We start from the raw sequence: 115,343 nt of genomic DNA on the forward strand, positions 1-115,343 counted from the left end.
TCTCCCCGCCTTTAAGTTCGGAGCCTACCTACGAGGGATTGAAACCCTGCACGCGGGGGTCGGGGTTGGCAGGGGGTCAGGGGTTCGGAGCCTACCTACGAGGGATTGAAACCCACCTCGCGCACGGCGGTGGCGAGCATCTCGTCGGAGTTCGGAGCCTACCTACGAGGGATTGAAACCAAAATAGTCTTCCTCTTCCTCCTCTTCTTCTTCCTCGTTCGGAGCCTACCTACGAGGGATTGAAACCCCTGGAGGACTACCGCCAGGGCGCGGCTCGCATGGTGTTCGGAGCCTACCTACGAGGGATTGAAACAAAAATAAAAGAAGGAGGTGAACGGGATGTACGACACAGTTCGGAGCCTACCTACGAGGGATTGAAACGTGGGAGCGGGCGAGTCGGCTGAGTAGGAGAGTACCGGTTCGGAGCCTACCTACGAGGGATTGAAACATCGAGGGCCTCCCCGATCGCGATAACCCGACCGGGTTCGGAGCCTACCTACGAGGGATTGAAACGCGTGCTGGGCTGGGGTGGATGATGTATTCGCGGGTCGTTCGGAGCCTACCTACGAGGGATTGAAACCCGGGGCGGAGAAGCGATGGTTGTACACTTCTGCGGGTTCGGAGCCTACCTACGAGGGATTGAAACGACTCCCCTACGCAAGGGGGGGTCGGGGGTCTTCCCTGTTCGGAGCCTACCTACGAGGGATTGAAACCGTTCGAACCAGAATTAGATCCCGTCCTGCGCGCAGACGTTCGGAGCCTACCTACGAGGGATTGAAACGGAACTGTGGGAAGACGGCCCACCCGGTCACCCCGGGTTCGGAGCCTACCTACGAGGGATTGAAACTCGGGGAGGCCCTCGATGCTGCCCTCTCGGCCGAGCGTTCGGAGCCTACCTACGAGGGATTGAAACGTCGTGTGGGAGAACTCGACCCGAACCTCAGCCGAGGTTCGGAGCCTACCTACGAGGGATTGAAACCCCAGGTCATCGATCGTGAATCCATCATTTTCGGGGGGTTCGGAGCCTACCTACGAGGGATTGAAACTGGTCTTCGGGGACCACGGGATCCAGACGCGTTTTCCGTTCGGAGCCTACCTACGAGGGATTGAAACAAGGGAAAGGGCGGTCGGCGTAGTATTGTTAAGGAGGTTCGGAGCCTACCTACGAGGGATTGAAACTCCCCACCCACAATTCCTGCAACCTTGAATCGAATCAGTTCGGAGCCTACCTACGAGGGATTGAAACCGATTACAAATGCGATAATTACTGCCAGGTCTTCTCCGTTCGGAGCCTACCTACGAGGGATTGAAACGCAGGGGCGTCAGCACGTTTTCCGTTTGCATGACGCTGGTTCGGAGCCTACCTACGAGGGATTGAAACACTCCGCCTGGACGCGCTCATCCTCGAGCGCGCGGCGTTCGGAGCCTACCTACGAGGGATTGAAACCTGGAGCGGTCTACCCTGACGCCCTCGGGCTTCCACGTTCGGAGCCTACCTACGAGGGATTGAAACTGGCTTCACCTCCTTAAGGACGCTTGTAACCAACCTCGTTCGGAGCCTACCTACGAGGGATTGAAACAAATTTCATGAATCCACCTCCGCTAACATTTCTTTCGTTCGGAGCCTACCTACGAGGGATTGAAACTGCAGTTGAAGAGCAACGAGGCTGCCATCGAGGTCCCGTTCGGAGCCTACCTACGAGGGATTGAAACACACTTCCTCGCGGCCGTCTCGGTAGTAAATCACCACGTTCGGAGCCTACCTACGAGGGATTGAAACTCACCTCCCCTTAGTTTGGTCTTTCCTAGAACCTGGGTTCGGAGCCTACCTACGAGGGATTGAAACGTTCCCGCCAGGTGACCACCCTGGCGTTACTGGTGGGTTCGGAGCCTACCTACGAGGGATTGAAACCCGCAAATTCGCGGCAGGAACAAACCTTGCTTCCCCAGTTCGGAGCCTACCTACGAGGGATTGAAACGCTGGGGGCAGGAGTAGGGTGGTAGAACTCCCACCAGCGTTCGGAGCCTACCTACGAGGGATTGAAACCGCACACAGAAACACACAAAACACAAAACGCACAAAGTTCGGAGCCTACCTACGAGGGATTGAAACAAAGAGCCCTAAAGCGCAGTCAGCGTAAGCGTAATAGCGTTCGGAGCCTACCTACGAGGGATTGAAACTGACTCTTATTCCTCTTCCTCGAGGAGTACTTATTCCGTTCGGAGCCTACCTACGAGGGATTGAAACCCGGTAGTAACGGAGGGCGACCGGCTGCGGGAAGCGGTTCGGAGCCTACCTACGAGGGATTGAAACTGATCGCAGTCGCGTAGTGGAACGGGCACATACGCTCGTTCGGAGCCTACCTACGAGGGATTGAAACATGGTCACAGTCTTTGCCCACTCGGGCGCCACCCCGCGTTCGGAGCCTACCTACGAGGGATTGAAACGCAGGTCGATGTCAGCGACTTACCCGAGTGGGTACTGGTTCGGAGCCTACCTACGAGGGATTGAAACTGGTTTGAGGTTCGTAGACTTTGACTCGCGGCATTTGTTCGGAGCCTACCTACGAGGGATTGAAACGACAATGAGCAGTACGTGCTGGTGCCCCTGCAGGGGGTTCGGAGCCTACCTACGAGGGATTGAAACTCCCCTTCACCTCCTCTCAAGGTGATTTTTGAGTTATCGTTCGGAGCCTACCTACGAGGGATTGAAACATGTTCAAGGTCTGTGGCTGTGCACCGATAGAACCGCGTTCGGAGCCTACCTACGAGGGATTGAAACGGTTGGGAATTGAACAGGATCGCTTTGTCCACGGCCTGTTCGGAGCCTACCTACGAGGGATTGAAACGACGACGATGCGAGCATTGGCCATTGCAGGCGCGAAGGTTCGGAGCCTACCTACGAGGGATTGAAACTACGCGATCGCTATTCTGGGGCACTCGGATATGATCTAGTTCGGAGCCTACCTACGAGGGATTGAAACGAAGTATGCTCCAGACGAATCTTTCACGTATTATTCAGCGTTCGGAGCCTACCTACGAGGGATTGAAACGTTTAAACACACGAACTCGGGGGAGGGGAGTCTGGGGTTCGGAGCCTACCTACGAGGGATTGAAACCTCGGAGCGCCTCAACGGCAGAGGCCTGCTGGCGGAGTTCGGAGCCTACCTACGAGGGATTGAAACGCCGGATGGAGGCCCAGTAGTGGGCCTCCTCCACTAGTTCGGAGCCTACCTACGAGGGATTGAAACAGGAGATCGTGTTGAACTTACCCTCTGCCCCCACGCCGTTCGGAGCCTACCTACGAGGGATTGAAACAACTCAAACAGGAAAATATGCCGCAATTTGTTCCCGCGTTCGGAGCCTACCTACGAGGGATTGAAACATGTAAGGGAATCCTCGGTATGAATTGGAACCCAGAAGTTCGGAGCCTACCTACGAGGGATTGAAACCTGGAGGAGCAGCGGTAGCTCCTCTTCGACAGGGCGCGTTCGGAGCCTACCTACGAGGGATTGAAACGGTCGTGCGATACGTGGGCGCACGTCTGAGACGTGCGTTCGGAGCCTACCTACGAGGGATTGAAACTCAGCTCACGCACGACGCCCATGAGCTGGCGGATGAGGTTCGGAGCCTACCTACGAGGGATTGAAACGCCTCCTTCAAAAGCGGCGCAAACCGCGCCGCCTCGGTTCGGAGCCTACCTACGAGGGATTGAAACTCGAGCACGAGACGCACTAGCCTCCAACGCCGCCAAGTTCGGAGCCTACCTACGAGGGATTGAAACCGAGGTGGCGGGCATCCTCCGGGCAGCCGGCCAGAGGGTTCGGAGCCTACCTACGAGGGATTGAAACAGCCCGGGGCGCTCAACGGGGACAAGGGACCACAGGTTCGGAGCCTACCTACGAGGGATTGAAACCGACCGGCTCGGCGGCATGCAGGCTTCCCAGGACACGTTCGGAGCCTACCTACGAGGGATTGAAACAAGGCCTGGTAGTGCAGCTCTCCCCAGCGCGCCCGGGTTCGGAGCCTACCTACGAGGGATTGAAACCAGGTTTGTTTTGTCCTCATCACTTAGTTTGAGTTCATGTTCGGAGCCTACCTACGAGGGATTGAAACCGGAAGCGGTGTACAACCACCGCTTCTCCACGGTAGGTTCGGAGCCTACCTACGAGGGATTGAAACGGGGTCTCCCCCAGGATCCAGAGCCGTCCGGGTCCTGTTCGGAGCCTACCTACGAGGGATTGAAACTGGAGGACGTGCAGCCCCTGCCCGACGGCCATGGCTAGTTCGGAGCCTACCTACGAGGGATTGAAACCATCCTGCGCGCGCGGTACGGGACGGCCAGCACGAAGGTTCGGAGCCTACCTACGAGGGATTGAAACGTAGTCGTTCACGAGCGTCACCTCCCCAGCTTTCATTCGTTCGGAGCCTACCTACGAGGGATTGAAACGATGGCCCACAGGACCGACTGCTCGGCCCTGACGCGTTCGGAGCCTACCTACGAGGGATTGAAACCTCGGGCGCTGTTCCATCCCCGATTAGCACGACCACGTTCGGAGCCTACCTACGAGGGATTGAAACCCGCCGCCGCGCAGGAGGCGAGAAACCTGCTGCGGGTTCGGAGCCTACCTACGAGGGATTGAAACAGGGTCCGAGGGCCGTCTCGGGTCCTAGGGGAGACTGTTCGGAGCCTACCTACGAGGGATTGAAACCCGGGCCAGGCGTACAACGTACGCGATGTCCCCATCCGCGTTCGGAGCCTACCTACGAGGGATTGAAACGGAGGCGCGCATTTTCGTCGTACTCTTCTACTACGCAATGTTCGGAGCCTACCTACGAGGGATTGAAACTAGTAGGGGCTACGAACCGTGATGCTCCACAGGGTGGTTCGGAGCCTACCTACGAGGGATTGAAACCTTCCCGGGCCCAGGAGATGAACTCCAGACCCGGGCGTTCGGAGCCTACCTACGAGGGATTGAAACTGGGCGGAAGAGGTGTCAGGCAGGTGTCACGTGAGCGTTCGGAGCCTACCTACGAGGGATTGAAACAGACGGCGGGTCGGCGGTAGATGCTGCCGACCTGGTAGGTTCGGAGCCTACCTACGAGGGATTGAAACCCGCCATTTCGGGCGGGTTGGCGGCGGCGATGATGGCGTTCGGAGCCTACCTACGAGGGATTGAAACGACTCCAGCCAGCGTGCGTCGTATACCCTGACGTGCCGTTCGGAGCCTACCTACGAGGGATTGAAACGTAGCAGCGGGGGGGATAGTCCTGACGATCAGTGAAGTTCGGAGCCTACCTACGAGGGATTGAAACGACGTAGTGCCAGCGCCCCGGGCGTACCGCGACTCGCGTTCGGAGCCTACCTACGAGGGATTGAAACTAGCGTCTCTTATGCCTGTCGAATTTGCTCTTCGTTGTTCGGAGCCTACCTACGAGGGATTGAAACGAAACTGTCCGCACGACGGACCTGGACACTCAGCAGGTTCGGAGCCTACCTACGAGGGATTGAAACTTACTGTCGGGACGAGTGCTGGGCGTCAGATAACGCCGTTCGGAGCCTACCTACGAGGGATTGAAACCTTACGGGTCGTGGCGGGGGTGGACTCGTCCGGTCTGTTCGGAGCCTACCTACGAGGGATTGAAACATGGTCTTCTCACACTATTGTACGACGAGCGGGAAAGTTCGGAGCCTACCTACGAGGGATTGAAACACCTCTCACCCCCTGCACTCGCAGGGGGTGAGATCCAAGTTCGGAACCTACCTTACGGGGGTTGAAACGGTTCTTCCGGCTACCGTCGCTCCATCCACACCTCCGCGGGCTTCCAGAAGGGCCAGGTGTTCCCCTGTAGGTGTCCCGTATCGTGAATCCCCTTTCGGATCACCACCTGGGTCCCAGGGTGGGTGTACACAGGGATCACGGTGTGGTCCTGAAGGAGCAGCCGGTGGAGCTGTTGGAGCTTGTGGCGCTGCGGGGTCAGAGTCCCCGCGGACTCCTCCAAAAGCTTCTGCAGGGCCTCCGGGCGCTTCACGCTGGCCCAAACCTCCGCGGCAGTATCCCCAAGGTAGAAGCTCACGTAGCTGTTGAAGTTCGGGAAGTAGCCGAAGCGGTGCACCAGGAGTCCCCGCCAACCCTTCCGCTGGTACTCCACATAGCGGCCGATCTGCGGCAGCTCCAGCTCCGCCCGAATCCCCACCTGCGCCAGGGCCTGCTGCAGGGCCACTCCCACGTCCCGGTCCAGGTACCACGCGGGGATCAGCCGGGTGCTGAAGCCGTTCGGATACCCGGCCTGGGCCAACAGCTCCTTTGCCCGCTGCGGATTGTAGGTGGGGCCACGGTAGTCGTTGAGGACCGCGGGGCTGCCCGGAACCGCGATCTGGTTCCAGGGCTCCGGGGCACCCCCCTCCAGGGCCCGCGCCAGGGCTTCCCGGTTCAACGCGTACCCCACGGCTTCCCGGACCCGCGGATCCGCAAAGGGGGAGTCCGCGTTCGCGCTGTCGGGGACCAGCATGAGGACCGAGCGGGAAGGCAGTCCGGCGACGATCTCAAACCTTCCCGTCTGCCGCAGTTGATCAAGGATCTGGCGGTCTCGGATCCGCGCGATGTCCAGCTGTCCCGCCAGAAGGGCGGCCTGGAGGACCAGGGGCTGCTCCGTGGGGAAGAACCGGATCTCGATGCGATCCAGATACGGTTTGGGCTGGTCCCAGTACTGGGCAAATCGCACGTAGTCCGCGTGCGCGCTGGGGTCGTACCGGGTGATCCGGAAGGGACCTGTACCCACCGGCTGCCACTGGGCCCGCTCCGGGCCCAGCCGCCGGACGTTGGTGGGGGAGACGATGAGGGCTCCGCTTCCCGAGAGGGCGAGATAGATCCCGTTGTCCCACCGCGAGAGGTTCAGCCGTACCGTGTAGGGATCCAAGGCCTCCACGGACTCGATGTAGGTGGGGAGGCGACGGGCCTTGAGGCTCTCCTCCAGGCTGAACTTGACCGCCGCGGCGTCCATCGGGGTCCCGTCGTGGAACCGCACGCCCCGTCGCAGCCGCAGGATCAGGCCCTTCCGATCAGGAGTCACCTCCCACCGCTCCGCCAACCTGGGATGCACCCGGTTCCATGCATCCACCCACACCGGGGTCTCGTAGACCGGGATGGCGGCGAGGATCCCGAAGATGGGCATGTTCCAAGGCGTCCCGATGGGTCCCCCGGGGGCGAGCTCCGCCACACGGATGACCCCTCCCCGCGGCTTCTGCACCGCAGGGCCCGCAAAGCCACCCAGTCCCAAGGCCAGGATGAGGAGGACGCCTAGGGTAACTCTCGCGTACCGAAGCATTCTTGCCCACCCCCCGGAGGTTGTGATCGAGGGTGCCGATCCGAATATCACCGAATTATGAAAACTTTACTGGGCGAGCGCCATTTTGTCAAGGCGCTCCGGGCTGGCGACCGGGTAGCTGAAACGGCTACATTCGGTGAAGAAAGGACCGGGGGACGACGGGATGCCGCTCGTGACCCTGCTCACGGACTTCGGGGACGACAGCCCCTACCCCGCGGAGGTGCGGGCGGTGCTGTGCGCCCCCACCTTCGGAGCGTCCATCTGTGTGGTGGACATCACGCACCGCGTCCCCCGACACGACGTGCGCCGGGGCGCCTACCTCCTCCGGGCCGCCTGCACGGCCTTTCCCGAGGGCACGGTGCACGTGGCGGTGGTGGACCCAGGGGTGGGAACCGAACGCAGGGCGCTCGCCATCCGGTCCGGGGGGATGATGTTCGTGGGGCCGGACAACGGCTTACTTCTGCCCGCGGCCCGGGCCGTGGGATTGCCGGAGATCCGGCAGATCCTGCACCCAGATCTCCGCCGGCTGGAGGTCTCCTCCACCTTCCACGGCCGGGATCTCTTCGCGCCCGCGGCCCGGTGGCTTGCTCTGGGGTTCCCGTTCGAGGCGGTGGGGCCGAGGGTGGAAGACCCCGTAGAGCTTCCCCTCGGTTCTGCGAGTCGCTCGGAAGAGGTTCTCCGGGGAGAGGTGCTCGCCGTGGACCCGTTCGGAAACCTCGCCACGAACCTCCCGGGCACCTGGCTTGCGGGCCTTCCGGAAAGACTGGAAGTGGTGGTGGCCGGTCGGAGGTACCCCGTGAGGCGGGTGCGGACGTACGGGGAGGGGGAGCGGGGGGAGCTTTTGGTGCTCGTGGGAAGCGACGGGTTCGTGGAGCTCGCGGTGCGGGAGGGAAGCGCCTTGGAACGGCTGGGAGCGCAGCCGGGAGATCCCGTCTCCCTCGCCCCCCGCGGGCCGTCGTCCACAGGATCGTGACGATGGGGTGCTTTCGGTGAAGCAAGGTGACGAGGAGGAAGGCTGAGATGCGGGGGTGGAAGGTGCGGGTCGTACGGATCGCAGTAGTCCTGGCGGTGGCGGTGGGCTTGGCGGGCTTCCCTGCTTACACGCCGGCCCGGGCCGCGGATGCTTCGCTGGTCTACGCCACCCTCAACGCGCTGGCGCAGCGCCACGTGGATGAGCCCGATCCCGTCCAGCTGCTTCGGGCGGCCCTGGAGGGCGTACGGGAGGCCCTGCGAAGAGCGGGGATCTCCGTGGAGATCCCGGACATCAGGGCCACGGACTTCGTCCTGGCCCGGGAGGAGTTCCAACAACGGTTCGACGAGGCCGCGGCGCGGGCGAGCGGCCGGATCTCCGAAGTGGAGCTGCAGTACGCGGCGGCCCGGGCCATGGCCTCCAGCCTCGGCGACTCCCACACGGGATTCCTCTCCCCACAGGAGATGGAGGAGCGCAGGCGCCAGCAGTTCAACGAGGCGGGGTACACGGGCATCGGGATCCTCCTCCTCGCGAAGTCCGGGCGGTTCTACGTCCGGCGGGTTTTTCCGGGAAGTCCCGCGGAGCTGGCAGGCCTGCGGGACTTCGACCGCATCCTCGCCATCGATGGGCAATCCACGGAGGGGATGACCAGCGAGGACGTCTCGGGCCGCATCCGGGGTCCCGGCGGGACCCCGGTGACCCTTACCGTGCGGCGGCCCGGGTTCCCTGTACCTCTGACCTTCTCCGTGGTGCGGGCGCCCATCGTGGTGCCCACGGTGGAGACCCGGGTCCTTCCAGGACAGGTGGGCTACCTCCGGTTCAGCCAGTTCACACAGGGCAGCAGCTTCCAGCTGCGGCAGGCCCTCCAGGATCTCCTGCGGGGGGGAATCCGGGGCCTGCTCCTGGACCTCCGGGGCAATCCCGGCGGATTCGTAGCGGAGCTCAACCGGGTGGCGGACTACCTCCTGGGGCCGGGGCTCCCCCTCTACACCACGGAATCCCGGGCGGAGGGCCGGACCACCCAGTTCACCCGGGGGCCCCGGGTTCTCCCTCCGAACGTGCCGCTCGTGGTGCTGGTGGACGAGGACACCGCCTCCGCCGCGGAGCTGCTGAGCGCGGCCCTCCAGGAGCACGGTCGAGGGACCCTCGTGGGCACCCGCACCGCGGGGGCGGTGTTGATCAGCATCACGGTTCCCCTCCCCGGCGGCGCGGGGGTCACGGTGGCCATCGCGCGTCTGTACACACCCCGGGGGGCTGTGCTGGAGAAGAACGGGTTGAAGCCGGACGTGGAGGTAGACCTCGCCCTGGAGGATCTGGATCGGGGGGTGGATGCCCAGTTCGTGCGGGGCCACGTGGAGATCTCGCGACGTCTGGCCGCAGGGCCGACCCCGTGAGGGGGAAGTTCGAGCTTGAGGTCCGCTTCCCGGTCCCGGACCCCGAGGAATTCTCCGGGAAGGTGGCGCGGCTTGGGGGGAGATTGCGGTTTCGCTACGCCCTGACGGATCTCATCTACCGGCCAAACACCCGGTCCTGGGACCTCCTCACCCGGAGCATCCGGCTGCGGGAGCACCACAAGCCCCGGGAAGGGTGCGAGGTGCTGTTCAGCCACGTGGAGGTGGTGCGGGAGGGCGTGTTGCCCTTCAAGCGCTCGTGGTACCCGGAAGGGAAGGTGCGGCTGTACGCGGGGCCGCGGGAGGTGTGCACGCGGTTGTTGGAGGATTTGGGGTTTTCGCCGTGGTTTTCCGTGGTGAAGAGGGACGGCCACAAGTGGGACATGGGGCCGCTCTCCGTGGCCCTGGAACAGGTGGAGGGTCTGGGGTGGATGGGGGAGCTGGAGATGGGCGGAGCGGGAGGCGCAACGACTCAGGAGGCTTTCCAGGCGGTGGAGCGCTTGGGAATCCCTCCCCAGACCCTGACCCCCGACCCTCTTCCGCTCCTCGTGGCCCGGGCACGGGGGATCCTATCGCTCCACGAGGAATCCGGTTCCCCTCCGTCGAATCCCCCCCAAAACTCCGGAGGTGGCGCACATGAGGGACGCGACGCGGGTGGTCCTTCCGCCGAGTGAGATCCCGCAGGCGTGGTACAACATCATCCCGGACCTCCCGGAGCCTCCCCCACCCGTGCTGCACCCCGCCACAAAGCAGCCCGTGGGGCCCGCGGATCTGGAACCCATCTTCCCCCAGGAGATCATCCTGCAGGAGGTCAGCACGGAGCGGTGGGTGGAGATCCCACAGCCCGTGCGGGAGATCTATGCCCTGTACCGCCCCACCCCGCTATACCGGGCAAGGCGGCTGGAGCAGGCGCTCGGGACACCGGCCCGCATCTACTACAAGTACGAGGGGGTAAGCCCGCCGGGCAGCCACAAGCCCAACACCGCCATCGCTCAGGCCTACTACGCGAAGCAAAGCGGCGTGCGCCGCCTCACCACGGAGACGGGCGCCGGGCAGTGGGGCTCGGCCCTGGCTTGGGCGTGCCGGATGTTCGGGCTGGAGTGCACGGTGTACATGGTGCGGGTGAGCTACGAGCAGAAGCCGTACCGCCGGGTGCTCATGGAGACCTGGGGCGCGGAGGTGCTCCCGAGCCCCAGTTCCCGTACCCAGGCAGGTCGCGCCATCCTGGCGCAGGATCCGAATTCGCCCGGTAGCCTCGGCATCGCCATCAGCGAGGCGGTGGAGGACGCGGCCACCCACGACGACGCGAAGTACTCCCTGGGGAGCGTGCTGAACCACGTGCTCATGCACCAGACGGTGATCGGACTGGAGGCGAAGCGGCAGCTGGAGCTGCTGGACGAATACCCGGACGTGGTGGTCGGGTGTATCGGGGGCGGCAGCAACTTCGCGGGGCTCTCGTTCCCCTTCATGGCGGATAAGCTGCGGGGGCGGGAGGTGCGCATCGTGGCGGTGGAGCCCACCGCCTGCCCCACCCTCACCAAGGGACAGTACCTGTACGACTTCGGGGACACCGCCCGCACCACGCCCCTCCTCAAGATGTACACCCTGGGGCACACCTTCATCCCCGCGCCCATCCACGCGGGCGGGCTTCGGTACCACGGGGACGCGCCCCTGGTGTGCCTGCTGTACGACCGGGGCCTCATCGAGGCGTACGCCTACCCGCAGAACCCCGTGTTCGAGGCCGCGGTGCTCTTCGCGCGGACCGAGGGGATCGTGCCGGGGCCGGAGCCGGCCCACGCCATCCGGCACGTCATCCAGGAGGCCATCCGGTGCCGGGAGGCGGGGGAAAGCAAGGTGATCCTCTTCAACCTCAGCGGGCACGGACACTTCGACCTGGCGGCGTACGAGCAGTACCTCGCGGGCAAGCTCCCGGACTTCGAGTACCCGGAGGAGGAAGTCCAGCGGGCCATCGCGGCGCTCGCCCCGCTCCAGCCCTAGGAACACCACCATCCCGCCGTGGCCCGTGCTATCGTGGCGGTGAGGGGGAAGCGGTGACCACGCATGACATCGCGAAGACCGAGCGGATGGAGATGTACCTGAAGGCGGTGTTCTCCATCCAGCAGACCGCCCCGCCTGCCACGGTCTCCAAGGTGGCGGAGTTCATGGGGGTCTCGGTGCCCTCCGCCAGCGAGATGCTCAAGCGACTGGAGCAACAGGGGTATGTGCGGGGCACCGAGGACGGGGTCGTCCTCACCCCAGAAGGGCGAGAGGTGGCGGTGCGGGTGGTCCGGCGGCTGCGGCTTGCGGAGCGGCTGCTCACGGATATCCTGGGCCTGGAGCTCCCCCGGGTCTACGAGGAAGCGTGCAAGATGGAGCACGTCATCAGCCCGGAGGTGGAGGCCCGGCTGGAGAAGGTGCTCCACCATCCCACCCACTGCCCCCACGGCCAGCCCATCCCACAGCCCGACGGCACCCTTGAGGAGATCCCGACCACCACCCTCGGGGATCTGCGGCCCGGGGACCGGGCGGAGGTGGCCGCCATTCCGGAAGAGGACGCGGAGCTGGTGCGGTATCTGGCTTCCCTGGGACTGGTGCCCGGAACCCGGATCCTCGTAAACGAGGTCGCCCCCTACAGCGGCCCCATCTTCTTCGAGGTGAACGGGGTCTGGAAGGCCATCGGACCCCTGGCCGCCTCCCGCGTCCGGGTCCGCCTCCTCTGAGTTTACTTCCCCAATACTGTCTCCGAAGGATTGACAACCTGCGTGGGTAAGGTTAGCCTAAAAACGTTCTTAAGCAATTTAGTCAACTTTGGAGGGGGTACTGTGCGGCGGGTAATGCTCCTGGTGATCGGTGTTGTCCTGGTGCTTGGGGCAGGGGCCACGGGCCAGACCCCGGGCCTCACGGTATACACGGGTCGGGGGCAGGCCTTCGTGGAGCCCGCGGTCCGCGAGTTCGAGCGGGAGACGGGGATCCGGGTGCAGGTCCGGTTCGGCCGGGACGCGGAGCTGCTGGCCGCGTTACAGGAAGAGGGGGCCCGCAGCCCTGCGGACGTCTACTGGGCGAACACCTCCGGGGCTCTGGGCGCCGCGGTCCAGGCCGGGCTGTTGGTCCCTCTTCCGGAAAGCCTGAGCCGCAGGCCCGTGGCGTTCGTCCCCCGGCACCGCCGGTGGATCCCCCTCACGGTCCGACTCCGGGTGCTCGCCTACAGCCCGGCCCGGGTGAGGCCGGAGGAGCTCCCCACGAGCGTCCTGCAGCTCCCCCACCATCCCCGGTGGCGGGGGCGGATCGGATGGACGCCCCCTTACTCCAGCTTCCAGGACTTCATCACCGCCATGCGGGTGATCCACGGGGAAGCGCGGACCCGGGCGTGGCTGGAGGCCATGAAGGCTCTGGAACCCAAGGCGTACACCAGCAACCCGCCCATGATCGAGGCCATCCGGGCCGGGGAGATTGACGTGGCCCTCACCAACCACTACTACGTGGCGCGGTTCGTGCGCCTCGGCTATCCCGTGGCCGCGCACCACTTCGCACCCGGCGACGTGGGGAGCCTGGCGCTCGTGACCGGAGCGGGGATCCTCCGGACGAGCCGCAACCCCGCGGTCGCAGCCCGGTTCCTGGAATACCTACTCGGGCAGAAGATCCAGCAGTTCTGGGCCAACGAGCACCTGGAGTACCCGGTGGTGCGGGGCGTGATCCTCTCGCCTGCGCTTCTGCCCTTCGATCAGGCCATCCGACGCAGCCCCCGCATGGACTTCGAGGCGCTGCGGGACCTGGAAGGCACCTTGAGGCTGCTGCGGGAGGTAGGGGTGCTGTAGGCGCGGATGCAGGTCGCGGCGCGGGAAGCTCCCTCCCGGAAACCTGTCCCTTGGCTCCTCCCTGCCCCGGCCTTCCTGGTCGCGGCAGGGATTTTCGTCCCCCTCGCCTACCTGATCCTCCGGGCCCTGGAGGCGGAGCCCTCCGTGCTTCGGGAGGCGGTCCTCTCTCCCCGCAACGCCCTCCTCCTCTGGAATACCCTGCTCCTGGCCGGGGGAACCGTGGGAGGGAGCCTCCTCCTCGCCCTCCCCCTCGCGCTCCTCGACGTCCGCTCCGACCTCCCCCCGCTCCTCACCGCCCTCGTGGGAACCCTTCCGCTCGCGATCCCCGAGTACGTGGGGGCGTACGCGTTTCTGGCGGCCACGGGCCCCGGAGGGACTCTGGAAGCGGTTCTCGGAGTACCGGTGCCGAGGCCGGGCGGGTACTGGGGGGCAACGGTGGTGCTCTCCCTGTTCCTGTACCCCTACGCGTTCCTGAACCTCCGCACCGCCCTCCGGGGAGTGGATCCCAGCCTCGAGGAGTCCGCCCGGAGTCTGGGATACGGGCCGTGGACGGCGTTCGTCCGGTCGGTGCTGCCGCAGCTCCGGCCCGCCCTCTCCGCGGGAGGGCTCCTGGTGGCCATCCACGCGCTGGCGGATTTCGCCACGGTAGGACTGCTGCGGTACGAGACCTACAGCTACGCCATCTACCTGCAGTACAGCGCGGCCTTCGACCGCACGTACGCGGCTTGGCTTGCCCTCCTGCTCATCGGCCTCGTGACGGGCCTGCTGTGGGGAGAGGCGCGCGTGGTGAGGGGCCTGCGCCTGGCCCGTACGGGAGCCGGCGCCCAACGGGCACCCCGCAGGACGGCCCTCGGCCCCTGGCGGTGGGCCGCCTACGGGTACGCCCTCGGGTTGGGCCTGGCGAGCGTGGGTGTGCCGGTCGTGGTGCTCGCGCACTGGATGCTTCGAGCCCCCGGGATGGAAGCGGAGATCGCCCAAGCACTAGCGGGCACATTGCGGCTTGCAACACCCGCGGCCCTTCTCGCGGTGGGTCTGGCCCTCCCCATCGCCTACTGGAGTGTCCGATACCCTTCGATCGCGAGTGCCGCTGCGGAACGGGTGGCCTACTTCGGATACGCCACCCCTCCCCTCGCGTTTGCCCTGGCGGTCGTCTTCTTCGCCCTCCGAACCACGCCCGCCCTCTACCAGACCCTTCCCCTCCTCGTAGCCGCGGCAGGCCTGCATTTCCTCAGCGAGGCCATCGGCCCCGTCCGGGCCGGACTCTACCAGGCACCCCCTCGCCTGGAAGAGGCCGCCCGCTCCCTGGGCTACGGCCCCCTCTCCACGTTCTTCCGGGTTACCCTCCCCCTCCTCCGCCCCGGACTCCTGGCCGGCTTCGCCCTGGTGTTCCTCTCCGCCGCCAAGGATCTGGCCCTCACCACCCTCCTCTCCCCTCCGGGGTACACCACCCTGGCGGTGCGGGTTTGGGGATATGCGAGCGACGCCATGTTCGAGCGGGCCGCACCCTACGGCCTCGCCATGATCGGCTTGGGCGCCGCGGCTGTGGGGATCCTGATGCGAACCGAGCGGGGGAGATAAGGAAACCCCGTACGGTGCGAATAGGATTGACGGGTAAGGGGGAATTAGACTAGCCTAATTTTGCCCCCTCCGGGAGGGCGAGGAGGCTTCCGTGGCCGTCGGGGTCCGGCTGCACCGTGTGACGAAGCGCTACGGTTCCGTGGAGGCCGTCCGGAACCTCACGCTGGAGGTTTACGAGGGGGAGCTCTTTGTCCTGCTGGGGCCCAGCGGATGCGGCAAGACCACCACGCTTCGGCTCGTGGCGGGGCTTGAGCGGCCGGATGCCGGAGAGATCGAGCTTTTCGGCCGGGTGGTTTCCGGATCCCGATGGGTGCCTCCTGAAGCCCGGGGGATCGGGCTGGTTTTCCAGGACTACGCCCTCTTCCCCCACCTGCGGGTCGCGGAGAACGTGGCTTTCGGGCTGCGGGGGTGGGGACGGCGGCAGGCCATGGAGCGGGTGGCGGAGGTCCTGGAGCTCGTGGGCCTGTCCGAATGCACGGACCGCTACCCGCATGAGCTCTCGGGCGGGGAGCAGCAGCGGGTGGCCCTAGCCCGGGCCCTGGCGCCCCGGCCGCGCCTTCTGCTCCTGGACGAGCCCCTCAGCAACCTCGACGCGGAACTCCGCAAGCGCATGCGGGCGGAGTTGCGGCGCATCGTGAAGGAGTCGGAGATCACCGCCCTCTTCGTCACCCACGACCAGCAGGAGGCCTTCGCCCTGGCGGACCGCATCGGCGTTCTGAGTCGGGGCCGTCTGTGGCAGGTGGGGGCTCCGGAGGAGATCTACCACGCGCCCGCGTGCCGGTTCGTGGCGGACTTCATCGGGGAGGCGACCTTCCTGCCGGGCCGGGTGGAGGCCCACGCCATCCTCACGGAACTGGGCCGGTTCCCCGGAAACGGGCTCCCCGAGGGGACCCGGGTGGAGCTGATGCTCCGTCCATCGGACCTGCGCCTGGTCCCGGATCCGGAGGGTCCCGGCGTGGTGGTGGACCGGCACTTCCGCGGGGCGGAGAGCCTCTACGACGTGCGGCTCCCTTCCGGCGCCCTGGTGCGAGCGAGCCTCGGCGGCTCCCGGGCGCTTCCTCCCGGTACCCGGGTACGGCTCGAACCCGTCTCTCACCGGCCCGTGGTTTTCCCGGTAGAATAGCTCCGCGTGCGGGCAAAGGGATGGCGGATCCCTGCGGAGCCCCGGTGAACTCCCGCGGTAGGCCCGAGGCCGTGCCGTCACGGACCGTCTGGCGCGTGGACCTCCCGGGTCTTGCGGATTACGGGTCCACCTGGGAACTCCAGCGGGAACTGGTGTCCCGTCGCCAGCGGGGAGAGGTTCCGGACGTCCTGCTCCTGCTGGAACACCCGCCCGTCATCACCTGCGGCCGGGCCACCAAGCCGGAACACCTCCCGATCCCCCGCGAGAGGCTGGAACGCATGGGGTTCAGGGTGTTCGACATCGAGCGGGGCGGAAGTGTGACGTACCACGGCCCCGGACAGCTCGTGGGCTATCCCATCCTGGACCTGCGGGGGTACGGCGAGAACGTCGTGGGGTACGTGCGCATGCTGGAGGAGTCCGTGATCCGGGCCCTGCGCCCGTACGGCATCGAGGCCACGCGGCGTCCGGGCTTCCCCGGCGTGTGGGTGGGAGAGGAGAAGATCGCGGCCGTGGGGGTGGCGGTCAAACGTCGGGTGACCATGCACGGGTTCGCCCTGAACGTGAACACAGACCTCGATCACTTCCGGGTCATCAACCCCTGCGGCATCGGGTACACGCCCACCTCCGTGGAGAAGCTCCTGGGACGCCCCGTGCCCCTGGAAGAGGTACGGGAGGCCTACGCACGGGCCTTTGGGGAGGTGTTCCACGTGGCCCTGGAACCCCTCCCCCTCGACCGCCTCCCGTGGCCCCAAGCCACTCTCCTACCCGTCACCGGGTGAAGGGGAGTCCCCCGCCTTACCGGACCACCACCGTGCCCTTCATCCCCACCATGGCGTGGATGGGACACCAGTAGGTGTAGGTGCCGGTCCGGATGAACCGGAGGCTGTAGCTGCGCGGTCCCGGAGCGCCCAGGGGCACCAGGATCCCGGAGTTGACGTAGCCGCTTCCCGCGTACTCCTTCTGTGGGGTGGGTGCGGCCACCCTGGGGTTGAGAAGGAGCTTGGGCGGGCCAGAGGCCTGCGGCTGCGGAACCACGAACGGCGGCACTTTCTCGCTTCCCACGAAGGTCACCGCGTGGATCTCGAAGGGGTCCCGCATCTCCCAGGTCACGGTGGTCCCGCGCTGCACCACGAGGGGTGCCCGGGTGAACCGCATCAACGAGTAACCGCCCTGGGCGTTGCCCACCAAGGACACCCGAACCTCCCCGTTCCCGCGCACCTCAGTCCGCAGGCGGCTCAGCGCCTGTCTCCCGGCCTGCAAGGTGGCCCGCTGCTCCTGCCGACCCTGGCGGAGCACCGCGGCCGGATCCCGGGGGAGCACGGTTCCCTCCGGGTGGACCCGGACGACCCCGGACATGGCCGGGCCGTGCACGATGCACGTGTAGACGTAGGTCCCGGGTCTGGTAAAGCGCAGGCGGTACCGGTAGCCGGCCCATGCCTTCGGATCCTCCGGCGGGACTCCGGAGTTCCGGTAGCCCTGTCCGTCGTACTCCGCCGGGCCCACGGGGAAGGCCACCTGCGGGTTTATGTATGCGGCCTTGCCCTCCGTCACGACCAGAGGCGGGAGCTGCCCTCCGCCCGCGAAGGCCACGTTGTGGAAGCCCTCAAACCGCCACTCCACCGTATCGCCCGCCGTGATGTCCACCACCCGCGGGTGGAAGGCGTTGGACCACACGCTGCCGTCCTGCGTCATCCCTCCCACGATCACCGTCCAGGTACGGGCCTGGGCTCCGACCCTTGGTCCTGCCACGAGGACGAGGGCCGCGACGGCGACCCCCGCGAGAACACGCCCCCCTTGCCCCATACCAACACCCCCTCCGAAGTTTTTCGAGGCCTCTGATGTGGAGCGTAACCGCGGCCTGCCCCTCCGGCATCCGTAAAAAGGCGGATATCCCCCGGGAACCCAGATGGTGGTGGGAGCGTACGGCGGAAGGGCGGACGGATGGCCCGAACTTACCTCCCGGCCGCCCCTCCCCCATCGTACGCGGCGTCCGTGGAGGAGGCGATCCCCTGCTCCACGGCCCATGCGGCGATCTGGGCCCGGGACCGGAAACCCAGTTTGTTGAGAATGTGCAGCACGTGGGTATCGACCGTGCGCTCGGAGACCCCGAGCTCTGCGGCGATGTCGCGGTTCGTGAGCCCGTGGGCGATCCAGCCCACCACCTGTCGCTCCCGCGGGGAGAGGCGCATGTTCCACCTCTCCTCAAGGGCCTCCCGGATCACCTCCGCGAGGGGAAGGGTGCTTCCTTTGACGCGTTCCGCCTCAAATCCGGTCGCACCCAGGGCCGCACGGGCCCGGTGGGAGGCGGCCTCGATGACTGCGCGTTGGGGGACCGGCGGTGGGGCGCCCACCTGGCTTCGCAGGCCCTCCGCCGCCCCCAGCCACCGCGCCGTGGCCCGGGGATCCGTTGCGAGCGTGGCAAGTCCTTCCAGGCACTCCGCAACGCCCCTCCGGGATCCCAGGACCCAGCGCAGGGCTAAGCTATCGCGGTACATCCGCCCGGCGTCCCTCCCCCGGTTCATGGCCCGAGCAGCCGCCCCGAGATCCGCCAGCGTCTCTGCGATCCGGATCTTGTCCTGCAGATCCCGGAACCGCCCAAGGCCCTGCTCCAGGAGGTTGTGGGCTTCCTCGTATCGGCCGAGCTGGTGGGCGGCCTGGCCCATCTCCTGGAGGCACACCGCCATGCCCCATGGATCCCCGTGTTGCCGGTACAGGGCCATGGCCTCCAGGAGGAGGCTTCGGGCCTTTTCCGGCTTTCCCTTCGCGAGCGCCACCAGCGCGAGGCTGGAGCAGGAGATCGCCACGCCCCAGGGATGACCCGTCCCCCGGTAGCGCCGCAGTCCCTCCTTCAGGTAGGAAGCCGCGCGGCGGTAGTCCCCCCGGGCCAGGGCCACGTGGGCGAGGATCCTCGAGGTGGAGGCAATTCCAAGCGCATCCCCCGCCGCGGTGAACCCCTCCAGGGCCGCCCGTCCCTGATCCTCGGCCACCCCGAGGTCGTCCATCACCCAGGCCAGTAACGCCAGGGCCCGCAGGGCCCGAGCCCGCGGAATCGATTTCCCCTCCCCCAGATCCAGGACGCGTCGGAGCCACATCCGGCCCTCGACCCAGTGCCCGCGCAGGGCCCAGAACTCCCCGAGGGCAGCCGCGAGGGCGAGGGCGGAGGAGGTGTCCGCGCGGTTCAGGAAAGCCTGGATCGCCGCCCGCAAGTTGTCGTGCTCGGCCTCCAGCTGGTCCAGGGTTTCGGCCTGCACGGGACCCGCAAGGCCTGCATCGACCTGTTCCGCGAACGCGAGGAAGAAGTGGGCGTGTCGGACTTCCACCGCTTCGGCCTCCCCGCTCAGCCCGAGCTGCTCCAGGGCGAACTCCCGGATGGACTCCAGCATGCGGAATCGCATGTGCCGTGCGGCGGGATCCCGATCCAATAGACTCTTGTCCAGGAGAGCGGCAAGTGCTTCCAGCATCCCCTCCTCAGGCACCCCGCAAACCGCCGCCGCTGCCTCCAGGGTGAAGCCGCCGCGGAACACTCCGAGCTGGCGGAAGACCCGCTTCAGGTCGGGCGGGAGCAGGGCGTAGCTCCACCCGATGGCGGCCCGCAGGGTCCGGTGGCGCTCCGGGAGATCCCGGGCCGCCCGGTCGAGCAGCGAAAGCCGGTGGTCCAGGCGCTCCAGGACGGCCTGAGGGGGGAGCGAGGCGAACGCCGCGGCCGCGAGCTCCAGGGCCAGGGGAAGCCCGTCCAACCGCACGCACAGCTCGGCCACCGCCCGGGCGTTCCGGGCATCGAGCCGGAAAGCCCGGTCTACGGCCCTCACGCGGTCCACGAGGAGGGCCACGGAGGGGACCCTGAGGAGGCGGTCTACCCTCGAGAGGCCGCGGAGGTCGGGCACCTCGAGGGGGGCCACGTGAAACCGGTGTTCGCCCCGCAACCGCAGGGGCTCCCGGCTGGTGACGAGCACCTGCAGGCCTCCTGTCGCTTCCAGCAGGCGCGCCACTTCCCAGGCAGCCGCCACCAGGTGCTCGAAGTTGTCCAGCACCAGCAGCAGGCGCTTCTTCCACAGGGCCGTGCCGAGGTACTCCACGGGCGGTTGCCCCGGGGGAATCCGCACGCCCAAAACCCGGGCGACGGTCGGCACGGCCAAGGAGGCATCCGAAACGGGGGCCAGGTCCACGAAGCCGACGCCGTCCCGGAACGCTCCCGCGCAGCCGTGGGCGCATTCCACCGCGAGCCGGGTCTTCCCCACCCCGGGCGGCCCCGTCAGGGTCAGCAGCCGCACCCTGGACTCCATGAGGAGGGTGCAGACCTGCATGACCTCTCCCTTGCGCCCCACGAGGGGCGTGGTGGGCACGGGGATCCGGATGCGTCTCAAACCTCGCCCTCGGATGGAGCTTCCATCCCGGGGCACCGATTCCTGCCACCCGCACGGGACCGGGAGTCCGTGGTAGACTGCTTCCGGAGCGTTAGGACCGGAGGTGAACCCATGCCGATCGTCTACCTTCCCACGCCCCTGCGCCGGCTGACGAACGGCCAGGCCCGGGTCCAGGTGCCGCCCGGTACCGTGGAGGAGGTGCTCCATGCCCTAGACGCCCAGTTCCCCGGGCTGCGGGCCCAGATCTGCGACGAACAGGGCGAGGTGAAGGCCTTCATTAACGTGTTCGTGAACGGCACGGAGATCCGGGCGCTCCAGGGCCGCAAGACCCTCGTGGGCCCGGAGGATGAGGTGTCCATCATCCCCGCCATGGCGGGAGGCAAGCGGTGACGGGCGGAGAGAGTTCCGCGGGCTTGCTCCCGGCGATCCACCGGGCCTTCCCGGACCTGGCCTTCGTGCCCACGGAGGACGTCCTGCTGCACGAGGAGTGCGATCCCGAACGGGTGGCGCGTCTGTGTGAGCGCCTGCGGGAGGAGGGGGTCCTCCGCAATCCGCCCATCGCCGCGCGGCTGGGATCCCGGGCGGTGGTCCTGGACGGTGCCAACCGCACGGAGGCCTTGCGGGAACTGGGCGCCTGCTACGTCCTCCTGCAGCGGGTGGACTACGAGGATCCCGCGGTGGAACTCCGCACCTGGCGGCACCTGGTCACGGAGGTTCCCCCGGACCTGGAAGACCGCCTCCGGGAGCTGATGCCCGTGGAGCGGATGGAGCACCGGGAGGCGGTGCGGGCCCTGGAGGAGGGACGGATCCTGGCGTACATGTGGCGACCCGAGGGCACCCTCGGGCTTCCGCGCGGCGCCGACCTCTTGGAGGACGTCGCACGGCTGCGGGCCCTCGTGGCCGCGTATAAGGGTACCGCCCGCATCCACCGGGTCCTGGGCGAGGATCCCGAGGTCCTGGCCCGGGAGTACGGGGAGGTGGGCATGCTGGTGGTTTTCCCCACGTTTGCCAAGCGGGAGATCCTGGAGATGGCGCACAACGGCCTGAAGCTCCCTACAGGGATCACGCGGCACGTGATTCCGGGACGGGCCCTGCGGGTGAACATGCCCCTGGAGCGGATGCTCCGGGAAGATCCCCTCCCATCCCTCCAGGCGTGGCTGGAGAGGTGGATGCGGGAAAAGGTGCGCACCCACCAGGTGCGGTACTACGCGGAGCCCACGTTCCTGTTCGACGAGTGAGGCCATGGCGTACCGGTTCGTCTCCGCGAAACCCCAGATCGGCGAGGACCTGCTGAACCGGATCGGAAACACGCCGTTGCTGCGCCTGCGCAGGATCTCCCAGGATCTGCCCCCGGGGGTGGAGATCTACATCAAGGCGGAGTGGTTCAACCCGGGGGGATCCGTGAAGGACCGGCCCGTGCTTCGGATGATCGAGGAGGCGGAGCGGGCGGGGCTTCTGACCCCCGACAAGATCATCCTGGATTCCACCAGCGGCAACGCGGGCATCGCCTACGCCATGATCGGGGCCGTGAAGGGCTACCGGGTGAAGCTCGTGATGCCCGCCAACGCCAGCGAGGAGCGCAAGCGCCGCATCCGGGCGTACGGGGCGGAGATCGTCTTCTCGGATCCCCTGGAGGGGTCCGACGGCGCCATCCTCCTGGCGCGGGAGATCTACGCCCAGGACCCCGACCGGTACTACAAGCCGGACCAGTACAACAACCCCGCCAACTGGCGCGCCCACTACGACACCACGGGCCCGGAGATCATCGCGCAGACGGAGGGACGCATCACCCACTTCGTGGGCACCCTGGGGACCACGGGCACCGTCACCGGGGTGGGCCGGCGGCTGCGGGAGTTCTCCCCGGACGTGGAGGTCATCGCGGTGGAGCCCGACAGCCCCCTCCACGCCATCGAGGGCCTCAAGCACATCGAGAGCTCGATCCGGCCCGGGATCTACGATCCCACGGTCCACCACCGGAAGATCGGGGTGAGCACAGAGGCCGCGTACGAGATGGCCCGGCGGCTGGCCCGGGAGGAGGCCCTGTTCGTGGGACCGTCCACAGGGGCGGCCATGGCCGCGGCCCTGCAGGTGGCCCGGGAACTGGAAGAGGCCGTGATGGTGGTCCTGGCCCCGGACGGGGGGGACCGGTACCTCACCACCCCGCTCTGGCGGGATCTGTGAAAGGGGAGTAAAGTGATGTTGAGGATCCGAGCCGATCACCTGGAGGAGATGGTGGCCCACGCCCGGGCGGAAGCCCCGAACGAGTGCGTGGGGCTGCTCTTCGGCCGGGACGGACGGGTGGAGCGGATCTGGCGGGGGACGAACGTGCATCGGAGTCCCTTTTCCTACCAGATGGACCCCGCGGAGCTGCTGCGGGCGTTCCGGGAGATGGAGGCCGCGGGCCTGGAGCTGGTGGGGATCTACCACTCCCATCCTGCGTCTCCCGCCTACCCCTCAAGGACGGATGTGGCCCGGGCGTACTATCCGGAGGCGGCATACGTCATCATCTCCCTCCAGGAGGACCCTCCTTCGGTGCGGGCGTTCCGGATCCAGGACGGCCGGGTCACGGAAGAGGACGTGAGGGTGGAATGAGGGTTTCCACACGGGCGGAGTACGGCATCCGGGCCCTCATCGACCTCGCCATGTTCGAGGCTCTGGGGCCGGTGCAGACCCACGACATCGCCCGCCGCCAGGGACTCCCGGAACCCTACCTCAACCAGATCCTCAGTGCCCTGCGGCGGGCGGGGCTCGTGGTGAGCAAGCGGGGGCCTGGCGGGGGACACCTGTTGAGCCGCCCGCCGGAGGAGATCTACCTGGCGGACGTCTTCCTTGCCCTGGAGGGCACTCCCTCGCCCTGGGAGTGCGTGGACACCTCCGATCCCAACTGCGCCTTCGCGCTCGGCTGTGGCCTGCGGCCCCTGTGGCAGCGGATCAAGGAGGCAACAGAGCACGTCCTCCGCACCACCACCCTCGCCGACCTCCTCCCGCGTCCCCTCCTCCCAGCCCAGCCGGATCGCGGCAGGCTCCGCCCCTCCACCCGCGTCTAGGCCCCGCAAACCCGATCCGTACCCCCACCGGACGCGTGGGGTATAATGGGCCGGGAGGATGGGAAATCCGGAAGATGGGGAAGCCGTTGACGAAACCGGAGCAGGAGTCCTGGACGGTGCACCGGGATGTGGGAACATCCCCTCCCGCAGACACCGTCGCGCGCCGCAAGCGGTTCGAGGAGATGGTGGCCCAGCACCTGGACGCCCTCTACGCGGCGGCCCTCCGGCTCACCCGGAACCGTCAGGATGCGGAGGACTTGCTGCAGGAGACCCTGCTGAAGGCGTGGCGGTCCTACCACACCTTCGAGGAGGGCACCAACGCCCGGGCGTGGCTGTTCCGCATCCTGATGAACGCCCACATCGACCGGTACCGCAAGGCCACCCGGGAACCCGAGCTGAGCGACGTGGAGGACGTGGGCGAGTTCTACCTGTACACCAAGGTGCAGGAGTCCGAGCAGCTACGGGGGGCGGGAGACCCGGAGAGGCTGCTGGAGCGCATCATGGAGCACGAGGTGCGGGAGGCCCTGGAGAGCCTTCCCGAGCACTTCCGCCGCGTGGTGATCCTCGCGGACCTGCAGGGCTTCTCGTATAAAGAGATCGCGGACATCCTGGGGATCCCCGTGGGGACCGTCATGTCCCGCCTCTTCCGGGGCCGGAGGTTGCTGCAGAAGAAGCTGTGGGACTACGTGCGGACCCACCATCGGATCTCGGCGGGCCCATCCGCCTCATCAGAGGCCGGTGCGGCCGAGGGGTAGTGGGGGCGAGCGTCTTGGACTGCCGGGAGTTCGCACAACGGCTCTGGACGTTCCTGGACGGGGAGCTCGATGACGGCGCCTGCCAGGAGCTCCGGGCGCACCTGGAGCGGTGCCCGGAGTGCTGGGCGCACTACCGGTTCGAGGGGGTCCTCCGCGACTTCGTCCGCCGGTGCTGCCAGGAGCCCGCTCCGGAGATCGTCCGCCGCCGCGTGATCCGATTCATCGCCCGGCTCACCGCCCGCGAAGGGTAGCTGCGCGCCCTTCCGGGGGCGGTGTTACAATCCCGCCGTGCGGCGGGCCGCCATCGACATCGGCACCAACTCCGTCCGCCTGCTGGTGGCGGACGTGGAGGACGGCCGCGTGACCCCGCTGCTGCAGCGCATGGAGATCACCCGTCTGGGAGAAGGCCTCGCCCACAGCCCCGTGCTGGCCCCTCAGGCCATCGGCCGCACCGTCCGGGCGGTCCGGGAGTTCGCGGAACGGGCGGGCGCGCTGGGCGCGGAATCCCTGGTGGTGTTCGGCACCAGCGCCCTCCGGGAGGCCCGCAACCGCGCCACCCTGGAGCGGGACCTCAAACCCCTGCGGGTCCGGGTCCTCACGGGGGAGCAGGAGGCGGAGCTCTCCTTCTTCGGGGCCCTGGCGGGGCTTCCGGAGCTGCAGGGCCGCATCCTGGTCCTGGACATCGGCGGGGGGAGCACGGAGCTCACCCTGGGAACCCGGGAGCGGATCGAGTCCCGGGTAAGCCTGCCCCTCGGGGCCGTCCGAATGACGGAGCGGTTCATCCGCAGCGACCCCGCGGCGGAGGTGGAGCTGGAAGCTTTGAGCCGTACCGCCGCCAGCACCCTGGGCCCATACCGCCGGATCTTCTCCCGCCCGGACGTGGCCGTGGGCGTGGGCGGGACCGCCACCACCCTCGTGGCCGTAGACCAGGCGCTGGAGCCCTACGATCCCGCACGGGTGCACGGGACCCGGCTCACGCAGCAGAAGGTGAGCTCCATGGCGCGGGGCCTCTGCGCCATGCCCCTCGCCCTGCGCCGTCGGCTTCCCGGCCTGCAGCCACAGCGGGCGGACATCATCTGCGCGGGTGCGGTCCTCCTGGCCACCCTGCTGCGGGAGCTGGAGATTCCGGAGCTCGTGGTGAGCGAGAGCGACCTCCTGTGGGGAGCCCTCCTCCGGCTGCGGTAGGAAAGGCCCCATGAGGCATCGGATCGCCCTCCTCGTCCTTCTGGTGGCCGCGGCCACCGCAGGGCTTCTGTGGTCTGCGGGGGTGGGATTCCGCCCAACCGCCCAGGAGGTGGATGCGGTGCGGGTGCGGCGCGGGACCCTGGAAGTGACCCTCCCCGCGGAGGGCTTCTTCGAGTCCCCCACCGTGGATCTCTCCTTCGAACTTCCGGGGCGCGTGCGCCGGGTGCTCGTCAGGGAGGGGCAACCCGTAGAGGCGGACGACCTCCTGGCCCTCCTGGAGGACGCGGAGCTGCGTGCGGCCGCGGAGCAGGCCACGGCCGCGGCCCGATCCGCCCTCTACGAGGCCGAACGGGCCCGGGAAGCCGTCCGCGCCGCGGAGGCCGAGCTGCACAGGGCCATGGCCGCGGGAAGGGCCGCCCGCCGGGAATTAGAGCGGGCCGAGGGGGCGGTGGCCGTTGCCCGGGCTCAGCTGCGGCAGGCTCTCGCCGCCTACCGGGCCGCCCGGGCCAACCTGGCCCAACTTCGGGCCGGACCTCGACCGGAGGAGCTGCGCCAGGTGGAATCTGCGGTTGAGGCGGCTGAGGTCGGGCTGGAGGAAGCCCGACGGCACCTGGAGGTCCAGGAGCGCCTGCACCGGGAGGGCGCGGTGGCGGAGGTCCAGGTGGAAGCTGCCCGCACCCAGTACGAGACGGCCCGCGCCCGCCTCCGGCAGGTCCAGGCCCAACGGGACCTCCTCCGGGCCGGACCCCGCCGGGAGGCGATCGTGGCCGCGGAGGAGCAGGTGGCTCAGGCGGAGGCCGCGCTCGAAGCCGCCCGAGCGGTCCTCCGGCAGGCGGAGGCGGCCCGGAGGGCGGCCGTGGAGAACGTGGCGCAGGCGAAGGCGGCAGAGCGGGTCGGTCGCGCCAACGTGGCGCAGGCACGCTCGGCCCTGGGAGCCGCCCGCTCCCGGGCAGAGCAAGCCCTCGCCGCGGCCCAGGCGGCCCGGGCACGGCTGGAGAAGTCCCGCCTGCGGGCGCCCTTCGCGGGCACCGTGGTCCGGGTGCTCCTAAACCCGGGAGCCGCGGTAAGCCCGGGGGTCCCCGTGCTCCGCCTCGCGGCGCGGGAGGGGTGGGTCACCGCGGAGGTGGACGAGGCGGAGATCGGTCAGATCCACCTCGGGCAATCCGTGCGGATCCGCGCGGACGCGTACCCTGGGCGGTTCTACCGGGGGCGGGTGACCTGGATCGCGCCCTCCGTGGAGACGCGGCTGCAGGACCGGATCGTGCGCGTGCGGGTGGCGTTGGCCTCTCCGGTACGGATGCGGGTGGGCACCGCGGTGGACGTGGAGTTCGTGGTGGACCGGATCCCCCGAGTCCTCCTGGTCCCCGCGGAGGCGGTGGTGGAGGCCGCGGACGGCAGCGCGCACGTCTACGTGGTGGAGGGCGGGGTGCTGCGCAGGAGGCCCGTGGTCCGGGGACGGCGCAACGAGGTCCAGGTAGCCGTCCTCCAGGGGCTCCGGGAGGGGGAACTGGTGGCCCTGGCGGATCCCCAGCTGCTCCGGGACGGGCTCCGGGTCCGCATCCGCGGGATCCCATGACGCCCGTGGTCTCCTTACGCGAGGTGCACAAGGTGTACCGAACAGGGAAGGTGGAGGTCCACGCCCTCCGCGGCATCAGCCTCGACATCTTTCCGGGAGAGTTCGTGGCCATCATGGGCCGCTCCGGGTCGGGGAAATCCACCCTCATGCACCTCATGGGGTGCCTGGACCGGCCCACCTCCGGCCGCGTGTTCCTGGAGGGCCTGGACGTCGGCAGGCTTTCCGACGATGCCCTCGCCGACATCCGGAACCAGCGGGTGGGGTTCGTGTTCCAGACCTTCAACCTCCTGCCCCGGCTGTCCGCGCTGCGAAACGTGGAGATTCCCATGGTGTACGCGGGCGTCCCCCGGTCGGAGCGCCGCCGCCGCGCCCTGGAAGCGCTGGAGCGGGTGGGTCTAGCGGACCGGATCCACCACACGCCTCAAGAGCTCTCGGGCGGGGAGCAGCAGCGGGTGGCCATCGCCCGGGCCGTGGTGAACCGTCCGAGCCTGGTGCTGGCGGACGAGCCCACCGGTAACCTCGACACCCGCTCCGGGGAGGAGATCCTCGCCCTGTTCCAGTCCTTGAACGCGTCCGGAGTCACCGTCGTGCTCGTCACCCACGAGCCGGACGTGGCCCGGCACGCCCGGCGGATGGTGGTGTTGCAGGACGGGCAGATCGTGCGGGACGAGCCCTTGCCCCATTCCGCGCGGCCGGCCCCGAGGTGAGGGGACGTGGACCTGTGGGAAGCCGTTGACCTCGCCCTGGAAGCCCTCCGTACCCACCGGCTCCGTTCCCTCCTCACGACCCTGGGCGTGGCCATCGGGGTTGCCGCGGTCATCGCCCTGGTGACCATCGGGCAGTCGGCCCGCTCGAGCGTGGTGGGGGAGCTCGCGAACCTCGGTCCGGACCTCCTGTGGGTGCTCCCGGGGAAGGCCAAGGAGGGGCAGCAGGTCCCAACCGAGGAGGGACGCCTCACCCTGACCTACGAGGACGCCCGGGCGATCCAGGAGGGGGCTGCGGTCCGCGAGGCCGCTCCCGTCCTCCAGACCACCGCGGAGGCCTCCGGTGGAGGCCGCACCACGACCACCGTCGTCATCGGTACCACCCCCAACTTCCTGCGCATCCGCAACCTGCAGGTGGCACACGGACGGTTCCTCTCTCCCTCCGACCTCGCCCGGCGCCGCCGGGTGGTGGTCTTGGGGGACGCCCTCGCCCGGGAGCTGTACCGGACGCCGCGGGCCGGGATCGGCCGGCGCCTGGTGCTCATGGGTCGGGCGTTCCAGGTGGTCGGGATCTTGCGGCCGGAGGGACAGCTGCTGGGCGTGAACCTGGATGACCGGGCCTACATTCCCTTCCCCACCGCCCAGCAGGTCTTCCGGGTGGAGCACGCCTCCTGGCTGTTCGTGCAGGCCCGGGACACCGCCTCCATCGCCCGGGCCCGACGCGAGGTGGAGCGGATCCTCCTCCGGAGGCACCGGGTGGAGGATTTCACGGTGCTCACCCAGAGCCAGCTGCTCAGCTCCCTGGACGCCATCCTCCGGATCCTCACCCTGGCCCTCGGGGCCATCGCGGCCATCTCCCTGGTGGTGGGCGGCATCGGGATCATGAACATCATGCTGGTCTCCGTCACCGAACGGACCCGGGAGATCGGCATCCGGAAGGCGGTGGGAGCCCGTTTTGCGGACGTCCTCCTGCAGTTCCTGGTGGAGGCCATGGCCATCAGCCTTCTGGGGGGCCTCGCGGGCATGGCCCTGGGGATCGGCATCTCGTGGGGCGTCACGGACCGCTTGCTCGGGAGCCCGCCCACCGCGGCCACCCTGATCCCCATCGTGGTGCTCGCCACCAGCTTTTCCGTCCTGGTGGGGCTGGTGTTCGGGGTCTATCCCGCCTGGCGGGCCGCGCGCCTGGATCCCATCGAGGCGCTCCGTCACGAATAAAACTGCCGGCGGGCCGCTCCAGGGACTGAGCCATCGCCCTTGGGGGGCGCCTCCCTGTCACCTCGGTGCCGCGTGCCCGCCGGCAGTTTTATTGTATCCCATCGGGGCTTGGAAGTCCTTCCGCGGAAGACTCTGAACACTCCGCCGGGGGACGGGAACCGGAAGAGCGGGACGGAAATTCCGCGTTGATGGGTCGAGGAGGCGTGGTATACTGAGGACGGCGACGCGGGGTGGAGCAGTCTGGTAGCTCGCCGGGCTCATAACCCGGAGGTCGCGGGTTCAAATCCCGCCCCCGCTACCAGGAGTTGAGGGCCGAGGAAAGCCCTCGGCCCTGTTTCATTCAGCCGGCGGAAGATCAGGGAGTCGGTTCCCTCTTCAAGGCGCGCTTGGCCTCCCGCCGGGCCTGCCGGCGGGCCGCTTTCTGCTCCCGCTTCAGCTGCTTGCGCAGCTCCCGCTGTCGCTTCAGCGCGCTGTACCGGGGTCTACCCATCTCGACTCCTGAGGAAGGGATTTGTCTTATCATCTCATGAATCCGCCCCAGGCGGTAGGGGATGCGCGAGCCGGGCTTGGATCACCCCCCATCGGCCCCTCATCCTCCACTCCGGGTCCAGGGCACCAACCCGGTCCACCACCTCCGCCTGCAGCCCTACCACCACCTCGGACTTCAGGGTCCGTAGGACCACGAAGGGAGCGGGGAAGTAAGCAGCGGCACGTTCGAGGGGGGTGGTGGGCGGCCACCACACGTCTCCCACCAGGCGCCGGTAGTTGGCGTCTCCCTTGAGGACCACGAGGTCGGTGGCCGCGAGCTCCGCCTCCAGATCCCGAGGCATCTCGAAGTACGCGAGGCTCGTGACGAAGAACCAGTGGGCAGTCAGGCGCACCCGGCCCTCCCGGAGGCCGGCCTGCAGGCGTTCTCCCAGCGCTCCCGGGCTCCCTCCGGCCTCGGTTACCGCCGCCAGGGTGGCCAGCACGTCGAGAGGCGTGGCGTCCGAGACGAAGAAGGGGTGCCACTTCACGTGCAGGACCACCTCCCTCGCGATCCCCTCCTCCAGCAGGAAGTCCACCAGGGCGAGGTCTGCGAGAAGCTCCCGGCCCACGTTGTCCAGGACCATCGCGATCCGAAGTCCGCAAGACTCCCTCAGGAACGCCCACACGGGCCCTGTGTCGTCTGCCAGGAGCCGGGTGTGGGGATCCCCTCCGGGCGCGGCCCGGGCTTCCTCCACGACCTCCGGAAGGCTGAGGTCGAACCGGTTGCCCCACAGGCTTGCTTGGAAGAGATGCCGGAAGCGATCCTCGGGATCCTCAGGAAGCTCGGAGAGGAGCGCCTCCAGGGCCCGAAGGCCCCCGCGGAGCTCCGCCTCCTTCCTGCGCCAAAAGGGGTCCACGCCGTACCAGGGGCCGATCCGGAAGTACCGGGTCGTCTCCAGGAGCCGCCGGTACAAGAAGGCCTCGGCCCAGTACCACGGCACGTCCTGCCAGCTCGCGCCCAGGTACGGACCCGAGAGCGCGTCCCACAGCGGCCGGTCCGGCGCGGGTTCGGCCAGGGGCCGGATGACGCCGTGGAGGATCTCCTCCCGGAGGTCTGCGAGCGCCCTTTGGATCTCCGGGGGGAAGGGATTCTGATCTGCCACCTCCTCCAGAATTCGGGGGACCCGGATCCGGAAGGTGCGCTGGGCCAAGGAGTCCGGGTCCGAGGTCCGCAGGGGCGGCGGCAGCGCCCGGAGATCCACCCGAGGCGGCGGGAGGTCGAAGCCACGCGGTTCCATCCGATCGTCTTCTTTGACGTGGATCCCCCCGGCTCCTCGGGGCGAGAGGAAGCGGTGGCCCGTGGCGCGAATTCCGCGGAAGGGGAAACTCTAGGCATCGGAGGGAGCGATGGCGGAACGGGAGCCCACCTTCGCAAGCCCGGAGGAGGAGCGGGCCTACCTGCAGCAGGTGAAGGCGGAGCTGGACGCCGCGCAGACCAAGGAGGAGGTGATCGCGGTCTGGAAGCGGCACTACCTCAAAATCGGCCACCGCAAGCTCGGCCGGCTGCTGCTCGGGCGCCCCATCGAGGAACTCGTCCGGTCGAGGGGGTAGCCGTGGAGACTCCGGAGGAACTCTTGCGGGTGGACCGTGAACACTTCATCCACCCTCTCCATCATCCCGTGGACCACGATGACCCCATCCTCTTCGTGGAGGGAAAGGGCGCCCTCCTGCGGGACGCGGCGGGGAGGGAGTACATCGACGGCCTCGCGTCCCTGTGGAACGTGAACGTCGGGCACGGGCGGGAAGAGCTCGCGGAGGCCGCGGCCACACAGATGCGACGGCTGGCTTACACCAGCGCCTACGCGGGCTACACCAACGAGCCCGCCGTCCGGCTGGTGGACCGGCTGCTCCGGCTCGCGTATCCGAACCTCTCCGGGGTCTACTTCACCACCTCCGGTGCGGAGTCCAACGAGACCGCCTTCAAGATCGCCCGCTACTACTGGAAGCGGCGGGGCAAGCCCACGAAGACCAAGATCATCACCCGGGTGCACGCCTACCACGGGGTCACCCTGGGAGCCATGAGCGCCACGGGGATCCCCGCCTACCAGCGGATGTTCGAGCCGCTCGTCCCGGGATTCGTGCACATCCCGCCCTCCTACCCGTACCGGTACCCCGGGTCCATGGCCGAGGCCCTCGAGGAGGCCATCCTGCGGGAAGGGCCCGAGAACGTGGCTGCCTTCATCGCGGAGCCCGTGATCGGAGCGGGCGGCCTCATCCCGCCCACCCCCGACTACTTCCCAAAGGTGCGGGCCATCTGTGACCGGTACGATGTGCTGTTCATCGCGGACGAGGTGATCACGGGGTTCGGCCGTACGGGGAGGTGGTTTGCCCTGGAGCACTGGGGGGTACGGCCGGACATGGTGACCTTCGCCAAGGGGGTCACCAGCGCCTACCTCCCGCTCGGGGGCGTGATGGTCTCCCGGGAGATCCACGAGGTCATCCTGGAGGCCCCCTTGGAGCAGCGGTTCATGCACGCGGCCACCTACTCCGCCCACGCCACGTGCTGTGCCGTGGCTCTCGCGAACCTGGACATCCTGGAGCGGGAGAACCTCGTGGAGCGGGCCGCGGCCATGGGAGTCCGCCTGCTGGAGGGGCTGGAGACCCTGCGCGACCTCCCAGTGGTGGGGGACGTGCGGGGGCTGGGACTCATGGCCGGGGTGGAGTTCGTGGAGGACCGGAAGACCAAGGAGCCGGCCATCGGCCTCGGCGGGCGGGTCCTACGGGAAGCGAGACGACGCGGACTCCTGGGGCGGCTGCGAACCGGTCAGCGGGGAGAGCATCCCATCGGCGACGTGATCTGCTTCGCGCCGCCCTTCGTGATCACCGAGGAGCAGGTGGACCGGATGGTGGAGATCCTGCGGGACGCCGTCCAGGCGGCCATGGGGTAAGCGCTACCCCGCCCGCCGCCGGACCACGGGGACCGGGGTCTTGACGGCTTCCGGCACCTTGGGGCGCACGGCCCACAGGAGCTCGGGCCAGGCCTGCCGGCGTTGCAGGAGCCACTGGGCCCGAGCGCTGTAGGTCGCCTCGAAGTAGCGGGCGAGGAGCCGGTGCAGCGCCTCCGCTTCCTCCTCGGAGAGCGCTTCCACCTCCACGAACTCCGGGTTGATCCGGCGCTCGAGAACCCGGCGATCCATGAGCACGAAGGCCTTTCCGCCCGTCATGCCGGCTCCGAAGTTCCTGCCCACAGGCCCCAGCACCACCACCATCCCGCCCGTCATGTACTCGCAGCAGTGGTCGCCCGCGCCCTCCACCACCGCCACCGCGCCGCTGTTGCGTACCGCGAACCGCTCCCCGGCCCGTCCCGCCGCGAACAGCACCCCGCCCGTGGCGCCGTACAGGGCGGTGTTGCCCAGGATCACGTGCCGGTGGCTTTGCCGCCGCAGCTCCGGCGGCGGCACCAGCACGATCTCCCCACCGCTCATCCCCTTGCCCACGTAGTCGTTGGCCTCCCCCACGAGGCGGAAGTGCATCCCGGGCACCAGAAACGCCCCGAAGCTCTGACCCGCAGCGCCCTCGAACTCCAAGCGCAGGGTGCCCTCCGGGAGCCCCTCGTCTCCCCACCGGGCCGCGATCTCGCCCGCGAGGGTCGCGCCCACCGTGCGGTCCCGGTTGGTGATGGGATGATGCCCGGTGGCCGGGGTCCCCCGCTCGATGGTGTCCCGGTACTGCTGGACCAGGAGCTGATTCAGGGCTCCCTCCACCCGAATCGGTGGGTTCCAGCTCCCCCGGGCAGGCCCTTCCACGGGCTCCAGGAGCTTCGAGAGGTCCAGCCGCTCGGACTTCGGCAACGGAACGTCCTCCCGGACCCGCAGCAGATCCACCCGGCCGATGATCTCCTCTAGGCTCCGGACCCCGAGCCGTGCAAGCCACCGTCGCACGTCCTCCGCGAGGGCACGGAAGAAGGCCTCCACCCGCTCGGGGGTACCGGGGAACTTGGCCCGCAGGTCCTCCCGCTGGGTGGCGATGCCCACGGGGCAGGTGTTGGAGTGGCACTGCCGGGCCATCACGCACCCCAGGGCCACCAGGGCCGTGGTCCCGAACCCGTACTCGTCCGCCCCCAGCAGGGCCGCCAAGATCACGTCCCGACCCACCTTGAACCCGCCGTCCACCCGGACCCGGACCCGGTCCCGCAGGTTGTTGCGCACCAGCGCCACCCGGGTCTCCGCGAGCCCCACCTCCCAGGGGAGACCCGCGTTCTTGATGGAGTCGAGGGGGGAAGCCCCGGTTCCGCCCTCGTGCCCGCTGATCTGGATCACGTCCGCGTATCCCTTCGCGACTCCGGAGGCGATGGTGCCCACGCCCGTGGTGGCCACCAGCTTCACGGCCACATGGGCCTCCGGATGGACCTGCTTGAGGTCGTAGATGAGCTGGGCCAGGTCCTCGATGCTGTAGATGTCGTGGTGGGGCGGTGGGGAGATGAGCGTGGTGCCCGGCTGGGTCTTGCGCAGCCGGGCGATCTCCTCCGTCACCTTGTGCCCCAAGAGCTGCCCGCCCTCCCCCGGCTTGCTCCCTTGGGCCATCTTGATCTCCAGCTCCACCGCGGACCGCAGGTACCCCGCGGTGACCCCGAACCGGCCGCTGGCCACCTGCTTGATGGTGGTGTTGGGCCAGTCGCCGTTGGGGCGGCGCTTGCGGCGCTCGGGATCCTCCCCGCCCTCGCCGCTGTTGCTGCGCATGCCCAGGCGGTTCGCGGCGATGGCCAGGGTCTCGTGGGCCTCCCGGGAGAGGGCCCCGTGGGACATGGCGGAGATCACGAACCGCCGGAGGATGGCCTCCGCGGGCTCCACCTCCTCAAGGGGCACCGGAGGCCCCGCGGGCACGATCTCCAGGAGATCCCGCAATGCCTGAGGGGGCCGCCGCGTGGCGGTCTCCACCAGGGCTTGGAAGTCCTCCGGGCGGCCGCTCTGGCTCACCCGGTGGATGGCCTTCACCACCGCGGGCTCGTACCCGTGGGTCTCCCCGCCGTGCCGGTACCGGTAGAACCCGATGTCCGGCAGGTCCGGGTGCTCCCGGGCCCGGCAGTACGCCGCATGCCGCCGCAGGACGTCCTGCGCGATGGCCTCGAGCCCCACCCCGGGCGCGTGGACGGGGGTCCCGGTGAAGTACCGGGCCACCAGCTCCTCATCCAGCCCGATGGCCTCGAAGATCTGGGCCCCGCAGTACGCCGCGAAGGGCGCGATGCCCATCTTGGCCATGACCTTCAGCAGACCCGCCTCCAGGGCCTTCCGGAGCTTCGCGGCCCCGTCCGGGTGCAGCCGATCCGCGGTCTCCAGGGCCAGATACGGGAAGATTGCCTCCGCCCCGTAGCCCGCAAGACAGCACACGTGGTGCACCTCCCGGGCCTCCCCGGTCTCCACCACCAACCCCGCCCGCATCCGCAGGCCTTCCCGGATCAGGTGGTGGTGGACCGCGCCCACCGCGAGCAGCATGGGAATGGGAGCCCGATGGGGACTCACGTTCCGGTCGCTGAGCACGAGGATCCCCGCTCCCTCGCGCACGGCCCTTGCGGCCTGCTCCACGAGCTCCTCCAAGGCCGACCGGAGGGACTCAGCCCCGCCCGCGGGATCGAACAGGGCCTCAAGCCGTACCGCCCGGAACGGACAGGCGGGGCTCAGGAGCCACTGGAACTCTTCAGGGGCCAGGATGGGACTCGGGAGGTGCACGAGGTCCGCATGCTCCGGGGTCTCCTCCAGCAGCGACCGCCGCGGCCCCAGCAACACGTCCAGGGACATCACCGTGTGCTCCCGCAGGGAGTCAATGGGGGGGTTGGTGACCTGCGCGAACCGCTGCCGGAAGAACTGGTACAAAAGCCGCGGGTGGTGCGAGAGGGCACTGGGCGGGGTGTCGTCGCCCATGGACCCCACCGCGTCCTTTCCCTCCGCGGCCATGGCGGCCAACACCCGCTGCAGGTCCTCCTTGGTGTAGCCGAAGGCCAGGTGCAGCGCGTGCAGGGACTCCTCCCCGTTCCCGGAGGTCACGGAGGGCGCCGGGGCCTTTCCCGCCTCCCGGATGCGCTGGGCCCACGCCGCGTACGGACGGCGACGGCTCAGGTTCTGAAGGATCTCCGCGTGGTGCTGGACCGTCCCACAGCGGAGGTCCACGGCGATCATCTGGCCCGGACCGAGCCGGCCCCGCCCCAGGATCCGCCCGGGTGCCAGGGAGAGAACCCCCACCTCGCTCCCCGCGATCACCAGCCCGTCCCGGGTGATGGTGTACCGGGCGGGCCGAAGACCATTCCGGTCTAGAGCCATCCCGATCACCTGGCCGTCGAAGAACGCCAGGGCCGCGGGCCCGTCCCAGGGTTCCATCAGGCAGGCGTGATACCGGTAGAAGCCGCGGACCTCCGGATCCAGCTCCGGATCCTTCTCCCAGGCCTCCGGCACCAGCATCCGCACCACGTGGAGCAGGTCCCGGCCGCTGCGGCGAAGCAGCTCCGCCGCGTTGTCCAGCATGGCGCTGTCACTGCCGTCGAGCTGGATGATGGGCACGAGATCTCCCACCGCCTCGTCCCACAGAGGACTGCGGAGCTCCGGCTCCCGGGCCCGCATCCAGTGGATGTTGCCCAGCAGGGTGTTGATCTCCCCGTTGTGGGCCAGCAGCCGGAAGGGCTGCGCGAGAGGCCAGGAGGGGTTGGTGTTGGTGCTGTAGCGCTGGTGGAAGACCGCGGCCTGCACGGAGAAATCGGGATCCTGCAGGTCCAGGTAGAACTGTTCCAGCTGGGGCGCGCTCACCAGGGCCTTGTACACGATGGTCCGACACGAGAGGGAGGGGATGTAGGCGCCCAGCGGCCTGACACGCCGCTCGATGCGCCGGCGCAGGCGGTACAGGAGACGCTCGAACGCCTCCTCCTCCAGGCCGTCGGGCTGGCGCAGGAACACCTGCTCGATCCACGGAAGGGTCGCGAGCGCATACTCGCCCAGGGCCTTGGGCTGCACGGGGACCTTGCGCCAGCCCAGAAGCGGCACGCCGAGCGCCGCGAACTCCGCCTCGCAGGCCCTGCGGCACACCTCCCGTGCCTCCACCTCCCGGGGGAGGAAGAACATCCCCACCGCGAAGGCGGGGATCTCCCCCCGGATCCCCATCTCGTGCAGGATCCGGCGGAACATCCCCTTCGGGATCTGGGTGAGGATCCCCGCCCCATCCCCCGTCCGGCCGTCCGCGGCCTGGGCCCCGCGATGGGTCAGGTTCCGCAGGGCCTGCAAGGCCAGGCGCAGAACCGCGTGGGAGGCAGTTCCGTCCGTGCGGGCCACAAAGCCTACCCCGCAGGCGTCCCGCTCCCTCAGGAGGGTTCGCAGATCCAAGTGATCCGTCCACGACATCGCGGTCGCCGGCTCCGTCCTGGAAATACGGGAAAGCCCGAGAGGGCCGAAGCACGTCCCCTCGGGCCCGCTTGACCCACTCCGGTTTTCCTCTAGGTAACAATTCCCGGGCGGGAATGTCAAGGAAGTTTATGATAAATCTTGTTGATCAGAGCCGATCCGGGTCAGGATCTCCTCCGCCACCGCCCGCATGGGTCGCCGGGTGCGCCGGGCCTCCTGCTGGATCCGGCGGTACGCTTCCTCCTCCGTGAGACCCTCCCGGCGCATGAGGATCCCTTTGGCCCGCTCCACGAGCTTGCGGTCCTGCAGGGTTTGCTCCAGTTCCGCGATGCGGCCCTCCCGCTCCCGCAGATCCCGGAACCGGGCGAGGGCCACCTCGATGGTGGGCACCAGGTCTTCTTCCTTGATGGGCTTCACGAGGTACCCCAGAACCCCCGCGGCCTGGGCCCGGCGCACCAGCTCCCGTTCGCTGTAGGCGGTGAGCATCACCACGGGGGTGGGCTGGATTCCCTGGATCTGGCGAGCGGCCTCCAGGCCATCCAGCTCCGGCATCTTGATGTCGAGGATCACCAGGTCCGGCCGCAGCTTGCGCACCAGCTCCACCGCGCGGCGCCCGTCGGAGGCCTCCCCCACCACCCGATAGCCCCTCTCCTCCAGCATGGACCGAAGCCCCATGCGGATGAGGGATTCGTCGTCCGCGATCACGATGCGGATCACGACCGCAGCACCTCCCGGGGGATGCGCACCAGGAACACCGCGCCTTCCCGGTTCTCCGCCCGCAGCTCCCCCCGAAGGTCCTCGTGGACCAGGGTACAGGCGATGCGTAACCCGAGCTCGGAGGAGGCCCGGGGGTCGAAGTCCGGGGGAAGACCCCGGCCGTCGTCCGCCACCTCCAGGAGCACGTGGGTGGGAGTCTGTCCGAGGCGTACGGTGAGGCGCCCGCGGCTGCGGTCCTGGAAGGCATGCTCGAGAGCGTTCTGCACGAGCTCCGTGACCACCAGGGCCGCGGCGGTGGCGGGCTGCGAGGGGAAGTACACGTCCTCGCCCTCCACGGAGACCTCCAGGGCGAGGTGCGGGGGGCACATGTTGGCCACCACCGCCCGGGCCACCCGATCCAGGACCTCCCGGAGGTTCACCGTGCGGAATCCCTCCAGGGAGAGGATCTCGTGCACCGCGGCGATGCCCAGGACCCGGTTGATGGTCTCCGTGAGCACCTCCCGCACCCGAGGATCCGGGTCCTCTCCCAGCTGCAGCCGCAGGAGCATGGCGATGGTCTGGAGGTTGTTTTTCACCCGGTGGTGCATCTCCCGCACCACCGCGGACCGCATCACGAGGTGGGCGTTCTCGATGGCGAGGGCGGTCTGGGCGGCCAGGGTGGTGAGGAGGCTCACGTCGCCGGCGGAGAAGGCGTGGGGCTGGGCCCGGTAGCAGTTCAGCACCCCGATGGTGCGGTCCCGGACCCGGAGGGGCACGCACACCATGGAGCGAAGCCCCTGCTCCCGGGCCAGCTCGGGATCGTAGAACCGGGGGTCCTGGACGAGATCCCGGACCACCTCCACCTCCCCCGTGGCGGCCACCCGGCCCGCGATCCCCTCCCCGAGGGGGATCGGATCCCGCTCCGTGTACCGGCCGTCCGTGGGGTGCGCCGCGGCCCGGCGCAGGGTGGAGGTTTCCTCGTCCAGGAGCAACAGGCTCACCAGCCGGGCGTCCAGCATCCGGGCGGCCATCTCCACGATCACCTGCAGCACCTGCTCCAGGTAGAGGGGGGAGGCCAGGGTCTGGCTCAGCTCCGCCAGGGTACGGAGCTCGTGGAGTTGCCGACGCATGTGGTCGTAGAGCTGAGCCTTCTCGATGGCCCCGCCTGCCAGGTCCGCGATGAGGCTCAACAGTTCGACCTCCTCCTCCTGGAACTCGTGCTCTGCCCGGGTCTGGACGTTCATGGCGCCCAGGACCCGTCCGCCCACGGTGAGGGGAACCGCCAGCAGGGACCGGAACCGGTATTCCTGGGTCTCGGGCAGCAACACGAACCGGGGATCCCGCGCGGCGTCGCTGCTCCAGGCGGGCTGTCCGTGCCTGGCGGCCCACCCCGTGAGCCCTTCTCCCAGGCGCAGCCGGGCCCGACCCACGGCGTCGGGTGCGAGTCCGGTGGTGGCCTTGAGCACCAGGTACTCCCGCTGGGGATCCAGGAGGTAAAGGGAGCAGGAATCCATCCCCATCACCTCCGCGGTCTTGCGGGTGATGAGGGCCAGGGTGGAGTCCAAGTCCAGGGCCTGGCTGATGGCTCGTCCGATCTCCCGCAAGGCGGCGATCTCCGCCGCCTTGCGCTGCAGCCGCTGCTGGAGCTCGAGGGGGGTCATCCCAAGGGGATTGTAGGGCTGGAGGCTCCGGCCGCCAAGCGCGTGCCATAATTGGTACGATGGAGTCTTCCAGCGTGCGAAACCACCGGGAGACCGCCCCCCTCTCCGTGGGGTGCGCGGTCCTCACCATCAGCGACACCCGGACCCCCCAGACCGACACGGGCGGAAACCTCCTGGTGGAGATGCTGACCGCCCACGGCCACCGGGTGGTGCGCAGGGGGATCGTGCCCGACGAGCGGGAAGCCATCCGGGGGTGGATCGAGGCGGCAGCCGAGGATCCGGAGGTGCAGGCCATCCTCACCACGGGAGGGACCGGCATCGCACCCCGGGACGTGACCCATGAGGTGGTGGCCGAGCTCGTGGAGAAGCGCCTGGAAGGATTCGGGGAGCTGTTCCGGGTGCTCTCCTACCAGGAGGTCGGGCCCGCGGCCATGCTGAGCCGGGCCATCGGAGGCGTGTACCGGAGAAAGATCCTCCTCAGCATGCCCGGCTCCCCGCACGGGGTGCGCTTGGCCATGGAGAAGCTGGTCCTCCCGGAGCTGGGGCACTTGGTGCGGGAGGCCGGCCGACCCGGATGAGCACCGGCCGGACGGACCTGTCCCGGGTTGACGGGCCGCGGATGGGAAGGTAGAATTGAAACCGAAACTCGATTTCATCCCTGTCTCACCGTGCGGAACCGGCCGCCCCACCGCCTCACCCCGCAGCGCCGGGCCGTGCTCCGGGCCCTGGAGGAACTGGGGTGCGCGCAGGACGTGGACGCCATCCACGCCCGCGCCCGTCAGTTCCTGCCCCGGATCGGCCGGGTCACCGTGTACCGCACCCTGGACCTGCTCCAGGCCCAAGGACTCGTGGAGACCCTGCACCTGGGAGACGGCCGAACCCGGTACGAGCTCGTCCGCGCGCACCACCACCACCTCATCTGCCTGCGGTGCGGGAGGCTGGAACCCTTCGAGGGATGCAACGTGGCGGCCCTGGCGCGGGTCGCCCGGACCCGCGGGTTCCGGGTCACCGGACACCGGCTTGAGCTCGTGGGCTACTGCGCCGGCTGTCAGGAGCCGGAGGGGATCCCGTGAGGCGCATCCTTCTCCTCGCACTTCCCCTGCTCCTCCTCGGGGCGGTGGAGGCCGCGGGCCCGCAGAGGCCCCTCGCCGTGGCCACCTTCTATCCCCTCTACGAGTTCACCCGGCGCGTGGCCGCCGGCCGCTTCGGGGTGCGGCAGCTCGTCCCCGCGGGGATGGAGGTACACCATTACGAGCCTACGCCCCGGGATCTCCTTCTCCTCCGTCGGACTCGGGTGCTCTTCTACAACGGGGCCGGGCTGGAGCCGTGGGTCGAAAAGCTCCGGCCTGAACTCCCCAAGGACGTGCTGCTGGTCAATACCACGGAGGGTCTGCCGCTCCTGCGGCCCCGACCCGGAGCGGCCGTGGATCCGCACGTGTGGCTCGACCCCGTACTGGCGCAGGAGCAGGTGGAGCGAATCCGGGCAGGCCTTTCCCGGGCGGATCCGGAGGGCTCGGAGGTCTACCGGCGCAACGCACGGCGGATCCGGGCCGAGCTCGCCGCCCTCCACGAGAGATTTCGGGAGCGCTTGAGAAGATGCCGCACCCGGACCTTCATCACCGCACACGCGGCTTTCGGGTATCTGGCCCGGCGGTACGGGCTCGAGATGATCCCCATCACGGGACTCGCGCCGGAGGCGGAACCCTCCCCGGCGAAGATCCGGGAGGTGGTGCGGCTGGCCCGACGGTACGGCGTGCGCGTGGTCTACTTCGAGTCCCCCCCCACCCGCCGGATCGCGGAGGCCATCGCCCGGGAAGTGGGGGCCCACACCGCGGTGTTGCACCCTCTCGAGACCCTCCATCCGGAAGAGCAGAACCGGGGACGGACGTACTTCACCGTGATGGCGGAGAACCTCCGCCAGCTGGCCCATGGACTGGAGTGCCGCTAGGAACCCTCCTGTGGTGGAGCTCCACCGCGTGTGCGTGGACCGGGACGGCGAGCGCGTCCTGGAGGACGTGGACCTGGTGGTGCACCGGGGGGACTTCCTGGGGATCATCGGCCCGAACGGGGCGGGCAAGACCACCCTGCTGCGGGTGATGCTGGGGCTGGTGCGTCCCAGCCGCGGGTCCGTGCGGCTGTTCGGAATCGACCTCCGGTCCTTCCGAGACTGGCCCCGCGTGGGCTACGTGCCCCAACGGTCCGTGCCGTACGAAGGGCGCCTGCCCGCCACGGTGCGGGAGGTGGTGCTGAGCGGCCGGGTGGGACGGGTGGGGATGGGGCATCGGTTCACGAAGGTGGACGAGGAGGCCGCGGAGCGGGCTCTGGGGATCGTGGGGATGGAGCGGTACCGGGACCGGCCCGTGACCCAGCTCTCCGCAGGCCAGCAGCAGCGGGTGCAGATTGCCCGGGCCCTCGCCACGGAGCCCGAGCTCCTGATCCTGGATGAGCCTACGGTGGGCGTGGACGTGGAGGCGCAGGAGCGGTTCTACGGGCTCCTGCACCGGCTGAACGGGGAAGGCGTCACCCTGGTGCTCGTCTCCCACGACATCGGCGTGGTGGCCCGGGAGGTGACCCGGCTCGCATGCCTGAACCGCCGCCTCTTCTTCCACGGAAGCCCCCAGGAAGCCCTCCGATCCGGGGCCCTGGAGCAGCTGTACCCGGCGGGAAGCTGGCTTGTGGCGCACCGGCACTAGCATGCTGGAGATCCTGAGCTACGGGTTTATGCAGCGGGCGCTCGCCGCGGGCGCGGTGGTGGGGGTGGTGGCGCCCCTGATGGGCGTGTTCCTGGTGTTGCGACGGCTGAGCCTCATCGCGGATACCCTCTCCCACACCGCCCTCGCGGGCGTCGCCCTGGCCCTCCTCCTCGACGCCGATCCCCTCTGGGGAGCCCTCGGGGTAGCTCTGCTGGCCGCGATGGGCATCGAGCGGCTGCGCGCCCGGGGGAAGATCCCCGGGGAGGCGGTCCTCGCGGTGTTCCTCTCCGCGGGCTACGCGGTGGCAACCGTCCTCCTCAGCCTGGGTGGAGGGTTTACCCCGGACCTCTTCACGTACCTCTTCGGCGCCCTCACGGCAGTCCAGCCCCGGGATCTCTGGCTCATGGTGCCCTTAGGCGGAACCGTGCTGGGAGCCGTGGGACTCCTGTACAAGGAGCTGCTCGCCATCACCCTGGACGAGGAGGCAAGCCGCACGCAGGGGATCGCCGTGGACGCTCTCAACCTCCTGTTCAGCGCCATCGTGGCCGTCACGGTGGTGGTCTCCGTGCGGGTGGTGGGGATCCTGCTCACCGGGTCCCTGCTCGCTCTCCCGCCGCTCGCGGCCCTGAGGCTGGCCCGCAGCTTCCGGGCCACGCTGGGCCTTGCGGTCGCGTTCGGCCTCACGTCCGTTTTGCTGGGGCTCGTGGCAAGCTTCTATCTGAACATCGCCCCCAGCGGTGCGGTGGTCCTCATCGCGCTGGGGTTGTTCGCGGGAAGCACCCGATTGGCCCGCGGATAGACCATGGCTCGCTCCGCGGCCTGCGAACGTCCCCGCACGATCCACACCGTCGGCCACTCCACCCGCCCCCTTGCGGTCTTCATCGCCCTCCTGGAGGCCCACCGGATCCACGTCCTGGTGGACGTGCGGCGGTGGCCCACCTCCCGGCGGTTCCCCCATTTCCGGGGAGAGGCGCTCTCGGAGGCCCTGCATCGCCGGGGCATCGGGTACGTGTGGCGGGGGGACCTGGGTGGCTACCGCAGGCCCGAACCGGGTTCCGTGAACACGGGCTGGAAAGTGGGGTCTTTCCGGGCCTACGCGGACTTCATGCTCACGGAGGCCTTCGAGCACATCTTCCAGGAGCTGGAGGCCCTGGCGGGCCGGCACCGCCTCTGTCTCATGTGCGCGGAGGCCAGCCCGTGGCGGTGCCACCGGCAGCTGTTGAGCGACGCGTTCCTGGTGCGCGGCTGGGACGTCCGCCACATCACGGACCGAGGGTGCGAACCTCACCGCCTGCCGAAGTTCGCCCGGGTGGAGGGCACCCGGATCCTCTACCCGGTCCCGGATTAGGTGTTTCCTCCGGCTTCCAGGGGGTTGGTCAACTTAGGGGCTGGAGCGCCGGAAGACCAGGTCCACCGTCACCCGCACGGGATCCTCCGCCACGAAGATCAGAAACCGCGGGATGGGGATTCCGTACTCGCTCATGCGGACCACGAATTCTCCCCGGCCGCGGAACCCGTCCGGGAGCGGGATGATGCGGGCCGGAAATGCCATCTCCCGCTCCCTCCCGTGCAGGAGGAGGAGCCCCCGGACTTCCGCGGGGAACTCGGAGGCGATCCGCACTCCTGCCGCATGGACCGTTCCCGTGAAGGCGATCACCGGGAACCGATCCGGGTGCAGGTGCCCCCGGTGCATCTGGGCATCCCGCAGGCCGAGTCCCGTGGTCAGAGATCGCGCGGGTACCCGCACCTGAACCTCCGCCCCATAGACCCACTCCTGGACCTGCCGAATGAGGGCCCTCCCCTCCATCTCCCGGGCATACCCGGTAAACCCGCCCCGGTTGTCCTGGACGAAGAAGGTGATCCGACTTTCCTCCGGGGCCAGCACGAACAGGCCCGCGGGGAGTGGAGGAATCGCCTCCGCCGCCGTCACCACCGCGAGCACGAGGAGGCCGATCGGGATGCTGACCCGCATGGCCTCACGGTAAAGCGGCTCTATATCGGATGCGTCACGCGTTGACAGCGCGCGGGCGGCAGGCTAAGGTAGCGGCGAAGGACCTGGGGGAGCTCGGGCAACCGGGCTGAGAGGGCCCCTGGTGCGGGGCCGACCCCTGGAACCTGATCCGGGTAATTCCGGCGGAGGGAACGGTCCTGGGATGCCTTTACAGGCCCTCTCCCCTGGCTTTCCCGGTCCGTCCAAAGTCCAGGAGGTGTGCGATGGCGACCCAGATGGAGCTCGCCCGCCAGGGCAGGATCACGGAAGCCATGGCCTACGTCGCGGAGGCGGAGGGAGTCCCGCCGGAGGAGATCCGGGAAAAGGTGGCCGCAGGCCTCGTGGTCATCCCCGCCAACCCGCACCACCGCACCCTGACCCGTTACACGGGCATCGGCAAGGGGCTGTCCGTGAAGGTCAACGCCAACCTGGGAACCTCCTACGACTACGTGAACCCGGAGGAAGAGCTGGAGAAGCTGCGGCTTGCCCTGGCGGCAGGAGCCGATGCCGTCATGGACCTCTCCACGGGCGGGGATCTCCCGGCCATCCGCAAAGCCCTCCTGGAACGCTGCCCGGTTCCCCTGGGTACGGTCCCCATCTACGAGGCGGAGTTCGAGGCCGCCCGCAAGCGGGGATCCTTCTTCCACATGACCGTCGACGACCTGTTTGCCACCATCGAACGTCACGGACGGGAGGGCGTGGACTTCATCACCGTGCACTGCGGGGTGACCCGGCAGGCCCTGGAGCGGTACATGCGGACGGAGCGGGTCACGGGGATCGTGTCCCGGGGTGGGGGGTTGATCGCCGCCTGGATGCTCCACAACGGGGCGGAAAATCCCCTCTACCAGTACTACGACCGTCTGCTGGAGATCGCCCGAACGTACGACATGACCCTGAGCCTCGGGGACGGGCTGCGGCCCGGGTGCCTGGCGGACGACCTCGATCGACCCCAGGTGGAGGAGCTCATCGTGCTGGGGGAGCTGGTGGAACGGGCCCGGCGGGCCGGCGTCCAGACCATGGTGGAGGGGCCCGGGCACGTGCCCCTGAACGAGATTGCCACGAACGTGCAGCTGGAAAAGAAGCTGTGCCGGGAAGCGCCCTTCTACGTGCTGGGCATGCTCCCCGTGGACACCGCGGCAGGCTTCGACCACATCGCGGGCGCCATCGGCGGCGCGGTGGCGGGCATGTACGGGGTAGACATGCTGTGCTACCTAACCCCCGCGGAGCATCTGGCGCTGCCGACCCCGCAGCAGGTCTACGAGGGGGTGGTGGCCTTCAAGATCGCCGCGCACGTCGCGGATGTGGCCCGCGGGAATCCCCGGGCCGTGGAGCGCAACCGCCGCATGTCGGAGGCCCGCTACCGGCTCGACTGGGAAGCGCAGTTCCGGCTGGCCCTCTACCCGGAGGTGGCCCGGCGCATCTTTGCCGAGCGGAACTCGCAGACCCGGGCCTGCTCCATGTGCGGGCCGTTCTGTCCCATGAATCTGGTGGAGCACGTGGTCCGGCGAGCCCGGGGGGCAGAACTCCCCGCGGTCTCCTCCGCCTAGGGGCCGGGGATCACTTCCCCAGTTCCGGCACGGGAACCGCGCCTGTCCGCTGCACGAGCGCCCCGCGCTTGCTCATCCACACCGCGAGGGCGATCACGACGAGCGCGGCCACCACCACCGCGCCTCGCGCGACCCCGGGAAGGTCCCCGATCACCAGGGGGGCGATGAGGATGGCCACCAGGTTCATCACCTTGATGATGGGGTTGAGGGCCGGACCCGCGGTGTCCTTGAGGGGATCGCCCACCGTGTCCCCCACCACCGCCGCTTTGTGGTACTCGGTCCCCTTCCCGCCCAGGTAGCCGTCCTCGATCTTCTTCTTCGCGTTGTCCCAGGCCCCGCCGGTGTTGGCCATGAACACCGCCAGGAGTTGCGCGGTGAGGATGGCGCCCGCGAGATACCCTCCCAGGGCCCCGGCCCCCAGCCCGAATCCCACGAGCACCGGCGCCGAGATGGCCACCAACGCGCTCGGCAACAGCTCCCGCTGGGCCGCGGCGGTCACGATGTCCACGCACCGGGAGTACTCGGGTCGGGCCCGGCCCTCCAGAAGACCCGGGATCTCCCGGAACTGCCGGCGCACCTCCTCCACCACCTGGAAGGCGGACCGGCCCACGGCCCGCACGAGGAAGGCGGAGACCAGGAACGGTACTGCCCCGCCGATCAACAGTCCGATGAACACGAGGGGCAGGTTCACCTGGATGCCGACCCGCTCCAGGGCCGCGAGGAGGCCCTGTCCTCCCGCTTGTACCGCGCGCTGCAGCTCTGCGGGATCCGCCAATAGCCTCGCCTCGTCGATGTACGAGCGGAACAGGGCCGTGGCCGCCACCACCGCGGTGGCGATGGCGAAGCCCTTGGTGAGGGCCTTGGTGGTGTTGCCCACCTGATCCAGGCGCGCCACGATCCGGCCCGCGAGCGAGTCCCCCCGTTCCACCCCGGACATCTCGAAGATCCCGTTCGCGTTGTCCACGATGGGCCCGTAGGTGTCCTCCGCGAGGATGAAGCCCGTGGTGGTCAACAGCCCGAGCCCCGCCAGCGCGATCCCGTAGGCGGAGAGCGCCAGGTCTCCCCCGAAGATGGCGAAGGACGCCAGGATGGTGGCCCCGATGGCCACGATGGACCACACGCTGCTCTCCATTCCCAGCCCCAACCCCGTCAGCAGGAGCGTGGCGGATCCGGTCTTGCTGGCGTAGGCGATCTCCGTGACGGGCGGACGATCCGTGTGCGTGTAGTAGTCCGTGATGCGCTCGATGACCACCGCGAGCACGATCCCCATGAAGGTGGCCCAGAAGAACCGCCAGTCTCCCAGGTAGGCATGGGTGATGGCCCCGAATCCCACCGTGGCGAGGAGGGCGGCGGTCCAGAAGCCCCGGCTGATGGGCTTCATGGGATCCCCCACCTCCTCGTCGGAGCCCCGCACCACCCAGGTTCCCACCACGGAGGCGAACACGCCGACGGCCCGCACGAGGAGCGGGAAGAGGATGAGCTTGAGGGCGAAGGCCTGGGCCGATGCCTCGTCCGGGAACCGGGCCCGGAACACGGGATCCAGAAGGGTGGCCGCCCCGAGGATGATGGCGGCCACGAGGGTCACCTCGTAGGACTCGAAGACGTCCGCGGCCATTCCCGCGCAGTCGCCCACGTTGTCGCCCACATTGTCCGCGATGACGGCCGCGTTGCGGGGATCGTCCTCCGGAATGCCCACCTCCACCTTCCCCACCAGATCCGCACCCACATCCGCGGCCTTCGTGTAGATCCCGCCTCCCACCCGCATGAAGGCGGCCACCAGCGACCCGCCGAACCCGAATCCCACGAGGACCCGCATGGCGTCCTCTCGGAAGAGCATGAAGATGATCACGGCTCCAAGAAGCCCCAACCCGACCGTGAACATCCCGGAGATGGTCCCTGCCTGGAACGCCAGCTCCAAGGCCTCCTTGAAGGAGCGGCGGGCGGCGTTCGCGACCCGCACGTTGCCCTGAACCGCGGAGGTCATCCCCACATACCCCGCGCCGTAGGACGCCAGGCATCCCATGAGGAAGGCACCCGCCACGCCCACCGCCAGGACGGGTTTATCCCGGTAGATCGGAAGGTAGAGGAGGTACAGCCCCACGGTCAGGAGGACGATGAACCAGGCCATGGTGCGGAACTGCCGGCTGAGGTACGCGTACGCCCCTTCCTGGATGGCGCGGGCCACGGAGACCATGGACTCCGGACCGGGATCCGCCCGCAGCACACGGGCCCGGAGGTAGGCTCCGTACAGGAGCGCCAGGAAGGCGGACCCCAGCACCGCCCACAGAAGGGCCAGCTCGGTGCCCGAGAAGGGCGGGAGGACGATCTTGGCTTCGGACATCCCGATCCTCCTGATTCCCTACCGGAGACTCGCGCTCCCGGAGCCTCCCCCGGGAGACCATTCCTTATCTTACCAATCCGGGCCGCGCGGTGGAGGAGCGGACGATCCGGAGCACGCGGGCGCAGTCGCGGGTCTGGTCCGCGGAGAGCACGAGCATCCCGCCATCGCCCGCGAGCGAGAGGAGGGGAAGCGCGCGGCGTTCTGCCACGAGGACGTACCGGTTGAGCCGGGTCACGCGCAGGCGCAGGGCGTCCAGGGGGCGGTGTAGACCGGAGAGCACAAACCACCCGTCCTGCCGGACGTAGCCCTCCGAGGGGAGTCCCCACCCCGAGGACCGGAACCGCATCCCCACGAGCACGAGGGTTTTCCCCTGAACCCGGTAGGTCTCGACCACGGGAGTCCGCTCCACGGAGTGCGTGTATCGGATCTCGAAGGAGGGGGATTCCCTCAGGCAGAGGGAAACCGGGGCAGCATCGGAGAAGGCGGCCGGGAGCGCCAAGAGAAGGAGGAGGAGCGTCCCCCGCATCAGGGCAGCGGTCGGTAGCGGGCCCGGGCGCCCACGGTGATCCCGTGCCGTCCGAAGAACCCCTGGTTCACCTCGAGGGCGTACTGGGCCTCCGCCCGGGAGACGTAGATGGGGATCTCGCCGCCCGGACGGGGCGGATCCATATCCTGGATGTCCACGATCCGCCAGCGGGCGTCCATGAAGGCGATGGAGAGGGGGATCAGGGTGTTCTTCATCCAGAAGACGAGGCGCTGCGGGGATTCGAACAGGAACAGCATGCCGTGGTCCTCCGGAAGGTGCGTGCGGAACATGAGGCCCCGCGCCCGGGCCTGCGGGGTATCCGCCACCTCCACCTGCACCACCACGCGCCGGGAATCCTGCAGGAGGATCACCACCCCCCGCTTGAACCGCGGGGCCCCCGCCGGCTGGGTTGCCAAGGCCAGCAAGGCCACCAGGATCAGCAACCGCATGGCGCCCTCTTCACGGCACCCGGTCCTCCATCCACCGCAGGAGGAGGGGGACCGCGGGGTTCGGGTGGGCGGTGACCACGTCCAGGTGGGCGGCCTCCGGCAGGATGTGTACGGTGGCGTCCCGGCTTGCGGTGCGGCGCAAGAAGAGCTGATGCATCCAGAGATGCCGCAGGATCCCCTGCCCCGCGCCGATGGACAGCATGGGCAGATTCAAGGTACTCGGCGGGCGTACCCGCCCGAGGCCGCGGACCGGGGTCGAGGGATCCATCCGCGCCGCCACCGCCACGTCCAGGAGCAACCGCAGGGGGAAATACCACTCCGAGAAGTCCGATTCCTCGTCCACCGCGGCGGAGACGAGCTCCTGGAGGTCCGTGGGCTCCCCGACCTCCGGGCCGTTGCGCCATCCCACGAGTCCTCGGCCGGGGTGCGGCCGGAGGGAGGAAAGGATCACCAGGCCCCGGCTTCGGCCGGAGGGGTCTGGGTCGAGGTCGAAGATGCCGTCCGGAAGGCCCAGGCGCGCGCGGAGGGCGAAGTTCCGCTGGACGTTGTCGTCCAGGCTCATCCCCAGGGCGGCCTCGTTGGTGAGGGGTTGAGGATAGGTGGGGGCTACAGGGAGACCGGCACGCTCCTGGGGCCGGAACCGGGCGAGGAGCGCGGCCACGGAGAGGGCCCGGGTGAGGGTCGGGTTGAGGGTGGGGAAGGCGAGGTAGGGGAGGACCTGTCCCTGCACCAGGGGGTCTGCACCCGGGATGCGTCCCACCGCGGGGAGCACGAGCCCGTTCCGGTACGCCCGTTCGTCCACGGGTGGGAGGACGGGGACCGGGAGCCCGTCCAGGAACACGAGGCCCCGCACCCGGCGGAGTCCCGGATCCGGGTCGGCCCCGGTGCCGAAGTCGTAGGCGGCGTACAGGGCCGCGAGGACTCCGCCCAGGGAGTGTCCGCCCAGGAAGATGGGCATTCCCGGACGGCGGCGCCCGATCTCCTGGAGCAAAGCGTGCAGGTCCCGGAGGTGCACGTCCAGGCCCCAATGGGCCATGGCCCGGAGGGCCTGCGGATCCGGTTCCGTAAACCGCCGGCCCCGGAGCTCGAACCCGGGCGCGAAGTAGTAGGCCACCGCGAAGGCGGGGTTTTGGGCGCGCACGGCTTCCCGCAGGCCCGTGTGGTCTTCCAGGAGGTTGCTGCGGCGCTCCCAGACCCACACCTCCACCGGCCCGCGGGCCGCCAGGGCCCGGCTCAAGAGATCCAGAGAGCCCGCTCCGCCACTCAGCCCCGGGATCAGCACCAGGACCGCCCGGGGCGGGCGGCCCGGATGCACGTAGCGGAAGGCCACACTCCGGTTGAGGGCGGGCGGGGTGTGCGGTTCTGCAAAGCCCGGGGCGTCCACCCGCTCACGGGACACCCCGCCGAGCGCGAGCATCAGGCCGAGCATGAGCCCCAGGACCGGCATCCCTACAGATCGTCTACCAGCTCGGCGGGCACCGCTTCCAGTGCAAAGCGCCGGCCCTCCCGGATCACGTGCACCACGAGCGGGACTCCCGGCGGGTGCTGGCCCAGCACGGCTTGCAGGTCGTCGAGGTTATACACGGGCCGGTCCTGAAGCGCCACGAGGAGATCGCCCGGCCGCAAGCCCGCCCGCTCCGCCGCGGAGCCCGGCTGGACCTCCACCACCCGCACCGCGGTGGAGGCATCGAGGCGATGACGCACGGCTAGGCCGCGGTCCACGGGGACCGCGGCGGCCACGATCCCCAGATATGCCCGCCGCACCCGGCCATAGCGGATGAGCTGGGCGGCCACCCACTTCGCGGTGTTCACGGGGATGGCGAAACACAGGCCCTGGGACCCCGCGATCACCGCGGTGTTGATCCCCACCACCTCTCCCCGGGCGTTCACGAGCGGCCCTCCGGAGTTCCCGGGATTGAGGGCCGCGTCCGTCTGGATCACGTTCTCGATGAGCCGGCCCGTCTCCGAACGCAGGGTTCGGCCCAGGGCGCTCACCACGCCCGCGGTGACCGTGGCGGAGAACCCCAGGGGATTCCCGATGGCGATCACCAGCTGGCCCACCCGGAGCCGGGTGGAGTCCCCGAGGGCCGCGGCGGGAAGCCCGCTCTGCGGCAGCTGCAGCACCGCCAGGTCCGTGTGGGGATCCTCTCCCACCACCCGGGCCGTGAGCTCGCGTCCGTCCACGAGGCGCACCTCGATGCGGTCCGCACCCCGCACCACGTGGCTGTTGGTGAGCACGTACCCATCCGGGGTGAGGATCACCCCGCTTCCGATCCCCCGTACCTCCGGGAGCCCCCGCCGGCGCAGGGCTTCCGGCGCCCGCCGCACAAGCCCCACGCTCACCACCGCGGGCCCCACCCGCTCCACGGCCTCCACCACCGCCCGGGAGTACGCGTCCAGGACCTCCTCCTCAGCACGTCCGGGCGAGGTGCCTTGGCGTCCACCGGCTTCTTCTGAGGCGAGCCAACGCCACTCCACGGTCTCCCTCCAGGTCCCGTCGAGCCCACAAACGCCCCGGAGACCCGGGGAATTCCCCCACGGGGCCGTCCCGGAGGTATCCTCAAGGGGAGACCCGGAAGGAGGCGGCCATGGCCATCCTGTGCGATCTCCACCTGCACTCGAAGTACAGCCGGGCCACCAGCCGCGACATGGACGTGGAGAACCTGAGCCTCTGGGCCCGGCGGAAGGGGATCCAGGTGGTGGGTACCGGCGATTTCACGCACCCCCTTTGGCTCCGGGAGCTGCGCGGCAAACTGCGGCCCGTGGAGGATGGGCTGTACGAATACCGGGGGACGCGGTTCCTCCTCACCGTGGAGGTGAGCAGCATCTATCCCCAGGACGGGAAGCTGCGCAAGGTGCACGTCCTCCTCCTGAGTCCGTCCTTCGAGGTCTGCGACCGGATCAACGCGGTGCTGGGCCGGTTCGGGAACCTGGGAGCAGACGGACGCCCCACCCTGACGCTCAGCTGTGCGAAGCTGGTGGAGTACGTGATGGAGATCTCGCCCCGGTGCCTGGTGATCCCCGCCCACGCGTGGACCCCGTGGTTCTCCGTGTTCGGGTCCCAGTCCGGCTTTGATTCCCTGGAGGAGTGCTTCCAGGACCAGCTGCGGCACGTGCGGGCCATCGAGACCGGGCTGTCGAGCGATCCGCCCATGAACTGGCGGATCTCCTGGCTCGACGGGATCACCCTGGTCTCCTTCAGCGACGCCCACTCCCCCACCAAGCTCGGCCGGGAGGCCACGGCCCTGCAGGCGGACCTGAGCTACGACGGGATCGTGGAGGCCATCCGCACGGGCCGGGTGGCCTACACCATCGAGTTCTTCCCGGAGGAGGGGAAGTACCACTACGACGGCCACCGCGCCTGTGAGGTTCGGCTGCACCCTCGCGAGACCCGCGCGCTGCAGGGCCGGTGCCCGAAGTGCGGGCGGCCCGTCACCGTAGGCGTGCTGCACCGGGTGGAGTCCCTGGCGGACCGGCCGGAGGGGGAGGCCCCTTCCGGGCGACCTCCCTACCGCAACCTCATCCCCCTGGAGGAGATCCTGGCGGAGGCCCTGGGCCAGGGGGTGGGGACCGTGCGGGTGCGGGAGGAATACCTGAAGCTCGTGGAGCGGCTCGGGGGGGAGTTCGCGGTGCTCACGGACGTGCCGCTGGAGGAGCTGCGTCGGATCACGCACCCCCGGGTGGTGGAGGGGATCCGGCGCATGCGCGCGGGACAGGTACACATCGAACCGGGGTACGACGGGGAGTTCGGCCGCATCCACCTGTTCCCGGAGGCCCAGGACGCGTCCCGGGAGAGGGGAAGCGGAGAGAGCGCGCAGATGAGCCTCTTCTAGCCGTGCGGGATCCCGAACCCGTCGAGGGCGCCGTGGTCCTCCATCGGGGCCGGGAACAGCGGATCCTCCCGGGGCACCTCTGGGTGTACGAGGGGGAGGTGGCGGAGGTGCGGGGGAACCCCGCCCCTGGGGCCCTGGTGGACGTCCTCACCTCCCGGGGTGCCTTCTGCGGGCGGGGGTTCTACAATCCCCACAGCAAGATCCGGGTTCGCATCCTCACGTTCGAGGAAGAACCGATCGGCCCCGACTTCTTCGCCCGCCGCATCGGCCAAGCCCTGGCGCTGCGGGAGCGGGTGGTCCGGGGGACCACCGCCTACCGGGTGGTGTACGCGGAGGGAGACCTTCTCCCCGGGCTCATCGTGGATCGGTACGGGGATCTGCTGGTCATGCAGACCCTGGCGTTCGGGACGGACGCCCGCAAGGAGCTGCTGGCGGACCTCCTCCTGGAGCAGACGGGGGCCCGGGTGGTGTACCTGCGCAACGACCCGGGGGTGCGGTCCCTGGAGGGCCTGCCCCGCCACCAGGGGTTCCTGCGGGGAGAGGCCCCGACCCGGGTGGAGATCGGTGAGGGAGAGGCCCGGTTCCTGGTGGACGTGGCCAGCGGGCAGAAGACGGGGTGGTTCTGCGACCAGCGGGAGAACCGTCTGAGCTGCGCCCCCCTGGCCCGGGACGCGGACGTCCTGGAGGTGTTCTCCTACACCGGGGCCTTCGGGATCCACGCGGCCCTGCACGGGGCCCGGTCGGTGCTGGGGATGGATGTGAGCGAGACGGCCATCGCCCTCGCCCGGGAGAACGCCCGGCTCAACGGCGTACCGGACCGGTGCCGGTACGAGGTGGCGGACGCCTTCGAGGCCCTCCGGGCCCTGGAGGGGGAGGGTGCCCGGTTCGACCTCGTGATCCTGGACCCCCCCGCCTTCGCCCGGCGGAAGGAGGCGGTCCGCCGGGCACTGGCGGGCTACAAGGAGATCAACCTCCGGGCCCTCAAGCTCCTGCGGCCCGGCGGGTATCTGGTGAGCTGCTCCTGCTCTTCCTTCGTGGACGAGGGAATGCTGTGGCAGGTGATCCTGGAGGCCGCCCGGGACGCGGGCCAGCGGGTGCGCCTGCTGGAGTTCCGGGGGCAGGCCCGGGATCACCCCATGCTGGGGGCCATGCCGGAGACCCGCTACCTCAAGTGCTTCGTGCTCCAGACGGTATAATTCCGTTGGAAGGAGCGAGCCTCCACGTGCCGATGCCGTGGCGCGCGAAGTGGTCCGGGAGGGGGGAAAGAGGAATCCCTCCTCCCGTCGTTTTCCCTGGGGACGATGGGTACACATCTCCACGAGGGAGGGGTTGAGTTGTCGTCGGCCCGCCTGGCACCGCTGAGCCCGCAAGGGCGGGAGCGGCGGATTCCCGCCCGGTCCATCCAGATCACGGATAACCTCGACCTGCTGCTCGCGGTCCTTCCCCCTCACATCCGGGAGGCCGTGGAGCGCAAGCCCTACCGGGACAGCCTCATCGAGGTGGTGATGGATCTGGGTCGGGTGCCCGAGGCCCGGTACCCGGGTGGGGCAGAGCCCCTCGGCAAGGAGCCCGTGACCCGCGCGGACATCCACTACGTGGTGGAGCGGGTGGGAACCTTCGGAAAGGACAACCGGGCCGGCATCAGCGGGACCCTGCACCGGATCTCCGCCATCCGGAACCGGCTGGGGGAGATCGTGGGGCTCACCTGTCGGGTGGGCCGGGCGGTGTTCGGGACCGTGGACATCGTGCGGGACGTGATCGAATCCGGGAAGTCCATCCTGCTCCTGGGCCGGCCGGGCGTGGGCAAGACCACCCTCCTGCGGGAAGCGGCCCGCGTGCTGGCGGACGAACTCGGGAAGCGCGTCATCGTGGTGGACACCAGCAACGAGATCGCGGGCGACGGAGACATCCCCCACCCGGGCATCGGACGGGCCCGGCGCATGCAGGTTCCGGAACCTGCCCTGCAGCACGCGGTGATGATCGAGGCGGTGGAGAACCACATGCCGGAGGTGATCGTGATCGACGAGATCGGCACGGAGGCAGAGGCCCTGGCCGCCCGCACCATCGCGGAGCGGGGGGTGCAGCTCATCGCCACCGCCCACGGGAACACCCTGGAGAACCTGCTCCAGAACCCCACCCTCTCGGACCTCATCGGCGGCATCCAGGCGGTCACCCTCTCGGACGAGGAGGCCCGGCGGCGGGGTACCCAGAAGACGGTGCTTGAGCGGAAAGCCCCGCCCACCTTCGACGTGGTGATCGAGATCCACGACAAGGACAAGCTGGCCGTCCACCACGACGTGGCGGAGGTGGTGGACCGCATGCTGCGCGGCATCCCGCCCCGGCCCGAGCTCCGGGTGCGGGCGGACAGCGGGGAGGTGGAGATCCGGGCCACGGAGCCGGAGGAGCCCACCCGGTCCTTCGTGGTGCCGTCCCCCGAGGCGAAGCCCGGAGCGAAGAAGGTCCTGCGCATCTATCCCTACGCGGTGAGCCGCAACCGCCTGGAGCGGGCCATCCGGGAGCTCCGGGTACCCGCCTACGTGGTGGACCGGCTGGAGGACGCGGACGTGGTGGTGACCCTGAAGTCCCAGGAGAAGCGGCAGCCTAAGAAGCTGCGGGATGCCCAGGAGCGGGGCGTGCCGCTGTACGTGGTGAAGAGCAACACCGTGACGCAGCTCGTGAACTTCCTGCGCTCCCTGTTCGAGGGAGGAGAGGAGATGAGCGCGGAGGAGGCGGCGCTGCGGGAAGTGGAGGACGCCATCCAAGAGGTCCTGCGGCGGGCGCAGCCCGTGGAACTCTCCCCGCAGAACGCGTACGTGCGCCGGCTGCAGCACGAGCTCGTGCAGCGCTACGGGCTCGTTTCGGAAAGCAAGGGGGAGGAACCGTTCCGCCGGGTGGTGATCTACCCACGGTAACGGAGCCCGCCGGACGACGGACCCCGCAGGGGGTGTTCATCGCCCTGGACGGCCCGGAGGGGGCGGGGAAGACCACCCAGGTGCTGCACCTGGCCGAGCGCCTTCGTTCCCTGGGGGTGGAGGTGGTGACCACCCGGGAGCCCGGGGGGACCCCGCTCGGGGAAGCCATCCGGGGGCTCCTGCTCGATCCCACCTCCCGCGGGATCTGTCCCCGGGCGGAGATGCTCCTGTTCGCCGCGGCCCGGGCCCAGTTCACGGAGGAGGTGGTGCGACCGGCTCTGGAGGCGGGCCGGGTGGTGCTCTCGGATCGGTCCGTCTACGCCTCCCTGGCCTACCAGGGGTATGCCCGGGGGCTGGGGGTCGAGGTGGTGCGGCACGTGAACGAGGTGGCGACGGGAGGGCTGTATCCAGACCTCGCCCTGATCCTGGACGTCCCCCCGGAGGTGGGGCTGGAACGGGTGAGCCGGGCCCGGGGGGCGGGAGGGCTGGATCGGGTGGAGGGCGAGGATGCCGCGTTCCACCAGCGGGTCCGGGAAGGGTTTCTCCGCCTGAGCCGCGAAGATCCGCGCGTGCGGGTGATTCCAGCGACGGGGGACCTGGAGGAAGTGGCGGCCCGGATCTGGAGGGAGGTGGAGCCGGTGTTGCGGGCACGGGGTCTACCGGTCGGGATGGCCGGAGAGGGGGGAGGGGATCGTGGCTAGCGGCACGCAGCTGGTGCTGGCCATCGTGCAGGAGAAGGACGCCCCCAGGCTCATCGAGCAGCTCACCGCCTCCGGCTTCCAGGCCACCATGCTGGCGAGCACCGGGGGATTCCTGCGGGCGGGGAACGCCACCGTGCTCGTGGGCACGGAGGCGGAGCGGGTGGAACGGGTGCTGGAGATCGTGCGGACCACCTGCCGGACCCGGGAGCAGCTGTTGACGCCGGTCCCGCCCGTGATGGAACCCGTGGAGGTGTATGCCGCGTATCCCGTGCGGGTGCGGGTGGGTGGAGGCATCGTGTTCGTGCTGGACGTGGTGCGGATGGAGCGGGTGTAGTGCGGTTCGCGGACGTCCTGGACCAGTACCATGCCATCGGGCTGCTGCGCAGCGCCCTCCGCACGGGGCGGGTCCACCACGCTTACCTCTTCACGGGACCCTCGGGCACGGGTCGGCGGGAGACCGCCTGGGCCTTCGCCCAGGCCCTCCAGTGCCAGCGCTACGCGGAGGACGCCTGCGGGAATTGTCTACCCTGCCAGAAATCGGAGCGGCGGGTGCATCCGGACATCCGGTGGATCGAACCGCCGGAGGGCCGTCAGGGGATCGGCATCGACCAGATCCGGGAGATGCGGCAGGAGGCCGCCTACGGTCCGTACGAGGGGAAATACAGGGTATACATCGTGGCCCCCGCGGAGCGGCTCCTTCCCGAAGCGCAGAACGCCCTCCTGAAGCTCCTGGAAGAGCCTCCGCCCCGTATCGTGATCCTCTTGGTGGCGGAGTCCCCGAACGCGCTGCTGCCTACCGTGGTCTCCCGCACCCAGCTTGTGCGGTTCAATCTGGTCCCCGCGGCGGACATCGAGCGGGCCCTGCGGGTCCAGTTCGAGGTGCCTCCCGCCCGGGCCCGGGTACTCGCGGCCCTCTGTGCGGGGCGGGCGGCCCTGGCGGCCCGGTGGGCCCGGGATCCGGACGCCCTCGCGGACCGGGACCGGGTGGTGGACTGGCTCGGGCGCGTCGAGCAGGAGGGCCTCCTGGCAGCCCTGGAGGCCGCGGAATCCCTGGCCCAGGACCGGGAGCGCCTCGGGGAGCTGCTGGACATCGCCCTCCTGTGGTATCGGGACGTGCTGGTGGAGCAGCACGCGGGGGACGAGCGCCTGCTGGTCAACCTCGATCGCCGGGAGGAGATCCGCAGGCTCGCGGCCCGTCTCCCTCCAGAAGCTGTCCGCCGCCGGCTGGAGGCCATCGAGCGGGCGAAGGCGGATCTCCGCCGCAACGTGCAACCGCGCCTGGCGCTGGAGGCCATGTTCCTGCAGTTCCAGCTCCACCCCACCCCCACGGCACCTCCCGTCTAGCGGGAGGCGAGGAGGAACCACCAGAAGAGCAAAACCATAAGCACCGCCCCCGCGGCCACCCACGCCCACAGGGACCTGGGGCGGGGGCGAAGTGGCTGTTCCACGCAGGGCCGGCACAGGTTTCCGGACGCGGTTCGGACCACGCACCCCGGGCAGATGGCCCGCCCACACCGGGTGCAGTAGTAGAGGGCGGGCCGATCCGGGTGATAGGCGCACCGGATCTCGCTCACCATCCCCCCTCGGCCCGGAGGGACTTCAGCACCTCCAGGTTGCGGCGATCCGGCCCCTGCTTGCCGAATCCCGGCGTCTCGATGATCCCGCACAGCGAAGCAAGCCTCGGGTGGCTCACGAGTGTCCGGAAACCCACAAGCCCAATGCGGCCCGCGCCGATGTTCTCATGGCGGTCCCGCCGGCTCCCGCGGGGAGCCTGGGTGTCGTTGAGGTGCAGGAGCCGCAAACGCGCCAGGCCCACCTGCTCCTGGAAGGCCTCCAGCATGGCCTCCACCCCGTCCGGGGTCTGAAGATCCCACCCCGCGGCATAGAGGTGCGCGGTGTCCAGGCAGATCCCGACCCGCTCATCCCCGTCCAGGGCGTCCACAAGCGCCGCGAGCTCTCCGAACGTCCCCCCCAGGGTGCGGCCCGCGCTGCCCTCCAGGAGCACCAAGGCCCGGTCCGTGGCCGCTAGCCCCCTCCGCACCGCCCGGGCCACCCGGCGGACCGCCTCCGCGAATCCGCAGTCTCTCGCGCTTCCGATGTGGGTCACCACCCCCAACCCCTCCAGGACCTCCATCACCTCCAGGGCGTGCCCGAGCGCCCGCACGGACCGCTCGTACACCTCTCCGGAAGCCGCCAGGTTCAGGAGATACGGGGTGTGGGCCACGAGGGGATCGAGGCCACTACGGGCTCGTTCCCTGCGGAATTCCGCCAGGTCCTCCGGAGGGTACCGAACCGCCCGCCAGCTCCGGGGGTTTCCCACGAAGATCTGGAGGCACTCGCACCCGATGGCCAAGGCCCGGGCAATGGCGCTGGAGAGGCGGCCCCGGATGGAGACGTGGGCCCCGAACCGCACGGATCTACTGTACCAGACCTGGACTACCATGGGAGGAGAACCGACCAGGAGGCTCCGGATGGCTCAGCTCGGGTTCAACACACTCGCGGTGCATGCGGGAAGCCCTCCGGATCCCTTCGGGGCCCTCGTCCCGCCCCTCTACCAGACCAGTACCTTTACCTTCGAGACCGTGGCCGATGGCGCCCGGCGCGCGAACGAGCGGATCCCCGCGGCCTTCTACACCCGATGGGGCAACCCGACCCTACGCGCGTGCGCGGACCGCCTCGCCGCCCTGGAGGGCGGGGAGGCGTGTCTGCTGGCCGCCTCGGGGATGGCAGCCACCAGCCAGGCGGTGCTGGCGGTGGTGCGGGGCGGCGATCACCTCGTGGCCCCCGTCTCCCTCTACTCCGGCACTTTCGAGCTCTTTGCCCAAGTCCTTCCGCGCTACGGGGTCGAGGTCACCTTCGTGGACCCGGAGGATCCGGAGAACTACGCCCGCGCCGTCCGGCCGAACACGAAGCTCGTGTACCTGGAAACGCCTGCCAACCCGGTGCTGCAGATCACGGACATCGCCGCCGTGGCCCGCATCGCTCGCCAGGCGGGCATCCTCTCCATGGCGGACAACACCTTTGCCACCCCATACAACACACGACCTCTCGCGCTCGGGGTGGACGTGGTGGTGCACAGCGCCACCAAGGCTTTGGGCGGGCACCACCACTTGGTCCTGGGCGCCGTGGTGGGCAAGCGGGACTTCATCGAACGGTGCTGGGAGCAGGTGCGGGTCTACGGCGGATGCGCAGATCCCTTCGCCGCGTGGCTGCTGCTGGTGGGCGTGCAGACCCTGGGCCTGCGGATGGAGCGGGTGAACCGGACCGCGCTCGAGATCGCCCGCTTCCTCGCGGGCCATCCCCGGGTGGAGCGGGTGTACTACCCGGGCCTTCCAGAGCATCCGAACCACGCGGTGGCGCGCAGGCAGATGCACGGGTTTGGAGGCATGCTGGCGTTTGAGGTGCGGGGAGGACTGGAGGCCGGCGTCCGGCTGGTGGAGCGGCTGCGGGTCATCCAGCGGGCGGTGAGCCTCGGGGGCGTGCATTCCCTCGCCACCCACCCGGCCAGCACCACGCACGCACACATGCCGCGGGAGGAGCGGATCCGGGCCGGCATCCGCGACGGCCTCATCCGTCTCTCCGTGGGCATCGAGGATCTTGAAGATCTCCTCGCGGACCTGGAGCAGGCTCTGGAATGAGACTGGATCCCCGGCTCGCGGAGCGGCTGGCCCAGGCCCGCATCCTGGTGGACCCCGAACCCCTCGTCCGCGCGCATCTCCCCGACTGGGAGGCCAAGGCGGTACAGCGACGGGCGGACCGGTTCCACGCGCCCTTTCTCATCACCGTTCACCCGGATGGCGTCCGGGTGATCTGTCGGGAGACGGAGTGGGCGCAGGCGGGCCGGGGGCTGCACGCCATCCGGGTGGAGACCGGATGGCGGATGATCACCCTGGAGGTGGACCTGCACGGGGAGGCCACAGACCTCCTCCCCACGGTCGCGGGCCTCCTCCAACGGAGGGGAATCATCGCCCACCCGCTTCCCACCTTCCACCGGGACCGCCTCCTGGTGCACGAGTCCCAACTGGAGCAGGCCCTCCAGCTCCTGCGGGACCTCCAGGCCACGGCGTGAGCCCTCGGGCGGGGACCGGATGCCGGACGTGCAGCCTAGGATCGGGCAGGGAGGCGCGAGGCGAGCAACGCGCCGAAGGCAGCCAAAGCTGCAGCAACCCAGATCACCGCGGGGATGCTGGTGCGGTCCGCGAGGATCCCAAACGGCGTGGCGAACAGGGAAGCGAAGGAGGAGACGGCGACCTGCATCCCCCCTCCCAGGGCCCGCCGGCCCGGCAGGTACTGTTGGCCCAGCACCAGGGAGACGGGAAGGGTCCCCATGGAGCTGGCGCCCACCAGCATCATCATGGGGTACACGCCCCCGGGCGGCACGAGGGGGAGCAGGGCCACGAGTCCGGCCAGGGCCGCGATGGTGGCAGCCAGCACGGATTTGGGACCGAAGCGATCCGCGAGCCGGCCCAGGAGGGGAGAGGAGACGATGCCGCTGGCGAGCAGCAGGGAGAGGGCCAGGGAGGCCTCCGTCCGGCTCCGGCCCAGGGTGTCGATGAGGTAGCCCAGATAGAAGATCGTGACCGCCAGGTGGACGGCCCCCCGCAGGAGGCTCACCAGGAGGACGTTGAGGTACGCGGGCCAGTCGTCCCGGCCTTCCTCATCCGGGACCGAGGCGGACGCGGCGGGGGAGGCCGATGCGCGGGGCGTGACGAGCCCGAGGGAAATCGCCATGGGGAGCCCCACGAGCAACCACCACCGCATTCCCCCAAGACCCTGAAGATCCGTGAGAAGCGCCACCACCGCCGGGCCCAGAGCCCACCCCAGGTTGCCGCCGATGCTGAAGGTCGCCATGGCGGTGGCCCGCCGCTCCTCCCCGGACAGGTAGACGGTCCGCACCGCCTCCGGGTGGAACAGCGCACTCCCCAGCGCGATGAGGGCGAGGGCTACGGTCGCGCTGCGCGCGTCGTGGACAAAGCCCGCGCCTCCGAGGCCCAGGGCGGTGAGGGCCACCCCCGCCGCGGGCATCCACGGCTGGGGCCGCCAGTCCGCCCACAACCCTGCACCGATCTGCGCCACTCCTCCGCCCAGGGAGGAGGCCGTGACGAGGATCCCCGTGAGCGTGTAGGAGAGCGCGAGCTGCGTGCGGAAGTGCTGGACGAGGGCGGGGAGGGCGCCTGAGCCCGCGTCCACCGCCGCGTGCCCGACCACGAGGAGGAGCACAAACCACCCCAGACGCGGAGGGGTCCGGGGGACCGCGGCGGAATCGGTGACGGCCGGCCTCGTGGCGTTCACGGGACACCTCGGGAACGACTCCATCATAGCGCCCTTCACACCTTCTTGACCTCCTGGGTGTACTTCGCGGGGAGGTGGATCCCATGCGGTGGGGCATTTTGGCCCTCGCGCTGAGCCTGACCGCCACCGTGCCGGGGGCGGGGGCCCCGCAGGTCACGGTCTACGCCCGGAGGCTCGAGATCCCGTGGCAGCTGGCCTTCGCGCCGGACGGCCGGGCCTTCGTGACGGAACGGCCCGGCCGGATCCGGGTGATCCGCTCGGGTCGGCTGGAACCGGATCCCGTGGCCCAGCTGCCGGTGGCACACGTGGGAGAGGGAGGGCTGTTGGGACTTGCCCTCCACCCGGAGTTTCCCCGGCAGCCCTACGTCTACGTGTACTACACCTACGAGGCCGGGGGACTGCGCAACCGCGTGGAGCGCCTGCGGGAGGAGGGCGGTCGGCTCGTGCGGGATCGGGTGATCCTGGACGGCATTCCCGGTGCCTTCGTGCACGACGGCGGACGCCTGCATTTCGGGCCGGACGGCATGCTGTACGTGGGCACCGGAGACGCCCGCTCCCCCGCCCTCGCCCAGGACCGCACGAGCCTGGCGGGCAAGATCCTGCGGGTCTCGCCGGACGGGGGCGTCCCCCGCGACAACCCATTCCCCGGATCTCCCGTGTACTCCCTCGGCCACCGGAACGTCCAGGGGCTCGCGTGGCATCCCCGCACCCGCCAGCTCTACGCCACGGAACACGGGCCCACCGGGGACCGGGGCTTCGCCCACGACGAGGTGAACCTCATCCGGCCGGGCGGCAACTACGGGTGGCCGGAGGTCCTGTGCGGCACCCCCCACCCGCCCGGGTTCACCGATGCCCTGGCCTGCAGCGGGGACGAGACGTGGGCGCCCTCCGGGGCCACCTTCGTCTCGCGCGGCGCATGGCGGGAGGGGTTGCTCGTGGCCAACCTGCGCGGCGCGCACCTGCGGCTGTTCACCTTGAACGGGGAGGGCACCCGGGTGGTGCGGCAGGAACGGGTGCTGGGAGGATTTGGCCGCCTGCGGGACGTGGTGGAAGGTCCGGACGGGGCCCTGTACGTGCTCACGAGCAACCGGGATGGCCGGGGAAGCCCCACCCCCGAGGACGACCGGATCCTGCGGATCCTCCCCCCCTAGCGCGGTACCATGGAGGTGCGATGAGCGTGGCGGCCCGGAAGGAGGAGCTGCGTCGGCGTATCATCCGAGGGCGGGCCGCAGAGCCGGACAAGGAGGCCAAGAGCCGGGCCATCCTCGAGAGGGTGTTCCGACTCCCGCCGTTCCGGCAGGCCCGCACGGTGCTGTTCTACGTGGACGCGGGGAGCGAGGTCCGCACGCGCGCCTTCATCCCCAGGGCCATGGCCCTGGGGAAGCGGGTCGCGGTGCCGTACTGTGCCCGGGACGAGCAGGGACAGGACGCGCTCCGGCTGTTCCTGCTCCAGGACCTCCAGGAGCTGGAGCCGGGTGCCTTCGGCATCCTGGAACCGAAACCCGAGCTGCGCGGGTACCCTGAGCGGGCCCTGGCGGCGCAGGAGGTGGACATGGTCCTGGTGCCGGGCGTGGTGTTCGATCGTCGGGGCGGCCGCATCGGGCACGGATGGGGATACTACGACCGGCTGCTCCGAAGCGTGCGGCCTGACTGCTGGCTCGTGGGGCTCGCGTACGAGTGCCAGGTGGTGGAAGAGGTTCCCATGGAGCCCCGGGACGTCTTCGTGGACCTGGTGGTCACGGAACGCGCCGTCTACGTGGGCCGCGGGCGACCTTCGGGCACCAGAGGCGCCGGGTGGGTCCTCTAGCGGGATCGCCTCGGCGGGGGCCCGGGGTCAGGAAGCAGGAGCACCGCGATCTCTCCGGGCCGCACGAAGCCCAGTTCCTCCCGCGCGATGCGCTCCACGACCTTCGGGTCGTGGAGCCGATGGATCTCCTCCCGAAGCCGCCGGTTCTGTGCAAGGAGGCTTGCCCGGACGTGCTCCAGGGTACGGACCTCGCGGTCCAGCCAGTAGGCCCGGGAGGCGGATCGGGCGAGGGAGCCGGTCAGGAACGCCATCAGGGTCAGGAGCACCAGGAGCTTCCCGAAGCGGGGGAGGGGCGGGGTTCGATGGAGCGTGCGGCGCGGACGCATCTCCGTGATGGGGAACTTTTCGTGCACCTCCCCTGAAACTCCTGCTGCCCCCTCCGGGGATCCCGCAAAAGGGGCACTCATCGGGCAAAGGCGGTACGGCCGGCGTACTGCGCCCGGGACCCCAGTTCCTCCTCGATGCGCAGCAGCTGGTTGTACTTCGCCACGCGCTCCCCACGGCAGGGGGCTCCGGTCTTGATCTGTCCGCACCGCCACGCCACCGCGAGGTCCGCGATGGCCGTGTCCTCCGTCTCCCCGGACCGGTGGGAGAGGATGGCGCGGTAGCCGGCCCGGTGCGCGGCCTGCACCGTCTGCCGGGTTTCCGTGAGGGTGCCGATCTGGTTGGGCTTGATGAGGATGGCGTTCGCACACCGGGACTCCACGCCCCGGCGCAACCGCTCTGGATGCGTGACGAAGAGATCGTCGCCCACGAGCTGCACCCGCTTTCCCAGGGCCTCCGTGAGCGTCCGCCACCCTTCCCAGTCGTCCTCCGCGAGGGGGTCCTCCAGGGAGACCAGGGGGTATCGCTCCAGGAGATCCTCGTAGTACGCGATCATCTCCTCCGCGGACCGGGCCCGGCCCTCCAGGTGGTAGCGACCGTCCCGGTACAGCTCCGAGGCCGCCGCATCCAGCGCCAGGGCCACCTCCTCCCCGGGCCGGTAGCCCGCGGCTCCGATGGCCTCCACCAGGAGATCCAAGGCCTCCGCGGAGGTACGGAGCTCGGGGGCGAACCCTCCCTCATCGCCCACGCCCGTGGCAAACCCCCGGGCCCTCAGGAGCTGCCGCAGGTGGTGGTAGACCTCCGTCCCCACCCGCAGGGCGTCCCGGAAGCTCGGGGCACCCAGAGGAACCAGCAAGAACTCCTGCAGCTCCAAAGGGTTGTCCGCGTGGGCCCCGCCGTTGATGACGTTCAGGAGCGGCACGGGGAGCAGGGTGGCCTCCTCCCCGCCCAGGTACCGGAAGAGGGAGATTCCCCGGTGGGCCGCCTCCGCCTTGGCCACCGCCAGGGAGGCGGCTACGAGGGCATTCGCGCCCAGCCGGGACTTGTTCTCCGTCCCGTCCAGGACGCACAGGAGCCGATCCACGCCCGCCTGGTCCGCGGCGTCCTTGCCCACCAGGGCAGGGGCAAGAAGGTGACGCACGTTCTCCACCGCCCGCAGCACCCCCCGCCCCAGGTAGCGGTTGGGGTCGCGATCCCGCAGCTCCAGGGCCTCATGCGCCCCGGTGCTGGCCCCTGAGGGCGCCGCCGCCCGTCCCCGGGCGCCCCCTTCCACCACCACCTCCACCTCCACGGTGGGGTTGCCCCGGGAGTCCAGGATCTCCCGTGCCGTGAGCGCGATGATGCGTGCCATCCCCTCCTCCTACTCGCGGACGACTCCCAGGATCTCCACCAGCCTCACTGCTTCCGAGGGCGGCACCGGGCGGTCGGGGACTTCCCGTACCCGCACCACCACCCGTCGGGTCCCGAAGTCGATCTCGATGAGATCACCGGGGCGTACCGGGGAAGCCGGCTTGGCCACATGCCCGTTCAGGCGGACCCGGAAGTTCGCGCACAGGGCATGGGCCAGGGTCCGACGCCGGATGAGCCGGCTCTGCTGCAGGAACCGATCGAGGCGCACTTTCAACCCTCGCGCTGCTTCGCCTCCTGCCACAGCCCCACAAGCTCCGAGAGGGGGAGCTGCTCCACTCGCTGCCCCCGCTCCGCCGCGAGCCGCTCCATGGCCTCGAACCGCCGGATGAACTTCCCGCACGCATCCCGCAGCGCTCCTTCCGGGTCGGTGCCGGTGAAGACCGCCACCTTCACCGCGGTCATGAGCACGTCTCCCAGCTCCTCGTGGATGGCCTCCGGGCGGTGGTCCTCCACCGCCTCCCGCAGTTCCCCGACCTCCTCCTCCAGCTTCTCCAGGGCTTCCCGCACGTCCGGCCACTCCCATCCCGCCTCCCGCGCCCGTTTGTACACCTTCTGGGCCCAGAGGAGCGCGGGAAGGGCTGCGGAGACGCCGTCCAGAGCCGAGGTGCCCTCCTCTCCCCGCTCCGCCCGCTTGAGTACCTCCCACCGCTGCTTCACCTGTTCCGGGGTAACCACGCCCTCCACCACGCGCCCTTCTGCGTCCGGGAAGACGTGGGGATGGCGGCGGATCAGCTTGTCGTGGAGGTGCGCGACCACGTCGTGGATGGTGAAGGCACCGGACTCCGCGGCGATCTGGGCGTGGAAGATGACCTGGAGCAGCAGGTCCCCCAGCTCCTCCCGCAGGCGGTCTGCGTCTCCCCGCTCGATGGCGTCCAGAACCTCGTAGGCCTCCTCCAGGAGGTAGGGCCGAAGGGAGCGGTGCGTCTGCTGCCGGTCCCACGGACACCCCCCAGGTCCCCGCAGCGTCGCCATCACGCGCACCAGGTCCTCGAAGGTGGGCCGCGCCATCCCGCCGCCTCCTCTCCACTCCGTTTGATTGTACGCGAAACCCGCTACCGCGGGGGCGCCTCCGCGGGTTCCCGGCGCCGCAGGTGCGCGAGGCTGTCGAGCACCTCCCGGATCCACCGCAGGGCTTCCTCCGGTCCGCACCGCACGAGAAGTCCCTCCGGAACCGTCTGCACCCGGCGGCGGTACTCCAGCCGCAGCCAGGTCTTCTCCTGCTCCCCGAGCGGAATCCGGAAGCGCAGCAGGACACCGTCCGGTCGCTGCGTAATGGCCCCGATCCCCAACGCCCGCGCCCGCTCCCGCAGGACCGCGATCTCCACCAGATTCTGCACGGGCCCGGGAGGCGGGCCGTAGCGGTCCTGCAGCTCCTCCCGGAGTTCCGCGGCCTCCTCCCCGCTCCGCAGGGCCGCCAGGCGCCGGTAGACGCTCAGCCGCTGGGCCTCCTCCGGGATGTACTCGCCGGGGAGGTAAGCGGAGACCCGGAGATCCACCACGGGATCCGGAGCCTCCTCCACGAACTCCCCCCGCAGCCGGCGGATGGCTTCTTCCAGCAGGCGCGTATAGAGTTCAAAGCCGACGGCGGCCAGGTGCCCGTGCTGCTCGGGGCCCAGGAGGTTCCCGGCACCCCGGATCTCCAGGTCCCGCATGGCAAGCCGCAGGCCGCTGCTGAGCTCCGTGAACTCCCGCAGCGCCGCCAGGCGCTCCTGGGCCTCCGGGGTGAGCCGGGCGCCCCGGGGATAGAGGAAGTATGCGTAGGCCTGGCGGTCGGACCGGCCCACCCGGCCCCGCAGCTGGTACAGCTGCGCAAGCCCCAGTGTGTGGGCATCCTCCACCAGGAGGGTGTTCACGTTGGGCAGATCCAGCCCGATCTCGATGATGGTGGTGCACACGAGCACGTCGTACCTCCCGCCGAGGAAATCCAGCATCACCCGTTCGAGCCTCTGCTCCGGCATCTGCCCATGGGCCACCGCCACCCGGGCCTCCGGCACCAGGGCCTGGATGCGGCGGGCCGCGTGTTGGATGGTCTGCACCCGGTTGTGCACCACGTACACCTGTCCCCCTCGCTCCAGCTCCCGGCGGACAGCGGTCCGGACCAGTTCCTCGTCCCACTCCGCCACCACGGTGCGGATGGGAAGCCGCGCCTCCGGCGGGGTCTCCATCACGGAGAGGTCCCGCAACCCCACCAGGGCCATGTGGAGGGTGCGGGGGATGGGGGTGGCGGTGAGGGTGAGCACGTCCACGCTGGTCCGCAGCTGCTTGAGCCTCTCCTTGTGCACCACCCCGAATCGCTGCTCCTCGTCGATGATCACGAGCCCCAGGTCGTGGAACCGCACGTCCTTCTGCAGCAGCCGGTGGGTGCCGATCACCACATCCACCTCCCCGCTCGCCAGGGCCTCCAGGACCGCCTGGATTTCCCTCCGCGGCCGGAACCGGCTCAATAGCTCCACCCGGATGGGATAGGGCCGGAAGCGGCTGCTGAACACGTGGTAGTGCTGCTGGGCGAGCAGGGTGGTGGGCGCCAGCACCGCCACCTGCTTTCCGTCCATCACCGCCTTGAAGGCGGCCCGCACGGCCACCTCGGTCTTGCCGTAGCCCACGTCCCCCGCCACCAGACGATCCATGGGGCGGGGGGATTCCATATCCCGCTTCACGTCCTCGATGGCCTTCCGCTGGTCCGGGGTCTCCTCGTACTCGAAGGCGGCCTCCATCTCCCGCTGCCAGGGCCCATCGGGGGAGAAGGCGTGGCCCCGGATCGTCTCCCGCCGGGCATACAGTTCCAGGAGTTCCCGGGCGATCTGCTGGGTTGCCTCCCGGACCCGCCGCTTCTCCCGCTCCCATTCCCCGCTTCCCAGCCGGTGGATCTTCGGCTCGATCCCGTCCACCCCCACGTACCGCTGCACCAGGTCCACCTGGTCCGTGGGCACGTACAGCGCATCCCCTTCCGCGTACTCCAGGTGCAGGTAGTCGCGGGCAATGCCGTCCACGGTCTTGCGCACGATCCCCCGGAACCGGCCGATCCCGTGATGGACGTGCACCACAAGATCCCCCACCCGGAGGTCGGTCCAGGACCGCAGGAGTGCCCCCTCCTTCGCACGGCGGAACCGGCGGCGCCGGCGCCGCCAGCCCAGCACCTCCGCGTCCGTGATCACCACGAGACGCAGTTCCTCGATGCGAAACCCGTTCGAGAGAGAAGCGGGGACCACCACCACATGGCCCGGCTCCGGCACCCGAGCCGCATCCTCGACCACATGGGCCAGAAAGCCCTGGTCCGCGAGGATCTCCGAGAGACGGTAGGCCTGGGCGCTCGCCACCACCACCCGGTAGCCGGCCTGCTGCCACCGCCGCAGCTCCTGAGCCAACATCCCCACCTGTCCCGCGAGAGGATCCACGGTTCCGAACTCCAGCCTCACCCCGGGCCAGCCCTCCGGCGCCCCCCCAAACCCGCTGAGGGCAAGGGGCCGCAGCCGCCCCAAGCGCTGCAGGATCGCCTCCCACCCGAAGGCCCCATCCGCGGCCCGGCGTTCCAGCTCCGGCGGCTCGTCCAGGACCACGAGGGAGCCATCAGGCAGGAGATCCAGAAGGCACGCGTCCCCCGCGGGTTCCCGGGCGGGCGGGATCTCCGCGGAGGAGAGCCTCCGCTCGGACCGCTGGGTCTGGGGATCGAAGGCCCGGATGGATTCCACCACATCCCCGAACCACTCCACCCGGAGAGGCCGATCCGCATCAGGCGGGTAGACGTCCAGGATCCCGCCCCGCACCGCAAAGGTCCCGGGCCGCTCCACCAGTGCCACCCGTTCGTAGCCGCCGGCGGTGCAGAACTCCTCCACGGTCTCAAGGAGAATGCGCCCGCCTTCCCGGAGACCCAACAGGGAGCCGCGGAGGCGCTCCGGGGAGGGCACGGGGGCCGTAGCGGACCGGACGGGAACGAGGAACACGGCCGGCCGTCCCTCCGCGAGATCCCGGAGGGCCGGCAGCCGATCCCCCACGGCCTGAGGCCCCGTCCCCTCTGCCTCCAGGGGCGGAAGAGCCCGGAGGGACGGTTCGAGTTCCGGTGCGAAGGTCAGGAGGTCGTCCCCGAGGCGGTCCGCGTTCTCCCGGCTGGGCGCCAGGACCAGCACGGGCCTCCCGCCTTCGAGCACCTCCTCCCGGACCCACCCGGCGAGCACCAAGGCCTTCTGGGCCCCTACGGGCCCGGTGATCCAAACCTTCCCCATCTCCCGCAGGGCCCGGCGCGCGGCCGCGTGCGGGGACCAGGTGGAGATCAGCAAAGGGAGGACACGGAGTGGCATTCTTTTCCGCGTGTATCACTGTACCACGGCCGCGGGGCTCACTCCCCGGTGACCAGCACCGCGGAAGGTGTGGACTCCTGGCCCGTGGGACCCACGGCCAAGGCCACGAGGACGAGGCGGGCACCCCGAAAAAGGGGCGGGAACCGAAAGGCCTTCTCCCACTGCCCACCTGAATCCGCGAGGACCTCTCCCCCTCCGAGCCGGATGAGCACGGGGACGGCGCCGACCGTGGATTCGGAGAGGAGAGTCACCCGTACCCGATCCCCCGGTTCAGCCCGACCCCGGACCAGGAGGGGAGACCGAACCCGCTCCCCTCCCCGGGGTCGCTCCACCACGGGTGGGGCAGGAGGCCGGGCCGCGAGGATCACGCCCGCGGTCGCGGCCCGTACCACCCCTCCCCCCCGCCGCTTGAGGGTGACGCGAACCTGGCCGTTCCACAACCTGTCGCCTGGCTGAACCCTGTACGTCCCCACGTAGCGCCCGGACTCCAGCTCCCGCATGGGCACCTTCTCCCCCATCCCCTCGAGGGTGAAGGTCGCCTCACCCCCCGGCTCCCCGAGAACCCAGACGGTTAGAACCTCCCCTTCCCGGAGGGGGCGGGCGGGCTCGAAGGTCACCGCGCGGATGGCTCTGCCCCGGGTCTGAACCGAGAAGGACCACCGGTGCTCGACGGCGTTTTGTGCCCGATCCTCCACCCGCACCCGGACCTCCACCGGGCCCTCCGGAAGAGGGCGGAGGGGAGCGAACGCGAGGATCCCCGTTTCCGAGACGGCCTCCTGCACCACCTCTCCCGCCCGCAGAACCACGCGCACCTCCCGCACGCCGGATCCTGGGCCATCGTCCGCCACCACCAGGAGGTTCGGACGCTGGTTCGCCAGGAGGACCCCGCCCGGAGGGACGGCTACCACCAGCCGAGGAGGGATGGGGTCGAGCGTCACGGGAAGGGCAGATGGAACTACGGCGCTGGAAGCGGACCCAGAGGCGAGCCGGCCGAAAACCGGGGCCTCCGTGAGGTCGTCCTGGCGGCGCACGGTGTACGTGCCCACGTACTCCCCTGGGAGACGCTCCACCATGCTCAACCCCTGGGCCATATCCCCCAGGAAGAAGCGGGCCCGGACTCCCGGCGTCCCCCGGAGGACCACCGTGAGGACCTCTCCCGCCCGCAGGGGTCTGCGGGCGTCGTGGACGAGGGAGACCGCCACGGGGGCCGGACTCGCGGGATGCTCTCCGGGAGGCCGTCCGTACCCCCGGGGAGGAGACGGGGGGCGACTGGTGATAACCACCGTCCGGCTCGCCCCGTCCCACTCCACCACGGCTCCCAGAGCTTCGCTCACGAACCGGAGGGGCACCATGACCCGCCCCCGGATCACCGACACGGGAACGTCCAGGGGCGTGGGGCGGTCGTTTACCCACGCCACCGTACCTCCCACCACCAGCCGTACCGTCATGTCCCCCCGGCGGACGTGCACCGTCCGCGTGGCCTCCGCAAACCCCACCTCCGCCCCCAAGCGCTCGAAGATCTCCCGGAGAGGCACGAGCACACGGCCGGCCACCTCCACGGGAGGGACCTCCACGGCAAGGCGCTCCCCGTCCACCACCACCCGGATCTCGGAGGTCGGGGCCTGGGCCAGCAAAAGCACGGCAAGGGGGAGCAACGCCCACGCGCGGCGCATCCTCAGGGGTCCGCCAGGATCTCCTCCCATATCCGCTCCACCTGCTCGCGGGTCCGGTGCAAGGGTCCCTCGTTGTCCACCACCCACCGGGCCCGGCCGAGCTTCTCCTCCAGCGGTACCTGCGCCCGCAGCCGGGCCTCCGCTTCCTCCTCGCTCAGGCCGTCCCGGCTCATGAGGCGCCGCAGCTGGGTAGCGGGCGTGGCGTACACCACGATGGCGTCCAGCCGCTCGAACTCCGGCATGGGGACATCGAAGAGCAGGGGAAGGTCCACCACCACCACGGTCTGGGGCCGCAAGCCCGCCAATTCCCGCAGCCGCTCCCGGAGCCGGGCGAGGATCCTGGGGTGCAGGATGGCGTTGAGCCTCCGACGGGCCTCCGGATCCGAGAAGACGACGCCCGCGAGCTTCCGACGGTCGAGCCGGCCGTCCGGGGTGAGGAAGTCCCTCCCGAAGGCCTCCGCGATCTCGTCCAGGGCGGGTTGACCCGGCTCCACGACCTCCCGCGCCACCTGGTCTGCGTCCAGCACCTCCGCACCCAGGTTGCGCAACATGCGGGCCACCGTGCTCTTCCCGCTCGCCACCCCACCGGTGAGGGCCACCACCTTCACGGAGCGTCCTCGGGCTCCACGGACAGCTCGTAGTGCAGCAGGTGCTGGGCGGCCCCGTCGAAGTGGAAGCGGCCCCGAAACCGCCGGCCCGCCAGCAGGTGCGGGAGCCACAGCCGGTCGTCTGGCCACATCTCGTCGTACGGGAGCCGGTCGAGGGGAAACCACCGCAGTTCTCCCTCGTCCCCGGCCCGCATCTCCCCCACACAGGCGTCCGTCCAGTACACGTCCACGATCCAGTCCGGAAGCACGCCCCCGCCGAAGGTGAAGTGCAGCACACCCCGGTGCCGGAGGGAACCGACCCGGAGACCGGTCTCCTCGTAGGTCTCCCGCACCGCGGCCTCCCGGGGATCCTCTCCGGGCAACACCTTCCCGCCGGGCGCGTTCCACTTCCCCTCCCCCCACAGGCCTGCCGCCTTGCGGAGGAGGAGCACCTCCCCGTCCCGGACGATGTAGCACAGCACCGCGCGGATGGTCATACCGGCTCCAGGTCCCGCCAGTTCGGCCCGGCCCTGACCTCCACCTCCACGGGCACGTCCAGAGCCATGGCCCCTTGCATCGCCTCCCGCACGGCTCTGCCCAGCGCCTGTACCTCTTCCTGGGGGGCCTCGAAGACCAGCTCGTCGTGCACCTGAAGGATCATGTGGCTACGGGGGAAGTGGGGCAGGACCTCCCGGTGGATCCGGATCATGGCCAGCTTGATGAGGTCCGCCTGGGAGCCCTGGATGGGGGTGTTGAGCGCGGCCCGCTCCGCGGCTTCCCGCACGGAGCGGTTGCGGCTATTCAGATCCGGCAGGTACCGGCGGCGGCCGAGGAGAGTGGTCACGTACCCCCTCCGGCGGGCTTCCGCCACCGTGCGCTCCAGGTAAACCCGGACGCCCGGGAAGGTCTCGAAGTAGCGCTGGATGTACCGCTCCGCCTCCGCGGGGCTGCACCCGATCCGCTGCGCGAGGCCATAGGGGCTGATCCCGTACACGATGCCGTAGTTGATCACCTTGGCCACCCGGCGGTGCTCCGGCGTGAGCTGGTCGGGCGGTAGGCCGAAGACCTCGCTTCCGACCTCCGCGTGGATGTCCCGGCCCGCCCGGAACACCCCCTGCAGGGCCGCATCGCCTGAGACGTGCGCGAGGATGCGCAGCTCGATCTGGTTGTAGTCCGCGGAGAGCAGGGCTCTCCCCGGCTCCGCGATGAAGGCCCTGCGGATCTTCCGTCCCTCCTCCGTCCGGACGGGGATGTTCTGGAGGTTGGGGTCCTGGGAGCTGAGCCGACCCGTGGCCGTCCCCGTCTGGTTGAAGGTGGTGTGCACCCGGCCCGTGTGCGGGTTCACCAGCCTCGGGAGCACCTCCACGTACGTGGACAGGAGCTTGGAGAGCTCCCGGTGCTCCAGGATCTTCGCCACCACCTCGTGGTGGGCCGCCAGGGCCTCCAGGACCTCCGCGTCCGTGGAGTACCCGGTCTTCGTGCGTTTGAGGCGGGGCAGTCCCAGCTTCTCGAAGAGCACGAACCCGAGCTGCTTGGGCGAACTCAGGTTGAACTCCATACCCGCCAGGGCGTAGATCTCCTCCGCCAGGGCCCGCAACCGGGCCCGCAGCTCCCGGCCCAGTTCCTGGAGGTAGGGCACGTCCACCGCCACCCCCACCAGCTCCATCTCCGCCAGGACCTCCACCAGGGGCATCTCGATCTCCCAGTAGACCCGTTCCACCTCCCGCTCCCGCATGGCCTGCAGCAGGAGCGGCGGGAGACGCCGGAGCACGTCTGCCTCCTCGCACACCCGCCGCCACCGCTCCCCCAGCGGCAATCCCTGCGCTCCGTCTTCCGAAAGCCGCCACCGGATCTGCTCCCACGCCACGGTGCGGAGATCGTGCGCCCGCCGCCCGGGGTTGAGAAGGTAGGACGCGAGTCCCACATCGAAGGCAAAGCCCTGAGGCCGTAGCCCCATGCGCCTCAGGCGCACGAGGTCTGCCTTCACATCCGCGCTGATCTTGCGGACCCCTCCCTCCAGCACCGCGGCAACCCCCGGAGGGACGGGCCCCCTCACGGGCACGTACGTGGCTTCCCCGGGCCGCGCGCAGAGGGCCACCCCGGTCACGGCACCCTCCATGGGCTTCCCTTCCGGATCCAGGGCCACCGCCACCCACTCCGCGGGCCGTGGAGTCCAGTCCGGAGCCTGCGCGTAGCGGCCCGCCTCGTGGTGCACCGGGGCAAGTCCCAGACGGTCCAAGAGGCTCTTGAACTCCAGTTCCGCGAACACCTCGGCCACCTCCCGCGGGTCGTATGGCCGCACCCGCAGGTCCTCCCAGTCCACCCGCAGGGGGACATCGCGCACGAGGAGCGCAAGCCGCTTGCTGTGCAGGACTTGCTCCCTGGCCTGCCTCAGGCGCTCCCGGAGGTTGGGGGGGACCTCCTCGAGCCGTTCCAGGAGCTCCTCGACGCTTCCGAACCGCTGCACCAACCGTGCCGCGGTCACCTCTCCCACCCCGGGGACGCCGGGCAGATTGTCCGAGGGGTCCCCGCACAGGGCCTTGAGGTCCGCCAGCCGCGCGGGCTGCACCCCGAAGCGTTCCCGCACCCGGGCTCCGTCGTAGACCGTGGTCTCCGTGAGGCCGCGGCTTGTGACCATCACCTTCGTCCGCTCCGTGACCACCTGCAGGAGATCCAGGTCCCCCGTAACCACCAGGACCTCGAACCCCGCGGCCTCCGCGTGGTGCGCCAGGGTGGCGATCACGTCGTCTGCCTCGTAACCCTCCACCTCGAACACGGGCACGCGAAAGGCCTGGCACACCCGTCGGACGAGGTGGATCTGCGGCCGCAGATCATCTGGCATCTGGGGCCGGGTGGCCTTGTAGGGCCGGTAGGTCGCGTGCCGGAAAGTGGGAGCGGGACGGTCGAAGGCCGCGGCGAGGTGGGTGGGGCGCTCTTCCTCCAGGACCTTGAGGAGCATGGTGGTGAAGCCGTACACGGCGTTGGTGGGGCGGCCGTCACGGGTGGTGAGGTACGGGAGGGCATAGAAGGCCCGGTACACGAGGCCGCTGGCGTCCAGCACCACCAGCTTCAACCCTCACTCCTCCCACACGGTCCCCGGACCCAGAAGCCGCTCCAGCTCCTCCAGGAACGCCCCGTCCCCGGGCACACCCTGCCGGAGACGGTGGATGCTCTCACCCTGCGCGGTGAGGACGTGCGCGTAGGCCGGCCGCGGACCTGGCCGTGCCGCCAGGAACTCCACCAGCTGCAGCATCTCTTCCGCGCTGGCAATCCGGACGTGCAGGGCCCGGGGGCCATCGGGCCGGCCGTTGGTCTCCGGATCCCCCTCCACGGGCAGCACCTCCTCCGCCAGCACCCGGGGCCGTCCCTCCTGGGCCTCCACCCGGCCCCGAACCACCACCACCGCCTCCGGCCGCAGCAGTTCCCGGCACCGCTCGTAGGTCTTGGGCCACACCACCACCTCCGCGGAGCCCGTGAGGTCCTCCAGGATCGCCTGGGCCCAGCGGCTGCCGGTGGCCCGCGAGACCTTCTCCCGCACGCCCGTGAGCATCCCCCCACACACCACGGCCTCCCCGTCCGCCAGGCTCCCCAGCTCCGCGATGCGGTGGCGCACGTGGCGGTCCAGCCGGCTCTGCCAGCTGCGAAGGGGATGGTCCGTGAGATACAGCCCTAAGGTCTCCCGCTCCATGCTCAGCAGCTGCTGCCGGTCCAGGGGCGCCACCTCCGGAAGCGGCGGGGCCTCCTCCTCGAAGGCGAACAGCCCCGTCTGGCTGGCCTTCGCCCGCTGCCGACGGCTGCCGTATTCCAGGGCACCGTCGAGGGCGGCCAGCAGCCGGGCCCGGTCCCCCAGGGAGTCCAGGGCCCCTGCCTTGATCAGGCTCTCGACCACCCGGCGGGTCACCACCCGCCCGTCCACGCGGGCACAGAAATCGAAGAGGGATCGGAAAGGGCCTGAAGCGCGTACCTGGACGATGTGCTCCGTGGCAGCACTGCCCACGTTCTTGATGGAGCCGAGACCGAACCGGATGGTGCGGTCGTCCACCACGGTGAAGTCCACATCGCTCTGGTTGATGTCCGGCGGCAGAACCTCCATTCCCATGCGCCGGCACTCCTCCACGTCCAGGGCGATCCGCTCCAGGTTGCCGCTGTCCGCGCTGAGGACCGCGGTCATGTACTCCGCGGGGTAGTTGGCCTTGAGGTAGGCGGTGTAGTAGGCGATGAGGCCGTAGCAGGCCGCGTGGGCCCGATTGAACCCGTAGCGGGCAAAGGGCTCGAACTGCTCGAACACCTTGTCCACGATCTCCTTGGGGATCCCCCGCGCCCGGGCGCCCCGCTCGAACTTCTCCCGCTGGGCCAGCAGCTTATCCTTGATCTTCTTGCGGATGGCGTAGCACAGCACGTCCGCCTCCGCGAGGGTGTAGCCCGCCATGGCCTGGGCCACCGTCATCACGTCCTCCTGGTACACCAGGACCCCGTAGGTCTCCCGGAGCACAGGTTCCAGGACGGGGTGAAGGTAAGTGACGGGCTCCCGGCCGTGCTTGCGACGGATGTAGACGGGGATGTTGGCCATGGGGCCCGGACGGAACAGGGCCACCATGGCCATGATGTCCTGGATGCTGCTCGGCCGCAGTTCCTGCAGGTAGCGGCGCATCCCCGCGGACTCCAGCTGGAACACCCCCACCGTCTCCCCCCGGCTCAGGAGTTCGTACGTCTTCGGGTCATCGAGGGGGATCTGCCGGAGATCCAACCGCACGCCCCGCCGCCGCTCGATGATCCGCAGGGCCGTGTCCAGGATGGTGAGGTTGGTGAGGCCCAGGAAGTCGAACTTCACGAGCCCGATCTCCGCCACGCTCGTCATGTCGTACTGGGTCATGATGGCGCCGTCCTTGCCCCGGGTGAGGGGAACGTGGTCCGTGAGGGGGTCGCGGGAGATGATGACGCCGGCCGCGTGCGTGCTGGCGTTCCGGGCCACCCCCTCCAGCTTCCTCGCCAGCTCCAGCAATCGCGCCACCCGCCCGTCTTCCTGCCCGAGCCGGCGCAGCTCCGGGTCCTGCTCCAGGGCCTGCTCCAGGGTGAGGTGGGGGGGAACGCGCTTGGCGATGCGGTCCACCTCCCCGTAGCTCATGCCCAGCACCCGCCCCACGTCCCGCACCGCCTGCCGCGCCTTCATGGTGCCGAAGGTGATGATGTGGGCCACCCGGTCCGCCCCGTACTTCTCCATCACGTACCGGATGACCTCATCCCGGCGGGTGTCCATGAAGTCCACATCGATGTCCGGAAGGGTGTACCGCTCCAGGTTCAGGAAGCGGTCGAAGGGGAGCTTGTACGCGATCGGGTCCACGTCCGTGACCCCGCACGCGTACAGCACCAAGGATCCCGCCGCGGACCCCCGCACGGTGGTGAGGATGCCGTTGCGACGGGCGAAGTTCACGAAGTCCTGCACGATGAGGAAGTAGGGAGCATACCCCATCTGTTCGATGACGCCCAGCTCGTACTCCAGCCGTTCCCGGATCTCCGGGGTGATCTGGGGGTACAGGCGGCGGAGCCCTTCCTCGCACAGGTGCCGGAGGTACGACTGAGGGGTGAAGCCCTCCGGGACGGGGAAGTCCGGGAGCTTGGGCACGTTCAGCTCGATCTCCACGGAGCACCGCTCTGCGATCTCCAGGGTGGTCCGGAGGGCCTCCGGGAGATCCGGGAAGGCCTGGCGCATCTCCTCCGGGCTCTTCAGGTAGAAGGCGGGGACGTCCCCCATCCGGGGACGGTCGGCGTCCTGCAGGGTCTTGTTCATCTGGATGCACATGAGGACATCCTGGGCCTCCGCGTCCTCCGGCATCACGTAGTGCACGTCGTTGGTGGCCACGAGCCGAAGCCCTAGCTCTCGCGCGATGCGCACGAGATCCGGCAGGATGCGCCGTTGCTCCGGCAGCCCCTGGTTCTGCACCTCGATGTAGAAGTTCTCGGGCCCGAAGAGGTCCCGGTAGGTGGCCGCGAGTTCCAGCGCACCCCGGTAGTCCCCCTGCAGCAGCTTTTGGGGGATCTCCGCCTGCAGGCACCCCGATAGCCCGATGAGGCCCTTGCGGTACCGGCCCAAGAGCTCCCGGTCAATCCGGGGACGGTAGTAAAAGCCCTCCAGGTGTGCCCGGGTCACGAGCTGGATCAGGTTGCGGTACCCCTCGTTGTCCTCCGCGAGGAGGGTGAGGTGGAAGCTACTGGCGTCCAGCTTGGGATCCCGGTCCGTGTGCCGCCGGGCCGCCACGTAGGCCTCTACCCCCAGGATGGGCTTGATCCCCAGCTCCCTCGCGGTCCTGTAGAACTCGATGGCGCCGTACAGGGCCCCGTGATCCGTGAGGGCCATGGCCGGCATTCCCAGCTCCGCGCCCCGGCGCAACAGGGGCTCGATCCGGCTGTATCCGTCCAGGAGGGAGTACTCGCTGTGGACGTGGAGGTGGACGAACGCCGACATCTTGAGCCCTCCTGCCGAGTGCTCACCCAGATATTGTACCGAACAGTTCAGGCATCTGATCCTTCCTCCGGCAGAGGCCGATCCACCTCCTCCACCGCCCGGGCGATCCCCTCCAGGGCCTCGGAGAGCTGGTCGTCCCGGATCACGAGGGGCACGAGGATTCGGACCACGTTGCCGTGGATCCCGGCCCGCAGCAGGAGCACCCCCCGCTCCCGGGCCCGGGCGATCACCCGGGTCACCAGGTGCGGGGCTGGTTCCTTTGTGCGGGGGTCCTCGACGAACTCCATGGCCACCATCGCCCCAAGCCCCCGGACGTCCCCGACGTGGGGGCAGCGTTCCTGGAGATCCCGGAAGGCCGCAAGCAGCCGTTCGCCGATGCGGACCGCCCGCTCCACGAGCCGCTCCTCCTCCAAGATGTCCAACACCGCGAGGGCTGCGGCACAGCTCAGGGGGTTTCCTCCGTACGTGCCCCCGATCCCGCCTTCGGGCACCCAATCCAGGATCTCGGCCCGCCCGATCACCCCGGAGAGCGGCAACCCCGCGGCGATGGACTTGCCCACCACCAGGAGATCTGGTTCCAGCCCGAAGTGCTCCACCGCCCACATCCGGCCCGTCCGCCCGAACCCCGTCTGGACCTCGTCCGCGATGAGCAGGATGCCATGGGCGCGGCAGATCTCCGCCAGCCGGGGCAGAAATCCCGGAGGCGGGACCACGAACCCGCCCTCGCCCAGCACGGGCTCCACCACCACCGCGGCCACCCGATCGGGCTGCACGTGGAGCGTGAAGGCCTCCCGGAGACGCTCCAGACAGTACGCCACGGTCTGGTCCGGGTCCGGGAAGGGACTGCGGTAGGGGTACGGGTAGGGGATCCGGTATACCTCGGGCACGAAGGGGCCGAAGTTGCGCTTGTAGGGGTCCACCTTGCTGGTGAGGGTGAGGGCCATGTACGTGCGGCCGTGGAAGGCGCCCTCGAAGGCGATGAGGGCGGGCCGGCCCGTGTAGGCCCGGGCCAACTTCACCGCGTTCTCCACCGCCTCGGCACCGGAGTTGAAGAGCACGGCCTTCTTCGGGGCGTTGCCCGGCGCGAGGCGTGCGAGTCGCTCGCACAGGGCCACGTAGACCTCGTAAGGCACCACCGCGTAGTCCGTGTGGGTGAACCGGTCCAGCTGCTCCTGGACGGCCCGCACCACCCGGGGGTGGGCGTGGCCCACCGCCAGACACCCCACTCCACCCGTGAGGTCCAGGAATCGGTTCCCGTCCACGTCGTACACCACGGCCCCTTCCGCCCGGGCCACCACCACGGGGTGATGCCAGGCCATGGCCCGAGGGACGACGCGGCGGGCCCGGTCCAGGATCGCCGCGCTGTGGGGACCAGGAAGGGGGTTCCGGGCCGAGACGGAGGGCATGGGGTCCTCCGCGGACGCTCAGGCGGGCAGGCGTTCGAGCTCCTCCCGGAGGAGGCGGTTCACGAGGGCAGGGTTTGCCCGGCCACCCGTCCGCTTCATGACCTGCCCCACCAGGAACCCGATGGCCCGTTCCTTGCCCTTCCGGAAGTCCTGGACGGGCTCCGGATGCTCCGCGAGCACGGCCCGCACCACCTCCCGCAGGGCTTCCTCATCGCTGATCTGCAACAGCCCTCGCTCCCGCACCACCTCGGAGGGACGTTTCCCGGTCCCGAGCACCTCGGGGAGGATGTCCTTGGCGATGCGGCCGGAGATCACGCCCTCCTCGATGAGCCGGACGAGCTCCGCGAGATGCAGGGGGGTGATGGGGAGATCCTCCAGCTCCAGGTTGCGCTCGTTGAGGTAACCGGCCACATCTCCCACGAGCCAGTTGGCGATCGCCCGGGGACTCGGGTACAGCCGCACCGCCTCCTCGAAGAAATCCGCCTGGAACCGCGTGGAGACCAGGAGCTCCGCCTCGTACCGGCCGAACCCGTACACCCGCATGAGCCGATCGCGGCGGGCATCCGGAAGTTCCGGGAGCCCCGCGCGCACCCGCTCGATCCAGGCGGGCGTGATCTCCAGGGGGACCAGGTCCGGCTCCGGAAAGTACCGGTAGTCCTCCGCCTCCTCCTTGGTGCGGGAGGCAAAGGTGACCCCGCTCCGTTCGTCCCAGTGCCGGGTCTCCTGGACCACCGCCTCTCCCCGCTGCAACAGAGCCCGCTGCCGCCCGATCTCGTACTGCAATGCCCGCTCCACCGCCCGGATGGAGTTCATGTTCTTCACCTCCGTCCGGGTTCCGAGGGGCTCCCCGGGCCGACGGAGGGAGACGTTGGCGTCGCACCGCAGGGTCCCTTCCTCCATACGCCCGGAGCTCACCTCCGCGTACTGGAGGATCTGCCGGAGCTTGAGCAGAAACGCCCGGGCCTCCTGCGGGGATCGGAGGTCCGGATAGGTGACGATCTCCATGAGGGGGACACCGGAGCGGTTGTAGTCCACCAGGCTGTAGTCCTCCCCTTCCGGGTGCACGAGCCGGCCCGTGTCCTCCTCCAGGTGCACCCGCCGGATCCCTACCCGCCGGAGCGTCCCTTCCACCTCGATCTCCAGGTACCCGTCCGTGGCCAGGGGTGGGTGGTCCAGGTACTGGTACTGGGAAATCTGGTAGTTCTTGGGGAGGTCCGGATAGTAGTAGTTCTTGCGGTGGAACTGGGATCTGGGGTGGACGGTGCAGTGGAGGGCCAGGGCCGTGCGCAGCCCGAGCTCCACCGCCTTCCGGTTGATCACCGGGAGGGCGCCGGGAAGGCCGAGGCAGGTGGGGCACGTCTGCGTGTTGGGTGGGGCTCCGAACCGAGTGCTGCACCCGCAGAACATCTTGGACTCCGTCCACAGCTGCACGTGGATCTCGAGCCCGATGACCACCTCGTACTCCGTCATCGTGCCTCCTCCACCAAGGGCGGAGCCTTCCGGGATCCTCCCGTGATCTGCTCGTAGGTGTACGCGGCCCGCAGCACGGTGCCTTCGTCGAAGGGGCGGCCGATGAGCTGCATCCCCAGGGGCAGCCCCTCCCAGAACCCGCACGGGACCGAGATGGCCGGCAGCCCCGCCAGGTTCACGGGAAGGGTGTAGATGTCCACCAGGTACATCTGGAGGGGATCCTCCAGCCGCTCGCCCAGGCGGAATCCGGGCGTGGGGCAGACGGGCGTGGCCAGCAGGTCTACCCGCTCAAAGCACCGCTCGAAGTCCTGCCGGACCAGGGTCCGCACCTGCTGGGCCTTGCGGTAGAAGCCCTCGTAGTATCCCGCGGAGAGCGCGAAGGTGCCCAGCATGATCCGGCGCTTCGCCTCCGGCCCGAAGCCCTCGGCCCGGGTTCGGGCGTAGAGGGTGTAGAGGTCCCCGGCGCGGGGGGAGCGGTAACCGTAGGCCACGCCGTCGTAGCGGGCCAGATTGCTGCTCACCTCCGCGCACGCGATGAGGTAGTAGGCGGGGAGGGCGTACTCCAGGGTCGGAAGCCGCACCTCCTCCACCTCCGCGCCCGCCCGTTCCAGCACCTGCACCGCTCCCAGCACCGCCTCCCGGACCGCGGGGTGCAGTCCCTCCCCGAAGGCCTCCCGGGGGAGTCCGATCCGCAGTCCCCGCACCTCGGGTCGGAGGAAGGACGCGTAATCCGGGACCGGGACCTCCACGGAGGTGCTGTCCAGGGGATCCTTGCCCGCGATGGCCTGGAGGAGCAGGGCGCAGTCCTGCACGTCCCGGGCGATGGGTCCGATCTGGTCCAGGGAGCTGGCGTACGCCACGAGCCCGTAGCGGGACACGCGGCCGTAGGTGGGCTTCAGCCCCACGACCCCGCACAGGGCCGCGGGGAGTCGGATGGAGCCGCCTGTGTCCGACCCGAGAGCCCCCAGGGCGCTGCGGGCGGCCACCGCGGCCGCAGACCCCCCGCTGGAGCCTCCGGGCACGTATTCCGGGTTCCAGGGGTTACGGGTCGCGAAGAAGGCGGAGTGCTCCGTGCTGCTCCCCATGGCGAACTCGTCCAGGTTGGTCTTGCCGAGCACCACGGCCCCCGCCTCCACGAGGCGCCGAACCGCGGTGGCATCGTAGGGCGGGACGAAGTTCTCCAGGATCCGGCTCCCACACGTGGTGCGCACCCCGCGGGTGCAGAGGTTATCCTTGAGGGCCACGGGGAATCCCACAAGCGGCGGCAGATCCTCGCCCCGTCGGATCCGCGCGTCCCACCTCCGGGCCTGGGCTCGGGCGAGATCCGCGGTCACGGTCAGGTACGCCCGCACCACCTCGTCCGTGCGCCCGATCCGTTCCAGGTACGCCTCCACCAGCTCCTCCACGGAAAGGTCGCGGCCGAGGTGCGTCCGCACCGCGTGATAGGGAAGATCCAGGAACTCCATCACGGCTCCGGCTCCAACACCCGCGGGACCACGAAGTATCCCTCCCGCGCCTCCGGGGCCATGGCCAGGACCTCCTCCACAGGTAGACTGGGCTCCACCACGTCCTCCCGGAAGACGTTGGTCACGGGAATGGGGTGGGAGGTGATCTCCACCCCCTCCGTGGGGAGTTCCAGGAGCCGGCCGAAGTACTCCAGGATGGTGCTGAGCTGGAGTCCGTAGCGGTCCAGCTCCTCCTCCGTGAGCTCCAGCCGGCTCAGCCGGGCGATGTGGGCAACGAGTTCCCGATGGATCCGCACGGTCGTCCTCCTTCCCCGGGGACCGTGCGTATCGTACCACGACGGGCCGCGGCCCTCATCCGTCCCCGAAGTGCTCCCGCAGGCACCGCTCCACTTCGGGGACGATGGCGGCCCAGTCCGCCTCCGGATCCCGGGTCACGGTGACGAAGTCCCGGAGCAGGAACACCATGCGCACCCCGGGGATGGCGAGGAGACGGGCGGCGAGGGGGTTACCCTGTGCCTGCTCCACGGAGGTATACGTATAGCTCCGCCCCTCCGTCACCCACCGGTCCAGGGTGAACTTCAGGGCGTGCACGTTGGGGGTGGGCTGGACCTCGATGCGCACCCTCACCTCCTCAGAGATCCGGACACGGCGACCCGGCGGCGGCGGACGGCGGAGCTGGGAATCCCCAGCTCCTCCCGGTACTTCGCCACCGTCCGCCGGGCCACGTGGATTCCCTCCCGCCGGAGGAGCCGCGCGATCTCCTGATCCGTCAGCGGCTGTCCCGGGGCTTCCTGGGCCACCAGCTGCCGGATCCGCTCCTTGACGGGCCGGCTGGGCTCGAAGAACACGTGGCAGGAGACGATGCGACCGTCGGGGAGCTGCACGTATTTCCCGTCGAGGGCCCGGCTCACCGTGCTCTCGCTGATGCCGAGCCGCGCGGCCACCCCGGCCATGGTGAGGGGCTTGAGGAACCGGGGGCCCCGGTCCAGGAACTCCCGCTGCACCGTCACGAGGATCTCGAAGATCTTCCGCAGGGTCCAGTTCCGGCGTTTGACGGTCTCGATGAAGAGCTTGGCCCGGTTCACGTGGTCCCGGATGTGCTCCTGCGCGTGGGGTGCAAACGCCTGGGGCTGCTCCCGCGCCTGCCGGTACAGCTCCCGGTAGAGGGGGTTCAGCCGGAGCCCCATGGTCGGCGACCCCGCCACCTCCACCGCGTAGCCCCGGGGCGTACGCACGATCACCACGTCCGGCCGGGGAACCTCCTCCGGCCGGCGGCGACTCCCTCCCTCCCGCTCCGCCTCGTACCGGTCCGCGGGATACGGGTAGCAAGAGGCGCAGAGATAGGCGTGGGCCTCCCGCACCTCCCGCGGGGTGCACCCGAGCCGCTGCGCCACCTTCCCGTACTGCCCCCGGCCCATCTCCACGAGGCACCCCGCCTCGATCACCCGCCGGGCCAGGAAGTTCTCCGGCGTGGGCTCCAGGGCCCGCAGCTGGAGCAGCAGGCACTCCTCCACGGATCGGGCCCCCACCCCCGGCGGATCGAACCCCTGGATCACCTCCAGCACCTCCTCCACCACCCGCCGGGAAACCCGGAACCGGACGGCCACCTCTCCCAGATCCGCCTGGAGATACCCCCGCTCGTCCACAGAGCCCACCAGGAATTCCCCGATCTCCCGGCGCTTGCCCCGGAGCCGTTGCGCGTGGAGCTGGAGCAGGAGGTGCTCGTGGAAGGAGATCTCCGCGGGAAGGGACGCCAGGGGATCGAAGTCCTCTTCCCCCTCCGCCCTGGGAGAACCGGCAACCGGGTCCTCCAGGAGGGGCTCGCCGAGGAGGTGTCCGCAGCTCCCGCACAGCACGCCCACGAGCTCCATCCCGCACCGGGGGCAGAGGGTGGTCTCCCGCTCCAGGGCGGGGTTGCTGTCCAGCTCCGCCTCGATCCGGGCCTCAAGCGCCTGCAGGGGCAGCACCAGGATGGCGTTCACCGCCATGAGCTTGGGGACCATGCGGAGCTGCGGAAGCGGGCGGAGCGCGAGGGTCGGCTCGATCTTCATGGCTCCGGATTCCCCACGGGATGATCCTCCAGGCGGTGCTCCCCGAGCTTGCGACGAAGGGTGGGGACGCTGATCCCGAGCAGGGTCGCGGCCTTCGCCAGGTCCCCGCCGGCCTCCTCCAGGGCGCGGAGGATGTGCTTCCGCTCCACCTCCGCCAGGGTGGGGAAGCGGTCCTCTCCCTCCTCCTCCCCCAGCCACAGCTCCTGCGCGGTGATCTCCTCCCCGGTGCACAGGATCACCGCCCGCTCGATGCAGAACTCCAGCTCCCGGACGTTGCCGGGCCAGGCGTACCGCCGCAGCTTGCGCTGGGCCTGCGGGGTGAAGCCCCGGATGTTCTTGCGGTAGCGTTCCCGGTAACGCTCCAGGAAATGCTGGGCCAGGATGGGGATGTCCTCCACCCGCTCCCGCAAGGGGGGGAGCACGATGGGGATCACGCTGAGCCGGTAGAAGAGGTCCTCCCGGAAGCTCCCTTCCCGGATGGCCTGCCGCAGGTCCCGGTTGGTGGCCGCGATCACCCGGACGTCTACCTTGATGGGGCGATTCCCGCCCACCCGCTCGATGGTCCGCTCCTGCAGCACCCGCAGGAGCTTCACCTGCATGGCGGGGCTCATGTCCCCTACCTCGTCGAGGAAGACGGTGCCGCCGTCCGCGGCCTCGAACTTCCCGATGCGGGTCTGGATCGCTCCCGTATAGGCGCCCTTCTCGTGGCCGAAGAGCTCCGTCTCCAGCAGGGTCTCCGGGATGGCGCCGCAGTTGATGGCCACAAAGGGCCCCTGGGCCCGGTGGCTCTGATAGTGGATGGAGCGGGCCAGAACCTCCTTTCCCGTCCCCGTCTCCCCGTAGATGAGGACGGTGGCGTCCGTGGAGGCCACCGCCGCGGCGATCCGCAAGGCCTCCTGCATCTTCGGGGAGGTCCCCACGATGCCCTCGAACTTGAAGGTCCGCCGCAGCTCCTCGTGGAGCCGGCGGTTCTCCGCCCGCAGCCGCTCGTAGTCCAGGGCCCGACGCACCCGGACCAGGAGCTCGTCCTTCTTGAAGGGCTTGGGAATGTAGTCGTACGCACCCGCCCGCAGGGCCTCCAGGGCCTGCTCGATGGAGGCGTACGCGGTGATGACCATTACCACCGCGTCCGGATCCACCTCCCGGATCTCCCGGAGGACGGTCATGCCGTCCTTTCTGGGGATGCGGACGTCGAGGAGGATGAGGTCAAACTCGCCGCTCGTGGCCTTCTCCAGCCCCGTGGGACCGTCCGAGGCCGTCTCCACCTCGAAGCCCTCCCGCTCCAGGATCTGCCGCACCAGACCCCGGATGGGCTCCTCGTCGTCCACGACGAGGACCCGGCGCCCCACGTTCACCCCTCCCCTTGCATGGTTCGGCACCGAGGCCAAACCTCCTCGTCAGTGTATTCGGCTTCCCTCCCCTCCTTCCGGTAGATCCGTCGCCCAGGCGCTCACCCGGGCGAAGTGGAGGAGGGCGGGGAGGTACGCCCGGAGGATCCCCAGGGTGCGCTCCGGCCGGTCCACGGATCCCGCGGTTACGAGCCGCCACCGGGACTCCACGAGGGCCCCCATCCACAGGGCCTGCTCCATCGGGAGGATCCCCAGGTCCGCGAGGGGGAGGAAGACCTGCCACCGGCGGGGAGGCCGGGGCTCCTCGTAGGTGGTGAGCATGGCCTTCGCGATGCCCGTTGCGGCTCCGGCCGCGTTGCTGAACCACCCCACCACCTGAGCCACCTGGTCCGGATCCCTCGCCGCCTGCTCCGGGTCCCGGGTGCTCACCTCGATCACCGCGCAGGAGGTGAGGATCCGCCCGAGCCGCCACCCCACCCGGATGGGATCCACCAGCCGCAGGGTCCGGCCCGGCGGCACGGAGAAGGTGGGGATCCCCTCCCCGATGGCACGGGCCTGCTGCAGGATCTCCCGGGCCTCCTCCAGGTGGCGGGCCCGTTCCACCCGCATCCGAGCCTCCACCTCCGCCTCGAACCGCCGGCGGAGATCGGGGTCGTTCTCCGCGAGCACCTGCCCGAACCGGATCTGCTCGTACTGCACGGGGAGGATGTGCCCGTTCAGGACCGTGGGCATGAGCATCCCGTCCGAGGGGCCGAGGGGGTTTTCCTCCGCCAAGCGCTCCAGGTAACCCCGGATCTCCTCCTCCGCCACTTCCGGCCGGAACAGCAAGGCCACCTCGATGTCGCTGTCGGGATACGTGGGGGGCTCCGCGTAGCGACCGTACAGGTACGCCACCACCAGTTCCCGGCTCCCGCGGAAGAACTCCCCCAGGGTCCTGAGCGGCTCCATTTGTCCCCATGCTACCGCAGGCGGCCCGGAGCGGACCAGCGGGGAGGGATCGGCGGGGGTGACCGAGAACCATAGAAACCGCCTATGGACGGAGGGAGGCGGAGGTGAACCGGATCCCGGAGGGCATCGAGAAGAACCTGGAGGCTTTCCTGGCGGTGGCCCGGGAACGCAGCTTCACCAAGGCCGCCAGCGCCCTTTTCCTCACCCAGCCTTCCGTTACGGCCCGCATCCAGGCCCTGGAGCAGGAGCTGGGCCGACCCCTGTTCGAGCGGAAGGGGCGTACCGTGCGCCTCACGGAGGCCGGAGAGGCCCTCCTCCCCTACGCCCAGCGGGTGGTGGAACTGCTGCAGCAGGGGATGGAGGCGGCCCGGGAGGCCACGGGCCAGGGAACGGTGACCGTGGGGGCCACCGTGTCCGCGGCCATCGCCATCCTCCCGGACCTGCTGGAGGCCTTCCGGAAGGAGCGGCCCCAGGCCCGGGTGGTGGTGCGGTACGGCCACTCCAACGAGGTGATGGCGCTGCTGCACGACCGGATGGTGGACGTGGGGTTCCTGGTCCGGCCCCTGCACGAGCCCCTCATCGCGGTGGAGCCCCTCCTCACGGACGAGGTCGTGCTGGTCCTCCCACCGCAGCACGAGCTGGTCCGTCGCAGCCGGATCCTGGCGCGCCAGGTCGCGGACTGGCCCCTCATCAGCATGCAGTGGGGGGAAGGATACGAGGAGTTCGAGCACTGGATGCGGGAGGAACTGGGAATGCGCGCGCAGATCGAGTTGGACGGGATCCCCCTCGGCGTGCTCCTCATCGCTCGGGGCATGGGCATCGGGTTTGCCCCCCTCCGGTCCGTGATGCCCTTCGTGCGGGGCGGGATGGTGCGGGTACGCCGGGTGGCAGGGCTCCCGGAGACCCGGCGGGAGATCTTCCTCGCCCTGCGCCGCACCGGGGACCTCTCCAGCAGCACCCGCGCCTTCGTCGAGCTGGCCCGGTCCTACTTCCGCAGGTCGGGCTAGAGGATGCGCTTACCGAGGGCAGAACTCAACAGCCCCACCGCGAGCTGGGCCGTGCGGTTGTGGTCGTCCAGGATGGGGTTGAGCTCCACCACCTCCACGGACACGAGCTTGCCGGACTCCGCGACCAGCTCCATGGCGAGGTGCGCCTCCCGGTACGTGAGCCCGCCCGGTACCGGGGTCCCCACCCCCGGCGCGTACTGCGGATCCACCGCGTCCAGGTCCAGGCTCAGGTGAATCCGTCCGCCCCTCCCCGCGGCCTCGATGGCCTCCCGCACCACGGCGGCCACGCCCCGCTCGTCCACCTCCTTCATGGTGAACACGAGGGGCCCCATCCGCCGCAGCACCTCCCGTTCCCCGGGATCCACTTCCCGGAGGCCCACCAAGGCCACTTCGGCGGGGCGCACCTTGGGGGCAAACCCTCCCACCTGCACCAACCGCGGATCTCCCTCCCCCAGCAGGCACGCAAGCACCATGCCATGCACGTTGCCCGAGGGAGTGGTCTCCGGGGTGTTGCAGTCCGCGTGGGCGTCCACCCAAAGGATCCCCGCATCCGGGAAGCGGCGCCGGACCGCGGCCACCGCCCCCAGGCTCGTACTGTGATCCCCGCCAAGGACCACGGGGAGGTATCCGGCCTCGAGAATCCGCCCGACCTGCTGGTACACCTCCTCCGCCACGCGGGCGACGGCGTCCCGATAGCGGACCCGGGGGGATCCCTCGGCCAACTGCTCCATCACGGGGAAGCTCACGTTCCCGAAGTCCACGACCTCCCACCCGATCCCGCTCAGGGACTCCACGAGCCGGGCGTACCGCAGCGCGCTTGGGCCCATGTCCGTGCCGCGCCGGTTGCTGCCCAGGTCCAGGGGGACGCCGAGGATTCCCGCCTTCCGGCTCACTCCCGCCGCCATCCCTCCTCCTCGGACCACAGCCATCGTTGGGCCGCACGGACGGTCTTAGACCCTGTACCGGGGGCGGACACCGCGGACCGGACGGCGCGCGGCCCGGATGCCCTCGAACGGCGCAACAGCTGAGCGGCCGCCACCAGGGCCGCGGCCCCTAGCCCCAGGAGGTCCAGGAAGGGATGGTGGAACACGAGGGCCACGGAGGCCGCCACCAGGACGGCCCGCTCCAGAAGGACCGCGTGCCAGAAGAAGTACCCGCTCACGCCCGCGCTGAGCAGCACGATCCCCACCAGGGCCGTGGCCACGGCCAGGGCTTGGTCCAGGGGGTCCCCGCTCAGCAGGAGGATCTCCGGGGAGTAGATGAACATGTAGGGCACCACGAGGGCTGCGAGGGCGTGGCGGGTGGCTTCCAGGCTCACGGGGAAGGGGGAAGTGCGGGCGATGCCGGCCGCGGCGTAGGCCGCGAGGGCATCCGGCGGAGTGAGGTCCGCCATCACCCCGTAGTAGAAGATGAACAGGTGCACCGCCAGGCGGGTGACGGGAACTCCGGGGGCCACCTGCGGCCCCGTGGCGGGCAGGAGCTGCTCGATGGCCGGAACCGCCAGGGCCGCCAGGATGATGTAGGTGGCCGTGGTGGGGATCCCGCTTCCCACAATGGTGCACGCCACCATCACGAGCACGAGGGTCAGGAACAGGTTGTGCTGCCCCAGGGTGACGGTGAGGGTCACGAAGGCGTTGCCAAGACCTGTCAGGGTCACGGTCCCGATGAGGATGCCCACCACCGCGCAGGCCACCGCCACCGGGAGGGCGTTGCGGGCCCCGTACTCCAGGGTGCTCCAGAGGTCCCGGAAGTAGCGGCGGCGCACAGGCCACGCCATGAGGATCACGAAGGCACCCATCAGGGGCCCGGCCCCCGGCACTCCCCGCCGCGCCAGGTACCCCAAGACCGCCACCCCGGCCACCAGCACCGCCACCGCCCGCGGCCCCACCCATCCCCGGGTCCTCCGGGGATCGGCCTCCACCAGGCAGGTGACGAGGTGCGTGAGGGCCGCCAGCACGATCCCCCAGAAGGCGGCCCGCAGGGGGGAGAAGCCCTGGAGGAGGTAGCCCAGCATCACCCCCAGCGGAACCGCCAGGTACCATCGGCGTCGGAGGACCTCCCACACGTTCGGGAGTTCTTCCCGGGGAAGTCCCCGGAGATCCAGTCTCCGGGCCTCGAAGTGGATCATGAAGAACAGGGAGATGAAATACAGAAGCGCGGGGACGACCGCGGCCCGCACCAGGGTGAGGTACGGAACGCCCAGGAACTCCGCCATGACGAAGGCCGCCGCGCCCATCACGGGCGGCATGATCTGCCCGCCCACGGAGGTGGCGGCCTCCGCGGCGGCGGCGAACCTGGGGTGGTAGCCGAGCCGGATCATGAGGGGGATGTTGAACACGCCGTCTGCCATCACGTTGGCCACGGAGGAACCGGAGACGGTGCCCAGGAGCGCGCTGCTGAAGACCGAGACCTTCGCGGGCCCGCCGTGCATCCAGCCCGCCAGGGCCATGGCGATCTCCACGAACATCTGCCCAAGCCCCGTCCGCTCCAAAAACGCGCCGAGCAGGACGAACAGGAACACGAAGGTGGCGCTGACCCCGAGCGGGATGCCGAAAACCCCTTCCGTGGTGTACCACATGTGCTCGATGACCCGGTCGAGGGGAAAGCGCCGCACCCCGAAGATCCCGGGCACGTACTCGCCCAGAAACGGGTAGAGCAAAAGAGCGAGGGCGATGAAGGGGAGGACCCCGAGGACCCGGCGGCCTGCCTCCAGCACCAGCAGAAGTCCCAGGGCGCCCACCAGGAGGTCCCAGAAGCTGAGCTGTCCCGCCTGCAACATGAGCCGATCGTGGTGGTAGAGGAGGTACCCGATCCCCCCGGCTCCCGCGCCCGCGAAGAGGATGTCCGTCGGCCCGAAGTGCCTCTGGGACGCCTGGCGGCGCCGGGCCGGGTAGAGGAGGAAGACCAGGAGGAACACGAACCCCAGATGCACCGCGCGCTGCTTGAGGGCCAGGAGCTGTCCCCACCCCGCGGTGTACAAGTGGAAGAGGGAGAAGGCCACCGCGATGGCGGAGACCACCTGCGCGAAGGGGCTCCCGAGCCGCCGGTACCCGAACTCCGGCCCGGCCTCCACGAGCAGCCGCTCCGCCCGCTGCCGGTCGGCCTCCGGTCCCGCCCTGACCTCTGCCCCCACCCGCTCCATGGGTCCCCGGGGACAATGTAGGGGATCCGCGGAAGGCCGTCCACGAGGGCGGGAGCGTGTACGTTAAGATGGATGGGAGGAGGAGGGACGGCCCATGAGGTATCCGGAGAGCGACCTCACCTTCGTGGCGAGCACACTCGCGGATCGGCCAGAGGAGGTGCCCCGCCTGGTGGAGAAGCTGCGCCGGCCGGATTTCCTGGAGGTGGCCCTGGAGGACGACCGATTGGTGGAGCGCATCCGGACGGACCCCGAGATCACCCTCAAGGTCTCCCCGCGCCTCCTGTTCAACATCCTCCTGCGGCGGGTGGCCCGGGACATCCGGCACGCCCGCTACACCCTGGAGCGGGTGGGCCTCACGCAGTCCGTCCCCGTCTTCGATACCCGTCGGGTGAACGATCTCCTGGAGGACGAGCAGGTGCTGGATTACCTGAGCGCCATGCTGGCCTCCTTCGTCCGAACGGAGACCTACGTGGTGTACGTACGGCGGGGGAACCGCCTGGAGCGGCTGCGGTTCTCGGACATGGACATGGACGATATGATCCGGCTCGCGGATCTGGTGGACGAGGCGTGGCGATTCCCGCTTCTGCGCCGGGTCGCGGACATCGCCCTGTTCCTGACCGGGATCTTCCCCGGCTACGTGCTCTCCCGGGGGATGTACGCACAGCGCATGCGGCCGGGACGCGTCATCGGTGGGGAGTGGCGGAGCCTGGAGGCGTACGAGCAGGAAGGGGCCATCTTCTACCGCCGGGCCGCGGAGCACGAGCAGGCCGTCACCAGCGGCCTGCGCCCCGTGCTCCACAAGCTCAGCGAGCACTTCTCCAGCGCCCGCAAGCCCCTGAACCTCCTGAGCGACCGCTACCTCCGGTGGCGGCACCTCCGGCTCTTCCAGCTCCCTGGGTGAGACGTGCGCATCTACGCGCTCGCGGACATCCACGGAAAGCCTGATCGCATCCAGGTGGTGGAGCAGACCACAGAGAAGCTGCGGCCTCACGTGGTGATCATCGCGGGAGATCTCACGCACGGGGGCCGGGGGCGGGAGGCCCTGCGCTTGCTCAGCACCCTGCCCGCCCGGGTCCTGGCCATCCCCGGGAACATGGATTCCCCGGACGTGGAGGAAGCGATCCCCGACCACCCGGGACGGAAGGTGATCGTGGAGGGGGGCGTGCGATTTGGGGGCCTGCAGGGCGAGGACTGCGACGTCCTGGTCTCCCACGAGCCGCCCCACGGCGTCCTGGACCGGGCATGGACGGGCCAGCACATCGGCTCCCGCGCGGTGCGGGAGCTCGTGGAACGGCTGCGGCCACGGGTGGTGGTGTGCGGGCACGTGCACGAGTGCCCCGGAATCGCGCGGCTCGGCGAGAGCGTGGTGGTGAACTGCACCATGGGCAATGACCGGTACGCGGGAGCCCTCATCGAGTGGGATCCCCAATCCCCCCGGGTGGAGCTCCTGCCCCGCTGAGATGAAGTCCTCCGCCGGAAACCTCAAGCCCGTCCGGACCGGGGCGGAGGTGGTCCTGCGCATCGACCGGCTCTCCTACGGGGGCCGGGGCGTCGGCCGGGTGGACGGGTACGTGGTGTTCGTCCCCCTCACCGCCCCGGGCGACCTCGTGCGGGTCCGGATCACCCAGGCCAAACGGAGCTTCGCGGAGGCGGAGCTGGTGGAGGTGCTCGAGCCCGGCCCGGACCGGGTCCCGCCCCCCTGCCCGTACTTCGGGCCCTGCGGGGGATGCACCTGGCAGCACCTGGGGTACGAAGCGCAGCTGCGGGCAAAGGAGCAGATCGTCCTGGAGAGCCTGGAACGCCTGGGCGGCCTTCATGACCTTCCCCTGCTCCCCATCCTCCCCGCCCCCGCGCCCTACCACTACCGGAACAAGATGGAGTTCGCCTTCCACCCGGAAGCCGTCCTGGGCCTGCACCCCCGAGGCCGGTTCGACCGGGTGCTGGAGATCGAGCGGTGTCTCCTGCCCGGTCCGGTGGTGAACGAGATCCTGCAGACGGTGCGCGCCTTCGTGCGCGAGCACGGAATCCCCTGCTACGACAACCGCACCCGCACGGGGCGGTTGCGCCACCTGCTGGTCCGGGAGGGCCGGCGGACGGGGGAGATCCTGGTGGGCCTCGTCACCGCGCCCGGGGAGTTCCCGGAAAGGAAGGCCCTCGCGGAGATCCTGGCTGCGCGGTTCCCCCAGCTTCGGGGGGTGGTGTGGGTGCAATCCGGATCCCTGTCGGATGCGGTACGGGTGGATGCCCTGGAGGTGGTGTGGGGGCGGGACTTCCTCGAGGAGGAACTCGGCGGTTTCCGCTTCCGGGTGCGACCGGAGACCTTTTTCCAGACCAACACCGAGGCCGCGGAGCGGCTGGTGGGGATCGCCCTGGAGCTCCTGGACCTGCGGGGAGAGGAGACCGTGGTGGATCTGTACTGCGGGGTGGGCACCTTCACCCTGCCGCTTGCTGTCCGGACCCGGACGACGTACGGCATCGAGATGGTGCCGGAGGCGGTGGAGGCGGCCCGGGAGAACGCCCGACGGGCAGGGATCTCCAACGTGGAGTTCCTTGTGGGCGACGTGCGCTTGGTCCTCCCGGAGCTCGTGCAGCGCATCGGGCCGCCGGACGCCCTCGTGCTGGACCCACCTCGGGCCGGAGCAGGGGGTCGGGTGATGCGGAAGATCGGGAGATCCCAGGCCCGTCGGATCCTGTACATCTCCTGCAACCCCACCACCCTCGCTCCGGATCTCAGGGAACTTGTGCCCTTCGGATACCGGATCCGCGCCGTGCAGCCCGTGGACCTCTTCCCTCAGACGTACCACGTGGAGACGGTGGTGCTGCTGGAGTGGGAAGGAAGAGCTCACGGGTAAAGCCATCGGTAAATCCCGTAGCTCTCCAGCACCCGGCGGAGGTAGGTTCGGGTCTCCCCATACGGGATGCGCTCCACAAACTCGTCCGGGTCTCCCATTCCTCCCGAGGCGAACTTCCGGGCCGCGGACGGGCCCGCGTTGTAGGCGGCAAGGGCTAGGCGGAGATCCCCGAAGGCCCGCAGCTGGGCCGCCAGATATCGGGCCCCCAAGCGCAGGTTCGTCTCCGGGTTCAGGAGGTCCCGGAAGCGCACCGCAGGTTCGAGCTCCCGGGCGGTCATGGGAAGCAGCTGCATGAGCCCCACCGCTCCCGCGGGGGACACCGCCTGGGGATCGAACCGGCTCTCCTCCCGCACCACCGCCAGCACCAGGAAGGGATCCAGGCCCGCCTCCCGCGCGGCCTTGCGCACCGCGTCCCAGTACGCCAGAGGATACGCGAGCCGCCACAGATCCCCCTCCGCCCCGCTCCCACGCACCGCCGCCTCCGCGGCGAAGACCGCCCCTGGGAAATCCCCAAGCCGCAGGCGGGCTTCCGCGAGGGCCCGGAGAACCCGACGGGAAGGTCCCTGCGCGAGCGCGGCCTCCGCCTCCTCCTCGGCTTCCTCGAAGAACCCCAGGGCCAGCAGCTCCTCGTAGACGGGCAGGAAGCTCTCCTCGGGCAAGGCGGGCGCGACTCCGGAAGCCGGCCGGGGAGGATCGGGGAGCCCCAAACGTATCCGGGCTCGCATCCCGTAGTACGTGTGCGGATAGACGCGGGCCACCCGAAGGAGGAGAGGCTTCGGATCCATCCCCCTGCGGGCGCGGATCTTCGCGGCCCAGTACAGGTGCGCGGGAGCCCGGGCCGTTCCGGGGTACCGGACAGCAGACCGGAGGAAGATCCGTTCTGCCTCCTCAAACCTCCCCTGCCGGTAGCGCAGCCATCCCATCCGCCACCGGGCCTCGTCCGCGGAGGGCGAGGACGGATGGAGGCGGGCCAACCCCGTAAAGATCTCGAGGGCCTCTTCGAGCTCCCCCCGCGCCTCCGCCCGGAGCCCCAGGGCCAGGAGGGCCCGGGCGGCCCAGGCGCTCGTGGGGTATCGGTGGACCAGTTCGCGCCACACCCGCTCCGCCTCCCAGCCCCCCAGGGCGACGCCGAGCCAGTAGAAGGCCTGCGGCGCAAGGGGTGGGAAGCGGGCAGCCCGCCGGAAGGCTTCCGCGGCCCCACGGGTACGCAGCCGGAAAATCCCCAGTCGCAACCACGCTTCCGCTTCCGCCTCCGGAGGCAGACCCGCCTGAAGGGCCCGCACGATCTCCTGTTCCGCGGCCTGGGGGTTCGCCAGGCGCCGGGCCCGGCTCAAGCGCGCGAGGGGCGGTACCAGCGCCCCTCCGCCCGCGAGAGACCTCAGGGCCTCTTGGGCCTCCTGCTCCACGGGATTTCCCGGAAAGGCCCACGCGGCCCACCCGAAGGCCTCCACCGCTTCCCTCCTCCTCCCCTGCGCGGCCAGGGCCCGGCCCAGGCTCGCCCACGCCCGCGCCCGCACCGCGTCCTCCTTCGCCAGGCGGATCACCGCCCGGGCGTGTCGCTCGGCCTCCCGGGGATCAGGGGCCACGCCCTCGGCCAGCGCCAAGCGCGCCCGCACCGCCGCGGGCCCACGGGTCGCGTGCAGGACGCGCCCGAGATCCTCCCTCCCCCGCCGGGCGTCTCCCTGACGCAGGGCCGTCTTGCCCGCCCACAGCCACGCGTAAGGGGCCAGGGGGCCCGGCCGGACCGCCGTCGAGAAGGCATACAGGGCTCGGTCCGGCTCCCCGAGCAGTATCCAGCACCTCCCGAGCAGCAAGCCGGCCCGTGCGCCTGGGGGCCCGGGCGAGGCGATGAGGATCTGCAGGGTTCCCAGATGCGGGGAACAACGGCCCCGCCGGACGTCCTCCGCGATGGCTTTCAGGGATGCGGTGTGGGCACCGGAGAGGAGGGCGGCGAGGGCGAGGCTAAGAACCCGCATCCCGGGCGATCTCCTGGACCGTGCGCCCGGTCTTCACGGACCGCGTCCCTCTGGGGTCGAAACCGGGTTGCGCGTGGGCGTCCCTGGCCTTGAAGAGCAGCCACTGCCGCCCGTCGCCACGGGCCAGGCGCACGAGGTGGAACTCGCCCCGCAGCTTCTCGCCGTGCAGCACCAGGGTCATCCTCCCCCTCCGGAAGGCCCGGGCGGGGTCCCCCTCCCGACACTCGTAAGTGCCCCGATCCCACAGCATCACCACCCCGGCCCCGTACTCCCCGGCCGGGATCACGCCCTCGAACTCCCCATACGCGAGCTCGTGGTCTTCCACAAGAATGGCGAGCCGCCTGACCTCTGGATCCATGGAAGGGCCCTTGGGCACGGCCCAGGACCGGAGCACCCCTTCCATCTCAAGCCGGAAGTCCCAGTGGAGGTGGCTCGCGTGGTGCTCGTGGACGTAGAACCGCAGCCGGCCCAGACTCATGGGCGCTCCCGTAAGCGGGACCGGAACCAATCCACGGTGCGGGCCAAGCCCTCTCGGAGCGGGGTTCGCGCCCGCCAGCCGAAGACCTCCTCCGCCCGCCGACAGTCCAGGGCGATCCGCCGCACGTCCCCCGGCCGGGGAGGCCCGTAGATGGGCTCCTCCCGGTACCCCGTCAGATCCCGGAGGAGATCAAATAGACCGCGGGTGGGAGTCTCGATCCCCGTCCCAATGTTGTACACGCCCTCCACCCCCTGTTCCACCACCCGGAGATTGGCCTCGGCCACATCCTCCACGTACACATAGTCGCGGGTGTGCAATCCGTCCCCGAAGATCACGGGCCGCCGTCCGGCCAGCATGGCCGCGGTGAAGATGGCCACCACCCCGGCTTCCCCTTCGGGGTCCTGCCGGGGACCGTACACGTTCGCGTAGCGAAGGGCGGTACAGGCAAGGCCGTATAAGGCCTTCCAGGCGAGGAGGTGCTGCTCCGCGCAGAGCTTGTGCACCCCGTAAGGGCTGATGGGCCGGGGTGGGCATTCCTCCCCGCAGGGGATCTCCGGGGCCTCCCCGTAGATGGCGCCGCCGGTGCTGGCGAAGATGAAATGGCGAACGCCTGTCCGCACGGCGTGCTGGAGGAGTTTCAGGGTCCCCAACACGTTTACCCGGGCGTCCAGCTCCGGATCCCGCACGGAGACCGCCACGGAGGCCTGCGCCGCGTGGTGGCTCAGGACCTGGGGCCGTTCCTGCTCGAACACCTCGGCCACCCGGGGGTCCAGGATGTCGAGCTCGTAGAGGCGCACCCCGGAAGGGAGATTCTCCCGACGTCCCGTGCGTAGGTCGTCCAGAACCGCCACCTCGTGGCCGGCCCGCAGGAGGCGTTCCACCACGTGGGACCCGACGAACCCGGCCCCCCCCGTCACCAGCACCCTCATCCCCGACCCTCCGACAGGATTTTGCCCGCGCACGTCAGAATACTCCATGATCCCCTGTCCATGGGCGATCCTCGGGAGCTTGAAGCGTACCAACTCTTCCGGCGCGCCCTCGTGTTCCGGGAGGAGGACGCGTGGGAAGCCCTCTACGCCCGCTACCAGGCCCTGGTGGCCAGCTGGGTACGCCGGCACAGCGCGTTTGCCCACGCGCGGGAGCCGGTGGAGTGGCTGGTGAACCGGGCCTTCGAGAAGATGTTCCTGGCCGTGGACGGGGAGAAGTTCCAACATTTCCCGGACCTTTCCAGTCTGCTGCGCTACCTGCAGATGTGCGCGCACAGCGCGGTCGTGGACGCCCTCCGGAGGCGGGAGCAGGCCCTCCTGGTGGAGGACCCGAAGGACGACGCGGCTTTGGACCCCGAGGCGGAAGCCGTGGAGCAGATGGAGGGACAGGAGTTGTGGGAAGTCGTCCGGTCCGCGGTGGCGGACGAGCGGGAGCGGGTCGTGCTCTACGAGTCCTTCGTCCTCGGGATCCCCCCGCGGGACCTGGTGCGCCGGAGGAGGGACCTGTTTTCGTCCGTGGAGGAGGTCTACAACGCCAAGCGCAACCTCCTCAGCCGGTTACGCCGCCACCCGAGGATCCAGGCCTTCCGGGGTTCCTCCTAAAACACGACGGCCCGGCGGGCGCCGGGCCGTCGCTGGGGGGTGGGGCGTGACTCCCCGGCAGGGGGGGCCGGGGAGCTCTCTAGAATTATTTTATCCCACGGTCTGCGGCGAGGGAAGCAATTCCTGTGCCACGGGGTGATCGGCCTTTTCCTTCCGCCGGCCCCTCGACTTCCGCAGGACCTGCAGCTGTTCATACAGGGCAACGAGCTGCAGGATCCACGGGTTTTGCTCCAGGGCCCGGCGATGCGCGTCCAACCCCTCCCGGGCCAGCCGCCTCGCCGCCAGAAGGTTCGCCCGGTGCTCCTCGGGCCGGGTCACCCGCGGGGCCGACCGGTACCTGGCCAGCCCCTGCCGTTCCCGCTCCAGCAGCCGCCGGTACGCCTCCCGCTCCGCCGTCGCCTGCCGGCGAACCTCTACCAGAACCCGTTCATGCGTACGGATCATCGCGCAACCCCGACAAAAAATTCAGGCCGGCAGCCGACCCCTCCCGGGAGGCACCGGCCCGATACGGTCAAATAAATTTGGCGGCTCTGCCCAGCCTTCCTTAAGCCGGACATCACCGCCTTTCGATCCCTATGGTACCCGGTTCCCGGGTGGTGTCAAGGGGGAGAAGGTCCTTGCCTGGAAGAATTCATCCACGTGACCGGTTCGTGACACGGAGGGAGCACCCTGAGGGCTATGGCGCTGCTTCTCGCGTTCCTCGTGGCCCTGAGTGCAGCAGGGCGCGTGCCGCCGGTGGTCGCGGTGGCGGAGTTCTCCACCGTGGGGACCGCGGGTGCACCTCTGCTCTTGGATCTGGAGCCTCCGAACGCGCAGCTCGCCCGACTCCTCCTGAGAGACCGCACCCCCGGATTTCGGATCCTGCCCGTAGACCGGGTGCGGAACGCCACCCGGGACCTCGGACTCCGCCCGGAGGAACTCTACATCTGGACCGGGAGGGCCGCCGCGGTGGCCCGGGCGGTGGGGGCGGACTGGATCGTGACCGGCCGGTGGACCCACCTCGATCTCGACAGCCTCTCTCCCTCGACCGGGGAGTTCCCCGCGGTTTCCGTGGCCCACGCGGCCCTGCAGGTGCGGGTGGTGGAGGCCGCAACCCAGCGCATCCTGCTGGAGGAAACCTTCGCCGCCACCCGCGCGGACGGAAGGGGGACTGCGGCCCTGGTGGAGGCGGTCGAGACGGTCCTCCTCCGGGCGGCCCGCCGGATCGCGGAGCTGCTTGCACGTTCCGCCCCGTTTGACGGCCGGGGAGGACGGTCCCTATAATCACGGGGGCGCCCGAGAAGGCATCCCCGTGCCCGTACACCTGTCCGCGGCGAGCACGAAAAGCGCATCCGTTTCCGATCGGGGGGAGTCCCATGGCCCGCGTGACCGATCTTGCAAAGCGATCCGCGAAGGCGATCCGGCCGGCGGCGAAGGCGCCCGCCCGCCGGGAGCCTGCCCTGCTGGAACGGGCCTCCCGCTACCTCCGGGAGGTCCGGGGAGAGCTGAACCGGGTCACGTGGCCCAGCCGACAGGAGCTGGTGGCCAGCACGCTCGTGGTGCTGGTGGTGGTCACCCTGACGGCCCTGTACCTGGGAGCGTGGGATGCCCTCTTCACGTGGTTCTTCCAGCACGTGCTCGTCCGCTGATTTTTCTTAAGGAAATTCCCGATGGCGGAGCTGGAGAAGAAGGCGGGAGAGCGGGAACGGCCGGGGGAGGGAGCACCCCCCAAGGACCCGCGGCGGCGCTGGTACGTGATCCACACGTACTCCGGGTACGAGAACAAGGTGAAGGCGAACCTGGAGCGCCGGATCGCCTCCATGAACGTGCAGGACAAGATCTTCCAGGTGATCGTTCCCACCACGGAGGAGATCGAGATCAAAGAAGGCAAGCGGCGGATCGCCCAGCGGCGCATCTACCCGGGATACGTCCTGGTGGAGATGATCATGGACGACGACTCCTGGTACGTGGTCCGAAACACCCCCGGGGTCACGGGGTTCGTGGGCGCCGGGGCGCGCCCGGTGCCCCTCGACGAGGAGGAGGTGGAGACCATCCTCGGGCAGATGCGGGGAGAGGCTCCGCGCCTGCGGATCACCTACCAGAAGGGGGACACGGTGCGCATCACCTCCGGGCCCTTCCAGGAGTTCACCGGCGTCGTAGAGGAGATCCTCCCCGAACGGGAGAAGGTCCGGGTGCGGGTCTCCATCTTCGGCCGGGAAACCCCCGTGGAGCTGGATTTCACTCAGGTGGAGAAGGTGTAAGCCATGGCGAAGAAGGTGGTCGCGGTGGTGAAGCTGCAGCTGCCCGCGGGGAAGGCCACCCCGGCCCCGCCCGTGGGCACGGCCCTGGGTCCGCACGGCATCAACATCATGGAGTTCTGTCGGGCCTACAACGAACGGACGGCCCACCAAGCAGGCCTCATCGTGCCCGTGGAGATCACCATCTACGCGGACCGGTCCTTCACCTTCGTCACCAAGACCCCCCCGGCCTCCGTGCTCCTCAAGAAAGCCGCGGGGATCGAGGTGGGCTCCCCGGAGCCCAACAAGAAAAAGGTGGGGCGGGTGACCCGCCAGCAGGTGGAGGAGATCGCCCGACTCAAGATGCCCGACCTCAACGCGCGATCCCTGGAGGCGGCGGTGCGGATGATCGAGGGAACGGCCCGGAGCATGGGCATTGAGATCGTGGACTAGGAGGACACGCCATGGCCAAGCGCAGCAAGCGGTACCTGGAGGCGGCGAAGCAGATCGACCGCACACGTCTGTACGACCCCCGGGAGGCCGTGCGCCTGGTGAAGGCCACCGCAAACGCGAAGTTCGACGAGACGGTGGAGGCCGCCATCCGGCTCGGAGTGGACCCCAAACACGCGGATCAGCAGGTGCGGGGGACCGTGGTCCTGCCCCACGGCACGGGCAGACCCGTGCGGGTTCTGGTCTTCGCCAAGGGCGATAAGGCCAAGGAGGCGGAGGCGGCAGGGGCCGACTTCGTCGGGGCTGAAGAGCTCATCGCCAAGATCCAGGAGGGATGGTTGGACTTCGACGTGGCCGTGGCCACCCCGGACATGATGCCCCTGGTCGGCCGGCTGGGGCGCATCCTGGGCCCCCGGGGGCTCATGCCCAACCCCAAGGCTGGGACCGTCACCTTCGACGTGGGCAAGGCGGTCCGGGAGCTGAAGGGGGGCCGGATCGAGTTCCGGGTGGACAAGGCCGGGATCATCCATGCCCCGTTGGGGAAGGCCTCCTTCTCCGAGGAGGCCCTGCTGGACAACTTCCTCGCCCTCCTGGACGCGGTGATCCGGGCCCGTCCCGCGGCCGTGAAGGGAGCGTACGTGCGCAGCGTCGCCCTCTCCTCCACCATGGGGCCTTCCGTGAAGGTCGACCCCGCTAAAGCCCAGGCGGCCCTAGGGGGTCGGGCCGCCTAGCTGCGCGTTGACGCGCTCCGCTCGGCCTGCTAGGATCGTCCCGGTGTCAGAGGATCCGTAGACCGCAGGTCCCGAGGGGGTAAAGCGGAACGCGCCTGCCGAGGATCCGGAACGGAAGAGGAGGGCGTTCCGTCTCCGGAGCGCCCTTTTCGTTCACGGAGGAGCCATGCCGAAGCCCGAGAAGATCCAGGCGGTCCAGGAGCTCCGGGACCGGCTGCGGCGGGTCCGGGGGCTCGTGCTCACGGACTTCCGCGGCCTTTCGGTGCCGGAGCTGGAAAGGCTACGGGAGGAACTCCGCAAAAACGGGGTGGAACTCCGGGTGGTGAAGAACACCCTCTTCGGCCTCGCGGCCCAGGAGGCGGGTCTTCCGGGGCTGGAGGCCTTCTTGGAAGGCCCTACCGCAGTGGCCTTCGCTTACGACGACCCCACGGTCCCGGCCCGAACCGTGATGGAGTTCATCCGGCAGTACCGGAAGTTGGAAGTGAAGGGGGGGCTCGTGGAGGGGCGGGTCGTGGATGCCGCCGGGGTGCGGGCCCTGGCGGAACTCCCCAGTCGGGCGGAACTCCTCGCCCGGGTGGCTGGGGGAATCCAGGCCCCGCTCGGCGGCCTCGTACGTGTGCTCACCGGGCTCCAACGGAACTTGGTCTACGTCCTGGACCAGATCCGGGAGAAACGGGAATCCCAGGCATAAGCCCACTGGAGGGAGGGAGGAAGATGTCCAGCAGGACCCAGGAGATCGTGGAGGCCATCAGCAACCTCACCGTGCTGGAGCTGGCGGAGCTCGTGAAAGCCCTGGAGGAGAGGTTCGGGGTAACCGCCGCGGCCCCCGTGGCCGTGGCCGCCCCGGCCACCCCCGCCCCTGCCCAGGCGCCCGCGGTGGAGGAGCAGACGGAGTTCGACGTCATCCTGAAGTCCCCCGGGGCCAACAAGATCCAGGTGATCAAGGTGGTGCGGGAGCTCACGGGCCTCGGCCTGAAGGAGGCCAAGGACCTGGTAGATGGGGCCCCCAAGCCGGTGAAGGAGAAGGTCTCCAAGCAGGAGGCGGAGGCCATCAAGGCGAAGTTGGTAGAGGTGGGGGCGGAGGTCGAAGTCAAGTAGATGGGGCCTGAGGGCTCCTCACGGCCTGAGAGGGCACCCAAGGGGGGAGTGTCCCCTTGACGGGACGGTTGCCCTCTGGTACAGTATTCCCTGTCGTCTGAACTCGAATCCGAGTCTTCCGGTGTCGGTCAGCACATTCCCGCGCATCTCCCCAAGGGGCAAGATCTGTTGGCGTGTCCGTGTGGACCGCCTGAACTAAGGGGGTGAAGGCTACGAAGGCCGCCATGGAGCATCAAGCGATGAGTCCTGCCCGCTCGGAGGGAACCCTGCGGGCCCCCGACCTCGGCATCGGCCGCGTGGTGCGGCGGGGCCGGCGGGAACGCATCTCCTTTGGGAAGCTCCCGGAGATCCTGGAGCCTCCGGATCTCCTCGAGGTACAGCGGAAGTCCTTCCGGTGGTTCATCGAGGAGGGGATCCGCGAGGTCTTCCAGGAGATCTCCCCCATCTACGACTTCACCGGGAACTTCGAGCTGCATTTCGCCGTCCCCCCGGAGGAGAAGCGCCGCCGCAAGGTGGCGGAGGCCACAGACGTCTTCCGCTTCACGGAGGGGATCCTGGACTTCGGGGGGTACTACCTGGAGGCCCCGAAGTACTCCCCGGAGGAGGCCAGGGAGCGGGACGCCACCTACAGCGCGGCCCTGAAGGTGCGGGTCCGGCTGGTGGTCCGGGAAACGGGGGAGATCAAGGAACAGGATGTCTTCATGGGCGATCTCCCCCTCATGACCGCCAACGGCACCTTCATCATCAACGGGGCCGAGCGGGTGGTGGTGAGCCAGCTGGTCCGCTCCGCGGGCGTCTACTATGACTACATCACGGACAGCAGCGGCCGGCAACTGCCCGCCGCCACCGTGATCCCCCAGCGGGGGGCCTGGCTGGAGTTCGAGATCGACGCCTCCGGGGGCGTGTACGTCCGCATTGACCGGTCCCGGAAGATCCCTGCCACCGTGCTCCTCCGGGCGGTGGGCTACGAGTCCGACGAGGTGATCCGGCGGCTGTACGACGAGGATCGGGTCATCCTCACCACCCTGGAGAAGGATCCCACCCGGGATCGGACCAGTGCCCTCATCGAGATCTACAAACGGCAGCGACCCGGGGACCCCCCCACCGTGGAATCCGCTACCGCCCTGCTCCAGCAGCTGTTCTTCGAGCCCCGGCGGTATGACCTGGGCAAGGTGGGCCGGTACAAGCTCAACAAGAAACTGGGCCTCAACCTCCCCCTGGACGTCCGGGTGCTCACCCCCGAGGACATCGTCCGGGTCATCCGGTACCTCATTGAGCTCTACAACGGCCGGGGCGAGCCGGACGACATCGACCACCTCGGGAACCGCCGGGTGCGGGCGGTGGGGGAGCTGTTGCAGAACCAGTTCCGGATCGGGATGCTCCGCATGGAGCGGGTGATCCGGGAGCGGATGACCATCCAGGAGATGGATCAGGTCACCCCTCAAGCCCTCATCAACATCCGGCCGGTGACCGCGGCCATCAAGGAGTTCTTCGGCAGTAGCCAGCTGTCCCAGTTCATGGACCAGACGAACCCCCTCTCGGAGCTGCGGCACAAGCGGCGGCTCTCGGCCCTGGGCCCCGGCGGGCTCAGCCGGGAGCGGGCGGGGTTCGAGGTGCGGGACGTGCACCCCTCCCACTACGGCCGGGTCTGCCCCATCGAGACTCCGGAGGGGCCCAACATCGGCCTCATCTCCTCCCTGGCCACATACGCGCGGGTGAACGACCTGGGCTTCATCGAGACCCCCTATCGCCGGGTGAAGGAAGGACGGGTGACGGACGAGATCGTCTACCTCACCGCGGACGAGGAGGAGAAGTACACCATCGCCCAGGCCAACGCGGCCATGGACGAGAACGGGATGCTGCCGGAGCGTGTGGTGGCCCGGCAGGCGAAGGGGCACCCCGTGGTGGTACGGCGGGAGGAGGTGGACTTCATCGACGTCTCCCCCAAGCAGATGGTCTCCGTGACCACCTCCCTCATCCCCTTCCTGGAGCACGACGACGGCACCCGGGCCCTCATGGGGTCCAACATGCAGACCCAGGCGGTTCCCCTCATCCGGGCGGAGGCCCCCTTCGTGGGGACGGGCATGGAATACCGGGCGGCCCTGGACTCCGGAGCCCTGGTGGTGGCCGAGGAGGACGGGGTGGTGGAGTCCGTGAGCGCGGACGAGATCGTGGTCCGCGGACAGCACCGCAGGGTCTACAAACTCACCAAGTTCCGGCGCAGCAACCAGGGCACTTGCATCAACCAGCGGCCCGTGGTCCGCTCCGGGCAGTCGGTGCGGGCGGGCGAGATCCTCGCGGACGGGCCGGCCACGGACCAAGGGGAGCTGGCGCTCGGGCACAACGTGCTGGTGGCCTTCATGCCCTGGGAAGGGTACAACTACGAGGACGCCATCGTCATCAGCGAGCGGCTCCTCAAGAAGGACTACTTCACCAGCATCCACATCGAGGAGTACGAGGTGGAGGCCCGGGACACGAAGCTGGGTCCGGAGGAGATCACCCGGGACATCCCCAACGTGAGCGAGGATGCCCTGCGGGACCTGGATGAGCGGGGAATCGTGCGCATCGGCGCGGAGGTGCGAGCCGGGGACATCCTGGTGGGCAAGGTGACGCCGAAGGGCGAGACGGAGCTCACCGCGGAGGAGCGGCTGCTGCGGGCCATCTTCGGGGAGAAGGCCCGGGAGGTACGCGATACCTCCCTTCGGGTGCCCCACGGCGAGAAGGGCAAGGTGGTGGGTGTGAAGGTGTTCAGCCGGGAGGCGGGAGACGAACTCCCGCCCGGCGTGAACCAGATGGTGCGGGTGTACGTGGCTCAGAAGCGGAAGATCACCGTGGGCGACAAGATGGCGGGCCGACACGGCAACAAGGGGGTCGTGGCCAAGATCGCGCCCGAGGAGGACATGCCTTACCTCCCGGACGGCACCCCTGTGGACATCGTGCTCAACCCCCTGGGGGTCCCCAGTCGCATGAACGTGGGGCAGGTTCTGGAGACCACCCTGGGGTGGGTTTGCAAGGAGCTGGGGTTTTACGCGGAGGTTCCCGTCTTCGACGGCGCCCGGGAGCCCGAAATTGAGCAGCTCCTGGAGCGGGCAGGCCTGCCACGCACGGGGAAGCTCCTGCTCTACGACGGCCGCACGGGGCTCCCCTTCGACCACCCCTGCCCCGTGGGATGGATCTACATGATGAAGCTCTTGCACCTGGTGGAGGACAAGATCCACGCGCGCAGCACCGGGCCCTACAGCCTCATCACCCAGCAGCCCCTCGGAGGCAAGGCCCAGTTCGGCGGCCAGCGGTTCGGGGAGATGGAGGTGTGGGCCCTGGAGGCGTACGGGGCTGCCAGCACCCTGCAGGAGCTGCTGACGGTGAAGAGCGACGACGTCACGGGACGCGTGAAGACCTACGAGGCCATCGTGAAGGGCGAGAACATCCAGGAACCCGGGGTACCGGAGTCCTTCAAGGTCCTGGTGAAGGAGCTCCAGGCCCTGTGCCTGGACGTCCGAGTCCTGAGCGCGGACCGGCGGGAGATCGACCTCCGGGAGATGGAAGAGGAAGTGGTGGACACCGCCCGGTCCCTGGGCATCAACCTGGAGGGCGAGGAGGCCCTCATGGAGGAGCCCATCTGAGGAGGAGAGAGGATGCAGGACGTAAACGCCTTTGACGCCATCCAGATCCGGCTGGCCTCCCCCGAGCAGATCCGCATGTGGTCCCGGGGGGAGGTGAAGAAGCCGGAGACCATCAACTATCGGACCCTCAAGCCCGAGCGGGACGGCCTGTTCTGCGAGCGCATCTTCGGCCCCGTGCGGGACTGGGAGTGCCACTGCGGGAAGTACAAGCGGATCCGGTACAAGGGCATCATCTGCGACCGGTGCGGGGTGGAGGTCACCCGCTCGAAGGTCCGGCGGGAGCGCATGGGCCACATCGAACTGGCCGCCCCTGTGGTCCACATCTGGTACCTGAAGGGGGTCCCCAGTCGTTTGGGGCTCCTGCTGGACATCTCCCCCCGGGCCCTGGAGCGGGTGGTGTACTTCGCCGCCTACATCGTGATCGACCCAGGGAGCGTGAAGGAGCTACAGCCCAAGCAGCTCCTCACGGAGAACGAGTACCGGGATCTGCGGGAGAAGTACGGGAACGCCTTCCGGGCCGGCATGGGGGCCGAGGCCATCAAGGAACTGTTGCTCCAGCTCGATCTGGACGCGGAGGCCAAGCAGCTGCGGGAGGATCTGAAGACGGCTCAGGGCCAGCGACGCATCAAGATCCTCAAGCGGCTGGAGGTCATCGAGGCCTTCCGGAAGAGCGGGAACCGACCGGAGTGGATGGTCCTGGAGGTCCTTCCCGTGATCCCGCCGGACCTTCGACCCATGGTGCAGCTCGACGGCGGTCGGTTCGCCACCAGCGACCTCAACGATCTCTATCGCCGGGTCATCAACCGCAACAACCGTCTTAAGCGCCTGCTGGACCTGGGGGCCCCCGAGATCATTGTGCGCAACGAGAAGCGCATGCTGCAGGAAGCGGTGGACGCCCTCATCGACAACGGCCGGCGGGGGCGCCCGGTGACGGGCCCCAACAACCGGCCCCTGAAGTCGTTGAGCGACCTATTGAAGGGCAAGCAGGGGCGGTTCCGCCAGAACCTGCTCGGCAAGCGCGTGGACTACTCCGGCCGTTCCGTCATCGTGGTGGGCCCCAAGCTCAAGCTCCATCAGTGCGGGCTCCCCAAGGAGATGGCCCTGGAGCTGTTTAAGCCCTTCGTGATGAAGAAGCTGGTGGAGCGCAACCTGGCACAGAACATCAAGAACGCCAAGCGTATGGTGGAGCGCCAGCGCCCCGAGGTGTGGGACGTGCTGGAGGACGTGGTGCGGGAACACCCCGTGCTCCTCAACCGGGCGCCCACCCTCCACCGGCTGGGCATCCAGGCCTTCGAACCCGTGCTCATCGAGGGAAAGGCCATCCAGATCCACCCCCTCGTGTGCACCGCGTACAATGCGGACTTCGATGGAGATCAGATGGCGGTGCACGTCCCCCTGAGCGCCGCGGCCCAGGCGGAGGCACGGCTCCTGATGCTGGCCTCCTACAACATCCTCCTGCCCGCCTCCGGAAAGGCCGTGGCGAGCCCGCAGCGGGACATCGTCTTCGGATGCTACTACCTCACCCTGGAACGCCCGGGCGCGAAGGGGGAGGGCAAGATCTTCAGCACCCCCGCGGAGGTGCTCCTGGCCTACGAGCACGGGGTGGTGGATCTGCATGCGAAGATCAAGGTGCGGCTGGCGCCCGGCACGGAGCCCATCGAGACCACGGTGGGCCGGGTGATCTTCAACGAAGCCCTGCCCGAGGAGTTGCGGTTCGTGGACCAGGTGTGCGACCGGAAGGTCCTGAGCCAGATCGTCACGGATGCCTACTACCGGCTGGGCCCCACGAAGACCGCCCAGCTGTTGGACGCCCTCAAGGACCTGGGGTTCCGCTACGCCACCCAGTCGGGAATGGGGATCGCCATGACGGACCTGGTGATCCCCCCCGAGAAGGAGCAGATCCTGGCGGACGCGGAGCAGAAGGTGGAGGTCATTAACCAGCAGTACCGCCGGGGGCTCATCACGGACGAGGAGCGGTACCTGCGCACCATCGACGTGTGGAACGAGGCCACGGAGGCCATCACCAACGCCATGCTCAAGCACTTCGATCCCTTCAACCCCCTATACATGATGGCCCAGTCGGGGGCGCGGGGGAACATGCAGCAGATCCGGCAGCTGGCAGGCATGCGGGGGCTGTTCGCGGATCCCTCCGGCCGCATCATCGAGATCCCCATCAAGAGCAACTTCCGGGAGGGCCTGACGGTCCTGGAGTACTTCATCGGCATGCACGGCCAGCGCAAGGGGCTGGCGGACACCGCCATCCGGACCTCGGAATCCGGATACCTCACCCGGAGGCTCGTGGACGTGGCCCAGGACGTGATGGTGCGGGAGGAAGACTGTGGCACGAACCGGTTCGTCTGGATGGAGCCGGCCCGTCAGGGCAACGAGATCGCGGTCCCCCTCCGGGACCGCATCGTGGGTCGGATCGCGGCCCGGGACGTCTACCCTCCCCAAGGCACCACCCCCCTCGTTCGGGCCGGGGAGGAGATCACGGAGGAGATCGCAGAGGCCATCGAGGAGGCAGGGATCGAGCGGGTCGCCGTGCGGAGCGTGCTCACCTGCGAGACCCGGTACGGGGTGTGCAGCAAGTGCTACGGCCGCAACCTGGCCACGGGGAAGCTGGTGGACGTGGGAGAGGCGGTGGGCGTGATCGCAGCCCAGTCCATCGGGGAGCCCGGGACCCAGCTCACCATGCGCACCTTCCACACGGGCGGCATTGCGGGGTTCGACATCACCCAGGGCCTCCCTCGGGTGGAGGAGCTGTTCGAGGCCCGCAAGCCCAAGGGGCAGGCCATCATGGCAGAGATCTCCGGCCGGGTCTCCGTTGTGGAGGAGAAGCGCACCCGGAAGGTGGTGATCCAGGGGAGGGAGGAGACCCGGGAGTACGTGGTGCCCTTCGGTCAGCGCCTCCTGGTCTCCCAGGGGGATTGGGTGGAGGTGGGCCAGCGGCTCACGGAAGGCCCCCTCAACCCCCACGACATCCTCCGCATCCAGGGCGTGGAGGCGGTGCAGAAGTATCTGGTGGAGGAGATCCAGAGCGTGTACCGCTCCCAGGGCGTGGAGATCAACGACAAACACATCGAGATCATCGTGCGCCAGATGCTGCGGCGGGTGAAGATCCGGGACGAAGGCGACACGGAGTTCCTCCCCGGGGAAATCGTGGACGTGTTCACCTTTCAGGAGGAGAACCGAAGGGTTCAGGCCCGAGGAGGGAAGCCCGCGGAGGCGGATCCCGTCCTCATGGGCATCACCAAAGCGGCTCTCGCCACGGAGTCGTGGCTGTCCGCGGCGAGCTTCCAGGAGACCACCCGGGTGCTCACGGACGCCGCGACGAAGGGCAAAGTGGATCCCCTGCTGGGCCTCAAGGAGAACGTGATCATCGGGAAGCTCATCCCGGCCGGGACCGGGATGCCGCGGTACCGACAGATGAAGGTGGTGGCGGAGCTGTAGGGGACGGGGGCCCGGAGAACGCCCCCGGGCCTCCGTCTCACTCCAGGACGGTCACCACCCCTCGATTCCCGTCCACCCGGATCCGCTGCCCGGTGCGGATGCGGGAGGTCCCGAAGCGGGTCCCCACCACTGCCGGCAGCCCGTATTCCCGGGCCACGATGGCCGCGTGGCTCATGATCCCCCCGATGTCGCACACCACCGCGCGGATGCGGGCGAACACCGGCGTCCAGTTGGCCATGGTGAGGGGCGCCACCAGGATCTCCCCGGGCTGCACCTCATCCAGCTGCTCTACCGCCCGGATCACCCGGGCCGTCCCCTCCACCACTCCCGGCGAGGCGGCATACCCGGTGAGGGTTTTCTCCCCTCCCTCTGCCTGCCCGAGCCACTCCTGGATGCGTTCCGTGGTCACGCCCCACAACATGATGAGCATGGGATCCGTCACCTCGTCCGGCGCAGGGCCCAGGGCCGGCGGCGGCGTCCACTCCCGCAGCCGCTCGAGGATGGCCCTCCGGCGGGCCACCAGGGGAGGCCAGTACTTCGGGCCCAGGGGCTCTGCGCCCGTGGCCCACACGAGCCGCAGCTCCTCCAGGGCCTGGGACACCTCGTGGCGGTGCAGGCAGAAGACGTCCTGGGGCTGATGCAAAAACCCGTGCTTCGCCAGCAGCGCCCCGAACTGCCGGGCCTTCTGCCAGAACACCGTCCAGTGCCAGTGTTCCACGTAGAACCCGTGCCCCTCCACGTAGGGGAACACGGTGCGGGCAAGTCCCAGGGCTTCATCGAAGGCCTGCCGGGTGGCGTCATCCGGGAGCAGCTTCCGGTATGCCGCGGTGATCCGATCCCGCTCCGCGATGAGCCCGGGGATATCCCGATCAATCCGCTCGCCCGCCTCCAAGAGCTCCACGTACCGGCGGATGGCGCTCAGAGGAACGTCCAGGTTCTCCACCCAGCTGCCATGGTAGTGGTAGAAGCCGTTGCCGCAGGAGTAGTAGAACCACGGGTGCTGGGCCCCGTGAAATTCCTGAAGCCAGCGCTTTCCCGCCTCCGTGGCGGACAGGGCCTCCTCCAGCTCCTGGGGAGTCCTTGTTCGCTTCACCATGGGAGCCACCCCCAGGGCGACCGCGAGACGCGCGAGGCGCTTCAGCTCCTCATCCGGCCGAAAGATGGGAATGTCCTGTTCCAGACCCGCGACCATCTTCGCGATGGTCTGGTCGGAGATCTCGGGGAAGTGCTGCTTGCAGAACTGGGTGAAGCTCAGGTACGCGGCATACCCCAACACCAGCAGCTCGAAGTGGTACTGGTAGATCTTGCAGAAGCTCTCCAGGAGGCGATGGTAGGCCACGAGGAGGTCGTAGGCGGAAGCAAGGCCCCGTCCCTCCCGCACCACGGATTCCGGCTCCACCTCCGGCAGATCCGGAACCCGCAGGGCTTCCAGCTCCCGGATGGTCTCCTGAACCTTCCCCAGCCACTTCTCATACAGGTCGTTCCAGTTCCGGTAGTAGTAACCCGCGCGCTCGGTGAAGATCCGAGCCCGACGCTCCACCTCCTGCGGGTCCGTCACGGGGATCCCGCTGATGTAGACGTAGCCGTTGAGCACCCGGTGCTCGATTCCTAGAGCGGTGGGGAGCAGGAAGATGCGGGCGTTGATCTGCCCGATCCCGATGTACCCATCGTCCGCGGTGATGATGTCAAAGGGGTACATGGGTTCCGGGAAGTGCATGCTGTTCCACACCCACAGTCGGCTCTCCTCCGTGGCCCTCCGGTGCTCGCTGAAGCGCAGGTAGGGGGGATACATCTCCTCCCACCCTTCTGCGCCCGGCGGTGTAGGAATCTCAAATGGGCTTGGGAACGCACGCTTCATCCCCTCTCCCTCCTCGTGGCACAACGTCCGGACACATGCATTCGGCAAGGAGGGAGGGACTTCCTTTCGGCCGGGGTGCTAGAGCCAGGCCTCCAGCCGTTCCCGCTCAAAGGCCTCCTTCTCCGCGAGCGTCCGCTCGTCGGGCGGGTTGATCTCGACCGCGGGGGCCGGGTGTTCCAGGAAGCGTCCCACCACCTTCGCGGCCCTCCCACCGCCGACCTCGATGAAGCAATACCCAAACCCGTCGAAGGGCTCGGGCTCCGGCCCCAGGCCCAGGGCGTGCAGGATCCACCGGGCCGCCACCCGCCCCTGCGCCTCCGCGAACACCCCGGCTTTCGGGAGAGGCATCCCGTTGGGGAGGAGGATCTCTGTCACATCCCCCACCGCGTACACGTTCTCGAAGGTGGTGCGTAGGGTCTTCGGGTCCGGCCGGATCCATGCCCCTTCCGGCGCCAGCCCGCTCTCTGCCACCACCCGGGGCGGACGATGGGGGGGGACTGCCAGGAGGAGATCGAAGGGAAGCGCATCCCCCTCAAAGACCACCCGTCCGGGCTCGATCCGCTGGGCTTTCCGGTTGGGCAGGAATTGGATCCCCCGCTCCGCGAGCCACCCCTCCAACCGGGCACACCCTGCCTGTCCCACCACCGGCAGCGAGGCGGGCTGAGGGGTGAAGGTCGCGAGCTCTACCCGGTCCCGAACCCCCCGCTGCCGGAACCGGTCCTCCAGCAGCATGGCGGCCTCGTAGGGAGCGGGCGGGCACTTGTAGGGCGCTCCGAAGATTCCCACCACGAGCCGGCCTCCCGCAAAGCGGACGAGCTCCGGAGCCCGCCGTTCCACCTCCGCCGCATCGTACAGGTTAATGGCGTGCTCGAATCCGGGCACCAAGTCCGGCCGCAGCTCTGCCCCGAGGGCCACCACGAGGAAGTCGTACGAGAATTCGCCCGCGGTGGTACGCACCTGCCGCCGGTCCAGCTCCAAGCCCAGGAGGTCCCCCTGGACCCAGGTGGCCCCATGCCTGCGGACGTTCTGGAGGGGCCTGGAGCCCTCCCCGTAGCCTCCCCGTCCCGCCAGCACCCACAGCTTCCGCAACCCCATCAAGAACCGGTCCTTACGGTCCACCAGGACCACCCGATGGCCCGCCCGGGCCGCAGGTGCAAGTTCCTGGACCGCGCTCAGGCCCCCGAATCCGGCTCCTAGGACCACGATGTCTGCCATCGGTCACCTCCGCTCAGACGTTCCCGATTGCACGTCTCCTTCCGGTCGTGCTAGCGTTGGAGTGCCGGCGGTTGTCCGGCTCCGAGATGGGAGGAGGCGCTCCGGAAGGAGTGGCCCGGCCTAACTTGGAGAGGGCGGCCGCCGGCATTTTTTACGGAATCCCTCATGGGGTGCTATCCTACTCGGGGATGACTTCGCCATCGTACCTCAAGACCCCTCCTCTCCTCCGGCGGCGATCCGTACCGGTGCGCATCGGCACCCTGTGGATCGGAGGCGGGGCGCCGATTGCGGTGCAGTCTATGACGGACACGGACACCGCGGACGTGGAGGCCACCGTGGCCCAGGTGCGGGCGCTGGTGGAGGCGGGGAGTGAACTCGTCCGCATCACGGTGAACCACGAGGCCGCGGCCCGGGCGGTGCCCGAGATCGTGCGGCGTCTGCGAGACCAGGGGATCACCGCCCCCATCGTGGGCGACTTCCACTACAACGGGCACCTTCTCCTCACCCGGTTCCCCGCGTGTGCCCAGGCCCTGGACAAGTACCGGATCAACCCGGGCAACGTGGGCCCGGGGGGACACGACGAGAACTTCCGCACCATCCTCCGGGTGGCCCTGGAGTACGCCAAGCCCGTGCGCATCGGGGTGAACTGGGGGTCGTTGGACCCCCGCCTCCTCACGGAGCTCATGGACCAAAACGCCCGATCTCCCCATCCCCGATCCGCCCGGGAGGTCGTGCGGGAGGCCATGGTGCAGAGCGCCCTGAGGTCCGCGGCCCTCGCGGAGGAATGCGGCCTCCCGCACGACCGCATCGTACTCAGCGCAAAGACCAGCAGCGTCCCGGACCTCGTGGAGGTCTACCGGCGGCTCGGGTCCGCGTGTGACTACCCCCTGCACGTGGGCCTCACGGAGGCGGGGATGGGCACCAAGGGGGTGGTGGCCTCCGCGGCCGCCCTGGCCGTGCTCCTGTACGAGGGGATCGGCGACACCATCCGGGTCTCCCTCACCCCGCCCCCGGGCGGGGACCGCACGGAGGAGGTACGGGTGGCCCAGCAGATCCTGCAGTCCCTGGAGCTGCGGTCTTTCGCACCCCAGGTCACCGCCTGCCCGGGCTGCGGCCGCACCACGAGCACCTTCTTCCGGGAGCTGGCGGACCGGGTCCAGGCCTACATCCGGGCCCGGATGCCCGAGTGGCGGGAGCGGTACCCGGGAGTGGAGGAGTTGCGGGTGGCGGTGATGGGGTGCGTGGTGAACGGACCCGGGGAGAGCCGGCACGCCCACATCGGCATCAGTCTGCCGGGCACCTTCGAGGAGCCGCGGGCCCCGGTCTACGTGGACGGGCAGCTCCTCACCACCCTCCGGGGAGACCGCATCGGGGAGGAGTTCCTCGTCCTCCTCGAGCAATACGTGGCCACCCGCTTCGGAGCCCGCCCTTCTCCCCCGTCAAGGGAATCTTCTTGACACCAGGACCCGGATCCGCTAGGGTGTTCCTCGGAGGGGATCCCTCCGAAACCGCAGAGAAAGGGGGTGAGGAGCGATGACCTGGGCGAACTACGTGGTGGCGCTCATCGGGATCTGGTTCATCATCGCGCCGTTCGTCCTCGGGTTCCAGGCCGCGCAGGCGCAGATGGTTACCAGCATCATCGGCGGACTGATCCTTCTGATCCTCGGCGGCTGGGCGGCCCTGAACGAAGAGGCACGGCGCAAGGTCTGGATCCAGTACGTGAACGGGCTCGTGGGCGTCTGGTTCGTCATCGCACCGTGGGTGCTCGGGTTCGCCGACCGGCCGGGTGAGATGTGGACCTCCCTGCTCGGCGGCCTCGTGACCGTGGTGCTGTGTGCGTGGCTCGCCTTCTCCGTGCTCCCGCGGGAACTCGCCACGCGGCGGTAAGCGTGTACTGGACCCTCCGCGGGCTCTGTGGTACAAACTAGACCATGGAGCTCGCGGAGGGTTTTTATGATGGAGAAGGACTTCTGGGTCGGCGCGCTCGTCCTGCTTTCCTGGACCCTGAGCCTGACCTCGTTCTCCCTGCGCGCCCTGCAGGTTTCGGAGGAGGACCGCCTTCCCGCAAGCCTCTCCCTGGCCGCGGCCTTCGCCATGCTGGGGATTCCGCTCCTGCAACTGTTCCGCTAGCCGCGTGACCGCTCCACGGGGACCTCCGCCGCGTGGAGGCGGAGGGTCCACGCCTTAAGGGCCGCGAGGAACTCCCGGATCCGGTTGCGGGTCGCTTCGTCGACCAGTCGTCCCTCCGCGTCGAACTTCTCCCGCGCCTGGGTTACCAGCACCTCCGGACGGATGAGGGGGAAGGCTTCACGGACTCCGGTAAGCCCTGTTGCTCCACATCCATGTTGTAGAGGGGGATGGGCGCGAGGTCGAAGATCTCCAGGGTCATCCCTTCCGGGAGGAGTTCGGAGGCCGCCCGCAGCAGGGCCCGGTTGTACGAGCCCCGGCGTAGGCTTCCCGCGAACCCCAAAACCCGGACTTCCGCCATCGCACGCCCCTCGGTCCGCTTCTACGTCCACAGGTAGAGCAGCAGGAAGGCTGCGCCCAACAGCCCCATGTTCTTCATGAAGTTCACCTGCTCCGTCATCTTCCTCATGGGATCCTCGATGGCCCAGAAGTTGTGCATCCAGAAGGAGACGAACACGAGGAAGATCACCAGCAGCCACAGGCCCGCCTGGACGTACAGGCCCGTGAGCACCGCGAGCCCGCCCAGGAGGATCATGAGGCCGGTGACCGCCACGGCCGCCCGACTCGCGGGAACGCCCTTGGATTGCGCGTATCCGGACATCGCCTCCAGGCGCATGAAGTGGTTGATGCCGTTCAGGATGAAGAAGCCGCCGTACAGGATCCGCCCCAGCCAGAACAG

Annotated in this window: 102 protein-coding genes, 1 tRNA gene, 1 CRISPR repeat array and 1 riboswitch (1 of these 105 running past the window's edge); of the genes, 57 read left to right on the plus strand and 46 right to left on the minus strand. The window is 69.2% G+C overall.

Features of this window, described 5'->3' with window-relative positions; all coding sequences use genetic code 11:
* Positions 1-15 precede the first annotated feature (15 nt).
* Positions 16-5,782: a CRISPR direct-repeat array (repeat unit 30 nt; unit sequence GTTCGGAGCCTACCTACGAGGGATTGAAAC).
* An 11-nt stretch (positions 5,783-5,793) separates the two neighbouring features.
* Entirely contained in the window at positions 5,794-7,329 is a 1,536-nt protein-coding gene (locus QN206_10270; protein MDR7615192.1) for an ABC transporter substrate-binding protein, read from the minus strand.
* A gap of 163 nt (positions 7,330-7,492) precedes the next feature.
* Between QN206_10270 and QN206_10275 the strand changes: the two genes are divergently transcribed.
* From QN206_10275 to lipB, 9 genes are all read left to right on the plus strand, one after another.
* Entirely contained in the window at positions 7,493-8,302 is an 810-nt protein-coding gene (locus tag QN206_10275) for an SAM-dependent chlorinase/fluorinase (protein MDR7615193.1), read from the plus strand.
* 47 nt (positions 8,303-8,349) lie between these two features.
* Positions 8,350-9,693, plus strand: a complete 1,344-nt coding sequence (locus QN206_10280; protein ID MDR7615194.1) for a S41 family peptidase — start codon at positions 8,350-8,352, stop codon at positions 9,691-9,693.
* Entirely contained in the window at positions 9,690-10,364 is a 675-nt protein-coding gene (locus QN206_10285) for a hypothetical protein (GenBank protein MDR7615195.1), read from the plus strand. Before QN206_10280 ends, QN206_10285 begins: the two co-directional genes overlap by 4 nt.
* Complete coding sequence (locus QN206_10290; protein MDR7615196.1) at positions 10,327-11,688, plus strand: TrpB-like pyridoxal phosphate-dependent enzyme; 1,362 nt, start codon at positions 10,327-10,329, stop codon at positions 11,686-11,688. The genes QN206_10285 and QN206_10290 overlap by 38 nt, the downstream gene beginning before the upstream one ends.
* Before the next feature lie 53 nt (positions 11,689-11,741).
* Positions 11,742-12,410, plus strand: coding sequence for a metal-dependent transcriptional regulator (locus QN206_10295; protein ID MDR7615197.1), 669 nt, complete (start codon positions 11,742-11,744; stop codon positions 12,408-12,410).
* Positions 12,411-12,524: 114 nt separating this feature from the next.
* Entirely contained in the window at positions 12,525-13,505 is a 981-nt protein-coding gene (locus QN206_10300; GenBank protein ID MDR7615198.1) for an iron ABC transporter substrate-binding protein, read from the plus strand.
* Positions 13,506-13,511: 6 nt separating this feature from the next.
* Positions 13,512-15,083 (plus strand): iron ABC transporter permease, encoded by a 1,572-nt coding sequence (locus tag QN206_10305; GenBank protein MDR7615199.1) that lies wholly within the window; start codon positions 13,512-13,514, stop codon positions 15,081-15,083.
* Between the two features lie 91 nt (positions 15,084-15,174).
* Positions 15,175-16,206: an ABC transporter ATP-binding protein gene (locus QN206_10310; protein MDR7615200.1), complete on the plus strand. Its 1,032-nt coding sequence runs from the start codon at positions 15,175-15,177 to the stop codon at positions 16,204-16,206.
* A 71-nt stretch (positions 16,207-16,277) separates the two neighbouring features.
* Entirely contained in the window at positions 16,278-16,985 is a 708-nt protein-coding gene (gene lipB / locus QN206_10315; GenBank protein MDR7615201.1) for a lipoyl(octanoyl) transferase LipB, read from the plus strand.
* Between the two features lie 16 nt (positions 16,986-17,001).
* On the opposite strand, the gene QN206_10320 is transcribed toward lipB, so the two are convergent.
* Together QN206_10320 and QN206_10325 are read right to left on the minus strand one after the other, a co-directional pair.
* The gene (locus QN206_10320) at positions 17,002-18,009 is read right to left on the minus strand and encodes a plastocyanin/azurin family copper-binding protein (protein MDR7615202.1); all 1,008 of its coding nucleotides are present in this window, start codon (positions 18,007-18,009) and stop codon (positions 17,002-17,004) included.
* A 149-nt stretch (positions 18,010-18,158) separates the two neighbouring features.
* Entirely contained in the window at positions 18,159-20,570 is a 2,412-nt protein-coding gene (locus tag QN206_10325; GenBank protein ID MDR7615203.1) for a LuxR C-terminal-related transcriptional regulator, read from the minus strand.
* Between the two features lie 111 nt (positions 20,571-20,681).
* Here QN206_10325 and QN206_10330 point away from each other — a divergent pair, with 111 nt between their 5' ends.
* The 12 genes from QN206_10330 to QN206_10385 all read left to right on the plus strand — a co-directional run bounded on the left by QN206_10330 (position 20,682) and on the right by QN206_10385 (position 29,353).
* On the plus strand, positions 20,682-20,960 hold the full coding sequence (locus tag QN206_10330) for a ubiquitin-like small modifier protein 1 (GenBank protein ID MDR7615204.1): 279 nt from the start codon (positions 20,682-20,684) through the stop codon (positions 20,958-20,960).
* Positions 20,957-21,808 carry a hypothetical protein gene (locus tag QN206_10335; GenBank protein ID MDR7615205.1) on the plus strand — a complete coding sequence of 284 codons (852 nt, stop codon included), beginning with the start codon at positions 20,957-20,959 and terminating at the stop codon, positions 21,806-21,808. Before QN206_10330 ends, QN206_10335 begins: the two co-directional genes overlap by 4 nt.
* A 4-nt stretch (positions 21,809-21,812) precedes the next feature.
* Positions 21,813-22,751: a cysteine synthase gene (locus QN206_10340; protein MDR7615206.1), complete on the plus strand. Its 939-nt coding sequence runs from the start codon at positions 21,813-21,815 to the stop codon at positions 22,749-22,751.
* 15 nt (positions 22,752-22,766) lie between these two features.
* Positions 22,767-23,162, plus strand: coding sequence for a M67 family metallopeptidase (locus QN206_10345; protein MDR7615207.1), 396 nt, complete (start codon positions 22,767-22,769; stop codon positions 23,160-23,162).
* Positions 23,159-23,617, plus strand: coding sequence for an Rrf2 family transcriptional regulator (locus QN206_10350; GenBank protein ID MDR7615208.1), 459 nt, complete (start codon positions 23,159-23,161; stop codon positions 23,615-23,617). Before QN206_10345 ends, QN206_10350 begins: the two co-directional genes overlap by 4 nt.
* Positions 23,618-23,691: 74 nt before the next feature.
* Positions 23,692-24,372: a sigma-70 family RNA polymerase sigma factor gene (locus QN206_10355; protein ID MDR7615209.1), complete on the plus strand. Its 681-nt coding sequence runs from the start codon at positions 23,692-23,694 to the stop codon at positions 24,370-24,372.
* On the plus strand, positions 24,372-24,623 hold the full coding sequence (gene rsrA / locus QN206_10360; GenBank protein ID MDR7615210.1) for a mycothiol system anti-sigma-R factor: 252 nt from the start codon (positions 24,372-24,374) through the stop codon (positions 24,621-24,623). Before QN206_10355 ends, rsrA begins: the two co-directional genes overlap by 1 nt.
* Positions 24,624-24,660: 37 nt before the next feature.
* Entirely contained in the window at positions 24,661-25,557 is an 897-nt protein-coding gene (locus QN206_10365) for a Ppx/GppA phosphatase family protein (protein MDR7615211.1), read from the plus strand.
* Positions 25,558-25,567: 10 nt separating this feature from the next.
* Positions 25,568-27,133 (plus strand): efflux RND transporter periplasmic adaptor subunit, encoded by a 1,566-nt coding sequence (locus tag QN206_10370; protein MDR7615212.1) that lies wholly within the window; start codon positions 25,568-25,570, stop codon positions 27,131-27,133.
* Positions 27,130-27,840 (plus strand): ABC transporter ATP-binding protein, encoded by a 711-nt coding sequence (locus QN206_10375; GenBank protein ID MDR7615213.1) that lies wholly within the window; start codon positions 27,130-27,132, stop codon positions 27,838-27,840. The genes QN206_10370 and QN206_10375 overlap by 4 nt, the downstream gene beginning before the upstream one ends.
* Positions 27,841-27,846: 6 nt before the next feature.
* Positions 27,847-29,052 (plus strand): ABC transporter permease, encoded by a 1,206-nt coding sequence (locus tag QN206_10380; protein ID MDR7615214.1) that lies wholly within the window; start codon positions 27,847-27,849, stop codon positions 29,050-29,052.
* A gap of 224 nt (positions 29,053-29,276) precedes the next feature.
* Positions 29,277-29,353: transfer RNA gene (locus QN206_10385), tRNA-Met, on the plus strand.
* A gap of 54 nt (positions 29,354-29,407) precedes the next feature.
* On the opposite strand, the gene QN206_10390 is transcribed toward QN206_10385, so the two are convergent.
* Positions 29,408-29,542, minus strand: a complete 135-nt coding sequence (locus QN206_10390) for a hypothetical protein (protein MDR7615215.1) — start codon at positions 29,540-29,542, stop codon at positions 29,408-29,410.
* Positions 29,543-29,576: 34 nt separating this feature from the next.
* On the minus strand, positions 29,577-30,818 hold the full coding sequence (locus tag QN206_10395; protein MDR7615216.1) for a damage-control phosphatase ARMT1 family protein: 1,242 nt from the start codon (positions 30,816-30,818) through the stop codon (positions 29,577-29,579).
* Between the two features lie 109 nt (positions 30,819-30,927).
* On the opposite strand from QN206_10395, the gene QN206_10400 reads away from it, so the two are divergent.
* Both QN206_10400 and QN206_10405 read left to right on the plus strand, forming a co-directional pair.
* Positions 30,928-31,131: a hypothetical protein gene (locus QN206_10400; GenBank protein ID MDR7615217.1), complete on the plus strand. Its 204-nt coding sequence runs from the start codon at positions 30,928-30,930 to the stop codon at positions 31,129-31,131.
* A gap of 2 nt (positions 31,132-31,133) precedes the next feature.
* The gene (locus QN206_10405; GenBank protein ID MDR7615218.1) at positions 31,134-32,468 is read left to right on the plus strand and encodes an aspartate aminotransferase family protein; all 1,335 of its coding nucleotides are present in this window, start codon (positions 31,134-31,136) and stop codon (positions 32,466-32,468) included.
* Between the two features lie 3 nt (positions 32,469-32,471).
* Here the strand turns inward: QN206_10405 and gltB are convergent, their stop codons facing one another.
* The 3 genes from gltB to QN206_10420 all read right to left on the minus strand — a co-directional run bounded on the left by gltB (position 32,472) and on the right by QN206_10420 (position 39,259).
* Positions 32,472-36,902 (minus strand): glutamate synthase large subunit, encoded by a 4,431-nt coding sequence (gene gltB, locus QN206_10410; protein ID MDR7615219.1) that lies wholly within the window; start codon positions 36,900-36,902, stop codon positions 32,472-32,474.
* Positions 36,903-37,031: 129 nt separating this feature from the next.
* A complete protein-coding gene (locus tag QN206_10415) occupies positions 37,032-37,619 on the minus strand; it encodes a response regulator (GenBank protein ID MDR7615220.1) in 588 nt (195 codons plus the stop codon).
* Entirely contained in the window at positions 37,616-39,259 is a 1,644-nt protein-coding gene (locus QN206_10420; GenBank protein MDR7615221.1) for a GAF domain-containing protein, read from the minus strand. The genes QN206_10415 and QN206_10420 overlap by 4 nt, the downstream gene beginning before the upstream one ends.
* A gap of 59 nt (positions 39,260-39,318) precedes the next feature.
* Between QN206_10420 and QN206_10425 the strand changes: the two genes are divergently transcribed.
* The 6 genes from QN206_10425 to QN206_10450 all read left to right on the plus strand — a co-directional run bounded on the left by QN206_10425 (position 39,319) and on the right by QN206_10450 (position 43,300).
* Positions 39,319-39,837, plus strand: coding sequence for a MogA/MoaB family molybdenum cofactor biosynthesis protein (locus QN206_10425; GenBank protein MDR7615222.1), 519 nt, complete (start codon positions 39,319-39,321; stop codon positions 39,835-39,837).
* A 90-nt stretch (positions 39,838-39,927) separates the two neighbouring features.
* Positions 39,928-40,332: a transcriptional repressor gene (locus QN206_10430; protein MDR7615223.1), complete on the plus strand. Its 405-nt coding sequence runs from the start codon at positions 39,928-39,930 to the stop codon at positions 40,330-40,332.
* Complete coding sequence (locus QN206_10435; GenBank protein MDR7615224.1) at positions 40,329-41,207, plus strand: zinc ABC transporter substrate-binding protein; 879 nt, start codon at positions 40,329-40,331, stop codon at positions 41,205-41,207. The genes QN206_10430 and QN206_10435 overlap by 4 nt, the downstream gene beginning before the upstream one ends.
* A 13-nt stretch (positions 41,208-41,220) precedes the next feature.
* Positions 41,221-41,952: a metal ABC transporter ATP-binding protein gene (locus QN206_10440; GenBank protein MDR7615225.1), complete on the plus strand. Its 732-nt coding sequence runs from the start codon at positions 41,221-41,223 to the stop codon at positions 41,950-41,952.
* On the plus strand, positions 41,933-42,751 hold the full coding sequence (locus QN206_10445; GenBank protein ID MDR7615226.1) for a metal ABC transporter permease: 819 nt from the start codon (positions 41,933-41,935) through the stop codon (positions 42,749-42,751). Before QN206_10440 ends, QN206_10445 begins: the two co-directional genes overlap by 20 nt.
* A gap of 3 nt (positions 42,752-42,754) precedes the next feature.
* Positions 42,755-43,300, plus strand: a complete 546-nt coding sequence (locus QN206_10450; GenBank protein MDR7615227.1) for a DUF488 domain-containing protein — start codon at positions 42,755-42,757, stop codon at positions 43,298-43,300.
* 33 nt (positions 43,301-43,333) lie between these two features.
* Here QN206_10450 and QN206_10455 read toward each other — a convergent pair whose 3' ends face one another.
* The gene (locus tag QN206_10455) at positions 43,334-43,924 is read right to left on the minus strand and encodes a YceI family protein (protein ID MDR7615228.1); all 591 of its coding nucleotides are present in this window, start codon (positions 43,922-43,924) and stop codon (positions 43,334-43,336) included.
* A gap of 75 nt (positions 43,925-43,999) precedes the next feature.
* Positions 44,000-44,112: riboswitch (TPP riboswitch) on the plus strand.
* A 54-nt stretch (positions 44,113-44,166) separates the two neighbouring features.
* Between QN206_10455 and thiC the strand changes: the two genes are divergently transcribed.
* Complete coding sequence (thiC, locus tag QN206_10460) at positions 44,167-45,489, plus strand: phosphomethylpyrimidine synthase ThiC (protein MDR7615229.1); 1,323 nt, start codon at positions 44,167-44,169, stop codon at positions 45,487-45,489.
* A 10-nt stretch (positions 45,490-45,499) separates the two neighbouring features.
* Here the strand turns inward: thiC and QN206_10465 are convergent, their stop codons facing one another.
* The 5 genes from QN206_10465 to QN206_10485 form a co-directional block, all read right to left on the minus strand.
* A complete protein-coding gene (locus QN206_10465; protein ID MDR7615230.1) occupies positions 45,500-47,830 on the minus strand; it encodes a sodium-translocating pyrophosphatase in 2,331 nt (776 codons plus the stop codon).
* 64 nt (positions 47,831-47,894) lie between these two features.
* The gene (locus QN206_10470) at positions 47,895-48,356 is read right to left on the minus strand and encodes a DUF1850 domain-containing protein (GenBank protein ID MDR7615231.1); all 462 of its coding nucleotides are present in this window, start codon (positions 48,354-48,356) and stop codon (positions 47,895-47,897) included.
* Positions 48,356-48,805 carry a DUF192 domain-containing protein gene (locus QN206_10475; protein MDR7615232.1) on the minus strand — a complete coding sequence of 150 codons (450 nt, stop codon included), beginning with the start codon at positions 48,803-48,805 and terminating at the stop codon, positions 48,356-48,358. Before QN206_10475 ends, QN206_10470 begins: the two co-directional genes overlap by 1 nt.
* A gap of 10 nt (positions 48,806-48,815) precedes the next feature.
* A complete protein-coding gene (locus QN206_10480; GenBank protein ID MDR7615233.1) occupies positions 48,816-50,252 on the minus strand; it encodes an alpha/beta hydrolase in 1,437 nt (478 codons plus the stop codon).
* Between the two features lie 2 nt (positions 50,253-50,254).
* Positions 50,255-51,283, minus strand: coding sequence for a trypsin-like peptidase domain-containing protein (locus QN206_10485; protein ID MDR7615234.1), 1,029 nt, complete (start codon positions 51,281-51,283; stop codon positions 50,255-50,257).
* A 110-nt stretch (positions 51,284-51,393) separates the two neighbouring features.
* On the opposite strand from QN206_10485, the gene QN206_10490 reads away from it, so the two are divergent.
* The 6 genes from QN206_10490 (at position 51,394) to holB (ending at position 57,595) form a co-directional block, all read left to right on the plus strand.
* Positions 51,394-52,638: an endonuclease Q family protein gene (locus QN206_10490; protein MDR7615235.1), complete on the plus strand. Its 1,245-nt coding sequence runs from the start codon at positions 51,394-51,396 to the stop codon at positions 52,636-52,638.
* Between the two features lie 2 nt (positions 52,639-52,640).
* Positions 52,641-53,834, plus strand: a complete 1,194-nt coding sequence (locus QN206_10495; GenBank protein ID MDR7615236.1) for a class I SAM-dependent rRNA methyltransferase — start codon at positions 52,641-52,643, stop codon at positions 53,832-53,834.
* 105 nt (positions 53,835-53,939) lie between these two features.
* Positions 53,940-55,550 (plus strand): R3H domain-containing nucleic acid-binding protein, encoded by a 1,611-nt coding sequence (locus tag QN206_10500; GenBank protein ID MDR7615237.1) that lies wholly within the window; start codon positions 53,940-53,942, stop codon positions 55,548-55,550.
* 32 nt (positions 55,551-55,582) lie between these two features.
* The gene (gene tmk, locus QN206_10505; GenBank protein ID MDR7615238.1) at positions 55,583-56,251 is read left to right on the plus strand and encodes a dTMP kinase; all 669 of its coding nucleotides are present in this window, start codon (positions 55,583-55,585) and stop codon (positions 56,249-56,251) included.
* Positions 56,244-56,585, plus strand: coding sequence for a cyclic-di-AMP receptor (locus tag QN206_10510; protein ID MDR7615239.1), 342 nt, complete (start codon positions 56,244-56,246; stop codon positions 56,583-56,585). Before tmk ends, QN206_10510 begins: the two co-directional genes overlap by 8 nt.
* Positions 56,585-57,595 carry a DNA polymerase III subunit delta' gene (gene holB / locus QN206_10515; protein ID MDR7615240.1) on the plus strand — a complete coding sequence of 337 codons (1,011 nt, stop codon included), beginning with the start codon at positions 56,585-56,587 and terminating at the stop codon, positions 57,593-57,595. The genes QN206_10510 and holB overlap by 1 nt, the downstream gene beginning before the upstream one ends.
* On the opposite strand, the gene QN206_10520 is transcribed toward holB, so the two are convergent.
* Both QN206_10520 and QN206_10525 read right to left on the minus strand, forming a co-directional pair.
* Entirely contained in the window at positions 57,592-57,825 is a 234-nt protein-coding gene (locus tag QN206_10520; protein ID MDR7615241.1) for a B-box zinc finger protein, read from the minus strand. The genes holB and QN206_10520 overlap by 4 nt on opposite strands.
* Positions 57,822-58,694, minus strand: a complete 873-nt coding sequence (locus QN206_10525; protein MDR7615242.1) for a deoxyribonuclease IV — start codon at positions 58,692-58,694, stop codon at positions 57,822-57,824. The genes QN206_10520 and QN206_10525 overlap by 4 nt, the downstream gene beginning before the upstream one ends.
* A 28-nt stretch (positions 58,695-58,722) precedes the next feature.
* Here QN206_10525 and QN206_10530 point away from each other — a divergent pair, with 28 nt between their 5' ends.
* Positions 58,723-59,889 carry an aminotransferase class I/II-fold pyridoxal phosphate-dependent enzyme gene (locus QN206_10530; protein ID MDR7615243.1) on the plus strand — a complete coding sequence of 389 codons (1,167 nt, stop codon included), beginning with the start codon at positions 58,723-58,725 and terminating at the stop codon, positions 59,887-59,889.
* Entirely contained in the window at positions 59,886-60,320 is a 435-nt protein-coding gene (locus QN206_10535; protein MDR7615244.1) for a hypothetical protein, read from the plus strand. The genes QN206_10530 and QN206_10535 overlap by 4 nt, the downstream gene beginning before the upstream one ends.
* Positions 60,321-60,355: 35 nt before the next feature.
* On the opposite strand, the gene QN206_10540 is transcribed toward QN206_10535, so the two are convergent.
* Positions 60,356-61,543 carry an MFS transporter gene (locus QN206_10540; GenBank protein MDR7615245.1) on the minus strand — a complete coding sequence of 396 codons (1,188 nt, stop codon included), beginning with the start codon at positions 61,541-61,543 and terminating at the stop codon, positions 60,356-60,358.
* Between the two features lie 83 nt (positions 61,544-61,626).
* On the opposite strand from QN206_10540, the gene QN206_10545 reads away from it, so the two are divergent.
* The gene (locus QN206_10545) at positions 61,627-62,694 is read left to right on the plus strand and encodes a PQQ-dependent sugar dehydrogenase (GenBank protein ID MDR7615246.1); all 1,068 of its coding nucleotides are present in this window, start codon (positions 61,627-61,629) and stop codon (positions 62,692-62,694) included.
* A gap of 20 nt (positions 62,695-62,714) precedes the next feature.
* Complete coding sequence (locus QN206_10550; protein MDR7615247.1) at positions 62,715-63,350, plus strand: 5-formyltetrahydrofolate cyclo-ligase; 636 nt, start codon at positions 62,715-62,717, stop codon at positions 63,348-63,350.
* On the opposite strand, the gene QN206_10555 is transcribed toward QN206_10550, so the two are convergent.
* From QN206_10555 to QN206_10640, 18 genes are read right to left on the minus strand one after another with little or no spacing between them, the layout of a single operon-like run.
* A complete protein-coding gene (locus tag QN206_10555) occupies positions 63,347-63,703 on the minus strand; it encodes a septum formation initiator family protein (protein ID MDR7615248.1) in 357 nt (118 codons plus the stop codon). The genes QN206_10550 and QN206_10555 overlap by 4 nt on opposite strands.
* Before the next feature lie 50 nt (positions 63,704-63,753).
* Positions 63,754-65,025, minus strand: coding sequence for a phosphopyruvate hydratase (gene eno / locus QN206_10560; GenBank protein MDR7615249.1), 1,272 nt, complete (start codon positions 65,023-65,025; stop codon positions 63,754-63,756).
* Between the two features lie 9 nt (positions 65,026-65,034).
* Entirely contained in the window at positions 65,035-65,292 is a 258-nt protein-coding gene (locus QN206_10565) for a S4 domain-containing protein (GenBank protein MDR7615250.1), read from the minus strand.
* 2 nt (positions 65,293-65,294) lie between these two features.
* Positions 65,295-66,092 (minus strand): nucleoside triphosphate pyrophosphohydrolase, encoded by a 798-nt coding sequence (gene mazG, locus QN206_10570; protein MDR7615251.1) that lies wholly within the window; start codon positions 66,090-66,092, stop codon positions 65,295-65,297.
* A 44-nt stretch (positions 66,093-66,136) separates the two neighbouring features.
* Positions 66,137-69,379 carry a transcription-repair coupling factor gene (gene mfd, locus QN206_10575; GenBank protein MDR7615252.1) on the minus strand — a complete coding sequence of 1,081 codons (3,243 nt, stop codon included), beginning with the start codon at positions 69,377-69,379 and terminating at the stop codon, positions 66,137-66,139.
* A gap of 38 nt (positions 69,380-69,417) precedes the next feature.
* Positions 69,418-71,052 carry a copper amine oxidase N-terminal domain-containing protein gene (locus QN206_10580; GenBank protein ID MDR7615253.1) on the minus strand — a complete coding sequence of 545 codons (1,635 nt, stop codon included), beginning with the start codon at positions 71,050-71,052 and terminating at the stop codon, positions 69,418-69,420.
* Positions 71,053-71,054: 2 nt separating this feature from the next.
* Positions 71,055-71,660 (minus strand): dephospho-CoA kinase, encoded by a 606-nt coding sequence (gene coaE, locus QN206_10585; GenBank protein MDR7615254.1) that lies wholly within the window; start codon positions 71,658-71,660, stop codon positions 71,055-71,057.
* Positions 71,657-72,136: an 8-oxo-dGTP diphosphatase gene (locus tag QN206_10590; protein ID MDR7615255.1), complete on the minus strand. Its 480-nt coding sequence runs from the start codon at positions 72,134-72,136 to the stop codon at positions 71,657-71,659. Before QN206_10590 ends, coaE begins: the two co-directional genes overlap by 4 nt.
* The gene (gene polA, locus QN206_10595; GenBank protein ID MDR7615256.1) at positions 72,133-74,703 is read right to left on the minus strand and encodes a DNA polymerase I; all 2,571 of its coding nucleotides are present in this window, start codon (positions 74,701-74,703) and stop codon (positions 72,133-72,135) included. Before polA ends, QN206_10590 begins: the two co-directional genes overlap by 4 nt.
* A gap of 12 nt (positions 74,704-74,715) precedes the next feature.
* A complete protein-coding gene (locus QN206_10600) occupies positions 74,716-78,102 on the minus strand; it encodes a DNA polymerase III subunit alpha (protein MDR7615257.1) in 3,387 nt (1,128 codons plus the stop codon).
* Between the two features lie 47 nt (positions 78,103-78,149).
* Entirely contained in the window at positions 78,150-79,508 is a 1,359-nt protein-coding gene (gene gabT / locus QN206_10605) for a 4-aminobutyrate--2-oxoglutarate transaminase (protein MDR7615258.1), read from the minus strand.
* An 18-nt stretch (positions 79,509-79,526) separates the two neighbouring features.
* Positions 79,527-80,978, minus strand: coding sequence for an Asp-tRNA(Asn)/Glu-tRNA(Gln) amidotransferase subunit GatB (gatB, locus tag QN206_10610; protein MDR7615259.1), 1,452 nt, complete (start codon positions 80,976-80,978; stop codon positions 79,527-79,529).
* The gene (gene gatA / locus QN206_10615) at positions 80,975-82,444 is read right to left on the minus strand and encodes an Asp-tRNA(Asn)/Glu-tRNA(Gln) amidotransferase subunit GatA (protein ID MDR7615260.1); all 1,470 of its coding nucleotides are present in this window, start codon (positions 82,442-82,444) and stop codon (positions 80,975-80,977) included. The genes gatB and gatA overlap by 4 nt, the downstream gene beginning before the upstream one ends.
* Positions 82,444-82,740: an Asp-tRNA(Asn)/Glu-tRNA(Gln) amidotransferase subunit GatC gene (gene gatC / locus QN206_10620; protein ID MDR7615261.1), complete on the minus strand. Its 297-nt coding sequence runs from the start codon at positions 82,738-82,740 to the stop codon at positions 82,444-82,446. Before gatC ends, gatA begins: the two co-directional genes overlap by 1 nt.
* 55 nt (positions 82,741-82,795) lie before the next feature.
* Positions 82,796-83,065, minus strand: coding sequence for a NifU N-terminal domain-containing protein (locus QN206_10625; GenBank protein ID MDR7615262.1), 270 nt, complete (start codon positions 83,063-83,065; stop codon positions 82,796-82,798).
* Between the two features lie 2 nt (positions 83,066-83,067).
* Positions 83,068-84,495: an RNA polymerase factor sigma-54 gene (gene rpoN, locus QN206_10630; GenBank protein MDR7615263.1), complete on the minus strand. Its 1,428-nt coding sequence runs from the start codon at positions 84,493-84,495 to the stop codon at positions 83,068-83,070.
* Positions 84,492-85,850, minus strand: a complete 1,359-nt coding sequence (locus tag QN206_10635; protein MDR7615264.1) for a sigma-54 dependent transcriptional regulator — start codon at positions 85,848-85,850, stop codon at positions 84,492-84,494. The genes rpoN and QN206_10635 overlap by 4 nt, the downstream gene beginning before the upstream one ends.
* A 42-nt stretch (positions 85,851-85,892) precedes the next feature.
* Positions 85,893-86,792 carry a nucleotidyltransferase domain-containing protein gene (locus QN206_10640; protein MDR7615265.1) on the minus strand — a complete coding sequence of 300 codons (900 nt, stop codon included), beginning with the start codon at positions 86,790-86,792 and terminating at the stop codon, positions 85,893-85,895.
* 104 nt (positions 86,793-86,896) lie between these two features.
* Here QN206_10640 and QN206_10645 point away from each other — a divergent pair, with 104 nt between their 5' ends.
* Positions 86,897-87,799 carry a LysR family transcriptional regulator gene (locus QN206_10645; GenBank protein MDR7615266.1) on the plus strand — a complete coding sequence of 301 codons (903 nt, stop codon included), beginning with the start codon at positions 86,897-86,899 and terminating at the stop codon, positions 87,797-87,799.
* On the opposite strand, the gene rocF is transcribed toward QN206_10645, so the two are convergent.
* Together rocF and QN206_10655 are read right to left on the minus strand one after the other, a co-directional pair.
* Entirely contained in the window at positions 87,796-88,704 is a 909-nt protein-coding gene (gene rocF, locus QN206_10650; protein ID MDR7615267.1) for an arginase, read from the minus strand. The genes QN206_10645 and rocF overlap by 4 nt on opposite strands.
* A complete protein-coding gene (locus QN206_10655) occupies positions 88,689-90,941 on the minus strand; it encodes a TRAP transporter permease (GenBank protein MDR7615268.1) in 2,253 nt (750 codons plus the stop codon). Before QN206_10655 ends, rocF begins: the two co-directional genes overlap by 16 nt.
* 94 nt (positions 90,942-91,035) lie before the next feature.
* Between QN206_10655 and QN206_10660 the strand changes: the two genes are divergently transcribed.
* From QN206_10660 to rlmD, 3 genes are read left to right on the plus strand one after another with little or no spacing between them, the layout of a single operon-like run.
* Positions 91,036-91,842 (plus strand): hypothetical protein, encoded by an 807-nt coding sequence (locus QN206_10660; protein MDR7615269.1) that lies wholly within the window; start codon positions 91,036-91,038, stop codon positions 91,840-91,842.
* 3 nt (positions 91,843-91,845) lie between these two features.
* Positions 91,846-92,400 (plus strand): metallophosphoesterase, encoded by a 555-nt coding sequence (locus QN206_10665; GenBank protein ID MDR7615270.1) that lies wholly within the window; start codon positions 91,846-91,848, stop codon positions 92,398-92,400.
* A gap of 1 nt (position 92,401) precedes the next feature.
* Positions 92,402-93,793 carry a 23S rRNA (uracil(1939)-C(5))-methyltransferase RlmD gene (gene rlmD / locus QN206_10670; GenBank protein ID MDR7615271.1) on the plus strand — a complete coding sequence of 464 codons (1,392 nt, stop codon included), beginning with the start codon at positions 92,402-92,404 and terminating at the stop codon, positions 93,791-93,793.
* Here the strand turns inward: rlmD and QN206_10675 are convergent.
* Genes QN206_10675 through QN206_10685 form a run of 3 tightly spaced genes read right to left on the minus strand, consistent with a single transcriptional unit; the run spans position 93,784 to position 97,176 of the window.
* A complete protein-coding gene (locus QN206_10675) occupies positions 93,784-95,769 on the minus strand; it encodes a transglycosylase SLT domain-containing protein (GenBank protein MDR7615272.1) in 1,986 nt (661 codons plus the stop codon). The genes rlmD and QN206_10675 overlap by 10 nt on opposite strands.
* Entirely contained in the window at positions 95,756-96,247 is a 492-nt protein-coding gene (locus QN206_10680; protein MDR7615273.1) for a DNA polymerase ligase N-terminal domain-containing protein, read from the minus strand. Before QN206_10680 ends, QN206_10675 begins: the two co-directional genes overlap by 14 nt.
* On the minus strand, positions 96,244-97,176 hold the full coding sequence (locus QN206_10685) for an NAD-dependent epimerase/dehydratase family protein (protein MDR7615274.1): 933 nt from the start codon (positions 97,174-97,176) through the stop codon (positions 96,244-96,246). The genes QN206_10680 and QN206_10685 overlap by 4 nt, the downstream gene beginning before the upstream one ends.
* Before the next feature lie 60 nt (positions 97,177-97,236).
* On the opposite strand from QN206_10685, the gene QN206_10690 reads away from it, so the two are divergent.
* Complete coding sequence (locus QN206_10690; GenBank protein MDR7615275.1) at positions 97,237-97,836, plus strand: sigma-70 family RNA polymerase sigma factor; 600 nt, start codon at positions 97,237-97,239, stop codon at positions 97,834-97,836.
* Between the two features lie 90 nt (positions 97,837-97,926).
* Here the strand turns inward: QN206_10690 and QN206_10695 are convergent, their stop codons facing one another.
* Entirely contained in the window at positions 97,927-98,280 is a 354-nt protein-coding gene (locus tag QN206_10695; protein ID MDR7615276.1) for a hypothetical protein, read from the minus strand.
* A 234-nt stretch (positions 98,281-98,514) separates the two neighbouring features.
* Here QN206_10695 and QN206_10700 point away from each other — a divergent pair, with 234 nt between their 5' ends.
* The 9 genes from QN206_10700 (at position 98,515) to rpoC (ending at position 109,404) form a co-directional block, all read left to right on the plus strand.
* Entirely contained in the window at positions 98,515-99,099 is a 585-nt protein-coding gene (locus QN206_10700; protein MDR7615277.1) for a hypothetical protein, read from the plus strand.
* Positions 99,100-99,191: 92 nt separating this feature from the next.
* Complete coding sequence (secE, locus tag QN206_10705; GenBank protein MDR7615278.1) at positions 99,192-99,464, plus strand: preprotein translocase subunit SecE; 273 nt, start codon at positions 99,192-99,194, stop codon at positions 99,462-99,464.
* 21 nt (positions 99,465-99,485) lie between these two features.
* Positions 99,486-100,076 (plus strand): transcription termination/antitermination protein NusG, encoded by a 591-nt coding sequence (gene nusG, locus QN206_10710; protein ID MDR7615279.1) that lies wholly within the window; start codon positions 99,486-99,488, stop codon positions 100,074-100,076.
* 3 nt (positions 100,077-100,079) lie between these two features.
* The gene (gene rplK / locus QN206_10715) at positions 100,080-100,505 is read left to right on the plus strand and encodes a 50S ribosomal protein L11 (GenBank protein ID MDR7615280.1); all 426 of its coding nucleotides are present in this window, start codon (positions 100,080-100,082) and stop codon (positions 100,503-100,505) included.
* A gap of 11 nt (positions 100,506-100,516) precedes the next feature.
* Entirely contained in the window at positions 100,517-101,233 is a 717-nt protein-coding gene (rplA, locus tag QN206_10720; protein MDR7615281.1) for a 50S ribosomal protein L1, read from the plus strand.
* Between the two features lie 166 nt (positions 101,234-101,399).
* Complete coding sequence (gene rplJ / locus QN206_10725) at positions 101,400-101,924, plus strand: 50S ribosomal protein L10 (protein ID MDR7615282.1); 525 nt, start codon at positions 101,400-101,402, stop codon at positions 101,922-101,924.
* Between the two features lie 23 nt (positions 101,925-101,947).
* A complete protein-coding gene (rplL, locus tag QN206_10730; GenBank protein ID MDR7615283.1) occupies positions 101,948-102,331 on the plus strand; it encodes a 50S ribosomal protein L7/L12 in 384 nt (127 codons plus the stop codon).
* A 287-nt stretch (positions 102,332-102,618) separates the two neighbouring features.
* Entirely contained in the window at positions 102,619-105,954 is a 3,336-nt protein-coding gene (gene rpoB / locus QN206_10735; GenBank protein ID MDR7615284.1) for a DNA-directed RNA polymerase subunit beta, read from the plus strand.
* Positions 105,955-105,966: 12 nt separating this feature from the next.
* Entirely contained in the window at positions 105,967-109,404 is a 3,438-nt protein-coding gene (gene rpoC / locus QN206_10740) for a DNA-directed RNA polymerase subunit beta' (protein ID MDR7615285.1), read from the plus strand.
* A 37-nt stretch (positions 109,405-109,441) separates the two neighbouring features.
* Here rpoC and QN206_10745 read toward each other — a convergent pair whose 3' ends face one another.
* Both QN206_10745 and QN206_10750 read right to left on the minus strand, forming a co-directional pair.
* The gene (locus QN206_10745) at positions 109,442-111,262 is read right to left on the minus strand and encodes a PEP-utilizing enzyme (GenBank protein ID MDR7615286.1); all 1,821 of its coding nucleotides are present in this window, start codon (positions 111,260-111,262) and stop codon (positions 109,442-109,444) included.
* Between the two features lie 78 nt (positions 111,263-111,340).
* A complete protein-coding gene (locus QN206_10750) occupies positions 111,341-112,477 on the minus strand; it encodes an FAD/NAD(P)-binding oxidoreductase (GenBank protein MDR7615287.1) in 1,137 nt (378 codons plus the stop codon).
* A 188-nt stretch (positions 112,478-112,665) separates the two neighbouring features.
* Between QN206_10750 and ispG the strand changes: the two genes are divergently transcribed.
* The 3 genes from ispG to QN206_10765 all read left to right on the plus strand — a co-directional run bounded on the left by ispG (position 112,666) and on the right by QN206_10765 (position 114,607).
* Complete coding sequence (ispG, locus tag QN206_10755) at positions 112,666-113,934, plus strand: flavodoxin-dependent (E)-4-hydroxy-3-methylbut-2-enyl-diphosphate synthase (GenBank protein ID MDR7615288.1); 1,269 nt, start codon at positions 112,666-112,668, stop codon at positions 113,932-113,934.
* 76 nt (positions 113,935-114,010) lie between these two features.
* Positions 114,011-114,364 (plus strand): SPW repeat protein, encoded by a 354-nt coding sequence (locus QN206_10760; protein ID MDR7615289.1) that lies wholly within the window; start codon positions 114,011-114,013, stop codon positions 114,362-114,364.
* 66 nt (positions 114,365-114,430) lie between these two features.
* Positions 114,431-114,607, plus strand: coding sequence for a hypothetical protein (locus QN206_10765; GenBank protein MDR7615290.1), 177 nt, complete (start codon positions 114,431-114,433; stop codon positions 114,605-114,607).
* Here the strand turns inward: QN206_10765 and QN206_10770 are convergent.
* The 3 genes in view from QN206_10770 to QN206_10780 are tightly spaced (at most 21 nt apart) and all read right to left on the minus strand, a layout consistent with a single transcriptional unit that may run on beyond the window.
* Positions 114,604-114,759, minus strand: coding sequence for a hypothetical protein (locus tag QN206_10770; protein ID MDR7615291.1), 156 nt, complete (start codon positions 114,757-114,759; stop codon positions 114,604-114,606). The genes QN206_10765 and QN206_10770 overlap by 4 nt on opposite strands.
* The gene (locus tag QN206_10775; GenBank protein MDR7615292.1) at positions 114,750-114,965 is read right to left on the minus strand and encodes an NAD(P)H-dependent oxidoreductase; all 216 of its coding nucleotides are present in this window, start codon (positions 114,963-114,965) and stop codon (positions 114,750-114,752) included. Before QN206_10775 ends, QN206_10770 begins: the two co-directional genes overlap by 10 nt.
* 21 nt (positions 114,966-114,986) lie before the next feature.
* Positions 114,987-115,343 carry the 3' portion of a DoxX family protein gene (locus QN206_10780; GenBank protein MDR7615293.1) on the minus strand. 9 nt of this gene lie beyond the right edge of the window, so the window shows 357 of its 366 coding nt (coding positions 10-366); its start codon lies off the right edge, out of view; it ends in the stop codon at positions 114,987-114,989.

The organism is Armatimonadota bacterium (genome assembly GCA_031460175.1).
In the GTDB taxonomy this organism is placed as follows: Bacteria; Sysuimicrobiota; Sysuimicrobiia; order Sysuimicrobiales; family Sysuimicrobiaceae; genus Sysuimicrobium; species Sysuimicrobium tengchongense.

What these genes read in the sequence shown, in the direction of transcription:
- QN206_10270 (MDR7615192.1), bottom strand. Translation starts at nt 7,329, where the DNA reads ATGCTTCGGTACGCGAGAGTTACCCTAGGCGTCCTCCTCATCCTGGCC.
- QN206_10275 (MDR7615193.1), top strand. Translation starts at nt 7,493, where the DNA reads ATGCCGCTCGTGACCCTGCTCACGGACTTCGGGGACGACAGCCCCTAC.
- QN206_10280 (MDR7615194.1), top strand. Translation starts at nt 8,350, where the DNA reads ATGCGGGGGTGGAAGGTGCGGGTCGTACGGATCGCAGTAGTCCTGGCG.
- QN206_10290 (MDR7615196.1), top strand. Translation starts at nt 10,327, where the DNA reads ATGAGGGACGCGACGCGGGTGGTCCTTCCGCCGAGTGAGATCCCGCAG.
- QN206_10300 (MDR7615198.1), top strand. Translation starts at nt 12,525, where the DNA reads ATGCTCCTGGTGATCGGTGTTGTCCTGGTGCTTGGGGCAGGGGCCACG.
- QN206_10305 (MDR7615199.1), top strand. Translation starts at nt 13,512, where the DNA reads ATGCAGGTCGCGGCGCGGGAAGCTCCCTCCCGGAAACCTGTCCCTTGG.
- QN206_10320 (MDR7615202.1), bottom strand. Translation starts at nt 18,009, where the DNA reads ATGGGGCAAGGGGGGCGTGTTCTCGCGGGGGTCGCCGTCGCGGCCCTC.
- QN206_10330 (MDR7615204.1), top strand. Translation starts at nt 20,682, where the DNA reads ATGCCGATCGTCTACCTTCCCACGCCCCTGCGCCGGCTGACGAACGGC.
- QN206_10340 (MDR7615206.1), top strand. Translation starts at nt 21,813, where the DNA reads ATGGCGTACCGGTTCGTCTCCGCGAAACCCCAGATCGGCGAGGACCTG.
- QN206_10345 (MDR7615207.1), top strand. Translation starts at nt 22,767, where the DNA reads ATGTTGAGGATCCGAGCCGATCACCTGGAGGAGATGGTGGCCCACGCC.
- QN206_10350 (MDR7615208.1), top strand. Translation starts at nt 23,159, where the DNA reads ATGAGGGTTTCCACACGGGCGGAGTACGGCATCCGGGCCCTCATCGAC.
- QN206_10355 (MDR7615209.1), top strand. Translation starts at nt 23,692, where the DNA reads ATGGGGAAGCCGTTGACGAAACCGGAGCAGGAGTCCTGGACGGTGCAC.
- QN206_10370 (MDR7615212.1), top strand. Translation starts at nt 25,568, where the DNA reads ATGAGGCATCGGATCGCCCTCCTCGTCCTTCTGGTGGCCGCGGCCACC.
- QN206_10375 (MDR7615213.1), top strand. Translation starts at nt 27,130, where the DNA reads ATGACGCCCGTGGTCTCCTTACGCGAGGTGCACAAGGTGTACCGAACA.
- QN206_10390 (MDR7615215.1), bottom strand. Translation starts at nt 29,542, where the DNA reads ATGGGTAGACCCCGGTACAGCGCGCTGAAGCGACAGCGGGAGCTGCGC.
- QN206_10395 (MDR7615216.1), bottom strand. Translation starts at nt 30,818, where the DNA reads ATGGAACCGCGTGGCTTCGACCTCCCGCCGCCTCGGGTGGATCTCCGG.
- QN206_10400 (MDR7615217.1), top strand. Translation starts at nt 30,928, where the DNA reads ATGGCGGAACGGGAGCCCACCTTCGCAAGCCCGGAGGAGGAGCGGGCC.
- gltB (MDR7615219.1), bottom strand. Translation starts at nt 36,902, where the DNA reads ATGTCGTGGACGGATCACTTGGATCTGCGAACCCTCCTGAGGGAGCGG.
- QN206_10420 (MDR7615221.1), bottom strand. Translation starts at nt 39,259, where the DNA reads ATGACCCCCCTCGAGCTCCAGCAGCGGCTGCAGCGCAAGGCGGCGGAG.
- QN206_10425 (MDR7615222.1), top strand. Translation starts at nt 39,319, where the DNA reads ATGGAGTCTTCCAGCGTGCGAAACCACCGGGAGACCGCCCCCCTCTCC.
- QN206_10450 (MDR7615227.1), top strand. Translation starts at nt 42,755, where the DNA reads ATGGCTCGCTCCGCGGCCTGCGAACGTCCCCGCACGATCCACACCGTC.
- QN206_10455 (MDR7615228.1), bottom strand. Translation starts at nt 43,924, where the DNA reads ATGCGGGTCAGCATCCCGATCGGCCTCCTCGTGCTCGCGGTGGTGACG.
- thiC (MDR7615229.1), top strand. Translation starts at nt 44,167, where the DNA reads ATGGCGACCCAGATGGAGCTCGCCCGCCAGGGCAGGATCACGGAAGCC.
- QN206_10465 (MDR7615230.1), bottom strand. Translation starts at nt 47,830, where the DNA reads ATGTCCGAAGCCAAGATCGTCCTCCCGCCCTTCTCGGGCACCGAGCTG.
- QN206_10470 (MDR7615231.1), bottom strand. Translation starts at nt 48,356, where the DNA reads ATGCGGGGGACGCTCCTCCTCCTTCTCTTGGCGCTCCCGGCCGCCTTC.
- QN206_10475 (MDR7615232.1), bottom strand. Translation starts at nt 48,805, where the DNA reads ATGCGGTTGCTGATCCTGGTGGCCTTGCTGGCCTTGGCAACCCAGCCG.
- QN206_10480 (MDR7615233.1), bottom strand. Translation starts at nt 50,252, where the DNA reads ATGCCGGTCCTGGGGCTCATGCTCGGCCTGATGCTCGCGCTCGGCGGG.
- QN206_10490 (MDR7615235.1), top strand. Translation starts at nt 51,394, where the DNA reads ATGGCCATCCTGTGCGATCTCCACCTGCACTCGAAGTACAGCCGGGCC.
- QN206_10500 (MDR7615237.1), top strand. Translation starts at nt 53,940, where the DNA reads ATGGGTACACATCTCCACGAGGGAGGGGTTGAGTTGTCGTCGGCCCGC.
- QN206_10525 (MDR7615242.1), bottom strand. Translation starts at nt 58,694, where the DNA reads ATGGTAGTCCAGGTCTGGTACAGTAGATCCGTGCGGTTCGGGGCCCAC.
- QN206_10530 (MDR7615243.1), top strand. Translation starts at nt 58,723, where the DNA reads ATGGCTCAGCTCGGGTTCAACACACTCGCGGTGCATGCGGGAAGCCCT.
- QN206_10535 (MDR7615244.1), top strand. Translation starts at nt 59,886, where the DNA reads ATGAGACTGGATCCCCGGCTCGCGGAGCGGCTGGCCCAGGCCCGCATC.
- QN206_10545 (MDR7615246.1), top strand. Translation starts at nt 61,627, where the DNA reads ATGCGGTGGGGCATTTTGGCCCTCGCGCTGAGCCTGACCGCCACCGTG.
- QN206_10550 (MDR7615247.1), top strand. Translation starts at nt 62,715, where the DNA reads ATGAGCGTGGCGGCCCGGAAGGAGGAGCTGCGTCGGCGTATCATCCGA.
- eno (MDR7615249.1), bottom strand. Translation starts at nt 65,025, where the DNA reads ATGGCACGCATCATCGCGCTCACGGCACGGGAGATCCTGGACTCCCGG.
- mazG (MDR7615251.1), bottom strand. Translation starts at nt 66,092, where the DNA reads ATGGCGCGGCCCACCTTCGAGGACCTGGTGCGCGTGATGGCGACGCTG.
- mfd (MDR7615252.1), bottom strand. Translation starts at nt 69,379, where the DNA reads ATGCCACTCCGTGTCCTCCCTTTGCTGATCTCCACCTGGTCCCCGCAC.
- QN206_10580 (MDR7615253.1), bottom strand. Translation starts at nt 71,052, where the DNA reads ATGCGCCGCGCGTGGGCGTTGCTCCCCCTTGCCGTGCTTTTGCTGGCC.
- QN206_10590 (MDR7615255.1), bottom strand. Translation starts at nt 72,136, where the DNA reads ATGACCATCCGCGCGGTGCTGTGCTACATCGTCCGGGACGGGGAGGTG.
- QN206_10600 (MDR7615257.1), bottom strand. Translation starts at nt 78,102, where the DNA reads ATGTCGGCGTTCGTCCACCTCCACGTCCACAGCGAGTACTCCCTCCTG.
- gabT (MDR7615258.1), bottom strand. Translation starts at nt 79,508, where the DNA reads ATGCCCTCCGTCTCGGCCCGGAACCCCCTTCCTGGTCCCCACAGCGCG.
- gatB (MDR7615259.1), bottom strand. Translation starts at nt 80,978, where the DNA reads ATGACGGAGTACGAGGTGGTCATCGGGCTCGAGATCCACGTGCAGCTG.
- gatA (MDR7615260.1), bottom strand. Translation starts at nt 82,444, where the DNA reads ATGGAGTTCCTGGATCTTCCCTATCACGCGGTGCGGACGCACCTCGGC.
- rpoN (MDR7615263.1), bottom strand. Translation starts at nt 84,495, where the DNA reads ATGAAGATCGAGCCGACCCTCGCGCTCCGCCCGCTTCCGCAGCTCCGC.
- QN206_10640 (MDR7615265.1), bottom strand. Translation starts at nt 86,792, where the DNA reads ATGGAGCCGCTCAGGACCCTGGGGGAGTTCTTCCGCGGGAGCCGGGAA.
- rocF (MDR7615267.1), bottom strand. Translation starts at nt 88,704, where the DNA reads ATGGCGGCGGGAGTGAGCCGGAAGGCGGGAATCCTCGGCGTCCCCCTG.
- QN206_10655 (MDR7615268.1), bottom strand. Translation starts at nt 90,941, where the DNA reads ATGGAGCGGGTGGGGGCAGAGGTCAGGGCGGGACCGGAGGCCGACCGG.
- QN206_10660 (MDR7615269.1), top strand. Translation starts at nt 91,036, where the DNA reads ATGAGGTATCCGGAGAGCGACCTCACCTTCGTGGCGAGCACACTCGCG.
- rlmD (MDR7615271.1), top strand. Translation starts at nt 92,402, where the DNA reads ATGAAGTCCTCCGCCGGAAACCTCAAGCCCGTCCGGACCGGGGCGGAG.
- QN206_10675 (MDR7615272.1), bottom strand. Translation starts at nt 95,769, where the DNA reads ATGCGGGTTCTTAGCCTCGCCCTCGCCGCCCTCCTCTCCGGTGCCCAC.
- QN206_10680 (MDR7615273.1), bottom strand. Translation starts at nt 96,247, where the DNA reads ATGAGTCTGGGCCGGCTGCGGTTCTACGTCCACGAGCACCACGCGAGC.
- QN206_10685 (MDR7615274.1), bottom strand. Translation starts at nt 97,176, where the DNA reads ATGAGGGTGCTGGTGACGGGGGGGGCCGGGTTCGTCGGGTCCCACGTG.
- QN206_10690 (MDR7615275.1), top strand. Translation starts at nt 97,237, where the DNA reads ATGGGCGATCCTCGGGAGCTTGAAGCGTACCAACTCTTCCGGCGCGCC.
- QN206_10695 (MDR7615276.1), bottom strand. Translation starts at nt 98,280, where the DNA reads ATGATCCGTACGCATGAACGGGTTCTGGTAGAGGTTCGCCGGCAGGCG.
- QN206_10700 (MDR7615277.1), top strand. Translation starts at nt 98,515, where the DNA reads ATGGCGCTGCTTCTCGCGTTCCTCGTGGCCCTGAGTGCAGCAGGGCGC.
- secE (MDR7615278.1), top strand. Translation starts at nt 99,192, where the DNA reads ATGGCCCGCGTGACCGATCTTGCAAAGCGATCCGCGAAGGCGATCCGG.
- nusG (MDR7615279.1), top strand. Translation starts at nt 99,486, where the DNA reads ATGGCGGAGCTGGAGAAGAAGGCGGGAGAGCGGGAACGGCCGGGGGAG.
- rplK (MDR7615280.1), top strand. Translation starts at nt 100,080, where the DNA reads ATGGCGAAGAAGGTGGTCGCGGTGGTGAAGCTGCAGCTGCCCGCGGGG.
- rplA (MDR7615281.1), top strand. Translation starts at nt 100,517, where the DNA reads ATGGCCAAGCGCAGCAAGCGGTACCTGGAGGCGGCGAAGCAGATCGAC.
- rplJ (MDR7615282.1), top strand. Translation starts at nt 101,400, where the DNA reads ATGCCGAAGCCCGAGAAGATCCAGGCGGTCCAGGAGCTCCGGGACCGG.
- rplL (MDR7615283.1), top strand. Translation starts at nt 101,948, where the DNA reads ATGTCCAGCAGGACCCAGGAGATCGTGGAGGCCATCAGCAACCTCACC.
- rpoC (MDR7615285.1), top strand. Translation starts at nt 105,967, where the DNA reads ATGCAGGACGTAAACGCCTTTGACGCCATCCAGATCCGGCTGGCCTCC.
- QN206_10745 (MDR7615286.1), bottom strand. Translation starts at nt 111,262, where the DNA reads ATGAAGCGTGCGTTCCCAAGCCCATTTGAGATTCCTACACCGCCGGGC.
- QN206_10750 (MDR7615287.1), bottom strand. Translation starts at nt 112,477, where the DNA reads ATGGCAGACATCGTGGTCCTAGGAGCCGGATTCGGGGGCCTGAGCGCG.
- ispG (MDR7615288.1), top strand. Translation starts at nt 112,666, where the DNA reads ATGACTTCGCCATCGTACCTCAAGACCCCTCCTCTCCTCCGGCGGCGA.
- QN206_10760 (MDR7615289.1), top strand. Translation starts at nt 114,011, where the DNA reads ATGACCTGGGCGAACTACGTGGTGGCGCTCATCGGGATCTGGTTCATC.
- QN206_10765 (MDR7615290.1), top strand. Translation starts at nt 114,431, where the DNA reads ATGATGGAGAAGGACTTCTGGGTCGGCGCGCTCGTCCTGCTTTCCTGG.
- QN206_10775 (MDR7615292.1), bottom strand. Translation starts at nt 114,965, where the DNA reads ATGGCGGAAGTCCGGGTTTTGGGGTTCGCGGGAAGCCTACGCCGGGGC.